The sequence below is a fragment of the Methanoculleus sp. genome (assembly GCF_036677455.1).
Classification (GTDB): Archaea; Halobacteriota; Methanomicrobia; order Methanomicrobiales; family Methanoculleaceae; genus Methanoculleus.
The window spans coordinates 1-113,183 of record NZ_JAVBWL010000051.1 but is presented as its reverse complement, the minus strand read 5'-3'; the positions used below and the strand labels follow the sequence as shown (position 1 = coordinate 113,183).

Annotated in this window: 106 protein-coding genes and 3 tRNA genes; 54 read left to right on the top strand and 55 right to left on the bottom strand. The window is 63.4% G+C overall.

What is annotated here, in order from left to right:
• Nucleotides 1-674: 674 nt before the first annotated feature.
• The 4 genes from V6K60_RS12495 to minD form a co-directional block, all read right to left on the bottom strand.
• Nucleotides 675-1,532 carry a damage-control phosphatase ARMT1 family protein gene (locus tag V6K60_RS12495; protein ID WP_332450853.1) on the bottom strand — a complete coding sequence of 286 codons (858 nt, stop codon included), beginning with the start codon at nt 1,530-1,532 and terminating at the stop codon, nt 675-677.
• Nucleotides 1,533-1,573: 41 nt separating this feature from the next.
• Nucleotides 1,574-1,647 (bottom strand) — tRNA-Pro (locus tag V6K60_RS12490).
• Between the two features lie 63 nt (nt 1,648-1,710).
• On the bottom strand, nt 1,711-1,836 hold the full coding sequence (locus V6K60_RS12485; RefSeq protein ID WP_332450852.1) for a hypothetical protein: 126 nt from the start codon (nt 1,834-1,836) through the stop codon (nt 1,711-1,713).
• Between the two features lie 67 nt (nt 1,837-1,903).
• Nucleotides 1,904-2,695, bottom strand: coding sequence for a cell division ATPase MinD (minD, locus tag V6K60_RS12480; RefSeq protein ID WP_332450907.1), 792 nt, complete (start codon nt 2,693-2,695; stop codon nt 1,904-1,906).
• 338 nt (nt 2,696-3,033) lie between these two features.
• On the opposite strand from minD, the gene V6K60_RS12475 reads away from it, so the two are divergent.
• Both V6K60_RS12475 and V6K60_RS12470 read left to right on the top strand, forming a co-directional pair.
• Nucleotides 3,034-3,456 carry a roadblock/LC7 domain-containing protein gene (locus tag V6K60_RS12475; RefSeq protein ID WP_332450851.1) on the top strand — a complete coding sequence of 141 codons (423 nt, stop codon included), beginning with the start codon at nt 3,034-3,036 and terminating at the stop codon, nt 3,454-3,456.
• Nucleotides 3,456-4,091 (top strand): response regulator, encoded by a 636-nt coding sequence (locus tag V6K60_RS12470; RefSeq protein WP_332450850.1) that lies wholly within the window; start codon nt 3,456-3,458, stop codon nt 4,089-4,091. Before V6K60_RS12475 ends, V6K60_RS12470 begins: the two co-directional genes overlap by 1 nt.
• A gap of 119 nt (nt 4,092-4,210) precedes the next feature.
• On the opposite strand, the gene V6K60_RS12465 is transcribed toward V6K60_RS12470, so the two are convergent.
• A complete protein-coding gene (locus V6K60_RS12465) occupies nt 4,211-4,642 on the bottom strand; it encodes a phosphate-starvation-inducible PsiE family protein (protein ID WP_332450849.1) in 432 nt (143 codons plus the stop codon).
• Nucleotides 4,643-4,833: 191 nt separating this feature from the next.
• Between V6K60_RS12465 and V6K60_RS12460 the strand changes: the two genes are divergently transcribed.
• The 9 genes from V6K60_RS12460 to V6K60_RS12420 all read left to right on the top strand — a co-directional run bounded on the left by V6K60_RS12460 (nt 4,834) and on the right by V6K60_RS12420 (nt 15,024).
• Nucleotides 4,834-4,907, top strand: a tRNA-Lys gene (locus V6K60_RS12460).
• Nucleotides 4,908-4,986: 79 nt separating this feature from the next.
• On the top strand, nt 4,987-5,238 hold the full coding sequence (locus tag V6K60_RS12455) for a DNA-directed RNA polymerase subunit H (RefSeq protein ID WP_332450848.1): 252 nt from the start codon (nt 4,987-4,989) through the stop codon (nt 5,236-5,238).
• Between the two features lie 25 nt (nt 5,239-5,263).
• Nucleotides 5,264-6,823, top strand: a complete 1,560-nt coding sequence (locus V6K60_RS12450; protein ID WP_332450906.1) for a DNA-directed RNA polymerase subunit B'' — start codon at nt 5,264-5,266, stop codon at nt 6,821-6,823.
• Nucleotides 6,820-8,634 carry a DNA-directed RNA polymerase subunit B gene (gene rpoB / locus V6K60_RS12445; protein WP_332450847.1) on the top strand — a complete coding sequence of 605 codons (1,815 nt, stop codon included), beginning with the start codon at nt 6,820-6,822 and terminating at the stop codon, nt 8,632-8,634. Before V6K60_RS12450 ends, rpoB begins: the two co-directional genes overlap by 4 nt.
• Before the next feature lie 21 nt (nt 8,635-8,655).
• Nucleotides 8,656-11,304, top strand: a complete 2,649-nt coding sequence (locus V6K60_RS12440) for a DNA-directed RNA polymerase subunit A' (protein ID WP_332450846.1) — start codon at nt 8,656-8,658, stop codon at nt 11,302-11,304.
• Between the two features lie 8 nt (nt 11,305-11,312).
• Nucleotides 11,313-12,479 carry a DNA-directed RNA polymerase subunit A'' gene (gene rpoA2, locus V6K60_RS12435; protein ID WP_442919578.1) on the top strand — a complete coding sequence of 389 codons (1,167 nt, stop codon included), beginning with the start codon at nt 11,313-11,315 and terminating at the stop codon, nt 12,477-12,479.
• 12 nt (nt 12,480-12,491) lie between these two features.
• Complete coding sequence (locus V6K60_RS12430) at nt 12,492-12,779, top strand: 50S ribosomal protein L30e (RefSeq protein WP_332450844.1); 288 nt, start codon at nt 12,492-12,494, stop codon at nt 12,777-12,779.
• 3 nt (nt 12,780-12,782) lie between these two features.
• The gene (locus V6K60_RS12425) at nt 12,783-13,232 is read left to right on the top strand and encodes a NusA-like transcription termination signal-binding factor (protein WP_332450843.1); all 450 of its coding nucleotides are present in this window, start codon (nt 12,783-12,785) and stop codon (nt 13,230-13,232) included.
• A 280-nt stretch (nt 13,233-13,512) separates the two neighbouring features.
• Nucleotides 13,513-15,024 (top strand): hypothetical protein, encoded by a 1,512-nt coding sequence (locus V6K60_RS12420; RefSeq protein ID WP_332450842.1) that lies wholly within the window; start codon nt 13,513-13,515, stop codon nt 15,022-15,024.
• Here V6K60_RS12420 and V6K60_RS12415 read toward each other — a convergent pair.
• The 3 genes from V6K60_RS12415 to V6K60_RS12405 form a co-directional block, all read right to left on the bottom strand.
• The gene (locus V6K60_RS12415; protein ID WP_332450841.1) at nt 15,013-16,041 is read right to left on the bottom strand and encodes a DUF1786 domain-containing protein; all 1,029 of its coding nucleotides are present in this window, start codon (nt 16,039-16,041) and stop codon (nt 15,013-15,015) included. The genes V6K60_RS12420 and V6K60_RS12415 overlap by 12 nt on opposite strands.
• A 91-nt stretch (nt 16,042-16,132) precedes the next feature.
• Nucleotides 16,133-19,690: an anaerobic ribonucleoside-triphosphate reductase gene (nrdD, locus tag V6K60_RS12410; protein ID WP_332450840.1), complete on the bottom strand. Its 3,558-nt coding sequence runs from the start codon at nt 19,688-19,690 to the stop codon at nt 16,133-16,135.
• Nucleotides 19,687-19,848 carry a hypothetical protein gene (locus V6K60_RS12405; RefSeq protein WP_332450839.1) on the bottom strand — a complete coding sequence of 54 codons (162 nt, stop codon included), beginning with the start codon at nt 19,846-19,848 and terminating at the stop codon, nt 19,687-19,689. The genes nrdD and V6K60_RS12405 overlap by 4 nt, the downstream gene beginning before the upstream one ends.
• A gap of 328 nt (nt 19,849-20,176) precedes the next feature.
• Between V6K60_RS12405 and thpR the strand changes: the two genes are divergently transcribed.
• Both thpR and cca read left to right on the top strand, forming a co-directional pair.
• A complete protein-coding gene (thpR, locus tag V6K60_RS12400; RefSeq protein WP_332450838.1) occupies nt 20,177-20,716 on the top strand; it encodes an RNA 2',3'-cyclic phosphodiesterase in 540 nt (179 codons plus the stop codon).
• The gene (gene cca, locus V6K60_RS12395) at nt 20,713-22,086 is read left to right on the top strand and encodes a CCA tRNA nucleotidyltransferase (RefSeq protein WP_332450837.1); all 1,374 of its coding nucleotides are present in this window, start codon (nt 20,713-20,715) and stop codon (nt 22,084-22,086) included. Before thpR ends, cca begins: the two co-directional genes overlap by 4 nt.
• Nucleotides 22,087-22,197: 111 nt before the next feature.
• Here the strand turns inward: cca and V6K60_RS12390 are convergent, their stop codons facing one another.
• The 5 genes from V6K60_RS12390 to V6K60_RS12370 form a co-directional block, all read right to left on the bottom strand.
• Nucleotides 22,198-22,860 carry a DUF3267 domain-containing protein gene (locus tag V6K60_RS12390; RefSeq protein WP_332450836.1) on the bottom strand — a complete coding sequence of 221 codons (663 nt, stop codon included), beginning with the start codon at nt 22,858-22,860 and terminating at the stop codon, nt 22,198-22,200.
• A gap of 94 nt (nt 22,861-22,954) precedes the next feature.
• Entirely contained in the window at nt 22,955-23,974 is a 1,020-nt protein-coding gene (locus V6K60_RS12385) for a Coenzyme F420 hydrogenase/dehydrogenase, beta subunit C-terminal domain (RefSeq protein WP_332450835.1), read from the bottom strand.
• A gap of 5 nt (nt 23,975-23,979) precedes the next feature.
• A complete protein-coding gene (locus tag V6K60_RS12380) occupies nt 23,980-24,717 on the bottom strand; it encodes a hypothetical protein (protein WP_332450834.1) in 738 nt (245 codons plus the stop codon).
• Between the two features lie 5 nt (nt 24,718-24,722).
• Nucleotides 24,723-26,243 (bottom strand): glutamate synthase-related protein, encoded by a 1,521-nt coding sequence (locus V6K60_RS12375; protein WP_332450833.1) that lies wholly within the window; start codon nt 26,241-26,243, stop codon nt 24,723-24,725.
• Nucleotides 26,240-27,301, bottom strand: coding sequence for a hypothetical protein (locus V6K60_RS12370; RefSeq protein ID WP_332450905.1), 1,062 nt, complete (start codon nt 27,299-27,301; stop codon nt 26,240-26,242). The genes V6K60_RS12375 and V6K60_RS12370 overlap by 4 nt, the downstream gene beginning before the upstream one ends.
• Nucleotides 27,302-27,400: 99 nt before the next feature.
• Here V6K60_RS12370 and glnA point away from each other — a divergent pair, with 99 nt between their 5' ends.
• Nucleotides 27,401-28,729 (top strand): type I glutamate--ammonia ligase, encoded by a 1,329-nt coding sequence (glnA, locus tag V6K60_RS12365; protein WP_332450832.1) that lies wholly within the window; start codon nt 27,401-27,403, stop codon nt 28,727-28,729.
• A gap of 229 nt (nt 28,730-28,958) precedes the next feature.
• Complete coding sequence (locus tag V6K60_RS12360) at nt 28,959-29,135, top strand: hypothetical protein (protein WP_332450831.1); 177 nt, start codon at nt 28,959-28,961, stop codon at nt 29,133-29,135.
• Nucleotides 29,136-29,173: 38 nt separating this feature from the next.
• Here the strand turns inward: V6K60_RS12360 and V6K60_RS12860 are convergent, their stop codons facing one another.
• The 4 genes from V6K60_RS12860 to V6K60_RS12345 form a co-directional block, all read right to left on the bottom strand.
• Nucleotides 29,174-29,425, bottom strand: a complete 252-nt coding sequence (locus tag V6K60_RS12860) for a DUF1016 N-terminal domain-containing protein (protein WP_442919575.1) — start codon at nt 29,423-29,425, stop codon at nt 29,174-29,176.
• A gap of 273 nt (nt 29,426-29,698) precedes the next feature.
• Nucleotides 29,699-30,016, bottom strand: a complete 318-nt coding sequence (locus tag V6K60_RS12355; protein WP_332450830.1) for a hypothetical protein — start codon at nt 30,014-30,016, stop codon at nt 29,699-29,701.
• Nucleotides 30,017-30,019: 3 nt separating this feature from the next.
• Nucleotides 30,020-30,922, bottom strand: coding sequence for an Mrp/NBP35 family ATP-binding protein (locus V6K60_RS12350; protein ID WP_332450829.1), 903 nt, complete (start codon nt 30,920-30,922; stop codon nt 30,020-30,022).
• A gap of 119 nt (nt 30,923-31,041) precedes the next feature.
• Nucleotides 31,042-31,356: a ubiquitin-like small modifier protein 1 gene (locus V6K60_RS12345; protein WP_332450828.1), complete on the bottom strand. Its 315-nt coding sequence runs from the start codon at nt 31,354-31,356 to the stop codon at nt 31,042-31,044.
• Nucleotides 31,357-31,521: 165 nt separating this feature from the next.
• On the opposite strand from V6K60_RS12345, the gene V6K60_RS12340 reads away from it, so the two are divergent.
• Nucleotides 31,522-33,321, top strand: coding sequence for an aldehyde ferredoxin oxidoreductase family protein (locus tag V6K60_RS12340; RefSeq protein WP_332450827.1), 1,800 nt, complete (start codon nt 31,522-31,524; stop codon nt 33,319-33,321).
• Between the two features lie 6 nt (nt 33,322-33,327).
• On the opposite strand, the gene tsaA is transcribed toward V6K60_RS12340, so the two are convergent.
• Both tsaA and V6K60_RS12330 read right to left on the bottom strand, forming a co-directional pair.
• Nucleotides 33,328-33,765: a tRNA (N6-threonylcarbamoyladenosine(37)-N6)-methyltransferase TrmO gene (gene tsaA, locus V6K60_RS12335; protein ID WP_332450826.1), complete on the bottom strand. Its 438-nt coding sequence runs from the start codon at nt 33,763-33,765 to the stop codon at nt 33,328-33,330.
• Nucleotide 33,766: 1 nt separating this feature from the next.
• Nucleotides 33,767-34,183: a ribonuclease HI family protein gene (locus V6K60_RS12330; protein WP_332450825.1), complete on the bottom strand. Its 417-nt coding sequence runs from the start codon at nt 34,181-34,183 to the stop codon at nt 33,767-33,769.
• 142 nt (nt 34,184-34,325) lie between these two features.
• Here V6K60_RS12330 and V6K60_RS12325 point away from each other — a divergent pair, with 142 nt between their 5' ends.
• The 5 genes from V6K60_RS12325 (at nt 34,326) to V6K60_RS12305 (ending at nt 37,097) form a co-directional block, all read left to right on the top strand.
• Nucleotides 34,326-35,030, top strand: a complete 705-nt coding sequence (locus V6K60_RS12325) for a phosphoribosyltransferase (RefSeq protein WP_332450824.1) — start codon at nt 34,326-34,328, stop codon at nt 35,028-35,030.
• Between the two features lie 19 nt (nt 35,031-35,049).
• On the top strand, nt 35,050-35,526 hold the full coding sequence (locus tag V6K60_RS12320; protein WP_332450823.1) for a YbhB/YbcL family Raf kinase inhibitor-like protein: 477 nt from the start codon (nt 35,050-35,052) through the stop codon (nt 35,524-35,526).
• Nucleotides 35,527-35,599: 73 nt separating this feature from the next.
• Nucleotides 35,600-36,049, top strand: a complete 450-nt coding sequence (locus V6K60_RS12315; protein WP_332450822.1) for a YbhB/YbcL family Raf kinase inhibitor-like protein — start codon at nt 35,600-35,602, stop codon at nt 36,047-36,049.
• Nucleotides 36,050-36,113: 64 nt separating this feature from the next.
• Nucleotides 36,114-36,581 (top strand): YbhB/YbcL family Raf kinase inhibitor-like protein, encoded by a 468-nt coding sequence (locus V6K60_RS12310; RefSeq protein WP_332450821.1) that lies wholly within the window; start codon nt 36,114-36,116, stop codon nt 36,579-36,581.
• 60 nt (nt 36,582-36,641) lie between these two features.
• Nucleotides 36,642-37,097 carry a YbhB/YbcL family Raf kinase inhibitor-like protein gene (locus V6K60_RS12305; RefSeq protein ID WP_332450820.1) on the top strand — a complete coding sequence of 152 codons (456 nt, stop codon included), beginning with the start codon at nt 36,642-36,644 and terminating at the stop codon, nt 37,095-37,097.
• Nucleotides 37,098-37,159: 62 nt separating this feature from the next.
• Here V6K60_RS12305 and V6K60_RS12300 read toward each other — a convergent pair whose 3' ends face one another.
• Nucleotides 37,160-37,618, bottom strand: a complete 459-nt coding sequence (locus V6K60_RS12300; RefSeq protein ID WP_332450819.1) for a CBS domain-containing protein — start codon at nt 37,616-37,618, stop codon at nt 37,160-37,162.
• A 223-nt stretch (nt 37,619-37,841) separates the two neighbouring features.
• Here V6K60_RS12300 and V6K60_RS12295 point away from each other — a divergent pair, with 223 nt between their 5' ends.
• Both V6K60_RS12295 and V6K60_RS12290 read left to right on the top strand, forming a co-directional pair.
• Nucleotides 37,842-38,417: a flavin reductase family protein gene (locus V6K60_RS12295; RefSeq protein ID WP_332450818.1), complete on the top strand. Its 576-nt coding sequence runs from the start codon at nt 37,842-37,844 to the stop codon at nt 38,415-38,417.
• A 237-nt stretch (nt 38,418-38,654) separates the two neighbouring features.
• Nucleotides 38,655-40,103, top strand: a complete 1,449-nt coding sequence (locus V6K60_RS12290; RefSeq protein WP_332450817.1) for an ATP-binding response regulator — start codon at nt 38,655-38,657, stop codon at nt 40,101-40,103.
• 27 nt (nt 40,104-40,130) lie between these two features.
• On the opposite strand, the gene V6K60_RS12285 is transcribed toward V6K60_RS12290, so the two are convergent.
• Nucleotides 40,131-40,295 carry a hypothetical protein gene (locus V6K60_RS12285; RefSeq protein ID WP_332450816.1) on the bottom strand — a complete coding sequence of 55 codons (165 nt, stop codon included), beginning with the start codon at nt 40,293-40,295 and terminating at the stop codon, nt 40,131-40,133.
• 150 nt (nt 40,296-40,445) lie between these two features.
• Between V6K60_RS12285 and V6K60_RS12280 the strand changes: the two genes are divergently transcribed.
• Nucleotides 40,446-41,243: a hypothetical protein gene (locus V6K60_RS12280; RefSeq protein WP_332450815.1), complete on the top strand. Its 798-nt coding sequence runs from the start codon at nt 40,446-40,448 to the stop codon at nt 41,241-41,243.
• A gap of 19 nt (nt 41,244-41,262) precedes the next feature.
• On the opposite strand, the gene V6K60_RS12275 is transcribed toward V6K60_RS12280, so the two are convergent.
• From V6K60_RS12275 to V6K60_RS12260, 4 genes are all read right to left on the bottom strand, one after another.
• Entirely contained in the window at nt 41,263-42,381 is a 1,119-nt protein-coding gene (locus V6K60_RS12275; protein WP_332450814.1) for a TIGR04084 family radical SAM/SPASM domain-containing protein, read from the bottom strand.
• Between the two features lie 169 nt (nt 42,382-42,550).
• Complete coding sequence (locus tag V6K60_RS12270) at nt 42,551-43,297, bottom strand: nucleotidyl transferase AbiEii/AbiGii toxin family protein (protein ID WP_332450813.1); 747 nt, start codon at nt 43,295-43,297, stop codon at nt 42,551-42,553.
• The gene (locus V6K60_RS12265; RefSeq protein ID WP_332450812.1) at nt 43,284-44,315 is read right to left on the bottom strand and encodes a hypothetical protein; all 1,032 of its coding nucleotides are present in this window, start codon (nt 44,313-44,315) and stop codon (nt 43,284-43,286) included. The genes V6K60_RS12270 and V6K60_RS12265 overlap by 14 nt, the downstream gene beginning before the upstream one ends.
• Nucleotides 44,316-44,571: 256 nt before the next feature.
• A complete protein-coding gene (locus tag V6K60_RS12260; RefSeq protein ID WP_332450811.1) occupies nt 44,572-44,808 on the bottom strand; it encodes a type II toxin-antitoxin system HicB family antitoxin in 237 nt (78 codons plus the stop codon).
• Nucleotides 44,809-44,989: 181 nt separating this feature from the next.
• Here V6K60_RS12260 and V6K60_RS12255 point away from each other — a divergent pair, with 181 nt between their 5' ends.
• Entirely contained in the window at nt 44,990-45,325 is a 336-nt protein-coding gene (locus V6K60_RS12255; protein ID WP_332450810.1) for a cupin domain-containing protein, read from the top strand.
• 208 nt (nt 45,326-45,533) lie between these two features.
• The gene (locus V6K60_RS12250; protein ID WP_332450809.1) at nt 45,534-48,284 is read left to right on the top strand and encodes a cation-translocating P-type ATPase; all 2,751 of its coding nucleotides are present in this window, start codon (nt 45,534-45,536) and stop codon (nt 48,282-48,284) included.
• Here the strand turns inward: V6K60_RS12250 and V6K60_RS12245 are convergent.
• Nucleotides 48,257-50,179, bottom strand: coding sequence for a beta-propeller domain-containing protein (locus V6K60_RS12245; RefSeq protein WP_332450808.1), 1,923 nt, complete (start codon nt 50,177-50,179; stop codon nt 48,257-48,259). The genes V6K60_RS12250 and V6K60_RS12245 overlap by 28 nt on opposite strands.
• A gap of 181 nt (nt 50,180-50,360) precedes the next feature.
• On the opposite strand from V6K60_RS12245, the gene V6K60_RS12240 reads away from it, so the two are divergent.
• Genes V6K60_RS12240 through V6K60_RS12230 form a run of 3 tightly spaced genes read left to right on the top strand, consistent with a single transcriptional unit; the run spans nt 50,361 to nt 54,339 of the window.
• Nucleotides 50,361-51,071: a YkgJ family cysteine cluster protein gene (locus V6K60_RS12240; protein WP_332450807.1), complete on the top strand. Its 711-nt coding sequence runs from the start codon at nt 50,361-50,363 to the stop codon at nt 51,069-51,071.
• 52 nt (nt 51,072-51,123) lie between these two features.
• Nucleotides 51,124-52,911, top strand: a complete 1,788-nt coding sequence (locus tag V6K60_RS12235; protein WP_332450806.1) for an SLC13 family permease — start codon at nt 51,124-51,126, stop codon at nt 52,909-52,911.
• A gap of 57 nt (nt 52,912-52,968) precedes the next feature.
• Nucleotides 52,969-54,339 (top strand): dihydrolipoyl dehydrogenase family protein, encoded by a 1,371-nt coding sequence (locus tag V6K60_RS12230; protein WP_332450805.1) that lies wholly within the window; start codon nt 52,969-52,971, stop codon nt 54,337-54,339.
• Nucleotides 54,340-54,445: 106 nt separating this feature from the next.
• Here V6K60_RS12230 and V6K60_RS12225 read toward each other — a convergent pair whose 3' ends face one another.
• The 9 genes from V6K60_RS12225 to V6K60_RS12185 form a co-directional block, all read right to left on the bottom strand.
• Nucleotides 54,446-54,850 (bottom strand): DUF362 domain-containing protein, encoded by a 405-nt coding sequence (locus V6K60_RS12225; RefSeq protein ID WP_332450804.1) that lies wholly within the window; start codon nt 54,848-54,850, stop codon nt 54,446-54,448.
• Between the two features lie 22 nt (nt 54,851-54,872).
• Nucleotides 54,873-55,952, bottom strand: a complete 1,080-nt coding sequence (locus V6K60_RS12220) for a hydrogenase large subunit (RefSeq protein WP_332450803.1) — start codon at nt 55,950-55,952, stop codon at nt 54,873-54,875.
• Nucleotides 55,937-56,317: an NADH-quinone oxidoreductase subunit C gene (locus V6K60_RS12215; protein ID WP_332450802.1), complete on the bottom strand. Its 381-nt coding sequence runs from the start codon at nt 56,315-56,317 to the stop codon at nt 55,937-55,939. The genes V6K60_RS12220 and V6K60_RS12215 overlap by 16 nt, the downstream gene beginning before the upstream one ends.
• Nucleotides 56,314-56,796 (bottom strand): NADH-quinone oxidoreductase subunit B family protein, encoded by a 483-nt coding sequence (locus tag V6K60_RS12210; protein WP_332450904.1) that lies wholly within the window; start codon nt 56,794-56,796, stop codon nt 56,314-56,316. Before V6K60_RS12210 ends, V6K60_RS12215 begins: the two co-directional genes overlap by 4 nt.
• 5 nt (nt 56,797-56,801) lie before the next feature.
• Nucleotides 56,802-57,662 carry a respiratory chain complex I subunit 1 family protein gene (locus V6K60_RS12205; protein WP_332450801.1) on the bottom strand — a complete coding sequence of 287 codons (861 nt, stop codon included), beginning with the start codon at nt 57,660-57,662 and terminating at the stop codon, nt 56,802-56,804.
• Nucleotides 57,659-59,563, bottom strand: coding sequence for an NADH-quinone oxidoreductase subunit 5 family protein (locus V6K60_RS12200; RefSeq protein WP_332450800.1), 1,905 nt, complete (start codon nt 59,561-59,563; stop codon nt 57,659-57,661). Before V6K60_RS12200 ends, V6K60_RS12205 begins: the two co-directional genes overlap by 4 nt.
• Nucleotides 59,564-59,681: 118 nt before the next feature.
• Complete coding sequence (locus tag V6K60_RS12195) at nt 59,682-60,050, bottom strand: HIT family protein (RefSeq protein WP_332450903.1); 369 nt, start codon at nt 60,048-60,050, stop codon at nt 59,682-59,684.
• A 48-nt stretch (nt 60,051-60,098) separates the two neighbouring features.
• Nucleotides 60,099-61,277: a DUF362 domain-containing protein gene (locus tag V6K60_RS12190; protein ID WP_332450799.1), complete on the bottom strand. Its 1,179-nt coding sequence runs from the start codon at nt 61,275-61,277 to the stop codon at nt 60,099-60,101.
• Nucleotides 61,278-61,281: 4 nt separating this feature from the next.
• Nucleotides 61,282-62,061: a ribonuclease III family protein gene (locus tag V6K60_RS12185; protein WP_332450798.1), complete on the bottom strand. Its 780-nt coding sequence runs from the start codon at nt 62,059-62,061 to the stop codon at nt 61,282-61,284.
• 117 nt (nt 62,062-62,178) lie between these two features.
• On the opposite strand from V6K60_RS12185, the gene V6K60_RS12180 reads away from it, so the two are divergent.
• Nucleotides 62,179-62,931, top strand: a complete 753-nt coding sequence (locus tag V6K60_RS12180; RefSeq protein WP_332450797.1) for a hypothetical protein — start codon at nt 62,179-62,181, stop codon at nt 62,929-62,931.
• Between the two features lie 8 nt (nt 62,932-62,939).
• On the opposite strand, the gene V6K60_RS12175 is transcribed toward V6K60_RS12180, so the two are convergent.
• From V6K60_RS12175 to V6K60_RS12155, 5 genes are read right to left on the bottom strand one after another with little or no spacing between them, the layout of a single operon-like run.
• Nucleotides 62,940-64,193, bottom strand: coding sequence for a molybdopterin-binding protein (locus tag V6K60_RS12175; RefSeq protein ID WP_332450796.1), 1,254 nt, complete (start codon nt 64,191-64,193; stop codon nt 62,940-62,942).
• A gap of 56 nt (nt 64,194-64,249) precedes the next feature.
• Nucleotides 64,250-65,050 (bottom strand): formylmethanofuran dehydrogenase subunit C, encoded by an 801-nt coding sequence (locus V6K60_RS12170; RefSeq protein ID WP_332450795.1) that lies wholly within the window; start codon nt 65,048-65,050, stop codon nt 64,250-64,252.
• A 10-nt stretch (nt 65,051-65,060) separates the two neighbouring features.
• Nucleotides 65,061-66,767 carry a formylmethanofuran dehydrogenase subunit A gene (locus V6K60_RS12165; RefSeq protein WP_332450794.1) on the bottom strand — a complete coding sequence of 569 codons (1,707 nt, stop codon included), beginning with the start codon at nt 66,765-66,767 and terminating at the stop codon, nt 65,061-65,063.
• Nucleotides 66,768-66,770: 3 nt separating this feature from the next.
• Nucleotides 66,771-68,141, bottom strand: coding sequence for a formylmethanofuran dehydrogenase subunit B (locus V6K60_RS12160; protein WP_332450793.1), 1,371 nt, complete (start codon nt 68,139-68,141; stop codon nt 66,771-66,773).
• Nucleotides 68,141-68,554, bottom strand: coding sequence for a molybdopterin dinucleotide binding domain-containing protein (locus tag V6K60_RS12155; protein ID WP_332450792.1), 414 nt, complete (start codon nt 68,552-68,554; stop codon nt 68,141-68,143). Before V6K60_RS12155 ends, V6K60_RS12160 begins: the two co-directional genes overlap by 1 nt.
• 1,100 nt (nt 68,555-69,654) lie before the next feature.
• Here V6K60_RS12155 and mcrB point away from each other — a divergent pair.
• From mcrB to V6K60_RS12115, 8 genes are all read left to right on the top strand, one after another.
• A complete protein-coding gene (mcrB, locus tag V6K60_RS12150; RefSeq protein WP_332450791.1) occupies nt 69,655-70,959 on the top strand; it encodes a coenzyme-B sulfoethylthiotransferase subunit beta in 1,305 nt (434 codons plus the stop codon).
• 299 nt (nt 70,960-71,258) lie between these two features.
• A complete protein-coding gene (gene mcrG / locus V6K60_RS12145) occupies nt 71,259-72,023 on the top strand; it encodes a coenzyme-B sulfoethylthiotransferase subunit gamma (protein ID WP_332450790.1) in 765 nt (254 codons plus the stop codon).
• A gap of 5 nt (nt 72,024-72,028) precedes the next feature.
• Nucleotides 72,029-73,735 carry a coenzyme-B sulfoethylthiotransferase subunit alpha gene (gene mcrA / locus V6K60_RS12140; protein ID WP_332450789.1) on the top strand — a complete coding sequence of 569 codons (1,707 nt, stop codon included), beginning with the start codon at nt 72,029-72,031 and terminating at the stop codon, nt 73,733-73,735.
• Nucleotides 73,736-74,561: 826 nt separating this feature from the next.
• On the top strand, nt 74,562-75,650 hold the full coding sequence (gene dinB, locus V6K60_RS12135) for a DNA polymerase IV (protein ID WP_332450788.1): 1,089 nt from the start codon (nt 74,562-74,564) through the stop codon (nt 75,648-75,650).
• A gap of 49 nt (nt 75,651-75,699) precedes the next feature.
• Nucleotides 75,700-76,530 (top strand): SDH family Clp fold serine proteinase, encoded by an 831-nt coding sequence (locus V6K60_RS12130; RefSeq protein WP_332450787.1) that lies wholly within the window; start codon nt 75,700-75,702, stop codon nt 76,528-76,530.
• A gap of 53 nt (nt 76,531-76,583) precedes the next feature.
• A complete protein-coding gene (locus tag V6K60_RS12125; protein WP_332450786.1) occupies nt 76,584-77,117 on the top strand; it encodes an HNH endonuclease in 534 nt (177 codons plus the stop codon).
• A 3-nt stretch (nt 77,118-77,120) separates the two neighbouring features.
• A complete protein-coding gene (locus tag V6K60_RS12120; RefSeq protein WP_332450785.1) occupies nt 77,121-77,993 on the top strand; it encodes a tetratricopeptide repeat protein in 873 nt (290 codons plus the stop codon).
• A 164-nt stretch (nt 77,994-78,157) separates the two neighbouring features.
• Nucleotides 78,158-79,012, top strand: a complete 855-nt coding sequence (locus tag V6K60_RS12115) for a MerR family transcriptional regulator (RefSeq protein WP_332450784.1) — start codon at nt 78,158-78,160, stop codon at nt 79,010-79,012.
• 8 nt (nt 79,013-79,020) lie between these two features.
• Here the strand turns inward: V6K60_RS12115 and V6K60_RS12110 are convergent, their stop codons facing one another.
• The 3 genes from V6K60_RS12110 to ablB form a co-directional block, all read right to left on the bottom strand.
• Nucleotides 79,021-80,505 carry an alpha-amylase family glycosyl hydrolase gene (locus tag V6K60_RS12110; RefSeq protein ID WP_332450783.1) on the bottom strand — a complete coding sequence of 495 codons (1,485 nt, stop codon included), beginning with the start codon at nt 80,503-80,505 and terminating at the stop codon, nt 79,021-79,023.
• Nucleotides 80,506-80,568: 63 nt separating this feature from the next.
• Complete coding sequence (locus V6K60_RS12105; RefSeq protein WP_332450782.1) at nt 80,569-81,786, bottom strand: NAD(P)/FAD-dependent oxidoreductase; 1,218 nt, start codon at nt 81,784-81,786, stop codon at nt 80,569-80,571.
• Between the two features lie 39 nt (nt 81,787-81,825).
• The gene (ablB, locus tag V6K60_RS12100) at nt 81,826-82,854 is read right to left on the bottom strand and encodes a putative beta-lysine N-acetyltransferase (RefSeq protein ID WP_332450781.1); all 1,029 of its coding nucleotides are present in this window, start codon (nt 82,852-82,854) and stop codon (nt 81,826-81,828) included.
• Nucleotides 82,855-83,008: 154 nt separating this feature from the next.
• On the opposite strand from ablB, the gene V6K60_RS12095 reads away from it, so the two are divergent.
• Entirely contained in the window at nt 83,009-84,091 is a 1,083-nt protein-coding gene (locus V6K60_RS12095; protein ID WP_332450780.1) for a radical SAM protein, read from the top strand.
• A 31-nt stretch (nt 84,092-84,122) separates the two neighbouring features.
• Here the strand turns inward: V6K60_RS12095 and V6K60_RS12090 are convergent, their stop codons facing one another.
• From V6K60_RS12090 to V6K60_RS12065, 6 genes are all read right to left on the bottom strand, one after another.
• Nucleotides 84,123-84,989 (bottom strand): DUF2795 domain-containing protein, encoded by an 867-nt coding sequence (locus V6K60_RS12090; protein ID WP_332450779.1) that lies wholly within the window; start codon nt 84,987-84,989, stop codon nt 84,123-84,125.
• 198 nt (nt 84,990-85,187) lie between these two features.
• Nucleotides 85,188-86,783 (bottom strand): DUF2795 domain-containing protein, encoded by a 1,596-nt coding sequence (locus V6K60_RS12085; RefSeq protein ID WP_332450778.1) that lies wholly within the window; start codon nt 86,781-86,783, stop codon nt 85,188-85,190.
• Nucleotides 86,784-86,933: 150 nt separating this feature from the next.
• Nucleotides 86,934-88,247, bottom strand: a complete 1,314-nt coding sequence (locus tag V6K60_RS12080) for a methyl-coenzyme M reductase glutamine C-methyltransferase (protein ID WP_332450777.1) — start codon at nt 88,245-88,247, stop codon at nt 86,934-86,936.
• A gap of 53 nt (nt 88,248-88,300) precedes the next feature.
• On the bottom strand, nt 88,301-88,978 hold the full coding sequence (locus V6K60_RS12075; RefSeq protein ID WP_332450776.1) for a hypothetical protein: 678 nt from the start codon (nt 88,976-88,978) through the stop codon (nt 88,301-88,303).
• Between the two features lie 135 nt (nt 88,979-89,113).
• Nucleotides 89,114-90,196 (bottom strand): ABC transporter permease, encoded by a 1,083-nt coding sequence (locus V6K60_RS12070; protein ID WP_332450775.1) that lies wholly within the window; start codon nt 90,194-90,196, stop codon nt 89,114-89,116.
• The gene (locus tag V6K60_RS12065; RefSeq protein ID WP_332450774.1) at nt 90,193-91,998 is read right to left on the bottom strand and encodes a PrsW family intramembrane metalloprotease; all 1,806 of its coding nucleotides are present in this window, start codon (nt 91,996-91,998) and stop codon (nt 90,193-90,195) included. Before V6K60_RS12065 ends, V6K60_RS12070 begins: the two co-directional genes overlap by 4 nt.
• 79 nt (nt 91,999-92,077) lie before the next feature.
• On the opposite strand from V6K60_RS12065, the gene V6K60_RS12060 reads away from it, so the two are divergent.
• Complete coding sequence (locus V6K60_RS12060; RefSeq protein ID WP_332450773.1) at nt 92,078-92,968, top strand: ABC transporter ATP-binding protein; 891 nt, start codon at nt 92,078-92,080, stop codon at nt 92,966-92,968.
• Nucleotides 92,969-93,436: 468 nt separating this feature from the next.
• Here the strand turns inward: V6K60_RS12060 and V6K60_RS12055 are convergent.
• A tRNA-Lys gene (locus V6K60_RS12055) sits at nt 93,437-93,510 on the bottom strand.
• Nucleotides 93,511-93,623: 113 nt separating this feature from the next.
• Between V6K60_RS12055 and V6K60_RS12050 the strand changes: the two genes are divergently transcribed.
• The 3 genes from V6K60_RS12050 to V6K60_RS12040 are packed head-to-tail and all read left to right on the top strand — an operon-like array spanning nt 93,624 to nt 97,337.
• On the top strand, nt 93,624-95,087 hold the full coding sequence (locus V6K60_RS12050) for a DHH family phosphoesterase (protein WP_332450772.1): 1,464 nt from the start codon (nt 93,624-93,626) through the stop codon (nt 95,085-95,087).
• Nucleotides 95,084-95,704 (top strand): 6-hydroxymethylpterin diphosphokinase MptE-like protein, encoded by a 621-nt coding sequence (locus V6K60_RS12045; protein ID WP_332450770.1) that lies wholly within the window; start codon nt 95,084-95,086, stop codon nt 95,702-95,704. The genes V6K60_RS12050 and V6K60_RS12045 overlap by 4 nt, the downstream gene beginning before the upstream one ends.
• On the top strand, nt 95,694-97,337 hold the full coding sequence (locus V6K60_RS12040) for a radical SAM protein (protein ID WP_332450769.1): 1,644 nt from the start codon (nt 95,694-95,696) through the stop codon (nt 97,335-97,337). The genes V6K60_RS12045 and V6K60_RS12040 overlap by 11 nt, the downstream gene beginning before the upstream one ends.
• Before the next feature lie 515 nt (nt 97,338-97,852).
• Here the strand turns inward: V6K60_RS12040 and V6K60_RS12035 are convergent.
• Nucleotides 97,853-98,989, bottom strand: a complete 1,137-nt coding sequence (locus V6K60_RS12035; RefSeq protein ID WP_332450768.1) for a CBS domain-containing protein — start codon at nt 98,987-98,989, stop codon at nt 97,853-97,855.
• 52 nt (nt 98,990-99,041) lie between these two features.
• Between V6K60_RS12035 and V6K60_RS12030 the strand changes: the two genes are divergently transcribed.
• Together V6K60_RS12030 and V6K60_RS12025 are read left to right on the top strand one after the other, a co-directional pair.
• Nucleotides 99,042-99,305 (top strand): PRC-barrel domain-containing protein, encoded by a 264-nt coding sequence (locus tag V6K60_RS12030; protein ID WP_332450767.1) that lies wholly within the window; start codon nt 99,042-99,044, stop codon nt 99,303-99,305.
• A gap of 44 nt (nt 99,306-99,349) precedes the next feature.
• Nucleotides 99,350-100,084: a tRNA(His) guanylyltransferase Thg1 family protein gene (locus V6K60_RS12025; RefSeq protein ID WP_332450766.1), complete on the top strand. Its 735-nt coding sequence runs from the start codon at nt 99,350-99,352 to the stop codon at nt 100,082-100,084.
• On the opposite strand, the gene ileS is transcribed toward V6K60_RS12025, so the two are convergent.
• Nucleotides 100,067-103,246 (bottom strand): isoleucine--tRNA ligase, encoded by a 3,180-nt coding sequence (ileS, locus tag V6K60_RS12020; RefSeq protein ID WP_332450765.1) that lies wholly within the window; start codon nt 103,244-103,246, stop codon nt 100,067-100,069. The genes V6K60_RS12025 and ileS overlap by 18 nt on opposite strands.
• A 392-nt stretch (nt 103,247-103,638) precedes the next feature.
• On the opposite strand from ileS, the gene V6K60_RS12015 reads away from it, so the two are divergent.
• Complete coding sequence (locus V6K60_RS12015; protein WP_332450764.1) at nt 103,639-104,121, top strand: TIGR00725 family protein; 483 nt, start codon at nt 103,639-103,641, stop codon at nt 104,119-104,121.
• Here V6K60_RS12015 and V6K60_RS12010 read toward each other — a convergent pair.
• Genes V6K60_RS12010 through V6K60_RS12000 form a run of 3 tightly spaced genes read right to left on the bottom strand, consistent with a single transcriptional unit; the run spans nt 104,048 to nt 107,333 of the window.
• Entirely contained in the window at nt 104,048-105,958 is a 1,911-nt protein-coding gene (locus V6K60_RS12010) for a molybdopterin biosynthesis protein (RefSeq protein ID WP_332450763.1), read from the bottom strand. The genes V6K60_RS12015 and V6K60_RS12010 overlap by 74 nt on opposite strands.
• Nucleotides 105,952-107,154 carry a molybdopterin molybdotransferase MoeA gene (locus V6K60_RS12005; RefSeq protein ID WP_332450762.1) on the bottom strand — a complete coding sequence of 401 codons (1,203 nt, stop codon included), beginning with the start codon at nt 107,152-107,154 and terminating at the stop codon, nt 105,952-105,954. Before V6K60_RS12005 ends, V6K60_RS12010 begins: the two co-directional genes overlap by 7 nt.
• Nucleotides 107,151-107,333 carry a hypothetical protein gene (locus V6K60_RS12000; protein ID WP_332450761.1) on the bottom strand — a complete coding sequence of 61 codons (183 nt, stop codon included), beginning with the start codon at nt 107,331-107,333 and terminating at the stop codon, nt 107,151-107,153. The genes V6K60_RS12005 and V6K60_RS12000 overlap by 4 nt, the downstream gene beginning before the upstream one ends.
• 95 nt (nt 107,334-107,428) lie before the next feature.
• Between V6K60_RS12000 and V6K60_RS11995 the strand changes: the two genes are divergently transcribed.
• The 8 genes from V6K60_RS11995 to rpl12p all read left to right on the top strand — a co-directional run.
• Nucleotides 107,429-108,742, top strand: a complete 1,314-nt coding sequence (locus V6K60_RS11995) for a D-aminoacyl-tRNA deacylase (RefSeq protein WP_332450760.1) — start codon at nt 107,429-107,431, stop codon at nt 108,740-108,742.
• Complete coding sequence (gene ftsZ, locus V6K60_RS11990; protein WP_332450759.1) at nt 108,739-109,836, top strand: cell division protein FtsZ; 1,098 nt, start codon at nt 108,739-108,741, stop codon at nt 109,834-109,836. The genes V6K60_RS11995 and ftsZ overlap by 4 nt, the downstream gene beginning before the upstream one ends.
• Before the next feature lie 6 nt (nt 109,837-109,842).
• The gene (locus tag V6K60_RS11985) at nt 109,843-110,052 is read left to right on the top strand and encodes a protein translocase SEC61 complex subunit gamma (protein WP_332450758.1); all 210 of its coding nucleotides are present in this window, start codon (nt 109,843-109,845) and stop codon (nt 110,050-110,052) included.
• A gap of 5 nt (nt 110,053-110,057) precedes the next feature.
• Nucleotides 110,058-110,531, top strand: a complete 474-nt coding sequence (locus V6K60_RS11980; RefSeq protein WP_332450757.1) for a transcription elongation factor Spt5 — start codon at nt 110,058-110,060, stop codon at nt 110,529-110,531.
• A gap of 204 nt (nt 110,532-110,735) precedes the next feature.
• Nucleotides 110,736-111,212 (top strand): 50S ribosomal protein L11, encoded by a 477-nt coding sequence (locus V6K60_RS11975; protein WP_332450756.1) that lies wholly within the window; start codon nt 110,736-110,738, stop codon nt 111,210-111,212.
• Between the two features lie 51 nt (nt 111,213-111,263).
• Nucleotides 111,264-111,905: a 50S ribosomal protein L1 gene (locus tag V6K60_RS11970; protein ID WP_332450755.1), complete on the top strand. Its 642-nt coding sequence runs from the start codon at nt 111,264-111,266 to the stop codon at nt 111,903-111,905.
• The gene (locus tag V6K60_RS11965; RefSeq protein ID WP_332450754.1) at nt 111,905-112,930 is read left to right on the top strand and encodes a 50S ribosomal protein L10; all 1,026 of its coding nucleotides are present in this window, start codon (nt 111,905-111,907) and stop codon (nt 112,928-112,930) included. The genes V6K60_RS11970 and V6K60_RS11965 overlap by 1 nt, the downstream gene beginning before the upstream one ends.
• 32 nt (nt 112,931-112,962) lie before the next feature.
• Nucleotides 112,963-113,183: 50S ribosomal protein P1 (gene rpl12p / locus V6K60_RS11960; protein ID WP_332450753.1), on the top strand; the 221-nt coding region annotated here is incomplete at its 3' end.

Below are 113,183 nucleotides of genomic sequence, written 5' to 3'. Positions count from 1 at the left end.
CACCCCGGTGGCGATACCCCCACGGTCCACCGCACGGGGAGATGCCGGAAATGAACGGGGTTCCGGCTCGCTCCCGGGACCACTTTGCATTACGTCCTCCTCAGGAAGGAGGAGGCCGAAGGCCAGGCGGGGTGCGACGGATGAGAAGAATGCCGGGGCAGGTGAGGGGGAGGTCTCGCAAAGTGAGGTTGATCGGGCTCATTCGGGACTGTTCGTGACAGAGGATCCCGATCGCCGGGGGTAAAAATTGAGGTGGGGTCTGGCCTCATGGAATGAGGGTGGGGGGGCCACACCCGAAAGTTATGGCCCGGTGTAATCCTGTGATCGCTTGAACCCTGGTGCAGGGGCGCTGCCCGCCCCTGACCGAACGCTTGTGTGTGGTTGGTGGGTGTGATTGGTGGTTGTCGTGGTGATTGCTGATGGAATTGAATACTGGTAATCGGTGGGTGTGGTCTTTCCCCATTTCAGTGTCTATAACGTCTATTATATATTATTTTCTGATAAATATCACGTTGAATATATCCTTCTGAATACAAAATGGGTTTATTATATGCCCCATTTTTCATGGATAATCTTTCCATGCGGATAACCTGTTGCTGATACTCTTTATATGCTATCGCGGTCCCGGGCGAGCTAGCCCGCCCCCTCCCGGCCGACCGCGCTCCAGCGGGTGTTCACTCCCGGAGGAGAGCGACCCGGGAGCCGACGGGAATACCGATGTCCGCACCTATCGGGCCACACTTCACCGACATCAGGTAGGCCACGGGCGGGAGGTCGCGGCAGTCGGAGAGCGACTCGTAGTTGGCCATACCCTTGGCGATGACGAGCGTGGCGCTGTCCAGGGCATCGAGGAGAGGCGGCGGGGCGATCTCCCGGTTGAGGCCGAGTTCTGCGATGCCGTCCGTGGTGGGGAGGAGCGCGTCCGCCCGGCGGTCCAGCCCGAACGCCACCGCGTCCTCCATTGTTGCGTCGTTCAAGATCGGCGCGCCCCGGACAGCGAATGTGACATGCGACCCTCTCTCCTTGAGGTGGTCGACAAGGAGGGCGTCGAAGGCGATCTCCCCGCAGTTGTCGGCGAGGTAGACTACCCGGGAAGTGAGGGGCTCCATCGCGCCGGTATCATCGATGGTCAGCCCTGCTGCGAACTCCCGGCGGAAGAACTCAACGAAGTTGTCTGTGACGGTATGGGCCTGCGAACCGTAGTCCAGCGTGTTGCCGATGACCGCTGCGAGTGTCCGATCGCGGAACTTCGAGAGGTCGCCGCGCACCGTCCGGCAGACCGCCGCCCCATCCAGGTTGTTGGCCTCCTTCAGGGACCGGTAGGGGTCGGCATCCCCGATCATCCGGTAGGCGAGGCGGTGCACCCGGCTTGCGATGACGGGGGCGGGGACCGGGTCGGCGGCGATGCGCTCGAGAAGGTCGCGGCACGCCCGGGCGATCTCCTGGACGCGCGCCGGATCGTCGATGCAGAGCCTGCTCTCGTATTCAACCCGGGAGATCAGGCAATCCGTGCAGCCCTCGTAAAATCTCATACTGCAGATCTTTCTATCCGGGAAAGAGAAAAATGGTACGATGGGGCCACTGCGATTTGAACGCAGGTCAGAAGACCCCCAGTCTCCTAGGATGGCCAGGCTACCCTATGGCCCCTCCCTTATACTGTGTGAGGGAATCACACATATATCTTCGCTTTGAGGAGCAAAGAGAGGAGACCTATCCCCGCGTTCTCTTGAACTCTTCGACGTTCCGCGTCAGCTGTTCCAGTTCGGTGCCGGTGATCTCCATCCTGCCCGTCAGCGAGGCGACCTCGGTGAGGAGTTGCTGGATACGCACGTACATAACGTACATAATAAACAACAGGCAGATGATGGTTACCGAGAGCAAGACTATCATGATGGCATTGATGTCAAACATTTGGTTCTCTCCTGAATAGTGCACGAGCAAGTCGTTCGATAAAGGCTTCCTGAGCGGGGCCGGGCTCCATTTCAACGGGGATGCCTGCCAACGAGGCTGCGATCCTCCGGAACGCTTTCGACGAAGGGGACCCTGGCGACCTGACAACGACCGGCGTCCTCGCCGCTGCCGCCCTCCGCACGTCCGCGTCCTCAGGGATCGTATCGATGATGGGCACGCCGAGGGTCTGCTCGATCTTCTTCCGGCTCATCTCGGTACTCCCTGGCATCACCCGGTTGAGGATGGCCCCTCCGACGGTGCCGCCGATCATCTCCGTCAGGATCTTGACCTTCAAGGCGTCCACGAGCGAGGAGATCTCAGGATTCACCACCAGGAGCACCTCGTCCGCCACGGTGAGGGGTATGACCGCATCGGTGCCGATGCCGGCAGGAGCGTCGAAGAAGAGGTAATCACAGCGATCCGTGAGTTCGCGCACCACATCTTTGAGCATCTGTGGGTCGGCGTTCTGAAACCCCTGGAGCGAGAGGCCGCTCGGCACGACCTTGAGGCCATATGGCCCCTCGTACAGGGCGTCCTCGACCCGGGCCTTTCCTGCCAGAACCTCGTGGAGCGTGACCGGTGTCTCCCCGAGCCCCAGCACCAGCCCGAGGTTGGCCATACCCATATCCGTATCAACGATGCAGGTCTCCCTGCCATACTGGGCCAGTGCCGTTCCAAGATTCGCGGTCACGGTCGTCTTCCCGGTTCCGCCTTTTCCTGAGGCGATGGTGTAGGCCCTGATCATCTCAAACCGTCTCAAGGATAGATAGTAGTTGTGCAATTTAAACTTATTCGTTTAACTATGTCCTTTATGGAGACTCAAATCCGTTTTAAATCGTAATGATGCTCTTATCAGGGAAAAATCCCATCTCACGTGTCGGCCCCGGTCCCCGGGTCTCCGTCTCGCGAGGGTCCTGCAAGGGCTTCTTCTCACTGCCGCTGTCGTTTTCCCGGAGTGGCTCAAAGCCCTGCCTGCGCGCTATTGGTGGTACTTACTCTCTTCATCCGCGGGAATTACCGTTCCATTGCGGCCAAAGGCCAGGTAACAGCAGATCTGGAGGATGACTTATTCGATATCCATATATGATGCGAAGCAAATATTCCTATAAAGGTGGACCGGAGTCAGCCATGAGTCACTGTTCTTTAAGGGGAGAGGATGCCCGGAGCTACATCGATGAGATCCGGTCCATTGCCGGTGTCGCTGCATCTGCCCTTGTATCCTGTGAGGGGGTGGTTCTCGGTAAATACTCCCGGGAAGGCAACCTGTCCTCACCCCTCTTCGCGACGATGTGCGCAACGGTCCTTGCATCAGCAGAGGCCGCTTGCGGCAGCGTCCGTATCCAGAATCCGTCCATGGTCACCATCGCTGCAACCGACTCTGCGATCCTCATCGTCAGCGCGGGGGAGGCCGCCCTGATCGCGGCGGTAATAGATAAGTCTGCTGAGCTCTCTACAGTACAGAGACAACTGTTGGATATTGCAACCAGAATAGGAGGGGAGGCGTGATGTATACAATATTGGTGGTCGATGATAGCCCCATGATCGTCGACGTCTTTGTTACCATGCTGGAGCGCGGAGGCTATCGGCCGATCACCGCCTTCAGCGGTGAGGAGTGTCTGGAAGTCCTGGATGCGACCCCCCCGGACCTGATCCTCCTCGATATCATGATGGAGCCGATGGACGGATGGGAGACCCTCGGAAAGATCAAGACCAATCCCGCGACGCGGGATCTCCCCATCCTCATGCTGACCGCAAAACCCCTCACGCCTGAGGAGGCAAACGAGTACGGAGCCTACATTGAGGACTATATCCTCAAACCCACCACCCATCACCAGCTCTACGACGCCATAGAACGCGTGCTGGCGCGCCGGCACTCCATCGCTGCCGATATCGAGCGGGCCCGCGCGGCCAGCGTGGACCCCCGGATCATCGATGAGTATGAGCGCCTCTCAAAGAGCGTCGATATCAATAAACGCCTCCTGAAGATCCTGGAGACCACCTACAGCATCAAGGACGCCCGGGTGGGCATGGGTGAGAGCATCACGAGGGCTATAAAGAGCATGGCGGCGAGCATCAAACTTCAGGAAGAGCGCCTGAACGAGGTCCGGGCCCAGTTTGCGGACATCTTTGAGACGCAGTGATCCTCTCTCACCCTCAAAACCCCCCTTTGTACCGGTGCGCTCTTCTGGCAGTAATCCTCCCCGCCGGTCCGGTGCCGCATCGATCTCCGCGCGGTCCGGGATCACAGGCCTCTCCTGTCCTAATAACTCTCCGCGCGCTCCTGCCGCCCGATATAGATGACAGCGATCGTCAGCACGAGGATTGCGGCAAGGGTCATCCCGATGTCGATGGGCTCGACTGGCTCGACCCCGAAGGTCAGCACCCGCCGCACCATCGCGGTGATGCCCGCAATCAGGATCGGCGTCACCAGCACCCGGTTGGTCCTGAAGTAGGCCGTCACGGTCTCCAGGATCTCGACGATGATGAGGGTCAGGAGGAGGTCGTGCAGCACCTGGAGCACGCCCTGCGTCATGTCCCCGGCATGGATCAACGCTACCAGATCCAGGATCACATCGTAGAAGGAGAAGACCGCGAGCAAGGAGAGCGAGGCGGCGATGAGCAGATATATCGCCAGCGTCACTCCCGATATGGCGGATATGGCTGTATCGACACGGTTTTTGGGAGAGGTCATGCGGGCACCCTGATCCGGGAAACTACGTATATAACCTGACTCCGCGGCGGGCATTAAACATTCCGGTGGGCCCGTGGCGAGTCACAAATTGAAAGATTTATATCGTTGGAGTGCGAATTATATGATACGCCCGGAAGGAATGTTTTTATACTATTCTTGCATTGTAATAATGCTGGATGGCAGTACGCGCGGGGTCTATAGCTCAGTTAGGTAGAGCGCCTGGCTTTTAACCAGGTGGTCGGGGGTTCAAATCCCCTTGGGCCCGTTGCCATGGGCGATGTCTATGGATTTTCATAAGGTGATGCATCTGATACGCAACTCTTTCGTCGGCGGGGTGTAAGGCGATGAGCACCTCGCTTGACGTACTCAAACATGAGATGGTTCCGGACCATCAGATTATGGACGGAGAAGAAGTCACAGACCTTCTTGCGACGTATCATATCTCGTTAGAGCAACTACCAAAAATGTACCACGACGATCCCGCAATTAAGGCTATCGGTGGTGATGTCGGGAACGTCATCCGGATTACTCGTGACAGTCGCACGGCAGGCAGGGCAGAGGCCTACCGCCTCGTCGTGAAGAGACCAAAGAAATAATGCAAAGGCCGGGGAGCTGATCCATCTGTTAGATAGAAGTGTTTTATCGAGAGCATACTTTTCACGGGAGCATGTGGCGCGTCACCAGTTAGACTCTTATAACAATTTCCTCCTGCACAACCTCCAGAAAGTCGTTGATGAACAGCGTGTCATCGAGACCGATATTGAGACCCGTGGGAAAGGTAAAGAGGCCGTGTGGGTTGAACTGGGCACGATCGAGGTGAAGAGGCCCCGGGTCCGTGAGGCGGACGGGTCGCAGTCCGAGCTCTTCCCGAGCGAGGCGCGCCTCCGGAACCTCACGTATGCGGCGCCGATCCAGCTCGAGATGACGCTCGTCCAGGGTGAAGACCGGCAGGATCCGATCATCACCACCATCGGGCAGCTGCCGGTGATGGTGGGATCGGCAGCCTGCAACCTCTACAACCTGAGCGATGCCGAGCGGACCGCGCACGGCGAAGACCCGCTCGATCCCGGTGGCTACTTCATCGTCAACGGCACGGAACGGGTGCTGATGACGCTCGAAGACCTTGCCTCGAACAAGATCATGACCGAGTTCACCGAGCGCTACAACGAACGGATCTACGTGGCGAAGGTCTTTTCGCAGTACCGGGGCTACCGTGCGCTCGTGATCGTCGAGCGGAACCGCAAGAACCTGCTCGAGGTCTCGTTCCCCTCGGTCGCCGGACATCTCCGGTTCGTCGACCTGATGCGGGCGCTGGGGCTCCAGGGCGACCACGACATCGTGGAGGCGGTCTCGACCGACGAGGAGATCCTCACCTTCATGATGCAGAATCTGGAGGAGAGCGAGTGCGACACCGTCGACGACGGCGTCATGTACGTCGGGAAGAAACTCGCCCCGAACCAGACCCGGGACTACCAGCGCAAGCGCGCGGAGTTCGTCCTGGACAACTACCTCCTCCCGCACTTGAACTACCTGATGCCGGTGGGCTTGAAAGAGGAGGACCCCGGCTACCGGTCGACGATCGAGGGTGTCCGTCTCGCAAAGGCGCACTTCCTCGGCCGCATGGCCGAAGCCTGTTTCGACTTGGTGCTTGACCGGCGCCGGATCGACGACAAGGATCACTACTCGAACAAACGGCTGAAACTTGCCGGCGACCTGATGGAGGACCTCTTCCGGATCTCGCTCAACCGCCTGACAAGGGACGTGAAGTATCAGCTCGAACGGGCCAGCATGCGCCACCGCGACCTCTCGATCGGCACCGCCGTGCGTGCGGATGTCCTGACCGAGCGGCTGCTGCACCCGCTTGCCACCGGCAACTGGGTGGGCGGGCGCACCGGTGTCTCGCAGCTCCTGGACCGGGTGGACCACATGGCGGTGCTCTCGCACCTCCGGCGCGTGATCTCCCCGCTCTCCCGTTCGCAGCCTCATTTCGAGGCCCGTGACCTGCACCCCACCCAGTGGGGGCGGATCTGCCCGAGCGAGACCCCTGAGGGTCCGAACTGTGGGCTGGTGAAGAACTTCGCCCAGATGGTCGAGATCAGCAAGGGCGTTCTCGACGAAGAGGAAGTGAAGGGTATTTTGTACGATATGGGTGTTATCGCCCTCCGGAGGGAGACGGCATGAGGCAGTCACGTGTCTTCGTCGACGGTGCCCTGATCGGGCTCGTGGACGACCCCCGGGACCTGGTCGGGCGGATGCGCGATATGCGTCGGCGCGGGGAGATTCCTGGCGAGGTCAACGTCTCCTACAAGGAGTTCAACAACGACGTCATCGTCCACACCGATCGCGGGAGAGCCCGTCGCCCCCTGATCGTCTGCCGCGATGGGATACCGCAGGTTGCCGAGGGCGATCTCGAGCTCGTCAGGAGCGGCGAGATAACCTTTGCCGACATCGTGAAGAAGGGCGCGATCGAGTTCGTCGATGCCGAAGAGGAAGAAGACCTCTTCATCGCCATCAACGAAGCGGACCTCACCCCTGAACACACGCATCTTGAGATCGACCCCTCGCTCATCCTGGGTATCGGTGCGGCGCACGTTCCGTTTCCCGAGCACAACGCCAGTCCCCGTGTCACCATGGGCGCCGGGATGGTCAAGCAGGCGCTCGGGTTCGCTACGTCGAACATGAAGCTCCGCCCCGACACCCGGGGGCACATGCTCCACTACGTCCAGAAACCGCTCACCTACACCCAGACCTCCGATGCGATCGGCTCCGACGACCGGCCTGCCGGCCAGAACTTCGTCGTCGCGATCATCTCGTATGAGGGGTTCAACATTGAAGATGCGCTGATCATCAACAAAGCCTCGATCGACCGGGGCCTCGGGCGTTCGCACTTCTTCCGCACCTACGACGGCGAGGAACGGCGCTACCCCGGCGGTCAGGTCGATAGGATCCAGGTTCCGGACGAAGAGGTCTCCGGTGCGCACGGTGCCGAGTACTACGCGAACCTCGATATCGACGGCGTCATCAACCCCGAGACGGTCGTCCGCGAGAAGGATGTGCTGATCGGGAAGACCTCCCCGCCGAGGTTCCTCGAGGAGCCGACGAGCGAGCTGATCGCCGTCGAGAAGCGGCGCGACACCTCGGTCACGATGCGGAGCAACGAGCACGGTATCGTGGACACCGTCATCATCACCGAGGGCGAGAACTCCTCGCGGCTCGTGAAGGTCCGGACCCGGGACCTCCGGGTGCCGGAGATCGGTGACAAGTTTGCATCCCGGCACGGCCAGAAGGGTGTCATCGGGCTGATCCAGTCTTCGGCAGATATGCCGTTCACCGAGTCGGGCATGACCCCCGACCTGATCATCAACCCGCATGCGGTCCCGAGCCGTATGACCATCGGGCACATGCTCGAGATGCTGGGCGGCAAGGTCGGCTCTCTTGAGGGACGCCGGATCAACGCGACCGCGTTCCGTGGCGAACGCGAGACGGCTCTGCGGAGTTCGCTCAAGGAACTCGGTTTTGCGCACAACGGCCGCGAAGTGATGTACGACGGCATCACCGGCCGGGAGTTCGAGGCCGACATCTACATCGGCGTCATCTACTACCAGAAGCTCTACCACATGGTATCGAGCAAGATGCACGCGCGGTCGCGCGGCCCCGTGCAGGTGCTCACCCGCCAGCCGACCGAAGGACGTGCCCGTGAGGGTGGTCTCCGGTTCGGTGAGATGGAGCGGGACGTGATGATCGGCCACGGCGCGGCCATGGCCTTAAAAGAGCGGCTGCTCGACGAATCGGATAAGGTGACCCAGTGGGTCTGCGCGAAGTGCGGTATGGTGGCGATGCTGGACCGGAAGCGGAAGGTGACGCGATGCCTTGCCTGCGGCAGCGAGACCGACATCTACCCCGTCGAGATGAGCTATGCGTTCAAGCTCCTCCTTGACGAGATGAAGAGCATGGGCATCGCTCCCCGCCTGAGACTCGACGATATGGTATAAGAGAGGGGGCGCAATCAAACTATGACCAGTCCAAAACGTGTTGGAAGGATCGAGTTCGGGCTCTTCTCCCCGAAGGAGATCCGCAAGATGAGCGTCCGGAAGATCATCTGGGCGGACACCTATGACGACGATGGGTTTCCCTACCCTCAGGGCCTGATGGACCTGAACCTGGGTGTCATCGACCCCGGTCTCCGGTGCAAGACCTGCGACCAGAAGGCGGCCGATTGCCCGGGTCACTTTGGGCACATCGAACTCGCAAAACCCGTCATCCATGTCGGCTACACCCGGTTGATCCGGAAACTCCTGCGGGTCTCCTGCAGGTCCTGTTCCCGGTTGCTGATGACGGCCGAAGAGGTCGAGAAGATCGTCGGGACCGACGACAGCGACCTCGCGGGCGAGATCGTCTCCGAGAAGGATATCAAGAAAGAGCGGGTCTGCCCCCACTGCGGGGAGCAGCAGCTCAAGATCAACTTCGAGAAACCCACCACCTTCTCCGAGGTCTTCGTGGAGGAGGGGCGGAAGATCGAGCACAAACTGACCCCGGCAGACATCCGGGCGCGCCTCGAGCGGATCCCGGATGAAGACCTGCGGGCGTTGGGGGTCAACCCGGACGTCGCGCGGCCGGAATGGACGATCCTCACCGTCCTCCCGGTCCCGCCGGTCACGATGCGCCCCTCGATCATCCTGGAGAACGGGCAGCGGTCCGAGGACGACCTGACCCACAAGCTCGTGGACATCATCAGGATCAACCAGCGGTTCAAGGAGAACCAGGACGCCGGCGCGCCCCAGCTGATCATCGAGGATCTCTGGGAACTCCTGCAGTACCACGTCACCACCTATCTCGACAACGAGGTGGCAGGGTGCCCGCCCGCCCGGCACCGGAGCGGCCGGCCCTTGAAGACCCTCTCGCAGCGTCTCAAAGGAAAGGAAGGGCGGTTCCGTGGCTCGCTCTCCGGTAAGCGTGTGAACTTCTCCGCCCGTACGGTCATCTCTCCGGACCCGAACCTCTCGATAGGCGAGGTCGGCATCCCGCTTGCCATCGCAAACGAGATGACGCTCCCGATAAGGGTGACGCAGTTTAACATCGAGGAGATGAAGCAGTACGTCCTGAATGGTCCCGAGCGCCCAACCATCAGGTCCCCTTGCGGTGCAAACTACGCGATCCGGCCCGACAACAGGAGGGTCCGGCTCTCCGATGCAAACCTGGAGACGGTCACCGAGATGATCGAGCCCGGCTGGACCGTGGAGCGGCAGTTGAAGGACAACGATATCGTCCTCTTCAACCGGCAGCCCTCGCTGCACCGGATGAGCATCATGGCCCACCGGGTCGTCGTGATGGATGGGAAGACCTTCCGGCTGAACCCGGCCGTCTGCCCGCCCTACAACGCCGACTTCGACGGCGACGAGATGAACCTGCATATCCCTCAGACCGAGGAGGCACGGGCCGAGGCCGAGATCCTGGTCTCGGTGCAGGCGAACATCCTCTCGCCGAGAACCGGCGGCCCGATCATCGGGGGCATCCACGACCACATCTCGGGAATCTTCCTCCTGACGCACACGGTCCGGCACTTCGACAAGGAGACGACGCTCTACCTCACCCAGCATCTGCCCATCGACGAGCTGCCCGAGCCGGACAGACTTGATGAGAACGGGAACCCGCTCTGGACCAACAAGCAGGTCTTCTCGCTCGTCCTCCCGAGAGACCTGAACACCGTCTTCCACGCCTCGTCGTGTCAGAACTGCGAGACCTGCAAACGTGAGCTCTGCGAGAACGATGCGTTCGTCCAGGTCATCGACGGAAACCTGATCACCGGCACCATCGACAAGAAGGGGATCGGCGCGTTCGACGGGCAGATCCTGCACCGGATCATACGGCAGCACGGCATGAAGCGGGCCGCCCGGTTCATCGATGACGTGACCAAACTCTCGATCCGGGGCATCATGCTCAAAGGGTTCTCGTTTGGTATCGATGACGAGGACCTGACCAAGACCGAGTACGGCCAGATCGACGAGGTGCTCACCGGCGCTCTCGCCGACGTCGACCGCCGGATCAAGATCTACAACGAGGGGCAACTCGAGCCGATGCCGGGCCGGACGCTTGAGGAGACGCTTGAGATGCAGATCATGCAGGTGCTCGGCAAGGCCCGTGACCGCACAGGTGAGATCGCCGGGCGGCACCTTGGCATGGACAACACCGCCGTGGTGATGGCGGTCTCCGGTGCCCGTGGGTCGATGCTGAACCTGACGCAGATGGCCGGTTGCCTCGGCCAGCAGTCGGTCCGTGGCGAACGAATCGTGCGTGGCTACGAGGACCGGACCCTGCCACACTTCCGGAGGAACGACCGTGGCGCAGAGGCGCACGGGTTCGTCACCAACAGCTACAAGAGCGGCCTCACCCCCACCGAGTTCTTCTTCCACGCCATCGGTGGGCGTGAAGGTCTTGTGGACACGGCGGTCCGGACGTCGCAGAGCGGGTATCTGCAGCGGCGGATGATCAACGCCCTGCAGGACCTCAAGGTGGAGTACGACGGCACCGTCCGGACGACGGGCGGCCGGATCATCCAGTTCTGCTACGGCGAGGACGGGACCGACCCGGGAAGGAGCAGTTACGGAGCCCCGGTAGACGTGAAGGGTATCGTAGAGAGTGTCTTAAAGGAGGAGGTCAGGTGAACAGCGATATGGAGCAGCGGATCGACACCCTCGATCTGCCCTACCGGACCCGGGAAGACCTGAAGGCGAGCCTTACAGGGCGGGAGATCACCGAGGAGCAGTTTGAAGAGATCCTGGCAAAGGTCTTCTCCGAGTACGGGAAGAGCCGGATCGAGCCCTGCGAGGCGGTCGGCATCGTGGCGGCGCAGTCGATCGGCGAGCCCGGCACCCAGATGACGATGCGGACCTTCCATTACGCGGGTGTGGCCGAGATCAACGTTACCCTCGGCCTCCCCCGCCTCATTGAGATCATGGACGCCCGGCGGGAGCCGAGCACCCCCACGATGGCGATCTACCTGCAGGACGACTGGGCCTTCAATCGTGACCGCGCCCGTGAGGTGAGCTGGCAGATCGAGGCCGCGCCGCTCCACGAGTTCGGCGACATCACCATTGACATGGAGAACATGCAGGTCCTCGTCCTGCTGAACAAATCGGTCTGCGACCGACGGAAGATCGGGGTAGAGGAGATCTTCGAGACCGGGCCACGGAAGATCCGGGAAAAACGGCACTTCCGCGACTTCGATGTCGAAGGGGACGTGAAGAAGGCGTCGCTCACGTTCACCCCGAAGAACCGGGAGAGTTATCAGAATCTCTTCCAGCTCGCGGAACACGTCCGAAACGTCATCGTCCAGGGTATCGACGATATCGAGCGGGTCGTCGCCAGAAAGGAGGGCGGAGAGTATATCCTTTATACTGAGGGCTCCAACCTAAAAGATGTCTTCGAAGTCGAGGGAGTCGATACCTCCCGCACCCGGAGCAACAACATCAGCGAGATCGCCGATGTCCTCGGAATCGAGGCAGGCCGGGACGCGATCATCCGGGAGGCCCTGAGCACCCTGAATGAACAGGGTATCGGCGTCGATGTCCGTCATATCATGCTCGTCGCTGATATGATGTGCATGGACGGCGAGGTCAAGCAGATCGGTCGGCACGGTATTGCCGGCGAGAAGGAGAGCGTCCTTTCCCGGGCTGCATTCGAGGTAACGGTCAACCACTTGCTCGATGCGGCAATCGCGAACGAGGTGGACGAATTGAACGGTGTCACCGAGAACGTGATCGTGGGCCAGCCTATTCAGCTCGGCACCGGTGATGTGAAACTCATCGCAAAACCAACACCAACAAACCTGAAAATCTAGGAGAATCATAATATGGACTTTAATGCTTCACTACGCAAAGCCGTGAAGACTGGTACGGTATTCCTCGGACAGAACAAGACCCGGGAATGCATCGAGGAAGGCAAGGCAAAGCTTGTCGTGGTGGCCAAAAACAGCCCCGAATCCGTCAAAAATATCGTGAAAGAGATCGACATCCCTGTCTACGTCTACGAGGGCTCGAGTGTCCAGCTCGGGAAAGCCTGCGGTATGCCGTACGTCGTCAGTGCGCTTGCCGTGGTCGAGCCAGGTGAATCCGATATCCTGAATGCTGCGAGAGTGTAGACAATGCCACAGGTCGTGCTGACTGAGGAGTGCATGCGCCTTATCTCCCAGTTCGAGAGCCTCACCGGCGCAGGCAGCCGCGATTGCATCGTTGACAACCGCAACGAGCGCATCATCTTCGTGATCAACCCCGGCGATATGGGGCTTGCCATCGGTAAGAGTGGATCGAGCATCAAGAAGGCCTCCGATGTGATGGGCAAGAGGATCGAGGTTGTGGAGTACTCCGCAGATCCGGCCCAGTTCCTCCGGAACTGTTTCCTTCCCGCTCAGGTCACCGATATCGACTTCGACACCAACGAGGAGGATCTCCAGGTCGCTCTCGTTGAGGTCCGGGATGAAGACCGGGGCCTTGCCATCGGCAAAGCGGGGAAGAATATCTTCAAGGCAAAGGTTCTTGCACAGCGGCAGCACGACATCGCCGATGTCCAGCTGGCCCAGAACGAGATGGCTTAAAACCCATCTTTTTTTGTAGTCCTCGCATCCCTCTGTTGGGGGAGGGTCCGTTCGGTCCTGCCCGGCCGCATCCGGATAGGTTACGGGCCACGGGCATGCTCTCGCAGGGCCGTTTTCCACGAGGGGTCGCAGGCGGCCTCCGATCAGGAAATTATTTATACTAGTCCGGTCTCCATGAGACTCTCATGCAAGGAGGATCCGGACGGGTGGTGGGACCTCGTGTTGGTTGCAGCAGAACAGCAGGAGCGCCGGGGGTCCCCGGACGCCGGGGGTGGTCTCGATGAGGCGCCTTCTCCCCGTCTTCCTGGTTCTGGCGCTCTGCCTCGTTCTTCCGTTCGCGTCCGCCCTCCCGGACTCTGGCAATGATAAATCTGTTGCCGCAAGGACGCCGGTGATCCCTCCCACGCCGGCGGATCCCACCCCGATGGCTGTTTTTGGGGAGGAAAAAGAGGTTACGGAGCGGCCCGCCTCCCTCACGAGCGAACCCTCCACCCCGGATGAGGCGCCCACAACGCAGTCCACTCTGACGGTCTTCTCCGGGATGGACGTCTCGAGCGCCGATACTTCCGGCGACGCCTCCGGCACGGGTGACTCAAACGACACCCCCGACGATGATGAGGAGACAGCCGTGACGACGTCAACCCCGACCGGGACGCCCACGACGGAGCCTACAGTGGGGTTCTTCTCCCTGACGGGTGAGAACGACTCCAGCCCCGGTGACTCCGGGACTGACGACTCCGATGACGACTCCGGGACGGATGATCTCACCGACACCTCCGACGATGAGGAGGAGGCAGAGGCGGTACCGACCCTGGCGAAGTATGCCCCCCCGCGGCCGAGCGCGACGATGGCTAAATCTCACCTCACGAACGACCGCCCGCTGGTCCAGAGCGGTCACCCGCTCGTCAACTCCGCCAGACCGTCGGCGACCCCCGGGGGGAATGAGACAGGGGCACCGTCCGCCGCCACCGAGCCGCGCGACGGCCTCTTCGTCAGGGGGGTCGGTCTCCTCCTCGACCGGACGCCGGACGACGTCGCCCTCACCCGGAGCGGGGTGGAGATCGCGAACCTCGAGTGGCTGCTCGACCCTGCCATGCGCCTTGCAGGCCGGCACCCGGGGGCGGTCTTTGAGGGGGAGGCGTTCACCGTCGCCGTGACCATCGAGGCCCGGAACCTGACGGTGACTGGGGAGAGCCCGGCTCACGTCGTCCTGGTGCCGCCGCCGGGCGAGACCGGAGTCTACGAGATCACGCGGACCCGCGAGCCCGGGAGCCTCCGGGACGGAGAACGCGGGGTCTGGGAGTTCCTGGTCACCACCAGGGCCGGGAGACTGACGGTAGCCAACCTCACCCTCCCCGAGGAGCGGCTGGTCACGAACCTGACGTCGAACCCGGACCTCTTTGCCTTCCGGGCATACGCCTATGCCGGCGATCAGGCGATCCCCTCGACGGGTGTTTCGGACCCGGTCCTCTCCATCCGGCCCAACGGGGAGGCGGGCGCGGCGGAGGCGTCCCTCCCTGAACTCTACGCGCTTGCCGGGATCGAGGACTCGGACCTCCGCCCGTCGGAGACGATTATGGGGGCGTGGGAACGGGGTGTCGAGCACGAGACGATCGTCGAGGGAGCGGTCGGGCACCTTGCGGCCCTACAGAGCCTCGGGAAGGAAGACGTAGCGGCCTTCTATGCCGCGGAAGGGGGCACCGGGCCAACGGAGGAACGGGCCGCGTCCTCGCCGTCGATACTCGACTGGCTCCTGCAGCTCTTCAGCGGGCTGTTTGGCTCAGGCTCGTAGCTGCTTCCAGAGGTGCGCGAGCCCGAAGCATCCCGAGAGCATCATGTCCCCGAAGGGTGCCGCCTGGTAGGCATCGGGGAGCAGCCGGAGCCGGTTCGGGCCCGTGACGACGACGGCATCGGTCTTGAGCGGCCTCCTGACCGCCGCCCCGTGCCCGTCGTCGTCAAAGACCTCCTCTGAGGTCAGGGTGCCGTCGGCGAGACGCCGTATGTAGTCCTGCAGTTTTGCGGGGTCGAGCGCACCGGTGTGGTGCTCAAAGAGCCCGTAGACTTCTCTGCCCTTCAGGGTGAAGCAGAGGGTGTGCCCGTTCCCGGCGTTGACGAGCGTAACCCCCGTCTTTGCCATCCGCCGGACCTCCGGGTCGCAGAGCGCCCCGATGAGGGCGACCGGCCCGGTATCGGTGACGAGCGCGTCCGGCGCCTGACGGCGGACCGCCTGCATCCGGGTCATATCGGCGAGTGGTGGGTCGCTCGCGAGCGAGAGGAGGTCCCAGTCGCCGGCGTCCAGCCGCTCCCGCATCAGCTCGAACCGGTGGATGCGGTTGCTCCGGTGCGGGGAGTAGCCGTGGTCCTGGACCGCTACGGCGACGTTTTCCGGGTAGTCGACGCCGAAGAGGGAGAGCGCCTGCCGGAGTTCCGGCTCCATGTAGTCGGTGGTGCGGATGGTCACCGCGTCCCCCGGCGGTCCGGCCCGGATCTCGACTCCCATCGCCCTGACCCGCTCCGGGTCGTCGTGGAGGGTCGCAGCGGCCTCCGGCGTCGCGTAGACGGGGAGCCCCGCGGCCAGGTGCTTGCGTATCGCGCCGGTGTTCGCGCCGCCGCCCATCAGGAACCCGTCCAGGAAGACCGGGCGCCCGGCCCGGGTTGCCTGCCGGACCTTCCCCGCCACGATCACGGTCGGGGAGGGGAGGACCAGTTTGATGCTGTTCTCGATCGTCCGGCCGGGCTCGTAGACCAGGACATCCTGGGTGCCCCTGCCGACGTCGATGGCGAGGAGTGGAGTTTTGAGATCGATCATAGGTGTTGCCTCATCATGCGCCGCCGCAGCCTCCGGCCGGACGGTCCCTCACTTGAGTCGCCGCGAGAAGCAAAAAAAGGTGTGATAGCGGTCAGGCGTCCGCCCGATCCGCCGCCGGAGAGAGGCCGCCTGCCTTCCCCTGGTCCGGGCGCGGCGGTTTGAGGTCCCGGTACTCCTTGAGGGAGACCGTCAGGTCCCGGGTGAAGGCGAAGTAGCCAATCTGGGTCGTCCGGCAGAGGTTCATCGCCATCTCCATCAGCCCCCGGGGATCAGGACGCGCCTCCCCGAGCCAGATGTGGAAGATGTTGCCGCCGTCCACGACCGGGAAGAAGACGTGCTCGATCTCGATCCGTTTCGTGAGCGGGACCGGGGCCGCCGGGGTGACATGGGTGCCGTTCGTGTAGTAGATGGGGAGGTCGAGCGTCTTACCGAGCATATCGAGCGCCTTATCAGCGTCGCCCTTGATGACCTTGATCGCGTGGTCCCGGAACCGCTCGTCGAGGAGGTCGGCGACCGCGAACCGCTGGCCGGTCGTCTCCGCCGGGGTGCGGGCGAGGGCGATCGTCATGTTGTGCTTCTTCGAGAGTTCACGGGAGTACATCTCGAGTTCGGTCATCGCCCGGACGGCGAGACGGAACGCCTCCTTTGACTCGTGGAGCTGGTGGCCGGTGAAGTGCTGCACCATCTCGTTGACACCGACGACGCCGATGGTGTAGACGAGCCCCTCGAGGTCGACGGCAACCGCGCCGCGTTCGCCGGTGTTCGGGTCCTTCGGGCGCTGCATCGCAAACGGCATCCGCCCGTTGGTCCGGATCAGGGACATCCATCGCCGCTTGATCCGGTAGAGGTCGACGGCGATGTCCATGAGGGACTTCAGTTCGGCAAAGAGCCGTTCCTGGTCGCCATCCGCCTTGTAGGCCGCCCGCGGGCAGTTGATGGACATCACCTGCCAGGAACCCATCGAGAAGTGCTTCCCCTCGCGGAAGTAGAGTTTGTCCTCGAACTCGTCGTCCTCGTCGGCAAGGGAGGAGAACTGGTAGGCGCAGCAGTTCCCGGTCACGATGCCGAGCGCGGTCGAGAAGGTATGGGTGCCGGCGACGTCGACGAGGTCGTAGACGTAGCCGTCGTGATCGACCTCTTCGATCGAGCGGATGCGGAGCGGGTGGACGTCTCCCCGGGCGAGCTCTTCTCTCCCGGTCTCGCGGGTGCTGGGCGGGATGTAGAGCGATACCTGGAGGCCGTCCATCCCGCAGGCCCGGTACCTGCTCGCGCAGGCGACCCCGGTGTACCCGGCAGCGTGCCCGCTCGCCGGAAGGTCCGTGAAGGTCCCATCGGTCTGCCGGCCGAGCGGTACCTCCGCCGGGCACCCGGTCTCAGCGGAGAACCGGTCGATCTGGTCCTGGGCGGTGATCCGACAGATGTAGGTCTTCTCCGGGGCCTCGCGTTCGGCATAACTCATCTGTACGCCGATCCCATTGGCGAGCCAGACCAGTTTCTGGACCGCGTCGCGGGAGGCCGCCTTCAGCCTGATGCTCCGGGCACGGCGCCCGGAGGTCGTCCTGGCGTGGAAGGCCGCACCGAGGTAGTCACCCACCCGGGCGCGGTCGAGGTTGAAGAGGAGGTCGGGCACCGTCCTCTCGCCCTCTGAGGAGCCGCACCCGAGGCCGTCGACCAGGAGGTAGATGAGTTTGCTCTTGATGGTGACGGTGGTCCCTGCCGATGAGGTGCGGACCTCGGGCTCGCACCCGAAGGCAGCGCGGATGCAGGCGGCGGCGTCCGCCGCAACGCGTGACTCGTCTCCCTCAAACGAGAGCCGGACCGCATAGCGCCGGCCGGTATGCTCGCTTGCCCCCGCCGCGAGGTAGTAGCCGAGGAACCGTGCGAGGTCGCGGGTGACCGGGAGGGTGCGGGGGAGGCCAGGGCGTCTTGCACCCCGGGTGTTCACCTCCGAATCGGAGGCACGGACGGCACCGGCGTGGCCGGCACGCGTGAGGACCGCGGCAACGTCGATCTCCGCAACCGTGCTCTCGCAGAGATCGCCCGTCTTCAAGACCGGCAGGTAGTCGCCGATATCCAGGTCTCCTGCGGTTCTCCTGACGAATCTCCCGCCCTCCAGGGCATAGACCGGGTGGTCGGGCGTGACGGTGATCCGCCGTCCCGACTCCAGGGTTATCTGGAGGAGGTCTCCGGTGTAGCGCTGGCGCATCACGCCGTGGAACGGGCGGAGCGATGCTTCCAGGGTGGTGAAGTCGACGCTCGGGGCCTTCCCGTCGTAGTAGGCGAGTTCCGTGCCGAACGGGTCTATCCGCCGCCCGTTCTTTGCTGCGGTATCGAAGAGATCTCGAATCGCCCCAACAGTGATCCTGCCGTCGTGGTCGGCGACCGGGACCAGTTCGTCGCCTGCAAGGCACTGGTAGCAGGAGATTCCTTCCCCGGCGCCCCGGTAGCCGGGGATCTGGTTGTCGTAGTAGGGGGTGCCGTACTTGGACGCGAGCTCGAACGTCATCAGGTAGAGGTCGTGGTAGGTGGGAAGGTCGGGGTGTTCCCGGTTGTACTCCTCGTTCTCGCTGAGGAAGTCGGGCTCGATGCTGATCTCGGGCTTCGGGAAGGAGAAGGGCTTGCCCCAGTAGTCCCCCTCGAGCATCACCTCCATCAGCGCCTTGAAGAGGAGCCGGACCTCCCGCTCGAAATCGCTGTAGGTCCGGAGCGGCGCCTGCTTTCCGTCCCAGACCTTCCCGCGGTAGACGCAGGGTTTGTCCCGCCAGAGGGTGGGAACGCCGGGAGAGAGCTGGACCGACGAGAAGACCACCTGGCCGCCCCGGGCGACCATCATCTGGGTCATCTCGTAGACGAACATCTGCATCAGCTGCTTGATCTCCTCGTAGTCCATCCCCTCGAAGAACGGCGCCATGAACGTCAGGAAGTTGTAGTAGCCCTGGCCGCCGGCGAAGTTCGTCTGGGCAGACCCGAGCGCCTTGACCGCGTGGAGGACCGCCACCTCGGCCCGCTTTGCCGGGCCGGCGACCGAGGCCTTCGTCCCGTTGCCGTCGGGCATCAGGCCGTAGTAGAAGAAGTAACGGAGGTCCCAATCCTGACAAAACGGCCGGGTCCCAAAGTATTCCAGGTCATGGATGTGGAGGTCGCCGCGGAGGTGGTGGTCCGCAAGCTCGGGAGGGAGCTGCAGGAGGTACTGCTCCTTACTGATCTTGTCCGCCTTCTTCTTGTGCGAGGTCTCGGCGTTCTCCTGGAGGTTGGCGTTGTCGTGGGCCTCAAAGCCCCTCCCCACGTCGATGAGGTGCGCGTCGAAGACCGGGGTTCCCACCCGGGTGCAGACGTTGCGGTAGGACGTGAGCCCGCGCTCGAGGAGGGTCATGTTGACGATCTCGCGGATCAGGGGGCCGGAGAGCGACTGGAGGCCCAGCATCTGGATCTTCCTCTCGACCCGCCGGGCGATATCCTGCGCCGTCTCCTCGTCGGCCCCCTCGTAGCCGTAGAAGGTCTCGACCAGCCGGGTCTCTTCGATGATCTGCCTGACGATCCGGTCCCGGTTCCAGTCCAGGAGGAAGCCACGCGAGGTCCGGACCTTCGGGAAGGTGGGGATAAACTCCCCGAATATAGTCGTTTGCGTCGATTTGCGCGCCAACCTCATGCCCCCGCGATCAGGTCGGCGACAAGGTCTTCCCGGAGCGCGCCGCCGGCAAAGAGATCGCCGGATGTATAGAATGTGTCGCCTTTCTGTAGTACCGGCGCTTCCTGGACGAATACGCCGTTCATCCGGAGTTCCGTCAGTCCCTCGGCGGACGCCATGTCGCACTCAGTGTAGGGAGCCCCCCTGGAGGCCAGGAACTCTTTGAGAATTTCGCAGTTCGGGCAAAATTCCAGTGTATAAACGATAAATTGTGCCGTATCGGAAATGATAATTACCCCCAGAATTGGTCGTAATATTTTGACTCCGGATGGATATATCTCTGCCTTTCTGGTTCGTTGGCGGGAGTCCGCTCCGGTGGTTCGGTGAGTATTGAAGCGATGTCCCGTGCCGGGTTTGCATTTCCATCGCCAGGACACCCGGTTCTGGCCGGTGCGCCTCTGCCGGACAATCACCATTTTCTAGGGTGAGACGCGATAGTATAGTGATATGGTCAGGACGTTCGTTGCAATCGATCTGACGGAGGAGATCCGCGAGAGAGCCCGGGAATCCCAGGAGTTCCTCGCCCGGTCCGAGGGCCGGCTCGCCATCGTCGACCCCGAAAACCTCCACATCACGGTCAAGTTTCTCGGGGAGGTTGAGCCGGCGCAGATCGAGCCGATCGTCGAGGCACTCCGGGCCGTCAGGGCTGCCCCCTTCGAGATGACGGTCGGGCACGCGGTCTGCAACCCGCCCCGTCGCCCGCGGGTGATCTGGTGCGACGTCAGGGACGCCGGCGAGAGCGCCGCCCTCGCCCGGGAGGTGGACGCCCTCCTCGCGCCGCTCGGGTTCTCCCGGGAGACCCGCCCCTTCCGCCCCCACGCGACCCTTGCCCGGGTCAAGGAGTTCCACCCCTCGCAGTGCCGGGACGTGGAACGCATCCCCCGCGACCCCCTCGGGAGGTTCCGGGTGGAGCGGATCAAACTCAAGAAGAGCACCCTTACGCCCCGGGGGCCGATCTACGAGGATCTTGCGGAGGTCGCGCTGTGACCCGGTACCCCTGCGAGGAGGAGGTGCTCGGGACGATCCGGCCTACCCCCGAGGAGCGGGCCTACATACGGGCGATCGGCGGGCGCCTGATCGAGGCGGTGGAGCGCTCGGGGATGGCGAAGGCGATGATGGTGGGCTCCGTCGCCCGTGACACCTTCGTCCGGGGCGACCGGGACCTCGACGTCTTCATGCTCTTTGACCCCGCGCTCTCCCGCGAGGAGCTGCAGGAGCAGGGGCTCTCCCTTGCACACCGGATCGCGGAGGAGTTCGGCGCGACCTGGCGCGAGAAGTACGCGGAGCACCCCTACGTCAACGCGACGATCAACTCGCTCGATATTGACCTCGTCCCCTGCTACGCGGTAGAAAGTGCCACCGAGATCAAGAGCGCCGTGGACCGGACACCCTTTCACACGCGCTACATCCTCGCGCACATCGACGGCTACGCCGACGACGTCCTCCTCGCGAAGCAGTTTGCGAAGGCGGGCGGGGTCTACGGCTCGGACCACATGACCGAGGGGTTCTCCGGCTACCTCTGCGAGGTCCTGACGATCTACTACGGCGGGTTCCACGCGCTCCTTCACGCTGCCGCCGACTGGAGGCCGGGCGAGACGATCGATATCGAGGGGCACGGGACGAAGCGTTTTGAAGATCCGCTCGTCGTCATCGACCCCGTCGACCCGGAGAGGAACGTCTCGGCGGCGCTCTCGGTTTCAAGGATGTTCGAGTTCGCGGAACTCGCCCGCGGCTACCTTGCGGAGCCGTCGGCGGCGTTCTTCCGCCGGTCGCCCCCCCCGCCGCTCACTGGCGAGGTCTTTGCCCGACTGCTTGCGGCACGGGGGACGCACCTCTTCTCCCTCACGTTTGCAACGCCGGGCTACACCCCCGACACGGTGGTGCCCCAGCTCCGGAAATCGGCTGAGTCTGTCCGGGACCTCCTGGAACGGAGCGAGTTCCCGGTGAGCCGCATCGACGTTTGCATGGGGCCGGAGCGGTGCATCCTCCTCTTCGAGCTGATGGCCGAGACCGTCCCGGCGATGCGCCGGCATATCGGGCCGCCGCTCTCGGCCCGGGAGAATGCGGAGAAGTTCCTTGCGAAGTACGTGAGCGAGGAGGTCTTCGCCGGTCCCTACGTCGAGGACGGCCGCTACGTGGTGGAGGTCGCCCGCCCGTTCACCCGCGCTCTCGACCTCCTGCGGTCAAAGGCGCTCTTTGAGGTCGCGCTCGGCAAGCACGTCCGCCGCTCGATGAAGCAGGGCTGGACGGTGAAGGCCGGTGCGGAGTGCTGGGACGAGGAGTTCGCCGCGTTCCTCTCGGAGTTCCTGGAACGTTCGTCGCCGCTTGCGCGGATCAAGAGGACGACGGGAAAGTAAGGAGCGGGATTACAGGGAGCCCGACCTAACCCGGTCCCTCTTGCACTTCCGATCAGTATATCCCGTCAGAATGTGACCCTCGCGGCATGAGCACAGCGAGATACGTGAGGCTCATCGGTCAGAAGACCCTACATGCCCCGGCGCTGAGGAAGGAACGGCCGCCCTGTAGTAGGTCTCAAAACCGTTGCTGATGATCGTGGCTCCCCTGGGCACCTGAATGGCCACGAGACCTGCCGTCAGGATGTCCACACTGGACCCCATGGCGTTGAGGAGACAGAGGAATGCCGTGTAGCCGTTGAGCGAGCCAACAATTGAGAGGATGTACGGCAGGATCACCGAGAGTGCCAGGTAGGGCATGACGGATATAATGAGGAACCGCCCTCTTTTGATCTCCTGGGTCGTAAAGACAAACCCGAATACTCCATTGACCCCCCAGAAGACGTTATCCGAGGTGAGAGCGTCCGGGATGAGCAGGGCATGGATGCCTTCATGGAGAGCCATGAACAGGGGGACTGCCAGGATAAAGAGCAGGGTAGCGAGATCGAAAGAGATCGTGAACGAGAACTGCTGGCCGTCTCCTGCGAAAGCATAGAGTGAAGGATCCAACCCGTATAGAATCGCCAGCGTGATCGCCCCGAGCAGGAAGGCAAACGGCAGCGAGAGCAACGTTGCCGTCAGGAGGTTTGCGGGCTCTTTGATCCGTCTCCACCCGCTGGAGAGCAGTTCTCTCCTCAACCCTTCATCTGCAGGGTGTATCTCCTTTGCATATCTCATGAGGCACCGTCTCTCGGACAACTACTGTTTACCCTGCCGATCGCTCTTCGGCGGCGCACCGGGCGGGACCGGGAGGCCCATAAAAAAAAGAGGGTTATTCAGCCTGCCGCTCTGCCTTCTTTGCCGCCAGGCGCTCGATGAGGGCGAGGTCGACGCTGCCGCCGGTCGAGAGTTTGCCCTGCCAGATCGCCCGGTCGACGAACCCCTTGCCGATGTCGTTCCGGATCACGAGCGTCGTGTAGCCTTCCGGCGACCCGACGGCCCCGGCCGAGACATCCGCGCTCAGCGCCGTGAAATCGGTGCAGACGTGGCACCCGGGCCGGACGGACTCCTCGAGGTCGGCGAGGGGGATGGAGAACTGCCGCTCGTCCTGCAGATAGACATCCATCTTGCCCTTGATGTTCAGGCGACGGATCTCCCAGGGCTCGATATTGCGCTCGGACTGCAGTTTCTCCTCGACCAGTTTGGCGTAGTCGAAGGTCTCCGTGCAGAAGAGACCGATCACGAGCCGGATCGCCTTCGCGTAGGGCCGGAGGAGGTCATGGTCGCTCGTCCGGATCATCTGCGTCGCCCGTGCCACACAGGGCACGCCCACGACGGCTATCCGCCGGTACTTTCGGGTGACCACCGCCTCCTTCAAGGAGGCGAGGAGCGGCACCCACCAGGAGTAGCGGCTCCCGGCGTGCTGGATGAGCGCATCCGAGGCGGTGATCACCGCCGAGGACGGTCTCATCGTCCAGGGGTCTCTCGTCACCGTGACGACCGCGTCGATCAGTCCCTCATCAAGGGCGTTGACCAGGATCGCCGTCACCGCGCCGCCGCTCTGCTTGCGTTCGACCGGGAATACCGACCGGGCCGCAACGATCTCCTGGTAGGACCCGAGCATCTTCCCCTGCCCCGCGAGGTCGACCCGCGGGCAGGCCGCGTAGCATGCCCCGCAGGGCACGCTGTCGTTCTCGGCCTTGCAGTAGCAGTTGTTCACCGGCGCATCGGTGTTCCCCGGTACAAACCGGAGAGCGTCCGCCGGGCAGACCGCCACGCAGGCTCCGCACCCGGAACAGAGGCCCGTAGCCCAGACCTCGGACTCCAGGTCCTTGTACGTCTTCATCTCCATGCCTATCACTCCCAGGTATACTTCCCGGCAAAGGGCCGTGCGCTCGCAGGAACGATCCGGGTGTAGTTCGCGTTCACGAGCGGTTCGGGGTCGAGCCCGAAATCGGTTGCAAACTCTCTGAGCACCGGGACGATCCGTGTGCGGTCCTCCTCGGTGAGCGGCACCTTCTTTGCTCCTGCGGCGAGGCAGGCGTCGTCCACGTCCCCGCGGATGACGATCTCCCCGCCGTGAATCCCGCTCCCGATCTCGCGGGCTTTCATGACCCCGTCGAGACCGAGGACGATCAGGAGGCCGCCCGCCATGTACTCACCAAGGAAGGTCTGTGCCGACCCTCCCACGACCAGTATGGGGCGTTGCGTCTCGTACTGCTTCATGTGGATCCCGCCCCGGTAGCCGATGTCGCCGCGGACGAAGACCTTGCCGCCCCGCATGCTGTGCGCCACCGCATCCCCGGCGCTCCCGTGGATCACCACTTTCCCGGAGTCCATCGTGTTGCCGGGGGCATGTTCCGCGTTGCCGTGGACGATGACCGTCGGCCCGCTCATGAACATGGCGAGGTCGCCGCCCGCGACACCGTTGACCCGGATCGTGGCGTCTCCGTGGAGACCGTCGCCGATGAACCGCTGCCCGAGGACGTTGTTGACGATGACCTCATCAGCCCCGTCCTCGAGAGCCTTCCTTATCTGCTGGTTTAAGGGGGTGTAGTGCACTCCCTTCGCATCGATCGTGACCTGTTTTGTCATGCTGCTCACGCTCCTATCGGCTTGACATCGAGGACGTCAAGAAGCCCCTCATCCAGCATATAGCCCCGGAGCCGGTCGCGGTTACCCCGCAGGCTCTCGATACTGGTGATCCCGGCCGCACCCATCAGCTCGGTGATCTCGAGCGTCCAGGCGTGGAGCAGGTTCGCGACCTGCTTCGATGCCACGTCGGGGTTCAGGCGGTCCACGAGGTCCTGGCGCTGGGTGGCGATGCCCCAGGGGCAGAGGCCCTGGTAACAGTTCCCGCAGACACGGCAGCCCATCGCTGCGAGCACCGCGGTCCCGAGGTAGACCGCATCCGCCCCGAGGGCGATCGCCTTCACGATGTCCGGGCTCTCCCGGATGCTGCCGCAGGCGATGAGGGAGACCTCGTTCCTGAGCCCCTGCTTCCGGAGTTCCTTATCCGCGCTCGCGATGGCAACCTCGATCGGGATGCCGACGTGGTCGCGGAAGACCCGCGGCGCGGCGCCCGTGCCGCCCCGGAACCCGTCGATCGCGATGGCGTCCACCCCGGAACGGGCAACGGCCGCCACGTTCTCGGCGTTGTTGTTGACGGCCGCGATCTTCGCGAAGACCGGTTTCTTCCACTCCGTCGCTTCCTTGACGGCGTGGACGAGCTGGGGGAGGTCCTCGATACCGTAGATGTCGTGGTGCGGCGCAGGGCTGATGGCGTCGCTTCCCTGCGGGATCATCCGTGTTTTGGAGACATCCTTACTGACCTTCTCGCCGGTGAGGTGCCCGCCGATGCCCGGTTTTGCACCCTGGCCGAGTTTGAGCTCGATAGCAGCGCCGCGGTTCAGGTAATCGACGTTCACCCCGAACCGCCCGGAGGCAACCTGGACGATCATCCGGTCCTCGTAGGGGTAGAGGTTCGGGTGCAGTCCGCCTTCCCCGGTGCCCATGTAGGTCCCGATCTCGCGTGCCGCCCGGGCCATCGCGATGTGGGCGTTGAGGCTGATCGCACCGTAGCTCATGTGGCCGAGCAGGATCGGCGTCTCGATCATGAGGTTCGGGGTGAGTTCCGTGGCGAGTTCGACGTCCCCGTTCTCCTTCTGCCGGAAGTCCAGTCTACCCGGTTTCTTCCCGAGGTAGGTCCGGAGTTCGACGGGCTCGCGGAGCGGGTCGGTGGGGGGCGTGGTGACCTGGGAGGCGTCAAGCATCAGGCGGTCGAAGATGACCGGGAGGTTCGCGACGCTGCCCATCCCGGCGAGGATGATCTTCCCCGTCCGGGCCTGGTTGTAGATTGCCTCCCTGACCTGCCGGTTCCATACGGGGTGGCTCCGGTAGTCGCAGGGCTGCTCCGTGAGCATGATGGCGTCACGGGGGCAGTAGGTGAGGCACCGGTGGCAGGCGGTGCACTTCCGGGAGTTGATCAGGATCTTATCCCCCTCCTGCCGGAAGACGCCGTAGGAACAGTTCTCAACGCAGCGTCCGCACTCCATGCACTGGTCGCGGTCGATCGCGATCCGGTACCGGAGCGGCATGCTGCCGAGGTTACAGGCGTTCATGGGGAAACCCTCCCGATGACCGGCTCACCGGCGGCCGGCCGCGTGACCGACTCGACGCCGGGCTCCATGACCCGGATCGCCGACTCTTCGCTTGCGATATAGAGGCGGTCCGCGCATTCGCCGACGACCATCGGCCGGAGTTTGCCCCGGTCGGTGAACCCGACCATCATGTCGGGGTTCGCGGCCACGACGGTGAACGGTCCGTTCATCGCCGCAGGGCCGTAGGCGAACCGGAGGGCGCGGTTCAACTTCTGCTCGGCCTCAGGCATCCGGTCGATCTCCTCCCAGTAGGGAGGGGCGAGCGCCCGGACGGCGAGGTCGATATCGAGACCGTGTCGCCGCACCATGAGGTCGATTGCGTAGGCGATGACCTCGCTGTCGGTGGAGGTCGTGCAGTTGTAGCCGAAACTCTCGATGTAGCGCCGGTTGGTCCCGTAAGTGGTGGTCTTGCCGTTCTCCACGACGCTCCAGTCGTGCAGGTTGAACGGGTCGGGCCGCTCCCACAACTCAGGGGAGCCCGTCGCGTAACGGTTGTGCGCGAGCCAGAGGTAGCCCTCGTAGTCCTGGATCCGGTAGTAGTCCGCCACCGCTTCCGGCCAGCTACCGGCTCCTCCGGCCTTGAAGACCCCGACGTTCTTCCCTGAGGAGACGACCTCGGCGCCTTCTACGCAGGTGTTGACCTGCATCACGAGGTTCGTGACGACGTCCTTTTCTGGCGATGCGCTCTCCGGCGCAAGGGAGGCGTCGGGCTTGAAGAAGTAGCGCCAGGGGGTGCAGGGCGTCCTGAGGTTCTTCTGGTTGCAGGTCGGGATCGCCTCGTCGTGCTCGATCGCCCCCCACTGCTCCAGTGTTGCGTCGACAGCCGCTTTACTCTCGCAGGCGTTGTCGAGGAAGACATGGAGCGCGTAGCAGTCCCGGTAGTCGGGGTAGATGCCGTAGGCGACATATCCCGCCCCCTCGCCGCTGCCGCGCTCGTTCATTATGGAGAGGGCCTGCCGGATGCCGGAACCGTCCATCACCTGACGCCTCTTATCCATTACACCAAATATGCCGCACATGGTTACCACGGTGAGCAACATGTTGTTGCCGATTTTGAGCTCATTTTATCTATTTGTGTCAATAAGTATTTATTTCATCGGATAGAAGTTGACTTCCACATGTCCCGTGATGCCACTTCTGCGATGCTGGATCGTATCGAGCAGGATAATGTCCGATTTCTCCGCCTGCAGTTCACCGATCTCCTGGGCATGCCCAAGAACGTTGCCATCCCGGTGAAGCAGGCAGAGAAGGCGCTGACCGGCGGGATCGGGTTTGACGGGTCGTCGATCGAGGGGTTCGTCCGTATCGAGGAGTCCGATATGGTGCTCAAACCCGATCTCTCCACCTACACCCTCCTGCCCTGGCAGTCCCGCGAGAACGCGGAGGCGCGCTTCGTCTGCGACGTCTGCATGGCGAACGGGAAGCCGTTCGAGGGCGACCCCCGCTACGTCCTCCGGCGGGCGATGGAGGACGCTGCGAGGGATGGTTACGTCTTCAACACCGGGCCGGAACTCGAGTTCTTCCTTTTCCGGATGGTCGGGGGTCGGCCGACCACGCAGTTCCAGGACGTCGGCGGCTACTTCGACCTTGCACCGACCGACCTTGCGGAGGACGTCCGGCGCGAGATCATCCTTGCGCTCACCGATATGGGGTTTGAGATCGAGGCCTCCCACCACGAGGTCGCCGAAAGCCAGCACGAGATCGACTTCAAGTACAGCGACGCGCTCCACACCGCAGACAACGTCATCACCTTCAAGTTCGCAGCAAAGACGATAGCCCTGATGCGCGGCCTGCACGCGTCGTTCATGGCGAAACCGATCTACGGCATCTGCGGGAGCGGGATGCACGTCAACTGTTCGCTTGCAAAGGACGGCAGGAATGCCTTCTACGACCCCGACGCGCCCCTTCAGCTCTCAAAGACCTGCATGCACTTCATCGGGGGACTGCTCTCCCACTCCCGGGCCATCACCCGGGTCGCGAACCCGACGATCAACTCCTACAAACGGCTTGTTCCCGGCTACGAGGCGCCCTGTTACGTCAGCTGGAGCGCCGGCAACCGGTCGGCCCTGGTCCGGGTCCCGAGCCCGCGCGGCAACAGCACCCGGGTCGAGTTCCGGAGCCCTGATCCCACCTGCAACCCCTATCTCACCTTCGCCGCGATGCTCACCGCCGGGATGGAGGGCGTCCGGGAGAAGATCGAGCCGCCGGCCGGTGTCAGCAACAACATCTACCATATGACGGCCGCCGAGCGGGAGTGCGCCGGGATCGCGACCCTGCCCGGGGACCTCGCCGATGCCCACCAGGCCCTGCTCGCCGACGACCTCCTCTGCCGGGCGCTTGGCCCCCATGTCGTCGAGGCGCTCACGAACGTTGCCGGGGCCGAGTGGGAGTCGTTCCGGACGGCGGTCCACCCCTGGGAGCTCGATCGGTACCTGGCGACCTACTAACCTTTTTTTTGCAAAATTGCCGGGCCAGTCCCGGTCCGCTGTAGCGTTTCTCACGCGGTGAGCGCTTTTTGTCTGTTACTCATATGCGTACTTCCAGACATCTCAGTTCATCGAGCAGGGCAATATCGCTGCGCCAACCCCCGGTGAGCCAGAACTCAGACCACAGCCAATTTCTCGCACAAGTTGTGCGAGTTTTTTAGAATCGGAATACGTTTCAAAAAAGGAACTCATGCGCCAGAGGTTTGAGAACATATATCTGCAGTCGGCGGCGTTCGCCATTAAGACCGAGAGCATCAATCCCACGAGCGGTACTCTTGAACCCGGCCAGCAGGTGGTCGCGCGGTACGTGTTCACCTACGAGATGTCACAAAGTATCGGAACCACCGGTGAAACAGCAGATCGCTGAAGTCCTCTCGGTCCTCACCCTCCAGCCGAACTTCCGGGTCATGCGGAGGTAGTACTCGAATTCCAGCGGATCCTTGCATCGCGACATGACGACAAGAGGCTCCAGCTGATTTCTCCAACCGCTGGTTGGAGTTTTTCGCTGTCGTGGTATTCCTGGTAAAACTGCCACATATACCAGAGATTCTGGGCGGAAAAGCCTTTGATGCCGGAAACTCCCCACTGAAGATTATCTGATAGTCGCTCGACTACCGACCGGCCCCACCCTTCATTCTCCTGTCTTTGGGCGTTCATCTGCCGATATCGTGGTACAGGCCGATCAGATCGATCCTACCCGGAGTAGCGCGGCGTGTGCCCGGAAAACAGCACACTTGATGAACGTGCTCAGGAAAAAAAAGGGTTGATCGAAGATGATGCATTACTCCAGAGGCCGCTCGAAGTTTCGAAACGGACGCCTGTATTGTTCCGGGTATCCGCGTCCGTCTAAGCGGCGTAGCCCTCTCCGGCCGACCGGCTCACGACACTGTCGTGAAAAAAGGGGAGGACGGCTCCGAAGGACCGTCCGGTTCAGCAACACTGCTTGCCGCCGGCCTCTTCGCCCTCGAGGAGGAGCCTCCCGAAGAGCATCCGTTCGAGTATCGTCGCGACGTACTTCATCCGCTGGGCCGCCTCCATATCCTCGTAGCGGTGGATGTCGGCGTAGACCTGCAGGCGGACGAGGCCGAACCGGAAGCGGTCGAGGTCGTCGTCCTCGAGCTCCGAGACCTCACGGAAGATGGGCTCGAGCAGGAAGGGGAGTTCCTCAAAGTTATCGAGTGCTTCGATGACCCTTGAAAATACCGGGAGGGGTTCCTCCCGGCCCGCAAGAATCGTCGAGTAATCCATTCTTTACCCCTCGATCTCGTTCACCAAAGCTTCCATGATGGCGTCGAAGCTCTTCCAGGTCGGGCTCTCCTCGGCCCCGGCACGGCGGAGGATGAACGGCCTTCCTTCGTCTGCAGCCTTGCGCATCTCGGGGTCGAGCGGGATGGCCCCGAGGAAGGGCACCCCGAGCTCTTTCGCCTCTTTCTCGCCGCCGCCCTTGCCGAAGATATCGATCGCCTCATTGCAGTGGGGGCAGACAAACCCGCTCATGTTCTCCACGATCCCGAGCACCCGGAGTTCGAGTTTCTTGATGAACTCGGCCGCCTTGCTCGAGTCGAGGACCGCGACGTCCTGCGGGGTGGTGACGATGACCGCCCCGGCGATGTTCGGGGCAAGCTGGGCGACGGTGAGGGCTTCGTCGCCGGTGCCGGGCGGGAGGTCGACGATCATGTAGTCGAGGTCGCCCCAGTTGACGTCCTCGAGGAACTGCCGGATGACCGTCATCTTCATCGGACCGCGCCAGATCACGGGGGTGTTGCGCTCCGGGAGGAGGAATGCCATCGAGATGACCGCGAGGTTGCCGGTGACCCTGACGGGCTCGATGATCTTCCCGTCGTAGGACTGGAGACGGGCATCCTCGATCCCGAGCATCTTCGGGATGTCCGGGCCGTGGATGTCGAGGTCGATGAGGGCCGTCTTATAGCCGCGGTTGGCAAGAGCGTAGGCGAGGTTTGCCGAGACCGTGCTCTTTCCTACTCCGCCTTTCCCGGAGAGGACGAGGACGACATGCTTTACGCTGACCTCGGCCTTCGGGGGGAGGCCCTTTGGGGCGTCCGCATTTCTCGGATCGCTGCATCCGGTCGCAGATGGGCAGCCGGCGCAGTTGCCGGCACAGGTTTCCTTATCGGGTTCGTTCGTTTGCGTCATCAGAAGTATCCTCCGTGGTAGGGTATCTCATAATCTGGAGTTATTATATATTACTGGTAAACGTCACAAAAAGGTATAGGTGATGGCAAAAACCCCGTCCGGCCGCCGGAGCCCGGGTTTCAGCCTCCGGCGGCGGGGGGAAAGAGGGCGACGGTGTCGCCGTCCTCAAGGGGCGTCTTGAGACCCCCGCTGAAGTGGACGTTCCTGCCGTTCTTCAAGATATTGACGTAAGCCCGGATCTCCCCGGTGGAGGTGAAGAGGGCGCCGCCGAGCCCTGGGTATCGGGCGGAGAGATACGCGAGCAGGTCACCGATGGTCGATCCTCCGGGAATCTCCGCATTGCACTCGGCCGGGATGATGTCGCGGAGCATGGCGAACGCCCTGACCTTCACCGTTATGGCATCCCCTCCGTTCGCGCCCCGAACCGCCGCCACCTCTTCCTCCACCCCGGGTGATAGGGGTCTCCAGTCTTATTGGTATCGCTCCCGGGCGCGTGCCAGGATCGCATCTCATTTCCTCGCCGTGAAAGTTAATGGGTCAATATCGCTGTCCGGCAGCCTTATTGCCCGGGCCTGGCCCTATGGGCACGGTGATAACCTATGAACGGCTACGCAGAGAAGATCCTCCACGTCGATCTCACGAGAGAGCGGACGATGGAGGAACCGTTTCCTGAAGCGTGGAGGCGGGCATACATCGGAGGGAGAGGCCTCGGGGTCCGCATCCTCGAAGACCTGGTGAACCCGGGCATCGATCCTCTCGGTCCGGAGAACGTGCTGGTCTTCGCCACCGGGCCGACTGCCGGGAGCGGCCTTCCCCTGGGTTCCCGGTACGACGTCGTCACGAAGTCGCCGCTGACCGGGACGTTGACCAGCGCGAACTCCGGCGGAAAGTTCGGCACCAGCATGAAGCGTGCCGGGTACGATGCGGTCGTGATCCTGGGGCGGGCGGAACGGCCGGTCTCCCTCCTCCTCGATAACGGGCACGCGGAGGTCCGGGATGCCTCGCCCCTGTGGGGGATGACGACAGGCGAGACGACGACGGCCCTCCTGGAGGACCTCGGCGACCCCGGCGCAAGCGTCGCCTGCATCGGCCCCGCCGGCGAGCGCCTCGTCCGGTTTTCCGGCATCATCAACGAGACCTCCCGGGCCGCCGGCCGCGGGGGCGTCGGTGCCGTGATGGGGTCGAAGAACCTAAAAGCGGTCGCCGCCCGGGGAAGCGGCCGGATCACCGTTGCCGACCGCGATCGGTTCCTCTCCCTGAAGGGCGAGATCACAGAGAAGATCCGGGAGAACGCTATCTCGGGCGGAGGACTGCCCCGGTTCGGGACCGCCGTCCTCGTGAACATCATCAACGAGAACTACATCCTCCCGGTCCGTAATTTCCAGACTGCTCACTTTCCCGCCGCGGAGAAGATCTCGGGGGAGCGGATGGCCGACACCATCCTCTCCGGGAAGATGGGGTGCCAGACGTGTGTTATCCAGTGCGGCCGCGACGTCGAGGTCGAGGGGAAGCGGATGGCGGGTCCGGAGTACGAGACGATCTGGGCCTTCGGCCCCGACTGCGGGATCGACGACCTTGGTGCTGTTACGGAAGCGAACACGCTCTGTAACGACCTCGGCCTCGACACCATCTCCACCGGGTCGACGATCGCCTGCGCCATGGAACTCTCGGAGAAGGGTTACATCGACGACGTGGTCCGGTTCGGCGACGCAGAGCAGATGGTCGACCTCGTCCGCCGGATCGGCCACCGCGACGGGCTCGGCGACGAGCTCGCCGAAGGCTCCTTCCGCTTCGCGAGGAAGCACGGGCACCCCGAACTCTCGATGAGCGTCAAGCGCCAGGAACTCCCTGCCTACGACCCCCGGGGGCTGCAGGGGCACGGCCTTGCTTACGCAACGTCGGTCCGGGGTGGCGACCACGTCTACGGCTACCTGATTGCTCCCGAGGTGCTCGGATCGCCGGAGAAACTCGACCCCTACTCGAACGACGGGAAGGCGGTCTGGACGAAGACGTTCCAGGACCTCACCGCCTTCATCGACTCGTCGGGGGCCTGTCTCTTCACCTCGTTCCCGCTCGGGGCCGCGGACTACGGGGCGATGGTCTCGGCGGTCACCGGCTACGATATCGATGCCGGCGAGGTGCTCCGGATAGGCGAGCGGGTCTGGAACATGCAGAAGGTCTTCAACCTGAAGGCTGGATGCACCCGGGAGGACGATACGCTGCCACCGCGCCTCCTCCGGGAACCGCTCACCGAAGGCGCCCCGAAAGGCCGGGTCTGGGAACGGGAGCCGCTCCTCGACGACTACTACCGCGCCCGGGGATGGGACCGCGAGGGGCGGCCCACGCCGGAGAAACTCCGCGAACTCGGCATCGGAGAGGAGACGGTCCCTGTCCCGTGACCTGATCTACCGCTTTATATGCCACCCGCCTGTCGCCTCAGGGATGCAGTCGATCTCGGGGGAGTAGGGTTTGATGTCCAGCACCGGGGTCCCGTCCAGGGCGTCGAGCCCCCGGACCACCAGGACGTCGCCCTCCCGCCGGACCAGATCAACGATCCCGAGCCCGATCGGGTTTGGGCGGGCGGGCGACCGGGTCGAGAAGACCCCGCGTTCCCGGGTCTCCCCCGGCGGTTTTGCATAGAGCAGCCCGCGTTCCGCCCGGTCGAGCCAGTAGAGCACGATGAGGTGGCTGCTCCGCTCGATCCCCTCGAGCCCCGCGGCGTAGGTCTCGAGGACGCAGATCTCCGCGACGGTGTCCGCGAGGCGCCCCTGCCTTGGAGCGTCGGACCGGACCCGGTAGGGCGACCGGACGATGCCGATGGGGATGCACTCGATGGCAGCCATGCTATCGCCTCCTCGCATCGAGCGTCTCGTTGCAGAGGCGGTCCGCGACCTGGATGCAGGGGTGTTCTCGCGGGACGCTCTCGAACCTGACCTCGGCAAAGTTGCGCATCTTCTCCCGCACCTGGCCCGCGAGGTCGGCAAGGTGCTCTTTCGTGATGCGGTACCGGCCGGTGAGCTGGCGGACGACCAGTTCCGAGTCCGACCGGACCGTCAGGTTGCCGTCGGTGAACGCCCGGGCGGCCTCCAGGCCGTTGATGACGGCGTGGTACTCGGCCACGTTGTTGGTCGCGGTCCCGATACATTCCGAACGGCCGGCCACGACGGCGCCGTCCCGCACGATCACGTAGGCCCAGGCAGCGTCCCCGGGGTTTCCCCGTGACGCACCGTCGGTATACAGCGTCACGCCATCGGTTGCCATCGGCGGTGCCTCCTCCGGTCACTCTCTCTTCGCATCATCTGCCGCCTAATCATCGATCTAGTGGGAGTTATTGGTATCGTTCCCTGGAGATGGGGATCGTCCACCACAAGACGTTAATACCCCGGCGCAGTAAGGCGGGCCTATGCTTGAGTCGAGCCGGATCATTGAGGATAGAGCGATGCGGGACCGGCTGGGCGTCTTTGAGGACCGGACCGATGCCGGGCGGCACCTCGCGGCGACCCTCTCGCCGATGGAGACGCTCGGCCAGCCGGTGGTCTGCGCCATCCCTGCCGGAGGGGTGCCGCCGGGGCTTGAGGTGGCCCGGGCACTCAAGGCCCCGCTCCGGATGGCGGTCGTGCGGAAGGTGCAGATCCCCTGGAACCCGGAGGCCGGGTTCGGTGCCGTTACCTGGGACGGGCGGGTCTTCCTGAACCGGGGTCTCATGGCCGGGCTCCACCTCTCGGACGCCGAGGTGAGTGCCGCGATAGCGAAGGCGAAATCGAACGTGGCAGAGCGGCTGGAGAAGTTCTCCGGTGGGCGGCAGGAGCCGGGGCTTGAAGGCCGGACCGCGATCCTGATCGATGACGGCCTCGCGACCGGGTATACGATGCTCGCCGCCATCGAGGCGGCCCGGGCTGAGTCGCCCCGGAAGGTCATCGTAGCGGTCCCCACCGGCTCCCTTCACGCCGTCAACTTCATCGCCCGGAGGGCGGACCTCGTCGTCTGCTCAAACATCAGGACCAGCCCCACCTTCGCAGTAGCGCAGGCCTACGAGCGGTGGCACGACCTCACCGACCAGGAGGTGCAGGAACTGCTGGTCCAGGCCCGGGACATGGGGCTCGTCTGATGCGGACAGGAACGTGACGATGGAACCGTTAACCGTTATCCTGGGCTTCGGCATCTTCCCGCCGGAGCATACGTGTGACGGCGCGAACACCTCACCGGCGATAACCGTCTTCGGCGCGAAATCCCCGTACCTCGCGGTCATCATGGAGGATCCCGACGCTTCCAGGGGCACGTTCACCCACTGGCTTGCCTGGAATATCCCGCGTACCGAGAAGATCCCCGAGGGCCTGCCGGCCGAAGAGACTCTAACGGAGCCGGTTGCTGCGGTCCAGGGGAAGAACGACTCCGGGAAGATAGGCTATAGCGGCCCCTGCCCGCTCCGCGGGGAGTCGCACCGCTACCTTTTTCATGTCTACGGGCTCGACCGACCGCTCGATCTCGCGCCCGGGGCTGATCGGGTTGGCCTCGGCCGCGCCATGGGTGACGCGATCCGGGAATACGGCCAGGCAATCGCGGCATACGGGAGGGCGGCCGAAGCGGGGTCGCCCCGGTGCTAGGCCCGGCACCGTCCCGCCTGCCGCAACGGATATATACGATTCATCGCTTTCGCGTGGCGAAGGTGAACCGCGCATGCAGAACCTGACAATTGAGGTCGATTTCGACCGTTTTCCCCGGGAGCACACCTGCGACGGGGAGAACCTCTCCCCGCGGATACGGGTCTCCGGGTCGGATGCACCCTACCTCGCGATCATCGTGGACGACCCGGACGCTCCGCGGGGCACGTTCACCCACTGGCTCGCCTGGAATATACCGTCGACCGGCGAGATCCCTGCGGGCATCCCTCCGGACCCCCGGGTCTCCCGTCCGATCCCTGCCGTCCAGGGGACGAACGACTTTCAGCGGACCGGCTACGGCGGCCCCTGCCCGCCGAAGGGCACGGAGCACCGATTCTTCATCCGGGTCTGGGGCGTGGAACGGGAGATCGACCTCTCCCCGGGTGCCGGCCGGGTCGAACTCGATGCTGCGCTTGCCTCCGTTGCGACCGGCTACGGCGAGACGATGGCGGTCTACCGCCGGTAGAGACGTTCCGGTCCCGGCCCCGCTCCCGCAACATTTTTATCATCCTCACGCCGAGAACTCCTCTATGGGCTCCGAAGTTGCCAGGTTGATCGTCTCACTCCGTTCGGCAGAACTTCCTGTCTGGAATACGTGCGACGGCCCCGATCTCTCCCCCGAACTGAGGGTCCGGGGGTTCACCCGGGAGACGCGATCGATGGCGGTCTTTGCGCTGAACCCCTTCGAACCCGGGTGCTCCTTCACCACCTGGATCCTGTGGAATCTCCCGCCGACACCTATCATCCCGGAGGGCATCCCGCCGCAGGGCATCGTGACGGCCCCGGTAGCGGCCGTCCAGGGGACGAACGACTACGGGACCGTCGGCTGGCGCGGCCCCTGCCCCCCCGCGGGAGAGACGCACCGGTGCCTCTTCAAGGTCTACGGGCTTGATGCCATGCTCGACCTCCCGGCCGGTGCGGGGAAGCATGCCCTCATCGAGGCGATGCGGGGCCATGTCCTCCAGTTCGGCGATACCGTTGCCATGTACTCCCGGTGACCACGCACACCCTTTTTATACTTTGGTTCCGGAAGGGGAGTATCGACGGAGCCTGATGATATGGCGAACCTCACCATAGAACTGGATTTTGACGAGTTCCCGGAGGTCTACACCTGCAAGGGTGCGAACCGGTCGCCCCCCATCCGGGTCGAAGGAGCCCTGCCGAACATCAAGTCGTTTGCGGTCCTCGCGACGACGAGCCCCGAGGAAGGGCCTTCCCGGGTGGCATGGGTCATCTGGAACCTTCCCGCCGTCCCGCTCATCCCCGAAGGGTTCCCGCCCGAGGGGGAGGTGGAGTCGCCGCTGCACGCCCTGCAGGGCATGAACGATTTCGGCACCATTGGGTACCGGGGCCCCTGCCCGTCGGCCGGGAAGGCCGAGGCATACCTCTTCCGGGTCTACGCGCTCGACCTCGATCTCGCTCTTGAGCCCGGTGCGACCTGGGAGGACCTGGTCCGGGCGATGGAAGGGTCGATGAACCAGACCGGGGAGGTCGTTGTCTTCGCCACCGGGTAAGGGGCGGCCGGTGCGGGGGCGAGAGCCCCCGGCCGGAGAAGAGAAGATGCCGGAGCCCTCCCTTACATGGGTACGGGCGGGCTCTCTTTCTGTTTCTGCATCGGCGGACTCTGTTTTTCGATGTTCTTTGCGATAGCAGCCATCTCCTCGCCCAGCATCCGGACGATATCGTCCATCGTGACGATCCCGATCAACTTCCCGGTATCGCCGACGATCGGCATCCGCCGGATGCCCGCATCAGTCATCTTCTGGATGGCCTCGTAGATCCCCATACTGTCCTGGAACGTGACGACATCCCGGGACATGATCTCCTCCGCCCGGACCTCACCCGGGCTCCTCCCCTGCGCCATGACCCTGACCACGAGATCGCGGTCGGTGAGTATGCCACGGGGCCTGTTGTCGCCGCTGATGATGACGACGCTCCCGACGTTCTTATCTTCCATGGTCTTTGCTATATCCGTGGCCGGGGTATCCGGCGATACCGCGACGACCTGTTCACGGCAACATTTCACAACTCCCATACCTATTTCCTCCGTTGACGGCGACTGACTCATGCGGGTATCATATATGAACGTAACCCGTACCATCCTTCATACGTTCAGCGACAGACCCCGGCACCGTACCAGCGGAGTTGCTACTGGTTTATTCTGACCGTAACGTCCGCCGGGTGAGCATCCGACCCCCTCCCTTGCTCGCTCCCGGGCTTGAAAAGGTTTATCCGGGCCCAGGGACGAACCATACCCCATGACAAAGCAATCAATCGGCCCACGGACCCTCCTCTATCCCCATCCTGTCCTGATCATCGGGACCTACGGGACCGACGGCCGGCCGGATGCGATGGTCGCCGCCTGGGGTGGTATCTGCTCGTCGCGTCCCCCGGCGGTGGCGGTCTCGGTCCAGAAAGCCCGGCAGACCTACGAGAACTTGATCGAGCGGCGCGAGTTCACGATCAGCATCCCCTCGGTGGATTACGTGAAGGAGGCAGACTATTTCGGTATCGCCTCCGGCCGGGATGCCGACAAGTTCGCCGCAACCGGGCTCACGCCGGTGAAGGGCGACCGGGTGAACGCCCCGTATGTCGGGGAATTCCCGGTCGCCCTCGAGTGCAGGCTCCTTGAGACGGTCGAGATCGGCGTGCACACCCAGTTCATCGGTGAGATCCTGGACGTGAAGGTGGACGAGAGCGTCCTCGGGGAGGACGGTAAGCCCGATATCGGAAAGATCCGCCCGTTCGCTTACGATTCGATGCGGCAGGAGTACTACGAGTTCGGCGGCATGCTCGCGAAGGCCTTCTCGGCAGGAAAGGAACTCAAACGATAACCTCTTTTTTTTGGACGTGACGCCCCGGGTCCGCCATCGTGGGCGGCCGCAGCATCCCCGGTGCTCCGCTATCGTCGCGCTCGCAGAGCCGGGATGCCTGCAGCGGAACCGGTGAAGGGTCAACGAATTGCTCATTATTCACACTCCAACTCTCAAATTCTGTGTTATAATCGCGTTGTGACGTTTCGATAGCTTATTATCCGGTGACCCGGGAATATCTGGTCTGGGACGTTGCAGATGGTTCAGTATTCTGTACTCTACGTCGATGATGAACCAGCCCTTCTTGAAGTCGGTAAACTGTTTCTCGAACGCACGGGTGCGCTCACCATCGAGACCGCGCCCTCCGCCCGGGAGGCCCTGATCCGACTCGGGGAGCGGGCCTGCGACGCTGTCATTGCGGACTATCAGATGCCGGAGATGGACGGTATCGAACTCTTAAAGGAGGTACGGCAGCACTTCGGGGATATCCCGTTCATCCTCTTTACCGGACGCGGTCGTGAGGAGGTCGTCATCGAGGCGCTCAATTGCGGTGCGGACGGCTACATCCACAAAGGGGGCGACCCCCGTTCACAGTTTGCCGAGCTTGAGCACCGGGTCGTGCAGGCGGTGGAGCGCCGGCGAGCCGTCCGGGCGTTGCGTGACTCCGAGGAGCGCTATCGGGCCCTCTTTGGGGGGGCAAACGATCCGATCTTCATCTTTGAGGAAGACCGGTTCGTCGATTGCAACGAAAAGGCCCTCGATACCTTTCGGTGCACCCGGGAGTTTCTCATCGGGAAGACACCCTGGGAACTGGCGGCCCCGGTCCAGCCGGATGGCCTTCCGGCGTTTACAAGCGCTGTCGAGAAGATGAAGGCAGCGTATGCCGGCGAGCCGCAGTTCTTCGAGTGGCGGATCGCTGCACCGAGCGGAAAGTGTTACGATGTAGAGATGAGCGTGAGCCGGGTGGACGTGAGAGGCGCGCGCCAGCTCCAGGCCATCGTCCGGGACGTCACCGACCGGAAACAGACCGAGAACGCTCTGATCGCCGCGAACCATAAGATGCACCTGCTCGCCAGCATCACCCGGCACGACACCCTGAACCAGCTGACCGTCCTCCAGGGCTACCTGGAGTTTGCGAGAGACCGGACAACCGATCCGGCCCTCCTCGGATACCTGGACCGGCAGGAGCGAACTCTTGGGTTCATCAACCGCCAGATTGTGTTCACCCATGACTGCCAGGACCTGGGGACCCGGGCTCCGGGGTATCAGGACCTCGGTGAGTGCGTGGCCCGGGCTGCGGAAGGCCTCGGTCTCCTGGGCCTCACCCTTGTTACCGAAACCGCCGGGTTTGAGGTCTACGCCGATCCTATGCTGGAGAAGGTCTTCTACAACCTCCTTGAGAATGCAGTCAGGCATGCCGGGCCGGCCCCGAAGGTCAGGGTTCACTGCCGTCATCAGGGAGGAAGCCTTGCCATCGTCGTCGAGGACGACGGCCCCGGAATACCGGCAGACGAGAAAGAGAAGATATTCCTGCGTGGTTTCGGCAAGAACACCGGCCTCGGGCTCTTCCTGGCGCGGGAGATCCTTGCGATGACCGGGATTACTATCCGGGAGACCGGCGAAGCCGGGGGAGGCGCCCGGTTCGAGATACTGGTGCCGGAGGGCGGCTGGCGGAGCCGGGGTGCCGATGCCGTAACCGGTGTTTGAGCAGATGCACGTTCCGGTTAAAAACCGTCACCGCCGCCGGTCCCGCTTCGTCTCGACCCATCGCTTCCGCTTCCCGCACCGTTCGCACCGTTGCTCCCACTCGATGACGTTCGAGGAGAACTCGTCGTATCCCCGCTTCCTGCCCCAGCGGTGGAGTCCGATCCTGCAGAGGATGAGACCAATGGTCGTCATGTTCGTCCAGACGTAGTCATCTCTCTGTCTGCATGAAGGTTGCCCTTCATCCCGGGGCACGCGAGTCCCATGTCGGGTTTTCCTGCCCCTGCATCTGGTAAGGTTTTTATGCCGGACTGTGAGATTGACTACAATTGCACGGAGGTAGTTATGGCGTTTGTCTACTACGGCCAGGGGGTATCGTCCCTCTACCAGGACTTTGTGGAGCGGCTGATGTCGCAGCTCGCTCTCAGGGGCACGGAGATCATGCACCAGAATATCGGTGAGACATCCTCGAGGATGGATGTCCGGCATACCGGTGAAGAAGGGAGCATGGAGATCACGGTCGACCGCGAGAATGTCCGGGTGAGTTACACCGTCAAGCGGGAGCGAAAAGAGGTCCGGAAAGGGATAGCGGGAGCCATCACCGGGGCAGGTATCGGCGGTCTCCTCGGCGGCATACTCCGGGGCGACCGGGATGTCGGTGACGTCGTCGGCGGTGCCATCGGGGGTGCGGCGGCCGGCGGGGCATACGGGGCATACGACGGCTACGAGTCCTCCCGCGAGGACAGGACGGCGTTCGCGGAAGTGCTCGCGGAGGCGGTAAGGGACGTCGAGAACGAGCTCCAGGCGATCATCGAGGGGCAGGAGGAGGCGCGGGAGGCTCTCCGCGAGCGCGGCCGGCAGAAGCGGGAGGAGGATCTCGCCAGGACGGAGGAACTGCGCGAACTCCTGGAGGAACTCTACGGCGACCTGCTCGCCGTTCAGGAGGAGGTCGAGATTGCGGCCGCCGAGGGGCTGGACGTCAAGAAGCCCCGGGCGCGGACTGACCGGGCCGAGGTTCTCTACGGGGAGGCGGAAGCGGCACTCGAAGAGGGCAACCACGCTGTCGTGAAGGCCAAGGCGAAGGCCGCCCGCGCCATGGTGGAAGGAGCGCAGGAACTTCTCGCGAGCCTCGGGGACGAATAAACCTCCCCGTCCCTCTCGCTCACGGAATGATCTCGCAGCTGTTGTACTTCCGGTGGTCGAAGTCTTCCATCCGGACCCTTCCCGTGTCGATGAGACGGCGGATCTCCGGAAGTGCCGCTGAGAGCGCCGAATGGAGGTTCTCCACCGTCCCGCAGACGACCCGCCGCCCCTCCTCGGGCCAGGGGCGGGTGATGTTCGAGTAGAGGCACCGGCCCCCACAGAAGTCACGAATACCACATGCCGTGCAGGGACCCCCGACGGCGGTCACCGGAAGGTGGAGGGGATCGGCGGTCGCGATCTGCCCGACGTAATAGTCCATCATCCCGACCATGATGGGGCAGGGGGCGATATGTCCGTCGGTCATGATGCTGTAGTTCGCGTGGCCGCATCCGCACCGGAGCATGCTCGGCCGGGAGAGGAGCATGTCCTGGACCGGGTCCATGAAGGGGTACCACCGGAGCACCCGGCCCTCTGTGCGCATCGTCTCGACCCAGAACGCGACGAGCGACCGGATGCCGGGGTTGTAACTCTCCTTCACCCACGTAGCGTAATCCCGCATCTGGTAGTCGTTCCAGAAGTTCGCATCCATCTGCCAGTGAACGGCCGGGAATGAGAACTCATCGTTCTCGGTGAGATACCGGACGGCCTCCACGATATCGGTATCCTCGGTCACGGTCATCCGGGCGATCACCTCGCCGGAGAACCCGCCTGCCAAAAGACCCCGCAGGTTCCTCGTGATCCGGCGAAACGTCCCCTCTCCACGGTGGGCGTCGGTGAGTTCCTCAGGGCCGTCGATCGAGACCAGGATGGTGTCGAAGCGGTCCAGCGTCGCGGGGTCGAGGCGGTCGAGGAGTGTTCCGTTCGTGTGGAGGATCAGGGCCGAGACGGGGGCATCGCGGGCGATCTCGCGGATGCGCTCGACGGCGAGGAGGGGCTCTCCGCCGTAGAACGTCAGCACGGCATCGGGGTCCTTTGCAAGGAACCGGTAGAGGTCGGCAAGGTCGATATCAAGGTCCACCGGGAGGTCTTCGTCGACGGCGATGTCGCACGTCTCCGGGGGGTCGACGGTGAATGCCTTCCCCCGGCAGTAGGTGCAGCAGAGGTTGCAGTTGTCGGTCAGGATGAGGTGATAGTACACGGATGGTCTCTTACTAATTTGGCCGCCGGGAGAAAAAAAGATGGGGGGCAACCCGGCGATGATGGGGGGACCATATCCCGATCTGCACCAGGGTTTGCTCCATGCGTAGATGTGAACCTATCCTGATGAATCTTAACCTTTTTCAGGGGGCGGTTTCACCCCTATCTCCTCACAACACCGACAGGAAGTCCTCACAGACTCGCTGAACGGTTCTCTCGCCCATTCGTTCGTATTTATCCCTGGCATCGTCTGATTCGGGCAGTTTCTCAATGCATCTCTTCAGGAAGGCATAGCGGTTCAGCATCTCGCCAAGAAACTCGATATCGAGGTCATGCCCCCCGTGCTCCGGATCCAGCAGAGCCAGGATGTCGGCAAGGTCTTTGACAAGTTTCGAATACTCCCATTCAGGGTCGGGCGATCTTCCCTGTTCATAGCGGAACGAGCGATCCCAGACCGCTTTCAGTTTCATAACCAGGAGCGCTCCGCGTGTCGGCACTGCCATCCGGATACCGCCTCTGATAGGCATGACAACGGTGTGGTCATCGAGGAAGTCAAGCGCGAGTTCTCCCCGCCCACCCTCGAATGGGTCCGGTCGTTCTCTTGAGTAAAAGTCGAGGATGATGGTTTCTGAACCGGATCCTTTTTCTACAGTCTTATGGTAGGTGTATCGCTTGTAGTGAAACCCTTCGTGATGCACAAGATGGTTCATCAGGCGCCCCCGAGTTCTGCTGTTGGTGACGAGGTCGATGTCGACGGAACCGACGTATGGGTTGTATGCATCAACTGCCCAGCCTCCAATAAGGATCGTCGTCGGCGTGGGCGTGTTGCCTTCACGCTTGGCGACCCAGGCAGCGACATTCCGGAGCTCGACAAGGGAGAGCTCGATAACCTCCTGGCTTGGGTTATAGAGTGTCATACCTATCCACCATCGCTTTGGTGAGATCCATCGCGCTGTAACCGAATCCTGCAAGGTCGAGCAGGGTCTGTGGAGGGGATACGATGGTGATACCCTCCTTCTGTTGCGTATCGGTAAAGACGTCCCTGTCCGGTGCGTAGATCCATGCTCGTATTCTGTTCCGGTTCAGCTCGTCGGGAGGCGCTTTGAAGATCTCGACGAAGAGATCGAGGTTTTTCTTGTCAAGGTAGAGGTAGACTGCATCCTGGCGGACAGCGTACCCCGTATAGAGCCCACCGGCAGTGTAGCCCGTGAAGGCGAAAGACACTTTCTGGTCGGAGAGCATGTAGGTGATGTCCCTCGCTGCCGGAATCGAATCGCCGAATTGCATCGGAATCTCAGCGATGTTCAGGTTCTTCATCGGTCGCTCCCAGGCGATGCCGTTGAGGAGTTTCTTCACATCGCTGATCTGAACGTAACTGTCATTCTTCTTTGCGATGTTCTGATTCATGAGCGTCTCCACGGTTTTATGCGCCCAGCCATAGGAAACGTTTTCCTGTAGCGCCAACTGTCGGATGGACGTGCTCTTCTCTTTGAGCAGGCGGGAGACGATCTTCCAGGACTTATCGGTGGTGATCTTGCTCTTTGATGGCCTGAAATCATTTTTAATGGGGGGGGTGAGCGTCCAGGGGATTTTTATCACCCGGATGTCGAGTTCCCTTGCGAGCTGCTCTTCTCGGGGGCGGATGGTCTTGGCAGCAATGACCATCTCGACCGGTGGCCGATCGAGTCCCCGCCGATGCCAGAGTTCACGCAAGAGCTGCATTCTGGCAATCGTATCGATCGATGCGACTTTTGATTTTACTTCGACAACGTAGAGCCGCTCGTAATCTCTGAATACAAGGTCTGGTTGCAGTGGTAGCTCCAGAGAGAACAGATTGTACAGATCTTCAATATCGACGTTCTCGGCTTTGGGTGATAGGTCGAGCGCCTCTCGGATGAACGCAACGACTTCCGGGGATTGTTCCGTCAGAATCATAATTATCACTATAACATGATATGTATTTATATGTATCAGTGATATGTATCTCTATGCGGTGAGATATTTATATTGGTATCAGTGATATATTTCACTGAATGGAGATAGACAGATAAAGATATCAGTGATAGAATGGCCAGAGTGTGAACCGCGTCTATCCCTCTTCCTGCCGCATAGGAAGAGGTGTATGGCTACCCTTTCTCCGGTGTGGGGCGTAGTCGAACCCAATTGTCCTCAGTTTCCCGAGGCAACTTCGTCACGCGTCGACCTCGATGACCGAGGTGAATTTACGGGGTGATTTCAGTATCGGCTCAAGATCCTGCAATATCCCGAGTTCTTTTGCATTCTCCAGGTAGAGTTCGATCGCTTCACGGCTGTTGTCCAGAGCCTCCTCCGGTGTATCGCCGCAACTGGCAACCTCAAGCTCCTGGCACCTGGAAACATACGCCCCTTCTTCTTCCCAGATCAGGATGGTTAATCGTACCCTTGTCAATCATGCCACCTCCGTTAATTAACAGTTCATTTGCTCTTAATATTATTCTTCTCACAGAAATTCGGGCGGCAAGCAGATTAAACAGGTTCTATCTCCTGGTTATCTCTGGGTTAAATCACTGTATGCCTGATCGTTGCCACCGGCCGCAAAAAAGAATACACCACAGGAGAAACCGACCCGTATGCCTGAAGCAAAGAAAGAGAACCTCGTCGAACAGGTCATCGACCCCCGCGACCTCGTCACCTACCAGCAAGGCTCGATCGTCAGCCGGATGCTTGTCTACACAAAGTCCGGCACCATCACAGTCTTCGCCTTCGATGCGGGCGAAGGCCTCTCGGAGCACACCGCTCCTTACGATGCCGTCCTCCAGGTCCTCGACGGGGAGACTCTCGTCACCATCGCAGATAAGGAGTACCCCATGAAGGAGGGCGACCTGATCATCATGCCGGCGACGATTCCCCACGCCGTCCACGCCGTCACGCAGTTCAAGATGATGCTGACGATGATCCACGCCTGATCCGCCGGGAGAATGGGCCTTCACTGGCCAATGCCTGAGGTTTTATATGTGGCCGACCCGATCTCTCCCGTATGCGTGACTCCGCGGGATCCCCTTTTGGCGGTATCGTGGTCCCCACGGGATGGGGGCCCGCGGTAGCCGGCCGGTCAGGGTCCGGGATCTCGCCCGGTTACCCCGCCCTGCGGCGCACACCCGATGAGATGGTACCATGGCGACGACGAACCCCCCCCTCTCCCCCGGCGAGTCCCGGACGACGGCATGGCACGCCCTTCCTGCGGGCGACGTAGCCGGTCAGTTTGCATCCCCGGCCGCCGGCCTTCCGGATGCGGAGGTTGCCCGGCGGCGGGAGATCTTCGGTGCGAACGCCCTCCCGCAGAAGCGCCCCCCGACGGTGCTGGAGGTCTTCCTTCGTCAGTTCATGAGCCCGCTCATCTACGTCCTCCTCGCGGCCGGGATCATATCTATCCTCTTTGCCGATCTCACCGACGCCGCCTTCATCTTCATCGTGATCCTTATCAACGCAGTCATCGGGACGTTCCAGGAGGTGAAGGCGGAGAAGAGCGCAACGGCCCTCCAGCAGATGCTCAAATCCTATGCGCGGGTGAGGCGGGACGGCCGTGAGGCAACCGTCCCGGCGGAAGACCTGGTCCCCGGCGACCGTGTCGCCCTGGAGTCGGGCGACCGCGTTCCCGCCGATATCCGCATCCTCACAGCGCGGTCGCTCACCGTCGACGAGTCCCTCCTGACCGGCGAGTCCCACGCGGTCGGGAAGAATCCGGACCCCGTGGGCGCACCCCTCCCCCTGGGTGACCGCCAGGACATGCTTTACGCCGGCAGCACCGTCATGACCGGCCGCAGCACGGGTGTCGTGGTTGCAACCGGCCGAAACACCGAGATCGGGCAGATCGCCGAGACGGTCATGACTTCCGAGACGGGCAAGCCCCCGCTCGTCATCCGTATGGAGGACTTCTCCCGGAAGATCAGCATCGCTGTCCTTGCCGCAACCGGACTGCTTGCGATCATCGTCCTCGGCCAGGGGATGCCCCCGATCGAGGTCTTCTTCCTCGCCGTCGCTCTCGCGGTCTCGGCGATCCCCGAGGGCCTCCCGGTTGCCCTGACTGTCGCTCTCTCGATTGCAACATCACGTATGGCCGGGCGGAACGTCATCGTCCGGTTCCTTGCAGCCGTGGAGAGCCTCGGGAGCTGCACGCTGATCGCGAGCGACAAGACCGGCACCCTGACCGTGAACCAGCAGACCGCCCGGGTCGTCGCCCTGCCGACCGGCGAGGCGTTCTCCGTCACCGGGGCCGGGTATGCCGGTGACGGAGAAGTTCTTGACGAGAGCGGAGCGCGGGTCGCCGGCTCTGCCCGTAACCGCCTGGAACGTCTGGTCCGGGCGGCAACGATCAGCAATGAGGCCGCCCTGGAGCGGGCCGGGGAGGGCGACTGGAAGCACCGGGGCGACGCGATCGACGTGGCGTTCCTTGCGGTCACCTACAAACTGGGGCTTGACCCAGCCGCCATCCGCGAGAGTGCGCCCGCCGTTGCTGAGATCCCCTTCGAGTCCGAGCACCGGTATGCCGCTGTCTGGTATCGGGAAGGCGGGGCGATCCGGGTGGTGGTCAAGGGAGCCGTCGAGACGGTCCTCCCCTTCTGCCGGACCATGGCTGCGGGAGAGGAGGAGGGCGTGCCCCTCGACCCGGACCGCATCCAGGAGGAACTCGACGACCTCACCTCCCGCGGCTACCGGGTGCTCGCTGTTGCTCATGGCCGGGCCGAGGACCCGGTCTCGCCGGTGAATCCCGTAATACCGCCCCTCGAACTCCTCGGCCTGGTCGGGTTCATGGACCCGATCCGGCCCGACGTGCCCGATGCCGTGCGGCGGTGCCGCAGCGCCGGGGTGGACGTGGTGATGGTGACCGGGGACCATCCGGCGACGGCCTTTGCCATCGCGCGGGAGCTTGAGATCACGGACTCCCCCGACGAGGTTGTCACCGGCGCTGAACTCGGGGATCCAGATACAGCGACGTTCGCGGATTTTGTCGACCGGGTGAAGCGTGCCCGGGTCTTTGCCCGGGTGACGCCGCTGCAGAAACTCCGGATCGTCGAGGCCTACCGGGAGAGCGGGGAGTTCGTTGCGGTCACCGGGGACGGGGTCAATGACGCGCCGGCGCTCCGGAGCGCGAACATCGGGGTCGCGATGGGTTCGGGGACCGATGTTGCCAAGGACACGGCGTCGCTGATCGTCACCGACGACGATTTCGCCTCGATCGTCGCCGGGATTGAGGAGGGCCGGCACGCCTACGACAACGTCCGCAAAGTCGTCTACCTTCTCATATCGACCGGGTTTGCCGAGGTGCTCCTCTTCCTCGTCGCTCTCGTCATCGGTCTGCCGTTGCCCCTGCTCGCGGTCCAGCTCCTCTGGCTGAACCTGGTGACGAACGGCATCCAGGGCGTGGCGCTGGCGTTCGAAGGAGGCGAGCCCGGCGTCATGAACCGGCCGCCGCGAAGGCCGGAGGAGGGGATCTTCAACCGGCTGATGATCGAGGAGACGCTCCTCTCCGGAACCGCGATCGCCCTGATCGCGCTCGGTGCCTGGTACTGGCTGCTTTCAAACGGATGGGACGAGTTCTCGGCCAGGAACCTGGTTGTCCTGCTGATGGTGCTCCTTGAGAACTTCCATGTCTTCAACTGCCGGTCGGAGTACCGTTCGGCCTTCCATGTCCCGATAAGCCGCAACTACTTCCTGATCGCCGGGGTCGTCGCTGCACAGGGCGTCCATATCCTCGCGCTCTATATCCCCCTCCTGCAGGATGTGCTCCGGCTGCAGCCCGTCTCCCTGGTCGAATGGCTTTCGCTGCTCGCTCTCGCGGCCCTGGTCGTTGTCGTGATGGAGATCTTCAAGGTGGTCTGGAAGCACCGCCCTCCAGCTCACCAGACCGGGTACGGGGTCGGGTAGGCCTCCCACCGGGAGGGGAGGAAGACCTCGCCCACCCGGCTGCCGTCGACGAGATCAGTAATGATGATGCTCCTCTTTGAGACGGTGTAGAGGGTCTCGTCCATGAAGAGCGACCGTTCTACCGCGTCGGGCGCGTTCCAGGTGTAGGGGGATCCCTTCTCGGCGTGGGTGACCTTCCCCTTCAGGGAGAACCCGGAGGCGGGGCTCACCTGGTAGACGTAAGCCCCCTGCCAAGTCGCGGTGCTGTAGGAGCCGGGGTACTTCGATGCGGGGTTCTCCACCCGCACTATCTCGCTCACCGGGAGGACGAGGAGCCCCTTCTCCTCGATAAAGAGGAAGGCCTTGTGGTCGCGGAGCGCGAGAGAGTCCGTCCCGGCCTCCCCGATCACGACGTTGTCGACTAGGACGGGGTTATTCACGTCCGAGACGTCGAAGAGCGCTATCTTGAGCCCCCCGACCGAGACACCGCCCCAGCCGTTCTCTTCAGTCTCCTTCCCGATGCCGATGACGTGGTCGGGACCGTAGGGGTGGAGATAGTCGGAGTAGCCCGGGATCTTGAGCTCACCGAGGATACCCGGGTGCTCCGGGTCCGAGAGGTCGATGACGAAGAGAGGGTCGACCTGCTTGAACGTCACCAGGTAGAGCCGGTCACCGGCGAACCGGGCGGCGTATATACGCTCGTCCGGCGCGATATGCTCGAGCGTCCCGATGGTCTTCATCGCGGGGTTGAGGACGTAGACGTTGTTGTACTGGACCGACCCTTCCCGCGTCCAGTCCTCGACGGTCGTTGCCACCCGGAGGTTCTCCCCGTACTCGTCGAGCGAGAACTGGTTCAAGAGGTGCCCGGGAACCTCGCCCATCGCCCGGTAGTCGATCGTCCCCCGCTCGATCGCGAACCGGTGGATGATCGTCCGGTCCCGGGTGCCGGTGCCGTCCGGCGGTGCCTCGAAGACCACGTCGCTATAGACCGGTCCCATGTTCCGGTAGCCGATGTAGAGGTTCTCCTGCGACGCAAAGAGGGTGGTGTCGTAGCCGAGGAGGAAGGTCTCGGCGTCAGGAGCGCCGCCCGTATCGTCCCGGACCGAGAAGCCGCCTGTGGTGTAGAAGACGTAGTTCTGGAGAGGGCTTATCGGGCGGTAGACGTCGGGCTGGATCGGTTCGCCGCTCCCGCCCCCCACCTCGGGGAGGACGATCCTCTCCCGCACCCAGACCGGGGACTCCTGCGTGATGGTGTAGACGTAGTCCCCGACCATCCGGGCGTCATAGTAGTTCCCGGTGAAGGTCACGTCACGGACCCGTTCCGGGTCTTTCCGGTCGCTGATATCGTAGACGTAGGCATGGGTCACCGTCCGCCAGACCGGGACCGGCGTCACGCTCCCTTCCACGGCGGTCATCTCCTCGTCCGTCGTCGTGGCAAAGACCACCAGGCGGTTGCCGGCGAGAAAGAGCGCCTTCGGAGTCCCGTCGATCCGGAGATCAGAGATGATCTCCGCGTCCTCGGGAGGGAAGGCCTCGATGATCACGAGCCTCTCGCCCGAGATGATGTAGATATATTTCCCGTCGTTCTTCAGGAAGTCGGCCTCGTCCACGCCCTCGACCTGCACGTTCGTCGTGGAGTAGTCGCCGGCGGAGGAGGTCGGGGCGGACGTCGCCATCGGTGCCGGGGCGTAATCGCCCTCAGGCACGACGCCCCCGGTGGTCCGGGGGTAGCCGCCGTTCCACCCTCCCTGCGCGTGTTCTTTCAGGAACGCTTCGATCTCCTCGTTCGATGCAAACTTCTGTAAATCCCCGTAGGTCTCGTTCTCCGCGTCCTCCGACGCGAAAGCGGTCCCGATGATCGCGGCGATCACTAGGCAGCCGAGGGTGACCACCGCCGCCGGTCTCCAGTTCCCCATCCCCGTCACCTTCTGATGAAGGATGATGCACGCGCGGAGGTATCAGGTTTGCGTAACCTACGAATATTTTTGAAGTCTTTCGGGCCGGACCCCCCTCACCCGATCACCCCGAAGGGCATATCCCCTTCTGGCGCACACACCTGAGATAACGATCCCGGTATTCGTGCCGGGCTGACGGAGGTTGCCGGTTACGTTCACGTTCGACGAAGAGATTGCCGCCCTCAAAGCAGAACGCGATAATCTTCTCCAGTTCCCGGAAGAGGAGTTCATCGAGATCATCCGTGAGGTCGGGTTCTCCTGCGACTGTTGCGGTCGCTGCTGCACCCGCGAGTTCAACGGCCACGTCTTTCTGCTCGAAGAGGATACCGACCGCGTCCGCAGGTTTGCGCCGGACGCCCTCATCCCGGCGCCGGACTTCGATGCCTGCGACCAGCAGGGACGCTTCTACGTATCGGGTTACGCCCTCAGGACGAAGCCGGACGGCTCCTGTACGTTCCTCGAACACGGCAGGTGCAGCATCTACGATCAGAGGTTTGCCATCTGCCGGATCTACCCCTACATGCTCCATCGCGAGGCCGACGAGACGGGTGCCGTCGACTGGCGGCAGATCAGCGGCTTAAACGAGCACGGCTGCTACAACACTCCGATCGACCTGGAGGAGTGCGCCCGGATCGCCCGCGAGACCCGTGCCTACGAGGCGGCGTTCCTCGACCAGGCGGTCCGGTTCCGGCGAGCTCTCCGCGACCTCTTCGCTCAGGAGGGCCTCCGCTACGTCCGGCGGACCTACGACCTCCTGATGCGAGACTTCCGGAAGGGTGCGGAGGTCGAGGTCCGGGTCTTCCACAGCGGTCAGTTTGAGCCGCACCGGGTCACCCGCGCGATGTACGAGTGATCGTCCGGGCCCGACCGCATCTATTTCTGCTCGCCGCACCTCAGGGTGCCTGATGGAGACCGAGGTCCTCCTCACCCTGCTGGTGCTCTCCGGCGCCGCAATCCTCTTCATCACCGGCATCGTCCGGGTCGACGTCGCCGCCGTCCTGGTGACCCTCGCACTTGCGTGGCTCGATCTCGTCACCCCGGTACAGGCCCTCTCCGGCTTCTCGAGCAGCGCGGTCATCGCCATGCTCTCGGTGATGGTCCTCGGCCGCGGGCTCGACCGCACGGGGGTGACCGTCCGGATAGCCCGCGCGATAGTCGGGCTTGCCGGCCGCGAAGAGCGGCGCCTGACCGCCGCCGTCTCGCTCGTCGCCGGCGGACTCTCGGCGTTCATGCAGAGCGTCGGGGCTACCGCCGTCTTCCTCCCCCTGCTCCTGCGGGTCTCGGCGCTCACGAGGATCCCGGCATCACGCCTTCTCCTGCCGGTCGGCTACGCTGCGACCATCGGGGGGACTATCAGCATGGTCGGGGCAGGCACCCTCATCATCTTGAACGACCTCCTCAGGCAGCGGGGGTATGCACCCTTCGAACTCTTTGCCGTCGCCCCCGTCGGTCTGCCGCTCCTGCTCATCTCGATCGCCTTCTTCTATTTCTTCGGGGACCGGGTCCTTCCCCGGCGTGAGAGAACCCGGTTGACGTCGCAGGAGGAGTTGATCCGGAACTGGCGCCTGCCCTGCCGGATCTCCTACCTGCGGGTCCCTGCGAGAAGCCCCCTTGTCGGGAAGACGCGGGAGGATGTCCACATGATATCACGCTACGCCCTCCACCTCATCTCCATCGCCGAGGAGGGCGAGATCGTCTACACGCCGTGGCGACATATCCGGTTCGCTGCCGGGCAGGAGCTCAGCATCCTCGGGGAGGACCGGGACGTCGAGCGGTTCAAAGACGACTTCGGTCTTGAATGGGTCAGGGCCGGGGAGAGCACCGCAAACGTCATGGCCGATCCGAATGTGGGGTTCGCGGAGGTGATCGTCCGGCCGTATGCTCCGGTCATCGGCAAGACGCTCCGCGACCTCGAGTTCCGGATCACCTACGGCGCCGAGGTGCTGGTCATCCTCTCCGGGGAAGAAGAGTGGCGGGAGGGCCTTGCCGATCTTCCCCTGCGGGCAGGCGATGCGATGGTCGTCCTGGGCCGCTGGAGACGGCTCCGGGCGTTCGGCACAAGCCGGAACTTCGTCCTGGTGACTCCCGTCGAGGGGCGGACGGGGATCCGCGAGCGGGGTGCGGTTGCCGCTGTCCTCTGTTTTGCTGCCGCCGTCGGTCTCACCTTCACGGGCCTCTCGATCCCGATAAGCCTTCTTTCAGGGGTGGTCGCGATGGTCCTCCTCCGGGTCATCCCGATAGGTGAGGTCTACCGGGCCATCGACTGGCGGACGCTCATCCTGATCGCCGGCCTCCTCCCGCTCGGCATCGCCATGGATACGACCGGGACCGCACAGTTCGTCGCCGATCGGGTGATCGACCTGGTCGCGGGATACCCGACGCTCCTGATCCTCGTCGCCGTTGCCGTCCTCGCGACCGCGTTCTCGCTTGTGATGTCAAACATTGCCGCAACCGTCCTCCTGGTCCCGCTCGTGCTCGTGATGGCTGGCTCGCTCGGGCTCGACCCCCGGGGACTCGCGCTCCTCACCGGGATCTGCACCTCGAACTCCTTCCTCCTCCCCACGCACCCGGTGAACGCCCTGCTGATGGGCCCGGGAGGCTACCGGAACCGTGACTATCTCGTGGCAGGGGGCGCTCTGACGGTCATCTTCATCGTCGTCGCCGTCGGGATCGTCTCCCTGCTCTATTTCTGACCGGCACGACCGCCCAGGGGTAACCATTATGGCTGTCTGCAGCAACCGTAGCCTCATATGGAGCGGGAGTATGACGTCGTCGTTATCGGGACAGGGGTCGCCGGTTCCGACATAGCCTGGCATTGCAGGAAGACCGGGATGCAGGTAGCGATCGTTGATTCCCGGGAATACGGGGGGACGTGCGGCCTGCGGGGCTGTGTCCCCAAAAAGGTGCTCGCCGGTGCCGCGGAGGCGGTCTCCCGCGTCCGCGGCCTGCAGGGGAACGGCATCCGGGGTGCTGTCTCCATCGACTGGCCGGAGCTCGTCGCTTTCGAACGGACCTTCACCGATCCCATCCCCCGGCGGAGGGAGGAGAGCTTCCGGGCGGCGGGGATCCACGCCTATCACGGGTTTGCACGTTTTGCCGGACCGGATCGGGTGGCGGTCGGCGGCGATACCCTTATCGCCCGGTACATCGTGGTCGCCACCGGTGCGCATGCCCGGTCGCTCGGCGTCCCGGGCGAGGACCTGATGACCCCGAGCGACGACTTCTTCTACCTTGAAGCGCTCCCGGAACAGATCGTCTTCGTCGGCGGAGGCTATATCTCGTTTGAGTTCGCCCACGTCGCCGCCGCTGCCGGATCGGGAGTGACCATCCTGCAGCGGGGCGGCCGGGCTCTCTCGGGGTTCGATCCCGATATCGTCGACCGTCTGCTGCTGGCATCACGTGAGGCAGGGATCGACGTGCAGACGAATATGCCACTCGTCTCGGTCGAGAAGAACGCCGCCGGCCTCCGGGTCCGGGCCGGAAGAAAGGGAAAGGAGAAGACCTTCGATGCCGATATGGTGGTCCACGGCGCGGGCAGGGTCTCTGCGATCGAGGGCCTTGACCTTGCCGCCGGTGGGGTCGCGACCGACCTGCGGGGGATCGCGGTCAACGAATACCTCCAGAGCATCTCGAATCCGGCGGTCTATGTGGTCGGGGACGCGAATGCGAAGAGTCCCCAACTGACGCCGGTGGCGGTAAGGGACGCCCATGTCGTCGTCGACAACATCCTGCACGGCAACACCCGCGTCGCGGACTACTCCGTCGTCCCGAGCGCCGTCTTCACGACCCCGCCCATCGCATCCGTCGGGCTCACAGAGGATAAGGCGAAGGAGAGGGGAATCCCCTGCGTCATTACCTCCGGTGACCTCTCGGGGAGGTTCACGAACCGGAGCATCGGCCAGAAGCACGCCGGCTACAAGCTCCTGGTGGACGAGGACTCCCGCCGGGTTCTCGGCGCTCACCTCATCGGGCCGCACGTCGAGGAGGTGATCAACGTCTTCGCCCTCGCGATCAAACATGGCCTGACGGTGGACGATCTGGCGCTCGACGGGATCCCCTGGGCCTACCCGAGCCACACCTACGACATCATCCATATGGTCCACCCGCTGGTGAGGAAGTAGGGATGGGGTGAAAGGTGACGCGACCTGCTTGATTGGGGTCTTGCAGGGTGCGAGAAGAGAGGGTCAAAAATAGCGTGCCGGGGAGTTCGGGCCCCGGCCCCCGTTCTCACGTGCTCTCGCCGGCGCCTTCTTCCTTTGCGCCTGTGCTCTCTTCAGCCGGTTTCTTCGCAGGCTTCTCGGGCTTCACGTAGGTGATGGTGTAACTCTCCACCACGTGCTCCACCACCGGCGAGAAGTACTCCGGCTCCATCGTGAGGCTCCCGAACGGGCAGCCTTCGACGCAGTCGCCGCAGGCGATGCAGCGCATGCGGTCGATCTCCCAGACCTTCTCCTCCTTATCAAGGCGGATCGCCTCGCACGGGCACCGTTTCGAGCAGAGGCCGCAGGAGCGGCAGGTGGCCGGATCGATAGTGACATGCCCCCGGGTGAAGGGGCCCGTCCGCGCCGGTACTGCCGGGTATGGCCGGGTGTCCGGTCCCCCTGCAAGGTTCCGGAGAACTGTCCTTGTCATCTGAAAAATTCCCATGCCAGACTCACCTCTCCGTGCAGCTGATGCAGGGGTCGATCGAGAGGACGACGACCGGGACGTCGGCGAGCTGGGCGTTCGGGAGCATCTTCACCAGTATCGGGATGTTCGCGAGCGTCGGGGTCCTGATCCGGGCCCTGGTGAGGTGCTTCGTGCCATTGCCCCGCAGGTAGTGGATGACCTCGCCCCGTGGCTGCTCCACGCGGGAGAAGTACTCGCCGTCCGGTGTTCCCTTGACCTTCACGTCGAGGGGTCCTTCGGGAATCTGGTCGATCGCACGCCGGATCAGGTCGATGGAGGCATAGACCTCCTTGACCCGGACGGCGCACCGGGCGTAGCAGTCCCCGGCGGTCTCGACGACCGGCTTGAAGCCGAGGTCACCGTAGGCGGCGTAGCCGGTCTCGCGGTGGTCGATTGCGACTCCGCTTGCTCTCACGGTCGGGCCGACGGCTCCGAGGGCGTAGGCCTCGTCCTTCCCGACGACACCGAGGCCCTGAAGGCGGTACTTCACCGTATCGTCGTTCAAGAAGACGTCACCGAGGTCCCGGCACTCCTCCTCGAAGGGGTCGAGCGCGCGGTGCATCTCCGCGAGTTTCTCCGCTCCAATGTCGCGCCGGACCCCGCCGACCTTGCAGGTGCCCTGGATGACCCGCCCTCCGCTGGTGTCCTCGAGCACGTCGAGCACGCTCTCCCGGAGGCGCCAGGACCGCATGAAGAGGTTCTCAAAGCCCATCCCGTCCGCAAAGAGGCCGAGCCAGAGGAGGTGGGAGTGGAGACGCGAGGTCTCCGACCAGATCGTCCGGAGGTAGCGCGCCCGGTCGGGGACCTCGATCTTCATGATCTCCTCGATACCCTGGCTGTAGCAGAGGGCGTGCATGAAACTGCAGATCCCGCAGATCCTCTCTGCCACGTAGACATACTCCGTGAACTCGCGCTTCTCGATCAGTCGCTCGAGCCCCCGGTGGATGTAGCCGATGGAGGGGATCGCCTCCACCACGGTCTCGTCCTCGAGGACGAGGTCGAGATGGATGGGCTCGGGCAGCACCGGGTGCTGCGGTCCGAACGGGACGATTATGCGTTCCGGCATTGGTCACCTCCACTTCTCGTGACGCTGAACGGATACTTCTCCTTCGTCTTGATGAACGTCCCTTTGAAATCGATGTTGATCCCGACGACCGGGATCCCGAAGAGGTCGTGCATCTCGTTCTCGTAGACGAACGCCCCCCAGTAGAGGCCGGAGATGCTCGGGACCTCTGTCTCCGGCCCCACCGTCAGGCGGAGGTTCCGGTACTGGTAGTCCCTGTCAAACGAGTAGTTGACCTCGTAAGCTCCGCCGATGTCCGTACACCCGATCTGGACGAGGCGGTATCCGCCGGTCTGGAGCGCTTCGACCTCACGCGTGAGGTCCTCCAGTGCGACGTTGATGATTGTCTGCTCTTCGTTAACTGTCATGTGCTCTCACCTGCCTCTGCCGCCTGCCGCGCGCTCTCTTTGGCCTGTGCCGCTCCGGTCATCTTCGTCCGTTTCTCTTCGAGGATCGAAAGCGCCTTCACAACGCCGTCGATGATCATCTCCGGCCGCGCCGCGCATCCCGGGACATAGACGTCGACGGGGATAACCTTGTCGACGCCGCCTGCGATGTTGTAGCACTCCCGGAATATGCCGCCGGTTGCGGCGCAGATGCCTATCGCCACGACAACCTTCGGCTCCGGCATCTGCTCGTAGAGGTTCCTGACCACCGCCCGGTTCAACTCGTTGATCCCGCCGGTGATCATCAGGATATCCGCGTGCTTCGGGTTTCCGGTGTTGATGATGCCGAACCGCTCCACGTCGTAGAGCGGCGTTAAGCATGCAAGCACCTCGATGTCGCACCCGTTGCAGCTGGACGCATCGTAATGAAGGATCCAGGGTGATCGCTTCAGGAATGCCATGATACTCATGCACCCCCGAGCATCATATAGGAGAGGATCGCCAGGTTCACGATCCCGAGGACCGCTGCGAGCCACCCGCTCTTCAATGCAGCCTGCCACCGCGCCCGTGCGGTGACGTTATCAACGAAGATCTCCGCAAGGTAGGTGACTATGACCGCGATGATCCCGAGTATCGGATTCCAGGCAAAGAAGAGGAATACGAACCCGAGGAGGAAGACGTTCTCGTACCAGTGGGCGATCTCGACCTGCGCGAGCGTGGATCCCGAGAACTCCGTCGTGATCCCCTTGACGATCTCCTGGTGCGCGTGGTGCGATGTCGATATGTCGAAGGGCGACTTCCTGAGTTTGATGGTCAGAATGACTGCAAAGCCCAGGAAGACGCCGGGGAGGTACAGGATCGCCGGCACGGTCGTTGTAACGATATCCGTGACGTAGAAACTCCCGCTGACCATGTAGAACCCGACGACTGCAAGGATGATCATCGGTTCGTAGGCCATCAGCTGGATCAGTTCCCGCTCGGCCCCGATGTGGCTGTAGGGCGAGTGGACCGCATAGGCCCCGAGCACCAGGAAGACATGGGCGAGCGTGAAGGCAAAGACGGTCAGCAGAAGGTCCCCTCCCGCGAAGAAGAGCGCGCCGGAGAGGGCGATGAAGATCAGGTAGGCGAGGACGTAGAAGTTCTGCGCCGTGGTGACGACGGCCCGCTCCTTCTCGAAGAGTTTGCCCACGTCGTAGAAGGGTTGCAGGAGCGGCGGCCCGACTCTTCCCTGCATCCGCGCGGTGATCTTCCGGTCGATACCGGCGATGAGGCCGCCGGCTATGGGCGCGAGGATGAGGAAGAGGACTGCGCCGATGAGCCAGTTCATAGGGCCACCCCCGCAAGGACCCAGGATACCAGGATCAGGACGATACAGACCGCCGCACCCGGCCGGAAGAGCTTTGCCTCACCGAAGTACTCGGTGAGGTAGTAGTTCCGCGTCTGGGCTTCCCGGGTCAGGCCGAGGGAGCCTGCGAACTGCAGGTCCGGCGTTGCGGGCCTCCCGCCCATGTAGGCCGGGAGGTGTCTCGCGGTCCTCTTGAAGAGGAGGAACGAGACGGGGAGGACCAGGAGCAGGGCCATCATCAGGAGCATGATGGCGACGTTCGTGTCTGCGAGGTGTGCCGTAATCCCGTAGATAGCGAGAACGTAGGGCTCAATCAGTATCGAGGAGATGACCGGGAAGAGGAGGACTGCCGCTATCACGAGGCCGGTGATGATGTAGAGGGGGGCCCAGGGTTCCTGGAAGAACCCTTTCTCAACCCGCTCCGTATTCCGGGTGACCGTGACGAGTTTGCCCATCCATTTCGCCCAGAAGAAGACCGTGACGGCGCTCCCGTAGGCGAGGATGGCGATGAAGATCAGGCCGAAGGGGACCTGGACGAACGCCTCGATCGCCGCCCACTTGGAGATCAGCATACCGAACGGCGCAAGGAACATACCGGCGATCCCGATGAACATCATCACCGCCATCTTCGGCATCCGGACGATCAGGCCTTCCATGTCCTCGATGTTGCGGCTTCCGGTCCGGTGCTCGATCGCCCCGGTCCCGAGGAAGAGGAGCGACTTTGCGACGGCGTGGAAGACGATCAGGAGGATCGCTGCCCAGACGAGCATGTAGGTCCCGACACCCGCACAGGCGGCTATCAGCCCGAGGTTTGCTATCGTCGAGTAGGCAAGGACCGACTTCGCGTCGCTCTGTGATATCGCTATTGCGGACGCAACGAGGAACGTCACTCCGCCAACGAGGCCGATGGAGAACCCGGCAAACGTCCCGGCAAAGACCGGCGAGAACCTGACCAGGATGTAGACACCGGCCTTGACCATGGTGCTCGAGTGGAGCAGGGCCGAGACCGGGGTCGGGGCCACCATCGCCCCGAGGAGCCAGGAGGAGAAGGGCATCAGCGCGGCCTTCGTGATCCCGGCAAACCCGATCAGGACGGCCGGTATCAGGACGATGGCCGTGTCGCCCGAGGCGAGCACCCGGGAGAGTTCGATACCCCCGCTCGTCGGCTCGGTTGCAGCGAGGAGGATGATCGCCACGACGAAGGCGACCCCGCCGAGGAGGTTCATCACCAGGGCTCGGAAGGCGTTCTTCGTCGCCTCCTCGGTCTCCGAGTAGCCGATCAGCAGGAATGAGCTGATGGTGGTGATCTCCCAGAAGAAGAAGACCCACAGGAGGTTGTTCGAGAAGACCAGGCCGAACATCGCGGCGAGGAAGGCGAAGATGACGAAGAAGAAGAACGTCTGCCGGTCGCGCACCTCCGGGTGGTGGCGGTGATAGGTCTCCATGTATCTGACCGCGTATACGGCTATAAGGCTCCCGATGATCCCGATGATCAGGGCCATGATGATGGAGAACTGGTCGATGAAGAGGTTGTTGACCGCATGAAGGCTCCCTGAGAACGTCATCTCGAGGTAGACCACCAGCGCCGCCTGAATGACGGCCAGCACGATTGCCAGGTAGTTCCTGAACTTTGCGCCCATGTAGACGATGAAGAGCGCGAGCCCCATCTCGATGGCCACCATAGCGAGGTCGATCGCACCCGAAGGCGCGGCGAAGTAGACCGCGCCCTCGAATGCATACCGGATAAGCAGGTATATCGATGCCCCGCCGATGACAAGAGCCGAGAGGGCGACCACCGCGTAGCGCAACGTCGTTCGTTTTACGAACAATAAAAGACATGCGACGAGGATGGGAAATACTATTAGGAAGAGCAGAGTCTGCACTATTGTCCCTCGTAAGGTAACTATGCCTTACTTACATTATTAATCATTCCAAAATGGACCGCCGCGGTAGCGGCCGGCCGACCTCCATCTCCTCTCTCCCGGCGATGGATCTCTGCCGCTACCCTTCTCTTCGCGGTACGACACGCCGCACGCCCCCTTCGTGCTCTCCTGAGGCATCGCCCTGGTAGCGCGGGATGAAGTGGATGTGAACGTGCATCACGTTCTGCCCCGCGGCCTCCCCGACGTTGACGCCGATGTTGTAGCCGTCGGGGTGATGCTCGCGCCCGGTGAGCGCCCGGCAGTCGTCGATGAGCCGGGCGAGGGCCATTCGCTCTTCGGCGGTCGTATCGAAGTAACTCGCCACATGCCGGAACGGTATGACGAGCAGATGGCCGGGGCTTACCGGGTGGATGTCGTAGCGGGCATAGCAGAGGTCGTTTTTCGCCACGATGACCTCAGGGGTCGGGTTGCAGAAGGGGCATGACATGGGGTCCTCCTCGTTTTCCATCACCCATGAGCCTTGTGGCCGGCCACCTCACCCGAGCAGGCGGGCGAGGAGTCTCCCCGGAAGACTCCGCGAGAGGGCGATGGCGTCTTCGGTGCAGATCTCATGACAGCAGTAGCACCGGATACAGCGCGCAGGGTCGATCGTCGCCCTGCCTTCGGCAACGGCGATCGCGTGCACCGGGCAGATCCGCTCGCACTTCCTGCAGCCGATGCACGCCGGTCCGCTCACGCCGGGACGGGGGGCGTAGATCCTCCCGAACCGCTGGACGACGGCGAGGACCACCCGCCGCCAGGTGCCCGTTCTGCCACCGGCATACGTCGAGGGTTTCCGGAAGTCCGGGACCACGAATAGAGCGGGGTCGTCGCCGACCGTTCGGACCCCCTCCGGGTCGAGGAGCCCGCGCGCAACTGCGCTCTTGATGGGCCCGATCTCGAGCGGGTCCATGCCGATGAGCCGCGCGAGGACGGTGTCGACGGCCGCGTAGTCGCTCCCGGCAAGGATCACCCCGATCTTCCGCGGGCTCCCGGACTGCGGACCGTCCCCCTCCATCCCGACGACTGCATCCACGACCTGGAGCCGGGGCTTCATGCACTCGTTGAGGTCGACGATCATCCTCCCGAAGGCGTACTCGTCCTGGAACCGGAAGTGGAAGACCGGTTTTTCAAGCCCGGGGATGAGCCCGAAGAGGTTCTTCGCAGCCCCGGTCATCCGGGTCCACATATGGGTCTTCGCCTTGGAGACGACCACGATCGCGTCGGCCTCTACGGCCGGGGTGATGATCGGAAACTGCTTCACCGCCTCCCCCTCCGGGAACGCGACGCTGGCAGAGGAGGTGTCGTAGTTCAGGGTGGCGCCGGTCTCCTCCGCCACCGCAAAAAACCCACTGCGTGAATACGCCCGCCGCAGGTTTGCCTCGCTGTAGATGATCCCGGCTCCCGGGCTGTCGCCGATGACGACCCGGCACCCGTGCTCCACGAGGAGCCGGGCGACGGCAGCGACGACCGCCGGATGGGTGGTGACGCACCGCTCCGGCTCCTGGCCCTGGAGGAGGTTTGGTTTGAGGAGGACACGCTCTCCCGGGGCAACAAACCTCCCGATCCCGCCAGCGAGGTCGATCGCGCGGCGGACGGCATCATCAACGTCTTCCGGCACATAATCGTCGCACCGGACGATGGCGACGGTCGCATCCCGCCCGGACGGCTGCACCGCTTCATTCCTCCCCTAGACGGCCGAGCGCCTCTCGTGCCGCGAGCATCGCCGCCCCCTGCTTGGTCCGCGCCTCCCCCTCGCCGAGGAGGGTCCCCCCGACGGCCACCCGGGCGGCCCAGACGGGGCAGCTCCCGGGACCGGTCTGGCGGAAGGCGTAGTCGAGGCCGCCGAGGTTCTCCCGGGCGACGAACTCCTGGAGCCTCCCCCGGTAGTTCCTGTGGGTGTCGCACTCCGCGATCTCGCCCTCGAAGATCGCGAGCACCACCTCCCGGGCCGTATCGAGACCGCGATCGAGGTAGATGGCGCCGATCAGGGCCTCGAACGCATCAGCGATGATAGAGTCGGTCAGCGCCTGCCCCCGCCTCCTGATGACGCCGTCGATGCCGAGGCCCTGCTCGCGCACGATATCTGCGAGTTTTGTGTTCCTGGTCACCTGGAGCCTCCGGTTCATCTCCCCCGGCGCGAGGTCGTACTCCGTGTAGAGGTGGTCGGCGATGACGAAGTCGAGGACGTAGTTTCCCAGGAACTCGAGCCGCTCGTTGTCGTCGACCGCCGCTGCCGGGTACTCCCCGCCGTTTGCGTACGACCGGTGGGTCAGCGCCCGGTCGTAAAGGGGGAGGGCTGCATCGCGAATCTCGGTGAGCCCGAACGGGGGGCGGGCGAGGAGGGCTCGCATCTCCGTCTCCCGGCTGCGGCTGACGGGGGGCTCCGGGTGTCCGCGGGGCTCCTGCCCGAGGAGGCCGCCGGTGCGAAGTTTTTCCCAGATGGTGGAGAGTCTCATGGTCGTCCGATACAGGGCATCTTGCTGCTATAAAATGGCTTATCTCCAGCGGGATAAACCTTTGCCGAAGCGGGGGCCCGGGAAACCTTTTCGTTGCCTCAGGAGAGATCTCTACCTGTGAACCAGTCCGTAGCGGGTGGGGCGGGCAGCAGCGTCCACCTGGACATCGAGTTCGGTTACGTCTACGGCACCTGCCGGCAGGTTATGATGCCGATCGAGATCGGCGCGGTCGTCTACCAGCCGGAGGACGACACCGTCCGGTACACAGGCGAGCAGTTCTGCTACGACATCGATGTCGAGATCTGGAAGAAGGTGACCGACTCATGCGGTAAGACCGTCGGCGTTGCGACGACCGTGGCGAACATGGGCCGCGAAGAGTACGGGAGGCCCTACGACCACTCGTTCCGGGTCGCGGACGGCGAGGTGACGGCGGCACGGGCCACCGCCCGGAGTGCGTTCGCCGATCTCCGGCTCTTCATGGAGTCGATTCTCTCACCCGGGGATATCGAGAAGGTGGTCGTCTTTGCGGCTGATATGGAGAAGAGAGCCTTCAGGACCGCGGGGGTGACGCTTGACGGGTGCATGCTCACCGACCTCCAGCGGGAGATCCGGCGGCGCTTTGCGATGAAGCAGGTCCTCTCCCTCGACCGCCTCTCCCGGCTCATCGACTTCTCTTTCGACGGTGCCACCGTCACCTCGACCCACTTCTGCTATCCCGTCCCCGACGAGTGCCACCACCTCCTCGCCGTCCACCGGGGTATGGGCGACGCTGTCCGGACGTTTCTGCTCGCGCGCGAGTACCAGGAGTGGCTCCCGGCCCTCGAAGCCCGGGTCCGCACCCTGGTCGAGACCTGCGAGACCGAGGAGTGACCGGCCGTTCAGGACCCCCCCTGTATCGGGGGTGCCCGGGCCCGGTGTTCCGGCGTGGGGTTGAGGTTTGCGGGTGGCTCCCGGACCGGCGGACACGGCCCGGTCAGAAGAACCTCGACATCTGTCTCCTCCGGGATGGTTCCGGTGCCTAGAGAGACGTGCAAGCAGGCGTTTGCGCGGACCACCGCCATCTGCGTCCCGGCTCCCGGGGGCAGGGGGGTGGCGGTATACCGATCGCCGGCCCGGGAGACGATGACCTGGACGAACTCGTCAAACCCGGGATCGGCCACGACCGTCCCGCTGAGCCGGGCGCGGAGGCGCTCCCCGGGCCGGGTGCAGAACCCCCACGCCGCGAGCAGGGGGAGGGCGAGTTCCCGCACGGCCGTCATAGCGGCGATCGGGTAGCCCGGCATCCCGATGACCGGTTTGCCATCTATCCTCCCGACGATCGCAGGCTTCCCGGGCTTCATGGCGATGCCGTGGACGAGCACCTCGCCGAGGTCGCCGATGATCCCGGCGGTGAAGTCCCGGGTGCCCGCCGAAGACCCGGCGGAGACCAGGAGGAGGTCGTTCTCCCGGATGCCCCGTTCGATGGCCTCCCGGAGCAGCGCGGGGTCGTCGTGGACGATCTCGTAGCGGGTGCAGGTGGCACCGGCCTCGGTGAGCCATGCCGCGGCGACGGCGGTGTTGCTCTCGATAACCTCGCCCGCGCCCGGCCGCTCGCCGGGACGGACCAGTTCGCTCCCCGTCGGGATGAGGCCGACCTTCAGGGCCGCGACATTGAGTTCGGTGATCCCGTAGGTGAGGAGCGCCCCGATGTCCCAGGGGCGTAGCGTGTGCCCCGCCGGGAGTATCATCTCCCCCTGCCGGATCTCGGTGCCGGCCGGGTGGATATGCTCCCCGGGGCACACGGCCTTCCCGGTGCTCCGGAACCCGTCACCTCCGACGATATCCTCGATCATGACGACCGCGTCGTAGCCGGGCGGGATCGCGTTCCCTGTGTTCACCCGGGAGGGGTTCTTGAGCGGAACCACTGTCCCGTTGCCGGCTCCTGTGGTCTCGCTGCTCACGACGGCAAAACCGTCCCGTGCGGCAACGTCCGCTGGCGGGACCGTCAGGAGCGAGTATACGGGGGTCGCCGTCACCCGCCCGGCCGCCCCGGCCACCGGGACCCGGAGTATCCGGCCCGGGAGCGGGAAGACAGCCTGCATCATCTCCCGGACCTCCGGGAGCGGCTTTAATGTGAGGCGTCTCCTCGCCATGGCGTTCCGCTCACCTCGTCGCCTCTTCCCGAAGGGTCCGTATCATGAGAAAAATGTTAGATTCGGGTGTAGATATTTGCATACACTGGCTTGCCTCTAGAGACCGGGTGGCGCTCGCCGAGATCCCCGATGTAGTGGGCAAAGCGGGCCTTCTCACCGTCGACCTCCTGCTCCACCTCATCGACCATCTTGAATCCCGGGAGCGGGTTCTCGATCGTCCCGTAGACGTAGATATCGCCTTTCACCATCTGCCCGCCGACACGGCCTTTCGCGTTGCCCTTGATGACGACGGTGCCTCCCTCGCCGTGGGTGGAGACGTGGATATCCGCATCGCCGCCGATGATGATCGTCCCGCCGTTGATGAACGTGGCCGTATCGTTGCCGACATTCCCGGCAACCCGGATCAGCCCGCCCTTCATGCCGCGCCATTCGCCACGGGGCGATGAACCCAGGTGGTGGTAGGCTTCTCCGTCGATGACGAGCTCGCCGCCTTCCATCCCGATACCGCAGAACGAGTCCACGTTTCCTTTCACGTGGACCTTTCCGCCCTTCATCCAGCCGCCGATGTACATGTCGGCGTTGCCTTCGATGACGATCTCGCCGGCGGTCATCTGCTGGCCAATCCTTTTCACGCGGCTGCAGTCTCCGCGGAGGATGATCTTCGTGTCGGCCGCTGTTGCTCCGCCGTCTCCCTCAACGGTGAAGTATCTCCCGAGCGGGCCCTTCTGTTTGCCCTCCCAGACGTCGAGCGTGGCGATCTCGGCTGCCTTCTTTCCTGCAAAGTTGTCCGGAGTGATGTTCTGTCCCTCAAGCATGAGTTCTGAGGGGTTGGTCAGAGTGAGGATTACTGTCTTCATGTTCATCGCCTCATTGTGTCGTATCGACCTCAATCACCCGCGGGTTATGGAGGTGCTCCTCGAAGAGCGAGTAGTTGTCGAGCTGCACGCTGTAGTGCCTGAGGAAGTGCTCGTAGATGTCTCTCTGCACCTGCGCGTTCTCCGGGACCTTCACGTCGACCCAGATGGTCCGCTTTGCGGGCTCTGCGACGATCTCACCGTCGCGGACGGCCACGATGCCATCCTTGACCAGCCAGGCACACCGGGCGAAGGCCTTCTCGATCGCTGCCGGGTCGGAGGGTATAGCCTCGGGGTTGAGGGGGTAGATGGCGACATCGGCATCCATGCCGGGGGCGAGCCCGCCGTAGGTGTTGCAGACGCCGAGCGCCTTTGCCGGTCCCGCCCGGGTCATCTGTGCGATCTCGTAGAGCGAGAGTTCGCGGTCGATGCTGTCGATACAGGTGGCGTCGATCGTCCGGTCAAGCCACTTGAACGTCTTCATGGTCTCGTCACGCGCCTCCCGGCTCATCAGCCACGCGATGACCTGCGGATAGCGGGTGAACGGTCCGGCATTCGGGTGGTCGGTGGTGATGTAGGTCCGCATCAGGTCTCTGGAGAGGAGCGCCAGCTCCAGGCCAACGGCCCACTGGATGGTGCAGACCTTGACGTTCGGGCTGTAGATGTAGGGCACGACACCTGCTGCGGTCTCGAGTTCGACGTCCACGTTCGCCCACTTCAGGTTGTTCAAGGCCCGAAGGTGGTGCTCGAACGGCCCGTCGGCGGTCATCGTCGTGGTCTCGTCGAGGGTTACCTGGCCGAGATCGATGGAGATGTTGTCGTGGGTGTTCACGTAGTCCATGATCTCTCTGGCCTTCGACTCCACGTTCCCCCAGGAGTCGCCGCCGTAGGCGTGGAACTGGAGGTGCGTGACGTGCATCACCTGCTCGCGGCCGAAGTTGTTCTTCGGGGCGTAGCCCTCGGCGAGTTTGAGCGATTCGAGGGTATCGACGTAGTTGCCCGGGTTCCCGAGGTTGTTCGCGTGCAGGTGCATCGAGTGCGGGAGGCCGAGGTACTCGTTCGTCTCGATGAGGCCTGTGATGATCTGGGCCGGGGTGATATCGAAGTACGGGACCGGGTCGTGGATGTGCTCGCAGTTGAGCCCCCATCCCCAGGCCTCGGAGCCGCCGGGGTTCACGACCTTGATGCCGAACCCGCGTGTGGCCCGGAGGAGCCAGGCGGTATACGCGGCGTTGTTCTCGATCTCGTGGTTCTTGAGGTATTCGAAGGTGAACCAGTTGTTGCCGAAGACCGGCATCGCAGCGTTGTCGATGATCGGGGTATCCCGGATCTCTTCGTGGACGTGCGGGGAGTGGAGCGGGGGCATCGCCGCTTCGTTGACGAAGACGTAGCCCATCCTGGCGTAGTCGTAACCGGTCTTGAACGTGGAGGGGACGGAGAAGCCCATCTCCATGCGGGTGCTCTTCTTCCTGGGGCTCTTGAAGAGTTTGTCCTCCGGCCGGAAGAGCCGGCCTACGTTCACCTTCGGCCCGACCACATGGGAGTGGATATCGACACCGCCTGCCATCACGGCCATGCCGGCGGCGTCGATCGTCTTCGGGTCCTTGAGGGCGCTCGTCTCGACGATCTTGCCGTCCTTGATCGCGATATCCATCCGGTCGCCCTTGATTCCCTGCAGGGGATCAAAGACGAACCCGTTCTTGATGATGAGTTCACTCATGCCTTATTCCTCCGCACGGACGCCCTGGGGTATGGACTTTGCCGGACCCTTTGCGGCCTCTTCCGCTTCCAGTTCGCCGAGCCGCTTGAAGATCCGCTCGAAGACCTCTTCGTCGCTGAGAACCCCTTCCGGCGGGTCGATGACCTTGCGGTACTGGATCGGGACGTTGTCCATCCGGTAGACGATCCCCGGGACCTCGACCCCCACGATCCCTACCGGGATATGGAGGTCGGAGATCTCGCTTGCCATGCAGATGTTCGGGTCGATGGTGATCCAGGGGTGCTTCCTGAGGTGCTTGACTGCCTCGATCGGGAAGTGCGCGCCGGCATCGGTCCCTATGTTGATGAAGGCGTCCACCTCGTCCCGCATCGCGAGGTCGATGGAGCTCGTCTCACCGGGATTCATGTAGGCGATGTCCTTCTTCGTCAGGTCGAGACAGTAGGGGTAGCCGTACTGCCATGACCAGACCGCGCCCGGCCCGGTGATGTTGTAGTGGCCCCGCATCGCCATGATCGTCCACTTGGTGTAGTCGTTCAAGTCGCGGGTCATGCTGATGGCGATATCCACGTTGTGGTTGCGGCCGTCGGAGTGACAGAGCCCCATCCCGTAGAAGACGGTGCCGAACCGGGCCTTCTTCATGATATCGACGACTTCGAGGATCTGTTCCCGCTTGATCCCGGCAACCTCGGCGGGGATCTCGTGGCCGCGGATGGCGGTGCGGAACGCGTTGAAGAGGTCGTAGTCATGCCCCTGCTTCACCTGCAGGTAGATGTCCGCCACCTGGGCGGTGTCGGTGTGCCTTGGATCGATGACGACGATCTTGCGGCTCTTGTGGCCCTTCCCCGTGAAGAAGCCGCGGGGGAAGATCGAGTAGCGCGACATGTGCCGCGGGTGGGCGTGGGCCGGGTTTGCTCCCCAGTAGACGATGACGTCTGCACGGTTCTTGACCTCACCGAGGGTGCAGCTCGGGTAGCCGTTGTCGAATATAGCGAGGAACGAGGACCCGTGGCAGATGGACGCGCAGTTGTCGAGCACGGCTCCCGCCCTCTCGGCAACCTTGGCCGCTGCGGCCATGCCCTCACAGTTGGTCGATCCGAACCCGTAGATCAGGGGTTTCTTCGCATTGTAGAGCACTTTTGCCGCGTAGTCGATCGCCTCATCGTAGGAAATGTCCTTGTAGGTGCCGTCCGGCTGGCGGAGACGGGGTAACTGGATCCTCCCCTCGGTCGTTGCATGATGGAAGATCTGGTTACCGATGGCACAGGCATTCTCGACGTCCAGGATCTTCTTTCCATCGTCCGATACGGTCACGACAAGGTCGTCACAGCAGACGCCGCAGTAGGGGCATCCGACGTTCTCAACTCTCTTTGGCATTACTGATCACCTCTCCACATACCTACGGCCCCCTGGACCAGCTCGAGCGCGCTCTTGCGCCGCTCACCGTTCGCCGGCTCGACCGTCACGGGGAAACCACTGTACTGGGGTTCTCCGGTCGCCTGGGTTCTCGGGGGAACGATCTGGTTCGCCCAGACGCCCTGTGGGATGAATGCAAGGCCGGGATAGAGCGACTGGCGCCCCTTGACGGTCTTGACGACCACGCTTCCGCACTCGCTCGTCACCCGCACAAGCTGGTTCGGGACGAGACCCAGCGTCCTGACATCGTCGTCGTGCATCTCGATGATCGAACAGGCCTCAAAGTAGTCCGGGGTCGTTTTGCCCTTCTCCATCGCAACGCCTTCTTCGATGGAACGCTGGGTGATCATGTTCAACGTAATACTCTTCGCCATGCTTTTGCCTCATTGTGGTTGATAGGGCCGGGTCCCCCCCCGAAGCGCCGGTGGGTCAGCCCGGTAGAGTATGGTGCTCCCATATGACCCGTTACCGGGTTTCTCCCGCGCCGCGGGAAGATCTACCGGGGCAATCCATACCCGGCAGGCTGAGCCTTCCTGCACGGCAAGGGCCCGGTGACCGGGATCGGTCGATATGCAGATGGTCTGCCTGCCTGGTGAAACGACACTCTCCGGGTAAGCACCGGACGGATCGCTTTACCATAACTTGTAATGATTTCTATTTAACGATTCCGTATTGGTAAGTATTTTAACATGATCAATTATATGCTAATTCGCTCCGTACAGATTTGCCTTCGATTTTGATGGGTAAAAAAGGTCCGTTATAGTAGACCTGGCTAATTGTGCTAATTATGTAGGGGGCCTTCCTGTGTGCGCCGATCAGTGATATGGTTAACTTACATGTTGTTGAGGTGCCGGCCCTTCCGACCCCGACCAGGGGCTATAGGGCGTGGGATCGGGGCGGAGGCCCGGCATGCCTCCTCTCTACCCTGGGGTGCGGCGGAGCAGGAGGGCTCTCCATACCTGGTGTCAGTACTGGCTGGAAGGGGGTGGTTTTAAGAATGGTGACCCTGAGATCCGGGTTTTGGGGAATGGTGCTCTATCCGGGTAGGATTATATAGTTCCGCCTCCAACCCCTAGAGGCAGATACGTTTGATGTCTATCGGCACGAGTAATATTACCTTGTGTTATTAGTATTGCTCCATGTTATTATTTAATACGTGCCCTCTGTCGGCCCTCCGTGGGCCGACCCCGTGGGGGTGCGGGTGAACGAAATTCTTTTTATCGATCGCGTTCAACCAATTGGACCATTGAATCTTGATTTTAAAATATCCGATTAGAAATATATTCGATATTAATATTATTTTTTGCAAAAAAATCCGTCTAAATTCGCAAATTTTATTAATAACCCTTCTTCTACATCTATAGTCCCTTTTGGGACGTGCAGTAAGCGGCCTTCAGAGAACCCGGAGCGGGTGTTTGCCCCGGCCTCTTTCATGAACGGAATGCATTGAACAAGGGTAAAAGGATGAAATACTATGGCTAAATACACGGAAACAATCGATCTCTATTCTGATGACGGGAAGCTGCTCAAGAGCGGCGTCACCCTCGACAGAATCAGCCCGCTGGTTAACCCGGCCACAGGTAAGATCATCGACCTGACCAAGAGAACGATCAACGTCAACCTCGGGGGCATCCAGGATGCACTCAAGACTGGCAAACTTGGAAAGGGCAAGATCAAGGGAAGAGAACTGGATCTCCCCATCATGGAGAACAAGGACGCCATCGTCGCCAAGATCAAGGAGATGGTCCAGGTTGAGGAGGGCGACGACACCGATATCCTGGAGTTCAACGGTGGAAAGCTCCAGCTCGTCAAGGTCCCCACAAAGCGCCTGATCAACGCGTCCACCTACGATGCCGCGATCACCTCGGTCGCAGCCGCGACCACCTTCGCGATCGTCGATCAGTTCGACATCGACGCCTTCAACGCATCCACCGTCAAGGCGGCCTGCTGGGGCGGCTACCCGCACACCCAGGATCTGGAAGGCGCACTCGTCACGTCCATTCTGACCATCCCCCAGAACAACGAGGGTATCGGCTACGCGCTCCGGAACATCCCGGTCAACCACACCGTCATGATGACCAACCGGAACGCCCTGCAGGGTGCCGCACTCGCGTCCACCCTCGAGACCGCGGGTATCTTCGAGATGGGCTCCGCTGTCGGGCCGTTCGAGCGCGCCATGCTGCTCGCCTACGCCTACCAGGGCCTGAACGCGAACAACATGGTCTACGACCTCGTCAAGGCAAACGGCCAGACCGGAACCATCGGTACCGTCGTCCAGAGCCTGGTCGAGCGGGCCATCGAGGACAAGGTCATCGCCCCCGGCAAGAAGGGCGGGTACTTCCAGTTCTACGACACGAAGGACCCCATGCTCTGGAACGCCTACGCCGCCGCAGGAACCATGGCAGCCACCATCGTCAACTGTGGTGCCGGACGGTTCGCCCAGGCGGTCTCCGCGACGCTCCTCTACTTCAACGACCTGCTTGAACACGAGACCGGTCTCCCGAGCACCGACTACGGTCGTGTCATGGGTACTGCCGTCGGGTTCTCGTTCTTCAGCCACTCGATCTACGGTGGTGGCGGCCCCGGTATCTTCAACGGCAACCATGTCGTGACCCGTCACGCAAACGGTGTGGCTATCCCGTGTGTGGTCGCTGCGGCAGCACTCGATGCCGGAACCCAGATGTTCTCGCCTGAGAGCACCTCGAAGATCTATGCCGACACCTACGGTAAGATCGACGTCTTCAACAAACCGATCAACCAGATCGCCAACGGAGCCTGAGCAGGGATCCAGAGTGATGGACGCCACATCTCCGCGAGCGAGGCTCGTACCGCTCAGGATCTTCAGTCCTGAGATCACCGGACGCCTGCTCGATATGCCTGCCGGCATCCGCCGGATGACGATCCACGGCCCCGGCGCAGTACCGCGCGTATCGGCCTTGCGGACCCCCGGAGCGGGGAAGGCCCGGCGTTCAACCGGGGTCAGCGCTGCGGCAGGTGTCTTCGTACCCGGATATATGGCTGGAAATCATTCAAAACAGGAAATGGATAAGATATCTATCACTTTGAGGTGAATAAACAATGGCATACAAGCCCCAGTACGGTCCCGGGACATCGATTGTCGCCGCGAACCGGCGTAAACAGATGAACCCCGGCCAGAAGCTTGAGAAGGTTCGTTCCGTAACGGATGAGGATATCGTGCTGATCCTCGGTCACCGCGCACCCGGATCGGCATACCCGACGGCTCACCCGCCGCTCGCCGAGCAGCAGGAGCCCGACTGCCCCATGCGCAAGCTCGTCAAGCCCACCGACGGCGCTAAGGCCGGCGACCGTGTCCGCTACATCCAGTTCGCGGACTCGATGTTCAACGCCCCCTCCCAGCCCTACCAGCGGACCTACACCGAGTGCTACCGCTTCCGCGGCATCGACCCCGGCACGCTCTCCGGTCGCCAGATCGTCGAGTGCCGCGAACGCGACCTCGAGAAGTACGCAAAGGATCTCATCGAGACCGAGATGTTCGACCCCGCTCTCGTCGGCATCCGCGGTGCGACCGTGCACGGCCACTCGCTCCGCCTCGCTGAAGACGGCATGATGTTCGACATGCTCCAGAGGGACATCCTCGGTGAGGATGGCGTCGTCAAGTACGTCAAGAACCAGATCGGCGAGCCCCTCGACCGTGCGGTTGCCGTCGGCAAGCCCATGGACCAGAAGTGGCTCAAGGCTCACACGACGATCTTCCACTCGCTCGTAGGAACCCCCTACCGCGATGACAAAGAGTACGTCGAGTACGTCCAGCGGATCCACTCGCTGCGGACGAAATACGGCTTCATGCCGAAAGAGGAGTGATTACAATGGCAAAGATTGAGAGATCCCAGAAACTGTTCCTGAAGTCGCTCAAGGAGAAGTTCCAGGGGCAGGACGTCGAGTCTGAGACCGCCGAGTTCTACAAGTTCAACGGCGTCCGTCAGTCTCCCCGTAAGATGGAGTTTATGAAGGCGAGCCGTGCCATCGAGATGGACCGCGGTGTCTCCATGTACGACCCCGAACGCTGCCACCTTGGCGGTATCCCGATGGGCCAGCGCCAGCTGATGACCTACGAGGTCTCCGGCACCGGCGTCTTCGTCGAAGGCGACGACCTGCACTTCGTCAACAACGCTGCGATGCAGCAGATGTGGGACGACATCCGGCGGACCGTCATCGTCGGGATGGACCTCGCTCACCAGACCCTGCAGAAGCGTCTCGGTAAGGAAGTTACCCCTGAGACGATCAACGAGTACCTTCACATCTTAAACCACGCGATGCCCGGCGCGGCCGTCGTCCAGGAACACATGGTCGAGACCCACCCCGGCCTCGTCGACGACTGTTACGTCAAGGTCTTCACCGGCGACCAGGAACTCGCGGACGACATCGAGCCCCAGTTCCTCCTGAACATCGAGAAGCTCTTCCCCGCCAAGCAGGCCGAGGAACTCAAGGCCGAAGTCGGCAAGAGCATGTACCAGGCGATCCACATCCCGACCGCGGTCTCCAGGACCTGCGACGGTGGAACGACCTCCCGGTGGTCTGCGATGCAGATCGGTATGTCCTTCATCGCTGCCTATCGCATGTGCGCCGGTGAAGCGGCGGTTGCCGACCTCTCCTACGCTGCAAAGCACGCAGGCGTCATCCAGATGGGATCCCACCTGCCCGCCCGGCGTGCCCGTGGTCCGAACGAGCCCGGTGGCATCAAGTTCGGTCTCTTCGCCGATATCGTCCAGGCAAACCGGAAGTACCCGAACGACCCCGCAAGAGCTGCCCTTGAGGTCGTCGGCGCCGGAACCATGCTCTACGACCAGATCTGGCTCGGCTCCTACATGTCCGGCGGTGTCGGATTCACCCAGTACGCGACCGCGGCCTACACCGACAACATCCTCGACGAGTTCACCTACTACGGTATGGACTACGCCAAGGACAAGTACGGGGTCGACTGGAGAAACCCGAGCCCCAAGGACAAGGTCAAGCCGACCCAGGAGATCGTCAACGATCTCGCAACCGAGGTCACCCTCAACGCCATGGAGCAGTACGAACAGTTCCCGACCATGATGGAGGACCACTTCGGCGGGTCCCAGCGTGCCGGTGTCATCGCCGCCGCGTCCGGTCTGACGACCTCTATCACGACCGGTAACTCGAACGCCGGTCTGAACGCCTGGTACCTCTCCATGCTCCTGCACAAGGACGGATGGTCGCGTCTTGGCTTCTTCGGCTACGACCTCCAGGACCAGTGCGGGTCTGCGAACTCGCTCTCCATGGAGTCCGACCGCGGCCTGATGGGAGAACTCCGTGGCCCGAACTACCCGAACTACGCGATGAACGTCGGTCACCAGGGCGAATACGCTGCGATCGTCGCCAGCGCCCACTACGGCCGTTCCGACGCGTTCTGCTACAGCCCGCTCGTCAAGGTCTGCTTCGCCGACCCGAGCCTGAGGTTCGACTTCTCCGAACCCCGCCGTGAGTTCGCGAAGGGCGCCATCCGCGAGTTCATGCCCGCCGGCGAGCGCTCCCTCATCATCCCGGCGCGGTAAACCCCTCCATAACCCTTTTTATTTGCACGTCCTCACATCCATAATCGCAAACATTCCTGCCGATTATATGGAGTTGGTGGAGCGAGTGGTTCCCACTCGCCCACGTGTTATTAATGTGCACGTTTTTCATACAGAATAAGTCGATATCTCGCTACCACGTCGCCTTTTCCGGAACTTCCATCCATGAATCGCCTACCCTGCTCACCGAAGGGCGCGCGGGGGTTTGGATGTGGCGCGTGGTGTTGGTGGGCGAAACCCCTGTTGCAGAGATGCTCCACACCCGGGGTGCCTGGAGGTTCAGGCAGGTGTAATGCTCGAGGAAAGCCTGAAAACGGATTTTTACAGCAACTAGGCACGTTAGATCCGTGGAAACACTCCATACACTGGACCGTGGTGGACAGCGCACCTTCGGTGCTCGAGCTCCTGCCCTTTCGGCCAGTCGCTTATCGTCACGGACTGCCCCCGCCCCGGGTGGGGTGCGACGGTTCGTTAGAACCGGAGCTTGAGAAGACCGAAGGTCTTCGAGTGGGGGTTACACGCTGCCTTAAAAGATGGAGACAGGGGGGTGCTCCCCCCTCGAAGACCAAAGGTCTTCTCAAGCTCGCTACGCTCGCACTCCCCGCGAGCCGCCACCCCCTTAGGGCAATATCCCCTCGGAAGCCGTTTTCGGGCTTTTACATAGCCATTGCCATGGTCAGAGGAAGCCGCTCCGGGCCATATCCGGCACTCGCGAAATCTCCTTCCGGCCTTGCACTTATCCCCCCCACCTCACCAAACCCCCTATATTCCCGGAGTTCAAACATTCCCTCAGGAGACTGGAGGGTTCATGGAGGTGACCGGCGACCGGATCGTCCTGCACGTGGATATGGACAGTTTCTTCGCCTCGGTGGAGGTCCGCCGGGACCCGTCCCTTGCCGGGCTGCCGGTGATCGTGGGTGCCGACCCGAAGGGAGGAACCGGCCGGGGCGTTGTGAGCACCTGCTCTTACGAGGCCCGCCGTTACGGGGTGCACTCCGGTATGCCCATCTCCCGGGCGTATGCCCTCTGCCCGCACGGCGTCTACCTCCCGGTTGACCGCTCGCTCTATACCCGGGTCTCGGCGGAGATCATGACGATCCTCGCCCGGCACGCCGGCCGCATCGAGCAGGTGAGCATCGACGAAGCCTATCTCGACGTCAGCGACGCCGGCAGTTTCGCGGCAGCGGGAGCGCTTGCCGCCGCGATCAAGCGAGAGATCCGGGAAGAGACCGGGCTCACCTGCTCGGTCGGCGTCGCCCCGTGCAAGGCCGTTGCAAAGATCGCGTCCGACTACCGGAAACCCGACGGGCTGACGGCCGTCTCTCCCGATGAGGCGGCGGAGTTTCTCGCGCCCCTGCCGGTTGGAAAGATCGCCGGCGTCGGGAAGAAGACCGGCGAGACCCTCCAGGATATGGGCATCCAGACCATCGGCGACCTCGCACGCCGCGACGTCCAGGACCTCATCGCCCGGTTGGGGGGGTCAGGCGTCCTGCTGCACCGTCTCGCCCGGGGCATCGATGATCGCGAGGTGCAGGACCGAGAGGGGTGCAAATCCATCTCCCGGGAGACGACGTTCGATCGGGACACCGCCGACCCGTCCATCCTCTCCGGGACCGTTGCCGGGCTCGCGGACGACGTCGTCACGACACTCGCGGCCGAAGGCCTCCGGTGCCGGACCGTCACGGTCAAGGTCAGGTATCACGGCTTTCAGACGCATACCCGGTCCCGGACCCTGGAACGGTTCACCGCTGAGCCCGGGGTGATCCGGCGGGCCGTGTGCAGTCTGCTCCTGCCGTTCCTCGACGGCACGGCCGTCCGGCTCCTCGGGGTCAGGCTCTCCACGTTCGAGGGCGGCCGCACCCGGCAGACCTCGATCGATGAGTTCCTCTCCCCCTGATGCATTGTGCAGGGCGAACCTTCTTTACGTGAGGGGCGCACTGGCTGGTATGCCCGAGTTCTGGACGGTGTTGCTGGTCGCCTTCTTCCTCCTCCTCTTCGCGGTGCCGTTCGTCCAGCAGCAGATAACCCGGGCCCGCCGCCTACGGGCGATCCGGGACCTGGAGGCGGAGCGCCGGACCCGGGTCATCGCCCTCATCCACCGGCAGGAGCGGGTCGCATTCTTCGGCATCCCGTTCTACCGCTACATCGATATCAATGACTCCGAGGAGATCCTCCGGGCGATCCGGCTCACGTATCCGGAGATGCCGATCGACTTCATCGTCCACACCCCGGGTGGTCTGGTCCTCTCTTCCGAGCAGATCGCGATGGCGCTCCGGCGCCATAAGGGGAAGGTGACGATCTTTGTCCCCCACTACGCCATGTCGGGCGGAACGCTCCTCTGCCTGGCCGCCGACGAGGTGGCGATGGACGAGAACGCCGTGCTCGGCCCGGTCGACCCCCGGATCGGCGAGTACCCGGCGGCGTCGATCCTGCGGGTCCCGCACCTGAAACCGCCGGAAGAGATCGAGGATGAGACCTTCATTCTGGTCGATATCGCGGCAAAGGCCCAGAACCAGATGCGGGAGTTCGTGGCCGGCCTGCTCCGCGACCGGATGGAGCCTGAGCGTGCAGACCGCCTCTCCCGCCTGCTCGTGGAGGGGACCTGGACACACGACTACCCGATCACCCTTGAGCAGGCCCGGGACCTCGGGCTTCCCGTCACGGCCGGTATGCCCGATAGGATCTACCGATTGATGGACCTCTTCCCGCAACCGATCTCCCGCCGCCCGTCGGTCACCTACGTCCCGATCCCCTATCGGGAGGAGAAGAAGGGCTAACGCCCGGGAGATCCCAGCACTTATCCCGCATCCCGCAAGAGATCTTCTCAAGGATGTCCTCTGACCTGCAGCTCAGTCTTGATGCGTTCGACCGCACCCGGCCTCCCCTCTGCGACGGCTTCCCGGACCACAACGGCTTCATCAGCCTCTGCTGCCGGTGCCCGTTCGCGGTCCGGGAGGGAAGCGCCGTCTTCTGCGAGGAGTTCGGCGTCCCCATCCGGGCGCGGGCGAAGTACGGGCTCCGGGGCTGGCGGGAGGTCCGCACTGCCGTCATCGATCGCGACGGCGGGGTATGCACGGTCTGCGGATCGGTGGGAGACCTCCATGTCCACCACCTCGACCTCGATCCCACGAACGACGACCCGTCAAACCTCGTCACCCTCTGCGGCATCTGCCATGCCCGGGTGCACAGCGAGCTCCGCCGTGAGGGAGGGGCCGGACGGGTGGCGCGGGTGATCCCGGCGATACGACGCAGTACCGAACCGGATCCCGATCAGCCTGGTGCCGCCCTGACCCCCTCTCCTCCGGGGACCGTATCCCCCCACAGGTATTCCCCACGTTCGTCTGCAGCAGCGGAACGGTTATAATGTATGCCCGCTATCGATTGCCTGACCACGGGGGGAATGTCTGGAGTGAGCATTACGGGAAGGCTCTTCGGGAGGAGTGGTTCCGAAGACCGGGAGGGGCCGGAGACTGATGCTGCAGTGAGCAGAAAGGCGGTCTCTCTCGCCCAGCAGGGACGACTCAGCGAAGCGATCGGTTGTTTTGAACGGGTGCTCGACGAGGACCCGAGGAACGTGAAGATGTGGAACAACAAGGGCGTCTTCCTCGACCTCATCGGCAGGGACCAGGAGGCGCTCGGCTGCTGGGAGACGGCGCTTGCGATCGATCCCAATTTTGCTCCGGCCTGGATATCCCGGGGGATGCTCTACCGGCGCCGCAACCGGCTCGATGAGGCGCTCGCTTGCTACGACCGTGCCGTGGAACTCAACCCGGACTCTGCCGTCGCCTGGTACAACCGGAGCGGCGTCTTCGTTGCGATGCGCCGGCTTGACGAAGCGGTCGCCTGCTACGAACGGGTGCTCTCACTCGACCCCCACTTCGTTGCGGCGTGGACGGATCTCGGCTACGCTCACTTCCTCCAGCACCGGCACGAGGAGGCGATCGCCTGCTACGACCGGGCCATCGCGGACGACCCCGGGGGCGTCCGGGTCTGGAGCCTGAAGGGTGGCGCCCTGTATGCGCTCGGGGAGTATCGCAAGGCGCTCGAATGTTTTGACCAGGTACTCGCGATCGATCCGAAGTACGCCGCCGGGTGGAGCATGAAGTGCAGCGTCCTCTACCACCTCGGCATGTACCGCCACGCGCTCATCTGCGCCGATAAAGCGCTTGCAATCAACCCTTCCTGCGAGCTGACCACCCAGGTCCGTAAGATGCTCCTCTCCCTCATCGAGAAGTGGTGATGGGCTCCCGCCCCTCTTCTTCCGGGTCCGCACTGCCCTGATTGTTCCGGAAGGTTGACGCCGGGTGCCGTCCAACCGGAGGTTGTCACTCCGGGCCGGAACTCTCCCCCCAGGGAGACTCCGACCGCCTATCACCTGGCAGTGCGAACAGGTGGATGTAATCCATGCCAGTCGATCAGATCCCTATCGGCACGTTCTCGCGGATCACCCGGCTCTCGCAGAAGGCGCTCCGCCTCTACGACGAGCGGGGGCTCCTCGTGCCCGCGGCACGAGACATCTGCACGGGGTACCGTTACTACACCTTCGCCCAGGCTGAGCGGGGCCTCTGTATCCGGCACCTGCTCTGGCTGGGGTTCGACCTCGGAGAGGTCCAGGCCATCCTCGAGGCACGGGAACGCGGTGATGCGGGGACGATCCGCGATCACTTCGCACGGCGCCTTGCCGCGACCGAGCAGGAGGTCCATCGGCTGCATGCGGTTGCAGAGGTCCTGCGGGTGCAGGATCCTCTGAACGGAGGATTCCGTATGTCAATCACTGAACCTGTTATCAAGGATGTTCCTGCCCAGCGGGCGCTCACCCGCCGGGAGAAGGGTGTTTACCAGGAAGCGATCCCGAGACTGATCGGGGAACTCTGTGCAGTCGTCTCTCCCCCGGGTGGGCGGGAGCCTGCAGGACGGATGGCCGGGCCGGTCATATTCATCTGTCATGACGAGGAGTACCGGGAGACGGACGCCGATATCGAGGTTGCGATCCCCATCGTCGGTCCTGTCAGCCTCGACGGGACCGCCGTCGAGGTCCGGACCCTCCCGGGAGGCCGGTTCCTCTCGGTGCTCCACACGGGCCCGTACCCCGGGGTCGGGAAGGCCTACGAACGGCTCTTCGCCTACATGGGCGAACACGGCCTTGCCCCGGCCGGCCCCTCGCGGGAGCTCTACCTCAACGACCCGGCAGAAGTGCCGGAGGCTGAACTCCTGACCGAGGTCCAGTTCCCGGTGCAGGAGATCCCGCTTTCCCCCTGAAGGGGCGGTCACCCTCCTTTTGTCGTGACCTCGAATACGTGATAGCCCCATCCGGGGATGTCGAGGTAGAGCCCCGGGGCGAGGAGGCGTTCCCCGTCCCGGTCATACCCCGCCTGCCCCATGTGGTCCCGGAGCCGGATCGCCTTCCCCGCGAGGTCGGCCCATGGGAGCGGGACGTAGCACTGGCCCCGGTCCGGGGCGTAGTTGACGGCAACGAGGTAACGCTCTCCTCCCTCTTCCCGGGCGAAGGCGATGTAGCCGCCATGGGACGGGTTCCCCTCCCAGGCCGGAGTGCAGTCGAGGAGGAGCCACTCGCCGTCCCGGAACGCCGGGATGCGCAGGCACCCGAGGAGCCCTCGGTAGAACGCTTCTATGATCGGATCGGCCTCTTCTTCCGGTCCCCGGCAGAGATGGACCGGGACCGATTTGCGCCGCCCCGCGATCTGCCCCTGGTGGAAGAACCGGAGGCCGGGAGAGAGGAACGCAAGGACGGCGGCGGCCCGGTGGCGGTCGGGCGAAAAGACCGCGGCCGCCCGGTCCTCGTCATGGTTCTCCAGGAACCGGACGGACTTTTGCTGGTATTCAAGGTCCGCCAGGAGGTGCTCACGCACCGGCCGCCCCTCCCCGGCCCGGAGCCGATCATAGAGCCGTTTGTCATAGGTGTAGTCGAACCCCTGCTCTTGCAGCGTCCACTCAAGGTCCCAGTAGACCTCCGCCATGAAGACGAAGCCCGGGTGGTCCCTGCGGACGGCGGTGATTGCTCCCGGCCAGAAGGGCTCCATCTCCCGCCCCCAGGTCCGCTGGAAGACCTCCGGGAGGAGAAGCATCGCCATGTCGCACCGCAGGCCGTCGCACCACCCCGCGATCTTCTGCACCTCGCCGGTCATCGCCTCCGCGAGGGCCGGGTTGGCATAGTCGAGCTGCAGGGTGTCGGGCCAGCCTGAGAAGTAGGGATCCCGGCCGTGGGCGAGGACGACCGACCCCCCGGGGAGGTCCACCCGGGTGAAGTCCTGCGGCCGGCGGGCGAGGTCCTCTTCGCTACCGCGGATGTAGTAGTCCGGGTGGTCCCGCACCCAGGGGTGGTCGAGGGCGGTGTGGTTCGGGACGAGGTCAAGCATGAGGAGGAGCCCCTCTCCGTGCAGGCGATCGCAGAACCGCACGAGTGCCTCCGGCTCCCCGAGGTCCGGGTTGAGCGAGTAGCCGGCGACGGCAAAGGGGGAACCGCAGATATCCTCCTCATGGAGGTCGGGGAGCACATCCCGATAGCCGCGGAGCCACTCCTCGTTCGAGCGAGAGACCCGGCGCCCGGCCTCTCCGGTCTTCCAGACCCCCATGAGGTAGATCCAGGAGAAGCCGCACCCGGCCATTTCCGCGACCCAGGAGTCCGGGATCCCGTCGAGCGTGGCATGGCGGCGGCCCGTCTCCCGGGCGATCTGACGGAGCAGGACGCGGGTGTTGACCTCGTAGAGGGCAGGGTTGCGGGGGGTGTTCATCGCGGTTCCCCTGGATCCCCGGGATGATAGAGGTATCCCCGGTGGGTGTCACGCTCGTTGCCTTCACCAGACAGCCGAATGGAGGTCATCGTCCCGCTGGAATCCCCGGAATGACCGGTTCCCCTGGATCGCATCGATGACCCGGCCGTTCGTCGCCCGCATCATGGCTTCGAGAGGCGGGTGTACCCGGGCATCCAGGCAGTTGTAGAGGAAGTCCCGCAACGTCTTCTCCGCCTGCAACTCAGGGATGAGGCGGCGGTTGAGAAGGGCGGTATAGGTCTCGCCGAGCGGCGCACCGGATGCGAGGTGGCGGTCGACGGCGTGGGCGGCGAGTTCTGCGGTCCGGTGGGCATAGAATATCCCTTCGCCGAGGATGGGGCTTGCGAACCCGCCTGCATCGCCGACGAGGACCGTCCCTTCGTGAACCGGGGAGGGGATGTAATTGCCGAACGGCAGCGGGTATGCCGCCGGTTTTCGGTCGGCGAACGCTCTCAGGCCGATGGTGCTCAGGAACTCCCGGTATCGCTCGGGAAGGGATTTCTGGTTCTTCTGCAGCAGCCCCCCAAGCCCGACGATGATTGATTCCCGGTTCGGGAAGACCCACCCGTAGCCCCACCGGCAGGCGTCAAGGACAAGGTGCGGCGTCGTGAGTTCGGCGTCCAGCCGGATCGCCCCATCCCCGTCCATGAGCGCCTGAGCCTCCGTGCGGGGGATTGCAAGTTCCATGGCCCATCCGAGGTTCTCACGCCATCGGTCATGCTCAAAGATGCTCTCCGGGAGGGAGCGGCGGACTGTGCTGTGAATCCCGTCGGCCCCGATGATGATCCGGCCGGTGTACTGGCTCCCGCCCGAGGCGGTGACGGTCCGGCTGGCGTGGTCGACTGCGATGACTTCCACGCCCTCATGGACCTCCACCCCGGCATCTGCCGCCCTCCTGGCGAGGCAGGCATCGTAACGCCCCCGGTGAGTGAAGTAGAACGGTTCGGCGAGGTCCCCGGAAAGAACACGGTTGCTCCCGATATAGAGTGCGTAGCCGGTCCCGGCGGAGTCGAGCAGCCCTTCTTCCCTGAGGGCAGGGATGGGCAGGCCGAAGACCCGGTCGAGGAACCGGATGGACTTCTGGCTGAGGCAGCCGGCGCAGACCTTCTCCCGTGGATACCTCTCCCTCTCCAGGAGCGCCACCCGGTATCCAAACCCCGCGAGCAGGCAGGCGGCGGTGCTCCCGGCGGGCCCGCCCCCGACAACGACGGCGTCGTAAGCCGGCACACGATCCGTGTCCATAGTTAGGGGATGTGGGTTGCGCCTCTTTTATTCTTTTCCTCAAGCATCTCCGGTCGGACCGGAGGTGCCCCGTGGGGGTGCTGCCATTCTGCCATCAAGTAGCCTGTACCAGACGCTCATATCCTCAAGCGAGCCGCATATGTTGACGCAGCCGGGAACCGTCCCCGCGTGGGTGTAACCGGTCCGGGCAAAGATGATGTTTGCCGGGTATGAACGGGCCCGGGCGATGGCGAATGCGGTCTTTATCCCGATTGAACGCATCTTCGCCTCCATCTGCCGCAGGAGGTGATCTGAAAACCCGCAGCCCTGGTACTCCGGTAACGTGGCAAATCCGGTCATCTCCGCAAATTTGCTCTCCGGGTCAACGGCAGCAGAGGCGATCGCGGCGATCTTCTCGCCATCGCGGATGCAGAAGCAGTGCAGGTTGTGGTGCATCTCCCGCGCGAGGTAGGCCGGGTCCTGGACGGGGACCGGATAGGTCACGAACACCTTTCGGTAGATGGTCGCGAGCGCCGGGGCATCCGCCGGCGTGGCGGGGGTGCAGGTGAACTCAGGCTCGAGCGGCGTACTCGCGGCACCCTTCCGGCCCTTCTCTTCTGCCACCGCAAGGACGTCATCGATCCCGTCCTGCCAGTTGCCCTGGAGAGGGTCACGGTAGGCTGCCAGGTAGTAGCCGTCCACCTCTCCCCGGTAGAGCCCGGGAATCCGTGCCCGGGGCAGGTAACCGGACGATATGAAGTGGCCGCATGCCGGGGCAGGAACCCGTGCGAATACCCGCGAGTAGCCCCGGCCTCTGGCAAGCGCGAGGAGCCGGCCAGCGATCCCCGGGACGTCCGCTGGGTCCAGGCGGAAGAGATAGGCCCGGTCGTTGAACGGGCCGTGGTGGACCAGGCTTCTTCCGAGCATCGCAGTGGTGTCGGCATGGGCATCCTGGTACAGACGAGATCCTGCCTGCCCCTGGCGTTCTGGAGGAATGTTCTTTGCCGGATGCCGGGTTGTGGTCTTCCCGGCACCGGTGCGTGATCGATAGGTCTTCTGATTTTTCTGATCGTGTAGAGGACTAAACATTGTTTCCCGGGGTTACTATAGCCCTCACAATACATAATGGATCTCCATATTGAGTTTTGCGGCTTGCACCGGAGGCACCTCCATACCCTTCCGCTTACACTTTCGCTCCGCGCACGGCATCGTTTCTTCTTCCCGCCGGGCCGAAACCCTGGTTATGTCCGTTGCGGAACAGAAACTCACTCGCCTTACCGCCGCCGGGAGGTTCGACCTCTGCTGCCCCGGAGAGTGTATCCGGCCCCTCTCTGCTGCGTATCATCTCACCTACACCCACCGGGCGGGGGGGTGCGGGCAGATGCTCAAGGTCCTCCTCCACGGCACCTGTGCCTACGACTGCGCTTACTGTGCCGTCCGCCTCGAACGGGAGCACCTCTCGTTCTCCCCGGGAGAACTCGTAGACGCCTTCCTTCGCCTCTGGCGGGAGAACCTCGTTGAAGGCCTCTTCCTGAGTTCCGGTATCGCTCGGGACGTAGATTCTGTGATGCACGATATCGTGGAGACGGGGGAGATCCTGCGGCGGCGAGGGTATAACGGCTACCTCCACCTGAAGGTCCTCCCCGGGGCTACCCGGGCGGATATCCATGACGCCGCCCGGGTTGCGGACAGGATCAGCATCAACCTGGAGGCAACGTCCCCCGACCGTCTCGGGGGGATCGCCGGGGTGAAGGATTACCGCCAGGATATCCTGAAGCGCCAGGCCTGGGTGGCGGAGGAGAAACCGGGTGGCCATACCACCCAGCTCGTCGTCGGGGCGGCGGACGAGACCGATGCGGAGATCCTCGCCTGCCTCACCGACCAGTACCGGCGGGTCAGGCCCTCCCGGGTCTACTTTGCTGCGTTTCGCGCCCTGCCGGGAACCCCTCTTGCCTCGCATCCCGATACCCCGGTCTGGCGGGCGCGGCGGTGGTACCAGACCGATTACCTGCTCCGTGACTACGGTGTTGCGGCCGACGAACTCCGGGAGGTCCTCGATGAAGAGGGGTTTTTCCCGAACCGCGACCCAAAAGAGGTCCTTGCGGCCTCCCGGGGTCCGGTGAACGTCAACACCGCTCCACGCCGCGACCTCCTCCGGGTCCCCGGGATAGGGCCGAAGGGGGTGGACCGGATCCTCGCCTGCCGGAGGGAGCGGCCGTTCTCCGGCCCGACCGACCTTGCACGGGCAGGTATCCGGGGAAAGACTGCCGGGCGCCACCTCATGTTCGGCGGGCGGAGTACGGTGCAGACACACCTTCTCCTGTAGCGTGCGGGGTCTTCTCAAAAGAGGGTGAAGGTTATTTGACCTTCCCGAACTCCGTGCTCACATCGGCAGCTGACTGGTAGGTCCGGTCGCTGAACAGTTCGAGTGCTGTAATCACACTCTCCGGAGCATCGTTCTTCCGGGCATGGGTGATCAGGTCCTCTCTGCCCGCCGGGTAGTCCATGCCCTTGAGGTAGACCTGCAGGTCGGCAGCCGAGAGGTGCCTGATGGACGGGCCGCCGGCCGTAACAGGCCTCTCAACCGTTGAAGCGCGTGTCTCTGTTGCAGGCCGCACCTCCTCTACCACGGTTGCGGGCTTCTCCCGGACCTCCACCTTCTCCGCCGTGACGGTCCCCAGCGGAGAAACCCCCGTCACCGGTTTCGTCACCTCAGTGCTTCCCTCCACTTCACTCGCTGTTATCGGCATCCCCTCGCGGGCGGCCCGTTCCCGGATCTCCACCCGTTCCGTAGTGACGACCTCACGGGGAGGGGCCTCCGTCCGGGTCACGGCCCGCGCTTCTTCCTGGCTGGGGGGGGCCATGGGGCGTCTCGACTCGATCAGGCCCCAGTTCGCTTCCCTTGGCCACTCATTCTCCGAGAACCCGGACTCGTTGTCGATCGTATGCTTGCTGATGTTCACGACAAAGACGTCGTCCCCCGGCCGGTAGACCATAGCCTCGATAGGGACCGCGAAGTGCTTCGCCCCAAGACCGAACATGCCCCCGACCCTGAGCACCGCGTACACTACCTTTCCCGTGGGCAGACTGACCCGCAGGCTTGAGATCTCCCCGAGATCGTAGCCCTCAGGGTTCTTGACCCGCTTTCCCACGACATCCTCGGACGGGAGGAACTCCTGCCCCTCCGTCCTCCGCACCTGCTGCTCAAGAATCGTTTCCGCCATTACAATCACCTCAACTTCAGTAACCCCGAAGGTGATCTTCACCTCCGCGTAGGGCGGGCGATGCGTGCTGCGACTATTTAAGTCCTCCCCGGCCCCGGTACCGGGGCGCCGGCGGGGTCCTCTCTGCCGGAGAAAGGGTCTCGCGAGGCGGGAGGCGAGGATCTTTTCCGACTGCCTCCCGCAATGAGGAGTTCTCCTCTAGCGCTTGATCTTGCCGAACTCCGTGCTCACATCAGCGGCGGACTGGTAGGACCGGTCACTGAACTGTTCGAGCGCCGCGATCACATCCTCCGGAGCATCGTTCTTCCGCGCGTGGGTGACGAGGTCCTCTCTGCCCGCCGGATAATCCATACCCTTGAGGTAGGTCTGCAGGTCGGCAGCCGAGAGATGCTTGAGGGACGGCGCCGCTCTCCGGGACGCGGTGGACTCCCCGTGGGTCTCCACTGCGCCGGTTCTCCCGCTCGGGACTGCCGTCTCAACCGGGTGCTCTATCCGGCCCCCTCTGCCGAACTCTGCGCTCACGTCGGTAGCGGACCGGTAGGTCTGCTCGCCAAACTGCTCGAATGTCATGATCGCGTCCTCCGGGGCATTGTTCTTCCGGGCATGGGCGATCAGGTCCTGCTTGCTCGCCGGGTAGTCTATACCCTTGAGGTAGGTCTGCAGGTCGGCGGCGGAGAGGTGCCCCCGGGAAGGGGCTGTCCGGGCCGGTTCCGTGCGGCTCTCCTCAGAGGTGGTCTCCATTCCGGCCGGGTGCCTGCCGCGGGTCTCGCTCCCGAACTCCATGCTCACGTCGGCGGCAGACTGGTAGGTCCGGTCGCTGAACCCCTCAAGGGTTGTGATGACGCTTTCAGGGGCGTTGTTCTTCTGCGCGTGAGTGACGAGATCCTGCCTGCCCACCGGGTAATCTATGCCCTTGAGGTAGGTCTGCAGGTCGGCGGCCGAGAGGCGTGCAGCGGATGGCGCTCTCCCCCGGGTCTCTGGCACCTCCTCGCGGACCTCCTCCACGACGGTCTCCGGACGCCGGGCCTCCATCTCTGCCGGGCGCTCCCTCGGGATCTCCTCCACGACGCTCTCGCCGGTCCGGGCGGGGAACGGGGTTGCCCTCTCCTCGGGCGTATGCGCCCTCTGTTCGCCACCCCAACCCTTTGCGACCGTCTGGACCGCCGGCTGCGGGATATCTCTCTCGTCTCTCTGGAGGGTGGATCTTGCCGCTGTCGCTGCCGTTGCTCCTGCCGCCGCTGCTGTCGTGCTGGTCTCCCGTGTCGGCGGGATCTCCTCCTTCTGAAGCGTAGATCTCGCGGCTGTCGCTGCCGCTGCTCCTGTCGCTGCCGCTCCTGCCGCTACCCCCATCGTGCTCGTTTCTCGTGCCGGTGGGACCTCCCTCCCCACAACGGGGGGCGAGGACTCTACCGTCTCCCGCACCGGAGGTGGCGTCCTGACCAGGCCCCAGTCGCCTTCGTGAGGCATCCTGTCCCGGGAAAACCCGGGATCACTGTCCAGTCTCCGCTTATCCGCATCCACAACAGCGACCCTCTCCCCCGGGCGGGTGCGGACCGCCTCCCAGGGAATGGCGAAGTGTTTCTCGCCAAACCCGAGGATCCCGCCGTGAGAGAGGACTGCGTACGCGATACAACCGGTATCGCGGTCGATAGCGACATCGCTGATATCGCCAAGGTTCTCTCCTTCCGGGTTCTGTACCTTTATGTCCCTGATGTCGTGTGCCCGCATCAGTTCTATCGTATCTTCCAGCCTCGGCCGGGTCTCCAGCACCGACCCTGTCTGTCTCTCCGCCAATCGAATCTACCTCCTGTTTGTTCACCTGCGAAGGGGTACCCCTTCAAGGCAGGGGGGGTAGAGGATCGAGGATACTTAAGGGTTTCCTGCTCGTGAGAACCCGGCGGGATCCGGGTTGGGAAAGAAATTAGGGGGCTGCCTGCCCGGGACTCAGGCTCCGGTCCGCGAGTACCGGAGGAGCATTTCGGTTGCCGCCCTGATGTCCCGCCCCTGCTTCTTTGCCTCGGCAAGGTACGTGTCGTAGACCGCGTCGGTCACGAGCCGTACCTGCGGGCGGAACATATCGGCATGCATCATCAAGTCAAAAGCCCGGGCCTCACTCTCGGTGATACCGAGCGCCCGGTACTCCCCGGTGTGTGGCACAAAAGCCGGATTCTTCTCGCGGGGTGTCCTGACCGCGAGGTCGGCGAGCGGCGTCCCGGGTATGGGCTCGGCGCTGCTCACGAAGACATCGTCGAGAGAGAGTCTGGCGATCAGGTCTTTGGTCGCCTCGTAGTCCCGCTTCGCCTCTCCCGGGTAGCCGACGATGAAACTTCCCGCAACCCGGAGGTTGTGCTCCCGGCACCGCTCCACCGCCTCCTCGACCTGCCGGACGGCCGCCCCCTTGCCCATCAGCCGGAGCACCCGTTCGCTCCCCGACTCGATCCCGAAGAAGACCCATCCTATGGTATACCGCCGGATAGCGTCCAGAACCTCGTCGGTGATGCAGTCCACGCGGATGTCGGGTGAGGAGACGTTTCGAGGCCCCATCACCTCCGCCATCCCCCGGAGGAGGCTGATGAAGGAATCCGGGTTCATCTCCCCCTCGTGGGAGCCGTAGAGCGACCCGGTCCCCCCGGAGACCGAGAGCCGTGTGGCCCCGGCTGCTTTGAAGGCCTTCACCTCTTCGATGATGCTCGCAAGGTTCCGGCTCCGGATCTTCCTCCCGAAGAACCGGGGCACCTGACAGAAGGTGCATCCCCCGATGCACCCCCGGTGGGTCTCGATATAGGCACTTGCGCCCCGGATGCTCTGGCTCCCGATATCGTCCGGGACCAGGGGGAGCGGCCGGTCGATCGGCGCCGGCGGGGCAGGCGGCGTCACGACCACCCGTTCGCCGTCGAGGTAGGCTATCCCCGGGAGGTTAGCCGAGACCCCCTCCTCGACGAGGCGGACCACGGTCTCCTCACCCTCGCCGACGACCACCGCATCGGGAGCGAGTTCCCCGAGCACTATCCCGGGGGCGGCTGAGACCGGTCCCCCGACGTAGACCGTCCCTCCCCGTTCGCGGTGAGTCCGGATAGCCTCCCTGATCGCGGGGTCGAGGAGGTGCTGGGTCGAGAAGAGGCTCGCGAGGAGGAGCGAACCGGCCGGGGCACCGGGTGTCCGGGTGAGGGTCACCTGGTGGCCCGCGTCGCGGAGGACGCCGCCGATCAGCATGGCGCCGTAGGTGTAGATGCCGGGGGAGAAGATCGTGATGTCCATGATACAGTATCGGCACAACAGTATTCAAATGGTGGGGTTTCGTCGGTCCCCGGTCAGAGCGGCGTCGGCTGCCTGAACCGCCGGGCTTCGGCGACGGTGTGGGCGCCCCGGTCCGATGCGGCGATCAGCCGGGCCTGAAGCCGCATGATATCGGCGATCACGGGCTGCGGGTTCTGGTCCAGCGTCTCCTTCACCACGGCACGGGCCTCCCTGAGTCTGCCCGCCCTGCGGAGCAGGTCCGCGAGGAGTGCTTCGTCCGCTCCCGCCTGGGAAGCCAGCCGTTCGCCCTGGTTCCACGCCCGCTGCAGAAGATCGGCGGCGCGTTTCCGGCAGACCCGGGCGGGTACATCCTCCTTCTCGTCGTCGCAGATCCAGGCGGCGTGGAGGGATGCCCACGCTGCTTGGGCCGGGACACCGAGGTCCTCCTGGATGATCGACCAGCAGAGGAAGGTGTTCGCTATCTTCGGGAACTTCCGGGAGTCGAGTTGCCAGCGGTAGCGCGGGAGTTTCACCACGTCGGCCGCCCCCTCCGGGGCCTGGCCCGGGTCGGGGGCACAGTAGCCGCAGGAAGGGCACCGTTTCACCCAGGCGTAGATGGTGGACCGCAGGGGTTCGGCAGGGCGGGTGTCGAGGTCCCGTGACCCGACGCTGCCGGCGGCCTCGGGTATAGTGAACCGGCAGGACTCGCCGCAGACTGCACAGGTCGTATTGAGGTAGTGGAGGTGGGTCATCGATGGGCCTAATTGCATAATATTGGATATATACTTTATCATGAATTGAAATCGGAGAACGCGCCGCCACGCCTGAACCCCTTCCCCGGATGAGCCCGTGCCGTGCACGGTCCGGGCGACTCGAGCGGCCCCTCTTCACCTGGCTCCCGAGGCAGTTTCTCCGACCCGCCGTGCGAAGGCCGTCGCGGCCCACCCGAGGAGCGCCGTCGCGGACGCGACCAGCGCGAGGACCAGCCAGTGGGCCGGGCTTGCGGTATCCACGGCAAGCCGGACGATGAGGTTGAAGGGGTTGTACGGGACGGCAATGACGAAGAGGAAGACGACGACGAGCGCCGTCGAGAAGATGAACTGGGCACTGGTCCGCTCCCGGTAGTGGAGGGCGATCAGGACCCCGAGCAGGATGAGGAAGAGTCCCCCCACCGAGGCGTGGAGGAGGATAGGAGCGGCGTTATTGACCGCGATGCCGTTTGCCTGAAGGAGGAGGAGCCATGCTCCGGCCTGGACCGGGACCAGGACTGCACAGGCGGCGACCTTCCCCCAGACCATCTCCCCGAACGTGACCGGCGTGGACATGAGCGTCTCAAGGGTCTGCCGCTGGTACTCCTCGGTGATGAGATCGATGATCAAGGCTGCTGAGACGACTGCCGGAAGGAGGACGAGCAGCGGGATGAGGAGGCCGTAGACGAACTCAAAGAAGTTCTCGCCGCCGCTTGACTCAGGGATCTTCAGGTCGACGGGAAAGGAGATCCTCCGGTCGGCCCGGACCTCCCTGAGTTCCTCCTCGTAGCCCTGGAGGACCTCTTTGAGCTTGACGTTGATGACACTCGACTGCAGGTCGTTCTGGATGAGGTAGAGCGTGAGCGTGACCGGTCCTTCCGCGTCCGGCGGCGTATCCGGGACGTAGACGACCGCTGCCACCCTTCGATCGTAGAGCGCCGCGAGCGCCGCATCAAGGCCCATCCGGTGGAGGACGAGGTCCGGGCGTTTCTCAAACTCGTCGATGAGCGGTGAATCCGCTCCCACGTACCCGATGCCGTAGGTGCCCGTCGAGTAGCCCTCGATCGCCTCCGGGTCGTACATGGTGGTGAGCCCCACCATCAGGAACGAAGAAAACATGGCGATGAAGACCTGCAGGAGGATGGCAAAGACGATCGTCTTCTCCGAAGAGAGCCCGAAGAACTCCTTCTTTGCAATAAGACCGATATGGCGAACGTTCACAGGAGCACCCCCGCAAGGAAGTAGAGGTTGTAGAGGCAGTGCACCAGGCTCGCCACGAGGAGCCCGGGCAGATAGGCGCGCCGCCCCCCGATCATGAGGAAGGTACCGGTGATCAGCACTCCCGCGATGTGGAGGAGGAGCGGCATCCAGAGCACCTGGAGCGATGTGAAGAGGATGTTCCCGAAGATCGACTCGGTGATCTGGACGAGCGTGGCAAAGAGGAGGAGTTTCTCTCCCACGAGAAAGCCAGACCCGATGGCCACCGCCCCGATGAGCAGGTTCTTTACCGTGAGGAATCCCGGGCGCTCCCGTGCCACCGCGTAGAGCCCGACCGATTTGGCAACCTCCTCGATGAACGCTGCAGAGACCGTCAGGAGGACGAGAGAGAGCGGCATCGGGAAGTTGAAGAAGAGGACGAGCGTCATCATCTGGGCCATGAAGACGAACGGTATGGTGAAGGCGGCGATGAGGAAGAGCGAGAGGTGCGGGTGGTCGCGGCTGATCCCGCCCGAGACGAAGTCTGCGAGCCTTGATGTGAGGGTCTTCTCCGAGAAGAGGCGCTCCTCGCGGAAGTTCACGGTTCCGACGTAGAAGAGGATGATGCTCGTGGTGACGAAGAGCGCTGTCGAGTAGACGTACTCCATGGCAGTGAACCCCTCACCCTGGAGCTCGAGGACGACCAGGGTGAGGGGGGAGATGATGCTGATGACATGGGTGTTTGCAAAGACCGTCGGGAAGAAGAGGTACGACGTGGCGAGGGTCGAGAAGAAGATCGAGACAAACGAGAGCTCCTTGAAACTCCGGGCGGCCATCCCCATGATCAGGGCGTTTGCGAGGAAGAAGATGACGACCGGGATGAGCGGGAGGAGGATCGTGAGCGGGGCTCCGATGAAGAGGGTGATGGCGGTCGAGACGAAGAGCATGATCCCGAAGTAGGGGAGCGCCTTCCCGATGACGATGGCAAGAGGCCTGACGGGGGCGGCGAGGAGTGGTTCCCCGGCCCTTCCTACCCGTTCGTTCATGACGCTCATCATGAAGAACTGGGAGGTGAAGTAGAGGGGAAAGATGAAGACGAAGACCAGAACGAGCGCGTCGAAGGGGAGCGGGGGCGAGAGTTCCGATGGTGTCTGGAGCCGCTCCCCCATCCCGCCCGCCGAGATAAGGCCGGTGTAGCGGGCGAGGGGGTGATCACTTCCCGCCTCTGCGACCCGCTCACGGAGGTCGTCCTCGGAGAGCGGGGCGGTCGCCGGCGGCAGGGTCACGGCTTCGGCCGGGTCCTGGGGGGTGGGAGAGACGGGGGTGGTTGCCGGGGCGCCGACCTGCTGCCCGCTCTGGGTCGCCAGGAAGTCGATCTCGCTCCTGATATACTGGAGGTCGATCCAGAGCGGGTAGCCGGCGAAGAGGTCGGGCTCCCCGGCGGCCACGCGGGCGACGTAGGACTCGTAGTCGCGCTCGAGGGTCTTCGCGGCCGCCCGCCCTTTCTCCGTCTCGGCGACGTATACCACCCGATTCAGGATGAGGATATCGTACGCGAACCGGTTCTCCCGGAGGGTCGTGCCGTCGGCGAGGTCGGTGATGAAACGGCTATCGGGGGCGACGACCCGGGCAACGTCGGGGTCGTCGATGCCGATGCGGTAGATGCCGTCCTGCATGTGGACACCGCTCTGCGCGGTAAACGCGGTCACCAGCACCAGAAGGGTGAGCAACCCCGCCGCGAGCGGCAGGATGTCTCGTCCCATCGTGGTCATCGACCGGTTCAACTCCCAGGTGGCGATCGTCCGGATGGAGGAAGCGAGACTCATGGTAATCCCAGAAGGCTTCGGAGAGCTCTACCTCTGTGCAGCAACCTATTAGTAGTCATCGGAGCCATAGAGGGATCCGATGATTGCCGCCCGCTCTCTTATCAAACATTACGGTAACTTCCCGGCCCTCGACGGCGTCTCCTTCGACCTGGACGACGCACGGATACTCGGGGTGATCGGGCATAACGGGGCCGGCAAGACGACGCTCCTGAAGATCATGGCCGGCCTTATCACCCCGACGGCAGGAAGCCTCGAGATCGGCGGGGTGGACGTCGTGAGAAGGCCGCTCGACCTGAAGCAGAACCTGGGCTACCTCCCCGAGGAGTCGCGGCTCTATGAGACGATGACCGCGGATGCATACCTGGCGTTCTTCGGCGAGATCTACGGCCTCCCGAAGGCGGCCATCCGGGCGCGGCGCGACGACCTCCTCGCTTCGCTCGCGCTTGAGCCCGATGGGAAGAAGATCGGGGAGCTCTCGAAGGGAATGAAGCGCAAGGTTGCCATCGCGAGGTCGCTGATGCATGACCCGGGGCTGCTCATCTACGACGAGCCCACCTCCGGCCTCGACCCCATGACCTCGCGGTCGGTGCTCGAGTATGTCAAAGGCCTCCGGGAGGAGGAGAAGACGGTGATCTTCTCGGCCCACAACCTCTTCCAGGTGGAGGAGGTCTGCGACCTCGTCCTGATCCTGCGCCGGGGGAGGGTGGTGGCCGGCGGCACCATGCCCGAACTCAGGGAGACCTTCGGCTCGATCACCTATCAGGTCTTCTTCCGGGTTCCCCCCGACCCTGCGGCCTTCGCCACATCAGTCCGTCATACGACTGAGAACGGCCGATATCTCGCCGAGGCACGCTCCATCGAGGAGTTGAACCGGACGACCGCGGCGCTCGCGGCCGACGGCGCAACGATCGAGCGGATCGAATCGCACTACCCCACGCTCGAAGAGATGCTCCTGATGATCGGACGGTAACGGCTGGCCGTAACGGGAGGACGGCCCCCCTCTAGCCTGGATACGGTAGACCAGGAGCGGGTCAGGAGGATAGCCCGGCAGGCGGTCGGGTACAACCGCCTTCCCGGCTCGCCGCAGGAATTCGGCTTATTTCCCTTTTTTTCGACGTGGCCGTCTGGCCCCTGGTGGGGGTGGGGAACGGGAGAGCTCCCGGCGATCCCTTGCCCTCACATAGCGCTCCTTGGGTCTTCCACCTGAGCAGGGTTTATATATCTGTGGCATATAGGTGGCTCCGAAACCGCGTCCAGATCGCGACCCTCAGCCTCTCACGAGAGACCGTGGTGCGGGCGGAGGGCCGAGGGGGTCGACCGGATGACCGGGCGCCCGGCCGGGAGGAACCGCTCTGGAGGATGATCACGGAGCCGGCTGACCCCTCACTGAAATCTTACCGGGATCGGATGCAAATGATAGAAAGAATCGGGTGTTCGACGGGCCTGAAGGGATTTGAACCCTTGGCCTACGGATTAAGAGTCCGTCGCTCTGCCGAACTAAGCTACAGGCCCATGCATCTGACCTGATAATGTAGCACGTGAAGATGTATAAATCTTACGGGACCCTCCCGGAGATCGCCAAAATGAGATCCCTTAATACTATGAGAAGTTACACCATTGTACGCATGCCTGAGGCGGTCCAGAACGTTTCAAAGGAACGTATCAAGTACACCATTTTTGGGTGCGGGAGCACCGGCTATAACGTCGCGGAAGAGCTCGAGCAGGAGAGCGAGGACCTCATCATCGTTGATAAGGACGAAAAGCGGGTTGAGGACCTCCGGGACCAGAAATACGAAGCGCTCGTCCGTGACCTCCGGGACCCGAATCTCATGGACGGACTGCCCGTGCCGGAGGTCGCGTTCATCCTCGCGAACGACCGGGAAGCCAATCTGGCCGCACTCAAGACCATCAAGAACCGTTACCCGGCGACCTATGTGATCGCGCGCGCCACCGACCCTGTCAGCGTCGACCTTCTCCAGCAGGAGGGCGCCGACATCGTCCTCTACCCGCAGGAGGTGGTGGCCCGGACTGCCATCCACCACATCCGGCAGCTTCAGTCGTCAAGGCTTGCCCTGCGGCTCTACGACATGCTTGCCGCCTGGGAGGGGACGTTCTGCATCGTCACCCATTTAAATCCCGACCCGGACTCGATCTCGAGCGCCATGGCGCTCTCGATGATCGCCCGGCACGCAAGCCACAACAAGCTCAACTGCCGCATCGTCTACGAAGGAGACATCGGGCACCAGGAGAACCGGGCGTTCATCAATCTCCTGGAGATCAAGATGGAGCGGCTCACTCCCCAGATCCTCGATGAGTGCAACTACATCGCCCTGGTCGACTCGTCCGGACCCGGCGTGAACAACGAACTCCCCAAAACCACCCGGGTCAATGTCATCATCGACCATCACAAGAACGGCGAACACCCTCCTACCGTCGCCGATTTCGTCGATATCCGGCCGGGGGTCGGCGCCACGGCGAGCATCCTGACCCAGTACCTGATGGAACTCGATATCCCCGTGAGCAAATCGGTAGCAACCGCGCTCCTCTACGGCATCAGGGCCGACACAAGAGACTTCAAGCGGAACGTCACCCCGCAGGACCTCAATTACGCGGCCTTCCTCCTCCCCCTGACCGACTCGGACCTCCTTGATAAGATCACGTCTCCGTCCATGTCGCAGGAGACCGTGGAGATCATAGGCAACGCCATCCGGAACCGGCGGATCAAGAGCGGCTATCTCTTCTCGAACGTCGGCTACATCCGGAATCGCGACGCTCTCCCGCAGGCAGCCGATATGCTGGTTCACCTTGAAGGCGTGAACACAGCGCTGGTCTACGGCATCAGCGACCAGAACATCGTCATCTCTGCCCGGAACAAGGATATCCGGATCCATCTCGGGAACGTGATGGCTGAGGCGTTCGGCCCTATCGGTGAGGCGGGCGGGCATTCCACGATGGCCGCCGCCATCATACCGCTCAGTTTCTTCTCGATGGTGAAGGAGAAGGAGGAACTGCTTGGCCTGGTCATGGACCCGATTCTCAAGCGATTCTCGAGCATCGTAGGCCTCGACAATAATGAGGGCAAGCAATGAGGTTTGCAGACTGGGAACCTCACTATACCGCAATTCTTGAGTATTTTGGGTTTGAGCGCGAGGCGGACGAGGCGGCCGCCCGCCAGCTTGGCGTTCTGGCTGACCGGGACGACGTCGGGCTGCTCGAAGCGCTCATCCGGGACAGAGTGGTGACGGTCTGCGGGAACGCTCCCTGTCTCGCGGAGGAACTTGACCAGGTTGAGGGAACGGTGCTTGCCGCCGATGCCGCAGCCGAGGTGCTTGTCAGCCGCGAAATCCGGCCTGATGCGGTCTTCACCGACCTTGACGGGGCGACCGACCTCTTCATCGACCTCTCCCGACAGGGGACGGTGATGGTCGTGCACGCCCACGGCGACAATATCCCGCTTCTCCGCCACTGGGTCCCCCTCCTCCCGGGCCCGCTCGTCGCCACCACCCAGGCAGCACCCCTTCCGTCCGTCCACAACTTCGGCGGGTTCACCGACGGCGACCGGGCGGTCTTTGCCGCCAACGAACTTGGGGCGGCGCAGATCCGGATCATCGGGTTCGACCTCGCCGACAGGAACGTCGACCCCGTCAAGCGGGGAAAGCTCTTCTGGGCGGGGGAACTCCTTCGCCTGATCGGGTATGACCTCTAACGCCCTCATCATCGACGGCTATGTCGACGAACCCGCGTGCCTCGGCGTCGCGCCCTACATCTCCCCCTACGTGAGAGAAGTCGCCGGTGTCCTCTCCGTCCACGGCTACGTCCCCCGTTACGTCACCATCGACCAGGTCCGGTCCGACCCCTCGCTGGTCGCGGGACCCGGCAACGGAGATCTCGTCGTGATGATCGCCGGCATGACCGTACCTGGTGCCTACATCGGAGGGAAGCCCGCGACCCTGACGGAGGTCCAGCAGCTCGGAACCCTGCTCCGGGTCCCGACCACCGCAGTCGGCGGGCCGATAGCCTTCGGCTACGCTCCCGGAGGCGGGAGGAAGGCGCTCCGGCAGGCCATTGCCGGATTCGACGTCACGCTCTCGGGGTCGCCCGCGGTCGCGCTCGACTCCTGGCTCTCGGGCGGGGAACCCGCCGGTGCGGCCGACTACGCCCTGACCGACCCCTGGTGCGTGGCCGGCGCCGGAATCATACGCGAGCATCCGGCATTCCCGCACGTGATCTGCGAACTCGAGACCGCGACCGGGTGCTCGCGGGCGACGGTCGGGGGATGCTCCTTCTGCACCGAGCCCTTCTACGGGCTCCCGCGCTACCGGGGCATCGAGGGGATCGCGGAAGAGGTGGCGGCGCTCCGTGCGGCGGGCGCCCGCCACTTCAGGCTCGGCCGGCAGCCGGATCTCCTGGCCTACCAGAGCCCCGGCGGGGAGTTCCCGGCACCGCGCCCGGAGGTGCTCGAGGACCTCTTTGTCGCCATCCGAACGAGCGCTCCTGACCTTGCAACCCTGCACATCGACAACATCAACCCGGGCACCATCGCCCGGCACGAGGATGCGGCGCGGGCGGCGCTCGAAGTAATCGTCGCCGGCCACACCCCCGGCGACACCGCGGCCTTCGGGATGGAGACCGCCGACCCGGGGGTGGTGGCCGCAAACAACCTGAAGGCCATGCCGGACGACGTTTTCCGCGCGATCGAGGTCGTAAACGACGTCGGGGCGAAGCGGACCCGCGGCGTCCCCGAACTCCTCCCGGGCTTGAACTTCATCATCGGACTTGCGGGGGAGACGCCGGCGACGTTCGATGCCAACCAGGTCTTCCTCGAGCGCGTGCTCGATGCCGGGCTCATGGTCCGGCGGGTGAACATCCGGCAGCTGATGCCGTTTGAGGGGACGGCGGCGTATGAGGCAAACACCCTCGGCGCCCACGACGCCCGGTTTCGGGCCTTCAAGGAGTGGACGCGGACGCACTTCGACGAACCGATGCTCCGCAGGGTCTTCCCCGTGGGCACCGTTCTTTCGGAGATCGTCATCGAGATCCCCGGAAAACCCTCCTTCGGGCGGCAGATGGGCTCATACCCGATCCTGGTCGGGATCCCTCTCGAACTCCCGGCAAAGACCGTGCTCGATGGAGTCGTGGTGGACTGGGGGATGCGGTCGGTGACGGCCCTCCCCTGCCCGGTGGAGATCAACACCCTCCCGGTCGCGGCGCTCCGGTGGATCCCCGGCGTCGGCAAGAAGAGGGCCGCGACCATCGCCGCCCGCCGGCCGTTCCGGAACCTCGCGGAGTTCCGGGAGGTCGCGGGGGAGACGGGGATCGATGGGAGGATGACGTTTTAGTTGGGGTTCCCTCTACTAGCATTGCTTTTTTTTGGGATTCGCATCTGTGTCCACTGACGCTTGAACTCCGACAGTGCCGTCCGGTGATCGTCCCGACCGGAACATTGTATAACTCCATCCACGGATTTCGAGGGGATATCGCCACGTACTGCCCCCGCCCCTCTGGTGTGGGGTGCGACGGCCCATAGGGCCGGAGCATGAGCACCGAAGGTGCGAGTGAGGAGGCCGGAGGCCGGGTGGGGTGGGGTTTACACATATGCTCAATGGGTTGGAGACAGGGGGGATGCCCCCTCCCGCAGCGGGGTGTCTGCCAACCTCTTCTCAAAAGCCCCCACCGCCCGCGTTTCGCGCTCCTCCCGCCCCCCGGGGGCGGGCAGTGCGTGGCGATAAACGACGCGTGCCCCGGGGGGCAGGCGGAGTTCGAACACCGTTAGGTGCGCAGTCCCCCGGGAAGCCGTGGACGGGAGCAAGCGGTGTTCCGATAGGAAGCGACCGCTCTGCGCAGAGTCGCCTGGCTACTTCTCCTCCCGCAGTTCCATCACCCGGAGTACATCCGTCCGGGTGACGATCCCGATCAGGGTATCGTCCGCGACCACCGGAATCCTCCCGACGTCCATCCCCGTTATGATCTTCAGCGCGTCGATGAGGGGCGCCGACGGCGGAAGGGTGGCCGGGTTCCGGGTCATGACGTCCCGCACCTGCATCGCTTCACGGTCGAGCGGCGCGATTTTGTGGACGTCGGCGAGGGCGACGATCCCCACGAGTGATCCACGCTCCACCACCGGGAAGCCGAGGTGCTTCGTCTCATACATCATCTCGAGCAGCCTTGTGAGCGGCATCGTCGGCTCCACGGTAGTTACCGGGCTGCTCATCGCGTCCGCCACCGTGACATCCTGGAGCAGGATGTTGTAGCGGAGATAGGTGGCCTCCTGGTTCGCTCCGATGTAGATGAAGAAGGCGATGATGATCAGGATCGGGTTCAGGAGCAGGAGCCCGACAATCCCGAAGAGGACGGCAAACCCCTTCCCGACGTCGGCGGCGATCCGGGTCGCCCGGGCAAGCGGCATCCTCCGTGCGAGCCATGCCCGCAGGACGCGCCCCCCGTCCATCGGGAACGCCGGGAGGAGGTTGAACCCGAAGAGCAGGATGTTCAGGAGACCGAGGTAGCCGAAGGTGAAGACCAGGACGCCGGCAACACCCGGGTCCAGAACGACGGCGTCGACGACGTAGACCAGGGCGCTGCTGATGAGGCCGATCGCGAGACTCGTGAGCGGGCCTGCGAGCGCCATGGGGAGTTCTATCTTCGGGTCCGGCATCGTCTCCTCCATCTGGGAGACGCCGCCGAGGATGAGGAGGGTGATGCTATGGATCTTGATTCCCTTCGCTTTCGCGATGAGCGAGTGGGCCATCTCGTGGATGAAGACACCGACGAAGAGGCCGAGCGCGACGACGGTCCCGAGGATGTAGGGGTTGAGCCCGGCCGCGATCAGCGTCGGATCGATCGGAACACCAAAGAGGACCGCGATCAACTCAGTCGTGAGCAGGATCTGGCTCCCGATGATCCAGGCGAAGAGGGGGATCACCAGGAGGAAACTCCAGTGCAGTTTGACCGGGATCCCGGCCAGGTTACCGATCTGTAGCGACGCTTCCATGAGAAGGAGTATCTTTTTATCATTTATAGTAATATACCTTCAGAGGATACCGATGAGAACACAGATCACAGAGTTGTTCGGGCTGCGGGTCTATACTGATAAGGCCGTCTTTGTGGGGAACGTTGATGACGTTGTGCTTGACGTCGACCAGAAGAAGATCGACTCCCTCGCGGTTGGCGAGCTCAACCCCGAGATCGGCGAGGTAAAAGGCTATGCAGGAATGCAGATCCCCTTCCGCATCGTAAAGAGTATCGGAGATATCGTCATCGTCCGCCATATCCCCGGGATCTTCAGGTCACCGGCAAAAGAGGAATAACCGGATATCCGGTCTGCCCGGAGATCCTCATACACCGATAGCATATGGATATCAAAGGCCGGGAGATCTTCTCGAACCTCACCATATTTCCCCCTGTTTTTGTCAGGCTCGACGGCCGGGCCTTTCACCATCTGGCTCGCAGGCTTGATCTCAAAAAACCGTTTGATCCTGCCTTCAATGCCTGCATGCGGTCGGTCTGCCGCCACCTCCTCACAGAGAGCGGCCTTACGCCCGCGTTCGCCTACACCTTCTCCGATGAGATCAGCCTCTACTTCCGGACGTTGCCGTTCTCCGGGCGGGTGGAGAAGATCGATTCGGTGACCGCCGCGGTTGCGGCGAGTGCGCTGACGATCGAACTCGGGTGCACCGAACCCCTCGCGTTCGATGCCCGGACCATCCCCGCGGCGGGGGAGTTTGCGGTCGAGTACCTCGTATCACGGCAGAACGAGGCATGGCGAAACCACATCAACGCCTACTGCCAGAGCGCCCTGGTCGATGAGGGGATGAGCCCCCGGAAGGCCGCAGCCGCGCTCAAGGGGCTGCAGTCCGAGGCGTTGCACGAGATGATGTTTGAGCGGGGCGTCAACCTGGCGGCGACCCCGGCCTGGCAGCGGAGGGGGACGTTCCTCTACCGGGAAGAGTATGTAAAAGAGGGGTATAACCCCCTGACGGCCGAGACCGTCGAGACGAAGAGGACCTGCATCCGGGAGCCGGAGGAGACGCCCCTCTTCTCCAGCCCGGAGGGCGCTGCCCTGATCCGCTCACTCACCGGCGCGTGAGATGCCGATCTGCATCTGCACGCCTTCCACGTCCCAGTCCTTCTCGAGCGCAAAGGGTTCTGCCGGTCTCTTTCCGTCCGCGTGCCTGACGGTGAGGAGAGCAGCCCGCACCTCCCCGGCGATCTCGTTCTGCCACTCCTCTTCCCCGACGAGCGAGGCGACCCGCCCATCAGCGATCTCAACGGCCGCAACGATGAAGTCGTTGACGTTCAGGTCCAGCTGCCGGCGCATATCCTGTATCCGCCGGATCACCTCGCGAGCGTAGCCCTCGGCTTCGAGCGCCGGCGTGAGGGTGACGTCCACGTAGACCGTCGCATCCTTCATGGGGGCGGAAAAGACACCCGCGGGGAGGGCTTCTGCGAAGGTGACGTGCTTTGCGGTGATCTCGTAGCCATCGATCGCGGCCTTTCCGTCCCGCTCGATCGCGGCCTTCAGGGCGGTGCCGTCCGCTCCCTCGATCAGCGCCTTGACCTTCGGGCCCTCTTTGCCGAACTCCGGGCCGATCGCCCGCATCACCGGTTCGGCCTGCCAGAGGATCCGGTCCCATGTTCCCGTGACGATCCTGACTGCCCGGGCGTTTGCCCGGGCCAGGGCAAGGGCGTTCAAGTCCTCAAGAGCCGCCTTCACGCCAACACTCTCGGTGACGACCACGACCTCCCCAACCGGCCACCGGAGTTTCCGTTTCCCGGCCTGCCGGGCGGTGGCGACCGCGTCGTCGAACGACTGGACGGCCTCCATGTCGGCCTCCAGACGCGCATCGATCAGGGAGTCTTCCGCCTCAGGCCAGTCGAGCATATGGACGCTCTCCGGGTCTCCTGCGAGGCGGAGGTTCTGGTAGATCTCCTCGGCGATATGCGGGGTAAACGGCGCGAGGAGCGTCGTTAAGCGGCGCATGACGTAGTAAGAGGTCTCGTAGGCGTACCGCTTCCCCGGCGAATCCTCCTCGAGCCACATCCTCGGTCGGACGAGCTGCACGTACCAGCGGGAGAGGTCCTCAAGGATGAAGGCGGCAAGCGCCCGTGTCTCCCGGTGGAGGTGATACTCCTGCATATCGTCGTTCATTGCCCGGGCGAGCGAGTTTACGCGGGAGACGATCCAGCGGTCCTCCTCCGGCATCTCCCCGATGTGGTTCCGGACAAACGACCCGTCCCATCGCCCGCCGTCACCGGCCATGGGCTCAAACGAGTCAAGGGCCATGTACGGGAGCGGGAACCGGTAGACGTTCCAGAGGATGTTGAGCGTCCGGTGGACGGTCTTCACGCCGTCCCAGTTGAACTTCAGGTCGTCCCAGGGGGCGTTCGCCCAGAGGACGTAGAACCGGAGGACGTCGACGCCGAACTGGTTCATCACCTCCTCAGGCGTCACCACGTTCCCGGTGCTCTTGCTCATCTTGCGCCCTTCGGCGTCGAGAGCAAACCCGTGCATCAGGACGCTCTTGTAGGGAGCGCGGCCGAACGCCACGGTGCTCGCCCCGAGCTGGGAATAGAACCAGCCCCGGGTCTGGTCCTGCCCCTCGGTGATGAAGTCCGCCGGCCAGTAACGGTCGAAGGCCTCACGCTGCCGGGGGAACCCGAGGGTCGCCCAGGACGCGACCGCCGAGTCGAACCAGACATCGAAGATGTCGCTCACCCGGCGCATCTTTCCGCCGCACGAGCACGGGATGGTGACCTCGTCCACGTAGGGCCTGTGGGGGTCGGGGACCGTTGCTCCTGACCGCTTCTCGAGTTCTGCGATGGTGCCGATGACGGTGTACCCATCGCACTTCTCGCAGTGCCAGATGGGGATGGGGATCCCCCAGTAGCGTTGCCGCGAGATGCACCAGTCCCGGGACTCCTTGACGAAGTCATGGAACCGGGCGCTGCCTGCCCACCCGGGGTACCACTTCACCTTCGCGATCTCATCGAGCATCTCGTCGCGGATGCTGGTGGCCTTCAGGAACCACTGTGCCGTCGCCCGGTAGATGATGGGGGTCTTGCATCGCCAGCAGTGGCCGTAACGGTGGGTGATCGTCCGCCGGGCGAGGAGGTAGCCGCCGAGCGCATCGATAACGACGTCGTTTGCGTCCCGGACGTACATGTCCGCAAACGCTCCCGCCGCCGGGGTGAAACACCCGCCGGCGTCGACCGGGCAGAAGACCTCAAGGTCCTCCTTGATCCCGACCAGGTAGTCATCCCACCCGTGACCGGGGGCGATGTGGACGAGGCCGGTGTTCTCGAGCGTGACGTAGTCGGCCGCCACGACCCGGTGCCGGATCTCCGCCTGGTGCGGCACGTGGCCGGCGAGCGGGGACGTATACTCCATCCCGACGAGGCCGCTTCCCGGGACCTTCTCAAGGACCGTGTAGTCCTGGTAGCGGCCCATCTTCAGGATGGACTCGACGAGTTCGTCGGCGATCCAGAGGATCTCTTCGCTGTTCTCCTTCTTCGCCCGAACCCGGGCGTAGGTGAACGCGAGATTGACCGCCACCGCCACGTTCGCGGGAAGGGTCCAGGGTGTCGTCGTCCAGATAACCAGGTACTCGTTCTCGCGCCCGACGACGGGGAACTTGACGAAGATAGAAGGATCGGTCTCGTCCCAGTACTCCACCTCCGAATCGGCGATCGCCGTCTCGCACCGGGGGCACCAGTTCACGACCCGGTGACCGCGTTCGAGGAGCTCGAGTTCGTCGGCCCGCTGGATCGCCCACCACGCGGACTCGATGTAGCCCGCATCGACGGTCTGGTAGGGGTTGTCGAAGTCGAGCCAGACGCCGAGCTTCCGGAACTGGTCGCTCATGATCCCCATATGCGTCACCGCGAACGTCCGGCACTGTTCGATGAACGCAGCGATGCCGTACTCCTCGATATCCTTCTTGGAGGTGAACCCGAGCTGGTGCTCCACCTTCACCTCGATGGGGAGGCCGTGCATATCGTAGCCGGCCCGCTCAATGACGTTCGCACCTCGCATCCGGTGATACCGGAGGATAGTATCTTTGATGATCTTGTTCCAGGCGGTGCCGAGGTGAATGTGGCCGGTGGTATACGGCGGCCCGTCGACGAAAAAGAACGCCTTTCCATCCTTCCTCTGAGCCTGGACGCGTGCATAGATATTCTCGTTCTTCCAGTAATCCTGGACTCGCGTCTCGATATCGCGCGGGTTATAACTGCTGGTGACTTCTTTCACCTTATATCCCTCATCGTCACACTCTGGTGTATCGTTTGTTGCCGTGGGACAAAGTGTTTTGTATGTGCCCCGGGTGCCCCGCAGGGCAGCCGGGGCAGGAGCACCGGAGGTGCGACTCGCGATGTTCCGCCAGGAGCAGAGTTCACCCCCTTTGGGTGCCCCGCAGGGCAGCCGGGGCAGGAGCACCGGAGGTGCGACTCGCGATGCTCCGCCAGGAGCAGAGCGGTAGCACCGCAGGTGCTACTTGCGACGTTCCGGTAGGAACGGAGTTCAACCTCTTTGGGTGCGCCGGTCCTTCGATCCGGAGTTAAAATCCTCTGTGTGCGACGCCCCTCTTCCCAACCTGCCCCCCTGCCGCCCCTTTATCCCCTCACACCCCCGACCTCTCCTCCATGCAGATCGCTGTCATCGGGAGGGGGGACTGCTCCCGCGAGGAATACGCAACAGCGGAGGCCGTCGGCCGTCTCATCGCCCAAAACCGCGCGACCGTCTGCTGCGGCGGCCTTGGCGGGGTGATGGAGGCCGCCTGCAGGGGTGCAAAAGAGGCCGGCGGGACGACGGTGGGCATCCTGCCGGACACCGGGGACGGGAACCCCTACCTCGACGTGGTGGTCCGGACCGGCATGGGCCACGCGAGGAACGTGGTCCTCGTCCACTCGGCGGACGCCGTGATCGCCGTCGGGGGAGGCTACGGCACGCTCTCGGAGATCGCCGTCGGCCTGAAGACGGGAAAACCAGTCTTCGGCCTCTCTACCTGGGAGATCGAGGGGGTCCGGGCCTGCGCCGGGCCCGGGGAAGCGGTCACTCTTGCGGTCCGCGCAGGGCACCGGTCTCGTCTGTCTCGTAACCCCCGAGGTCCTGGAGGATATCTTTGAACGCCTCCGACGAGACGGTCTCCACCAGGGCCGCGATCCGGGGGTCGTCGAGCATCGCGCGGTGCATCGCGAGTTCGTAGCGCTCCGTCGCCACCGGAACGAACGCGAGACCGAGCGCCTTTGCGGCGCTGTAGACCCCCATACCCGCGTCCACCTCCCCGGTCCTGACCGCAAGCGCCACCGCGAGATGCGTCGTCGCTTCACGCTCGTAACCGGGGATGGATCTCGGGTCGATGCCGCGCTTTGCGAGGCAGTGATCGAGAAGGATTCTGGTTCCCGACCCCTTCTGCCGGTTGATGAACGTCCTCCCGGGCAGGTCGTCGAACCCGAGCCCGTCGCGGGAGATGACCCCCTGCTGCCGTTCCGCCACACAGAGGAGGACGAGGTCCGCGCCGGGCATGTAGCGCTCCAGATATTGGGTGTTGTAGGTGCCGTCGGGGGCGAGGAGGTGCATCGGGGCCGCGTGGCACTCCTGCTTTTTGAGCGCGATCACCCCGCCCATGCTCCCGACATGGGTGGAGTGGAGGTCGACGCCGCGCTCTCTCACCCGGTCTGCCAGGTAGTCGAGCGCCGGGTCGTGGCTGCCGGTGATGAGCACCGCCTCCTCCGCCTCCGCGCGGGGGACGGTGAGCCGGACGTTCACGGTCTCTCCAGCCTCGGCACCTTCCTTCTGCGATGGGATCTGCATGTAGCCGTTTGACCGGACTGCGCTCATCTGGATACCCGCGCCCCGTGACTGGGGCACCGTCACCCAGCGGTCGCCGATCTTTCCCACCGAGAGAAGGACGAACTCATCGGTCCCGATGTCCGAGTGGAGGCTCGTGGTCAGCCGGGCATCGACGTGCTCCTCCTCCCGGGTGGGGAGGCCGTAGCGGGCGATGTGTGGCAGAACGATCTCGCGGAGCACGGTCGCCGCCGCAAGGGGATAGCCGGGAAGCCCGATCACCAGCTTCCCATCGATCCGGCCGATGATCACCGGCTTACCGGGCTTGATGGCGACCCCGTGCGCCAGCACCTCGCCGAGATCCCGGACGACATCTGCGGTGTAGTCACGTGTCCCGGCGGACGACCCGGCCGAGATGAGGAGGATGTCGCTCTCGGCGACGCCGCGTCGGACGGCATCCCGGATCCGGTCGTAGTCGTCCGGGACGATTCCGTAGCGGTGCGTCTCCACGCCCGCTTCCGCGAGGACCGCCGCGGCCATCAGGGTGTTGCTCTCCACCACCTTCCCGGGCGGCGGCATCTCGCCCGCCGGCACCAGCTCGCTCCCGGTGGGGATCAGGCCCGCCCGGACGCTCCTGACCGCGACCTCGGTGACGCCGTAGTTCGCGAGCGCTCCGACGTCCTGGGGCCGGATCCGGTGGTGCGAGGGGAGGATCATCTCAGATTCCCCGATATCCTCGCCGACCGGGCGGATATGCTGCCAGGGGCTGACCGGCTTTCGGACGGTATAGGTTTCACCTTCGCGATGCTCCGTGGGAGCGGAGCGGGAGAAGTCATCAGACTTCGACTCGACCCAGACGTCCTCGATCATCACCACCGCGTCGTAGCCGGGCGGGACAATGTTTCCGGTGTTGACCCGTGCCGCGTCCGGGAGGGTCACCGGGTGCTGCTCGCTCGCCCCGTGGGTATCGGCGCTCCTGACCGCGATCCCGTCCATTGCCGAGAGGTGGATGGCGGGGACCGAGAACCGGGCGAATATGGGCTCGGTGGTTATCCTGCCGACCGCTCCGGGGGTCACCGGAACCCGGGCGACCCCCGGGACCGCCACAAACGAGCGCTCCATGAGTGCCCGCGCCTCGGCGAGCGATATGACCGAGAGGTAACGCTTCACCACAGGATCACCTCCACCTCTTCGCCGACCTCGAGCCCTTCGCTCGATGCCGGGATCCGTACCAACCCCTCGCTCTGCACCAGGGTGTTGAGGAGCCCCGACTTCCCGAAGACCGGCGTCGCCTCCCCGTTTTTGAGGCTGACCCGGACGTAGTCCTCCCGCCCACGGGTGGAAGAGATGTTCTGGACCAGCCGTGCGCGGATGGTCCGCCGTGAGACCGTGGTATCATGCATCGCCGCGAGCAGGTAGTCGACGACGGCGACGAGCACGACATAGGCCGAGGCCGGGTGGCCGGGGAGCCCGATGACCGGCTTGCCCCCCGCCGTCCCGATGATGGTGGGTTTTCCGGGCGCAAGAGCGATCCCGTGGACCAGCACCTCGCCTAGTTCCGTGATGACCGCGGCGGTGTTGTCCCGTTCGTCCTTCGAGGACCCTCCTGAGACCAGGACCGCGTCGCACTGCTCAAGCGCTGAGGCGACTGCCTTCTTCAGCATCGACCGCTCATCCCTGACGATCCCGAAGTAGACCGGGTGGCAGCCTCGTTCAGTCACGAAAGCCCCGGCAAGGTAGGAGTTCGCGTCCCGCACCTCGCCCGGTCCCGGGGTATCGGCAACGGCGACGAGCTCGTTTCCTGTCGAGATGATCCCGATCCTGGGGCGTTTTGCCACACTCACCCGGTCGGCACCGACCGCCGCGGCGACGCCGATATCCCGGGGCGAGAGCACGCGGCCACGCGTGAGGGCCGTCTTCCCTGCGGCGAAGTCCTCACCCCGGAAGACCACGTTCTCGCCGGGCGCCACCGGGCGGTGCACCAGGACGTCGTCGCCGATCTGCTCGGCGTGCTCGATCATCACCGCTGCATCCGTACCCCGGGGGAGAGCGCCCCCGGTGGGGACGTACCGGCACGAGCCCGGGGAGACCGTCCCCGCATCCGCGCTCCCCATCCCGATGCGGCCCTGGCACCGGAGCATCGCCGGAATGGCCTCGGAGGCCCCGGTGGTCTCGGCCGCAGCGACCGCGTAACCGTCGACCGTCGAGCGGTCAAACCCGGGGATATCGATATCGGCAGCAACGTCCCTCGCGAGGACCCGGTGTAGGGCGTCCTCGAGCGGGACCTCCTCGTACCGGGGCGGGGGCGCGATCCTCCGGATCGCCTCCACGGCCTCGCTGACCGAGACGACTTCGAGGAAGAGGCTCATTGGAAGCAACCCAGCTGGCAACCCCGGATCTTCAGTCTGGGCTCGCGCTGGTTGCAGTACCGGGCGATATCCATCTTTGGAATGTCGTACTTCTCCGAGATCTCGAACGCCTGCGGGCAGGTGATCTCATCCGTTATGCCGTAGGCTTCGAACGCCTTCCGTATCTTCTCTGCATCCATAATACCAACATGGTTCGCGTACTGGCAGATAGGATTTACTGTCAGACTGATCGGCACTACCCTTTTAGCGTGCCGCCCGCCCAAGCTAGGTACCGATGCGGATCGCGCTGATCAACTCAAGAGAGGATGTTGCAGGGGTGAACATCAGGCGCCACCTCGAGATCCTGCTCGCAGAGGGCGGGCCGTGGCCGCTTGCGGACCGGCATACGCTGACGTTTCATGAGGTCGCAGGAAGACTGATCCACCAGGACCGGATCGACGAAGAGGTCGACGCCGACCTGATCATCTTCATCTCCCGGCACGCGAGCGCGCAGCAGGTGCCCGCCCTGACCGTGCACGTGACCGGCAATTACGAGACCGCCGACCTCGGCGGGGAGCCGGAGACGCTTGCGCCGGCATCTCCTGCATGGATGCATGCCGTCCTGAGAAACCTCGCCGCCCGGGCCCCGGAGGGCTACCGGGTCTCCTACGAGGTGACGCACCACGGCCCGACGGCGCTCGCGACCCCGTCGCTCTTCGTCGAGATCGGGTCCACCGCCACCGAGTGGGCCGACCCGGCCGCCGGACGAGCGGTGGCGGAGAGCATCCTCACCGCGGTGCCGGAGGAGACGATCAATCTCATCGGCTTTGGCGGAACCCATTACGCCGTGCGGCAGACCGGGATCGCCCTCGCCTCCCGGGGTGCCTTCGGCCATATCGTCCCGGCCCGGCAGATCGGTGCCGTCAACCCCGGTCTCATCCTGCGGATGCAGGAGGCGAGTTCTGCCGTGGCCGCCCACATCGACCAGAAATCACTCTCCACCCGAGAGGTCGGGCAGATCGAGCGGATGCTCGACGACGCCGGGATTCTGCTCCTCACCGAATCGGAGATCCTGGAGGCCGCGGGCCTTGCGTGGGAGACCTACCTCAAGGTCAGGTCCCTCGCCGGGGAGGTTGCCCCGGGGTCACGCGTCCGCATCCACGGCCTCGCGGGAGAGGGGACCCCCGTCCCGGTCCGGGTTCCTTCAGATCTGGTTGAGGAAGTTTTAAAAATCGAAAAAGTCGGGTTCCTTGCCGCCCTCGACGAATTGCCGGTAGCTCATATCTCAAAGGGATCGACCGAGGTTCTGTCGACGTTCATCACCTTCGAGGGGGTATCCTCCCAACTCGCAAGAGATATAACTACCCTGTGTGTAAAACTCTTACTTATCTGTGAGAATGCTGTTATCGACGGTGATCACCTCGTCCTTCAGAAGGTGCGGTTCGACCCCGAGAAGGCGCGCATGCTCGGGGTCCCGAAAGGGCCGCTCTTCGGCATGCTTGCCGATGGGAAAGCGGTCGAGATCGAGGGACGGAAGATAACGCCCGATACAGTGCAGACAACCAGCGCAAAGCGGATACATATCCCGGGATTGGAGAGATACATATGAAATCCATCGTAGAAGAGGCACTTTCGCGGGCACGAGAGGAGCAGCGCTTTGCTGAACCCGTAGAGGTCGACAAGGATCTTGAAGACATCCTTATGGAGCTCCGGACCGAGATCGCGGTCGTCGGATGCGGGGGCGGCGGTTCGAACACGATCACCAGGATGGCGGAAGAAGGCATCAACGGGGCGCGGCTGATCGCCATCAACACTGATGCTCAGCACCTTATCCGGACGCGGGCAGAAACCCGTATCCTGATCGGGAGACAGAGGACCCGCGGTCTCGGTGCGGGCTCGATCCCTCAGGTCGGTGAGGAGGCGGCCCTTGAGAACGAGGACGACATCAAGCGGGCCGTCGAGGGGTGCGACATGGTCTTCATCACCTCAGGGCTTGGTGGGGGCACCGGCACCGGCTCCGCGCCCGTGGTCGCGAAGGCCGCCCGTGAGGAGGGTGCCCTGACCATCGCCGTGGTCACCCTGCCGTTCACGGCCGAAGGCGCCATCCGGGGCCAGAATGCCGAGGCCGGCCTCGAGCGGCTCCGCGAGGTGGCGGACACCGTCATCGTCGTCCCGAACGACCGCCTGCTCGAGGTCGTACCCCGGCTCCCGCTCCACGCTGCCTTCAAGGTCTCTGACGAGGTGCTGATGCGGGCGGTCAAGGGCATCACCGAACTGATCACGATGCCCGGGCTCGTCAACCTCGACTTCGCCGATGTCCGGACCGTCATGGAGCGTGGCGGCGTCGCGATGATCGGCATGGGTGAGAGCGACAGTGAGGACAAAGCCGCCGACTCGGTCAAGAAGGCGCTCCGCTCCCCACTGCTCGACGTGGATATCGGCGGGGCGACTGCAGCGCTCGTCAACGTGGTCGGCGGGCCCGATATGACCATGTATGAGGCTGAAGCCGTCATCCAGGAGGTCTACGACCGAATCGATCCCGACGCCCGGATCATCTGGGGTGCTCAGGTCGACCCCGAGATGCAGGGGAAGATGCGGACGCTGCTCGTCGTCACCGGTGTTCGGTCACCACAAATATATGGGAGAAACGAAAAGAGTATGCCGCGGATGATGAAACAGTTTGAGATCGACTTCCTGAAGTGAGCCGGTATGATGGATTATAAAGAGAAGTTTGAGGAAGTAAAGTCCTTCAAGATCGAAGAGGAACTCTTCAAGAAGTACTGGCGTGTGCTGAAACTGGCACGGACCCCTACCCGGGACGAGTTCTCCAAGATCGCTATCGTGGCGGCTGCCGGGATCCTGCTCATCGGTCTTGTCGGCTTCGTTATCTACGAGATCATGTTAGTGTTGCCCAAATGATGGATATGGCTGAGAGCGTAAACAGGGTATATGCGATCAAGACGACCGCAAAGCAGGAGCGGACGGTAGCCGACAATATCGAGAAGGTGACGAGGGAGCAGAAAGAGATCCATGTGATGGCCGTTATGGTCCCGGAGGAACTGAAGGGCTACGTCCTCGTGGAGAGTCCTGACTCCATCGCCATGATTGAGCAGTTGGTGGAGTTGATCCCCCACGCGCGCGCGGTGGTGCAGGGCTCAACCGCTCTCTCGGAGGTCGAGCATTTTCTGGTGCCGAAACCGGTGGTCAGCGGCATCACCGAAGGCACCATCGTCGAGATCATCGCCGGACCGTTTAAGGGCGAAAAGGCGGTCGTCAAGCGTATTGATTCCGGAAAGGAAGAGATCACGGTCGAACTCTACGAGAGCATGGTTCCTATCCCGATCACGGTCCGCGGCGACTCAGTTCGTGTCGTGGAGCGGTCGGAAGATATGAAGTGAACGGCTATCGTTTCCCTTTTTTTCTCCCTGACAGGGGCCGTTCTCCGTTGCCGCCCGGTCGCTCTCCATGGGGGGGTGCTCCCGCTCATGCAGGAGGGAGCCGGCACTGGAGCGGAACTGCCTGACAGTATATTTAAATTCTCTCACGTCGACCTTGGATAACCCAGGCTACTATTCCTCTGAGGAATAAGCTGGAGAATTTGTATGGCAGAAACGGTCGAGGTATTGGTACCCGGTGGCAAGGCAACAGCAGGCCCGCCTCTCGGTCCTGCGCTCGGACCTCTCGGTATCAACGTGAAGGCAGTCGTCGACGAGATCAACAAGAAGACGGCCGATTTCAACGGCATGCAAGTGCCGGTGACGGTCACGGTCGACGACAAGCGAAACTTCACGATTGAGGTGGGCATTCCGCCCACGACGGCGCTCGTCATGAAAGAGGCCGGCATCGCGAAGGGGTCTGCAGAGCCGGGTACGTCGGTGGCAGGAGACCTGCCGCTGGAGGCCGCTGTCCGTATTGCCCGTATGAAACTTGATGGCATGCTCTCGTACGATCTGAAGTCCGCGGTCAAAGAGGTCGTGGGAACGTGCGTGAGCGTCGGTGTCACCGTCGAGGGTATGAAACCCCGCGAGATGATCCAGGCCATCAACGACGGAGCATACGACGGCGTACTCGTCGCATAGATGTCAGACAACCATAGAAGATCATGAGGTCGTGTACTATGGAGGCAAAGGATGGTTGATAAAACCAGTATACAGAAGGCCGTGAAGGCGGCACTGGAGAAGGCTCCGGAACGGAAGTTCAAGGAGAGCGTGGATATCACCGTCAACCTCAGGAATATCGATATGTCCCAGCCCAAGAATCGTATCGATGAGACGATTCTCCTCCCGAACGGTTTTGACAACGTCAAGATCGCAGTTCTCGGGAAGGGCGACATCACCACGCAGGCAAAAGAAGCCAATGTGGACCTTATCATCGGACCTGAGGAGATCGAGCGGCTCGGGGGAGAACCCCGGGAAGCGCGTAAGGTGGCGGAAGAATACCGGTTCTTCCTTGCCGAGACGGCAATGATGCCTCTCGTCGGCCGGTATCTCGGTGTCAGGCTCGGTCCGCGCGGACGGATGCCCATGCCGGTTCCGCAGGGAATGGATATCCGGCCCATCGTCCAGCGTCTTCGGAGTTCCGTGAAGATCCGGACGAAGGACAAGAAGGTCTTCCACGCGAAGGTCGGCTCGTCCGGGATGGATCCCGCGGAGATCGCCGAGAACATCGATACGGTCCTCCGGAGGGTCGAGTCCGTCCTGGAGAGCGGCGCATTGAACATCCACTCGGTCTACGTGAAGACGACCATGGGGCCGGCAGTGAGGGTGGCCTGATGGCACTTTATACGCACCACCTGCCCCGGTGGAAGAAGGAAGAGGTAGACGAGATCAAGCGTGGTGTCGAGGAACACACGCTCGTCGGCGTTGTGGACATGTACGGCATTCCTGCCTCACAGGTCCAGCATATCCGGAGGAACCTCCGCGGCACGGCGAGGGTGAAGATGGCAAGGAACACGCTGATCGAGCACGCCTTTACGGAACTCGGCGGCAGTGTCAGCGGTCTGAAGGACCACGCCGAGGGCCAGAGTGCCCTGATCTTCACGAACGAGAACCCGTTCAAGCTCTTCAAGCTGCTGGAGAAGACGAAGACCAAGATGGCGGCGAAGCCCGGCGAGACGGCTCCCGAGGATATCGTCGTCCCGAAGGGTCCGACCTCCTTCAAGCCCGGCCCCATTGTGGGCGAGCTCCAGCAGGTGGGCATTCCCGCAGCCATCGAGGGCGGAAAGGTCAAGATCCGTGAGACGAAGACCGTCGTGAAGCAGGGCGAGGTCATCAACAAGAAGGTTGCCGACGCGCTCGTGAAACTCGGTATCAAGCCGATGGACGTTGGTCTCGTCCTGCAGGCTGCATACTATAAGAACACTATCTTCACGCCGGACCTCCTCGCTATCGACGAAGAGGCCTACGCGAACAACCTCGTGCTCGCTGCACAGCAGGCGTTCAACCTCTCGGTGAATGCGGCTATCCCGACCCCGCGGACGATCAGCGCGATCATCGGCAGGGCGGTGCGCGAGGCCCGGAACGTGGGTGTCGAGGCGCCGATCTACGAGAAGGACATCGCCGACCTGATCATCGGTCGGGCACAGCGGGAGATGCTGGTCGTCGCGCTCGCGGCACAGGGTCACGGCTTCGAACTCGATGAGGCGACCCTGAAGGCGGCCTCGGCCGCAACCGCTGCGGCACCCGCCGCTGCCCCGGCAGCCGCCGAGGCGAAGCCCGAGGAAGAAGAGACGGAAGAGGAGAAGAAGGAAGAAGAGGAAGAGAGCGGCATGGCCGGTCTCGGTGCTCTCTTCGGCTAATACTTTATCAAACAATCAAAGGTGAATACATTATGGAGTATATCTACGCTGCACTGCTCCTGCACAACGCAGGCAAGGATGTAACTGAAGAGAATGTGACTGCTGTCCTGAACGCGGCCGGTGTCGCCGTCCAGGATGCCCGGGTGAAGGCCCTTGTTGCCGCACTCGAGGACGTGAACATCGAGGAGGCCATCAGCAAGGCCGCCGTCGCCCCGGTCGCCGCTGCACCCGCAGCCGCCGCCCCTGCAGCCGC

Bases quoted from the DNA above. Each gene is read 5' to 3' on its own strand.
- dinB (WP_332450788.1), top strand. From the start codon at position 74,562: ATGGAGGTGACCGGCGACCGGATCGTCCTGCACGTGGATATGGACAGT.
- V6K60_RS12045 (WP_332450770.1), top strand. From the start codon at position 95,084: ATGAGGTTTGCAGACTGGGAACCTCACTATACCGCAATTCTTGAGTAT.
- mcrG (WP_332450790.1), top strand. From the start codon at position 71,259: ATGGCATACAAGCCCCAGTACGGTCCCGGGACATCGATTGTCGCCGCG.
- V6K60_RS11980 (WP_332450757.1), top strand. From the start codon at position 110,058: ATGGCTGAGAGCGTAAACAGGGTATATGCGATCAAGACGACCGCAAAG.
- V6K60_RS12000 (WP_332450761.1), bottom strand. From the start codon at position 107,333: ATGGATGCAGAGAAGATACGGAAGGCGTTCGAAGCCTACGGCATAACG.
- V6K60_RS12270 (WP_332450813.1), bottom strand. From the start codon at position 43,297: ATGACACTCTATAACCCAAGCCAGGAGGTTATCGAGCTCTCCCTTGTC.
- V6K60_RS11985 (WP_332450758.1), top strand. From the start codon at position 109,843: ATGATGGATTATAAAGAGAAGTTTGAGGAAGTAAAGTCCTTCAAGATC.
- V6K60_RS12235 (WP_332450806.1), top strand. From the start codon at position 51,124: ATGGAGACCGAGGTCCTCCTCACCCTGCTGGTGCTCTCCGGCGCCGCA.
- V6K60_RS12370 (WP_332450905.1), bottom strand. From the start codon at position 27,301: ATGTGCGGCATATTTGGTGTAATGGATAAGAGGCGTCAGGTGATGGAC.
- V6K60_RS12160 (WP_332450793.1), bottom strand. From the start codon at position 68,141: ATGCCAAAGAGAGTTGAGAACGTCGGATGCCCCTACTGCGGCGTCTGC.
- V6K60_RS12220 (WP_332450803.1), bottom strand. From the start codon at position 55,952: ATGCCGGAACGCATAATCGTCCCGTTCGGACCGCAGCACCCGGTGCTG.
- V6K60_RS12125 (WP_332450786.1), top strand. From the start codon at position 76,584: ATGTCCTCTGACCTGCAGCTCAGTCTTGATGCGTTCGACCGCACCCGG.
- V6K60_RS12280 (WP_332450815.1), top strand. From the start codon at position 40,446: ATGGCGTTTGTCTACTACGGCCAGGGGGTATCGTCCCTCTACCAGGAC.
- V6K60_RS12005 (WP_332450762.1), bottom strand. From the start codon at position 107,154: ATGAGCCTCTTCCTCGAAGTCGTCTCGGTCAGCGAGGCCGTGGAGGCG.
- V6K60_RS12090 (WP_332450779.1), bottom strand. From the start codon at position 84,989: ATGGCGGAAACGATTCTTGAGCAGCAGGTGCGGAGGACGGAGGGGCAG.
- V6K60_RS12315 (WP_332450822.1), top strand. From the start codon at position 35,600: ATGCAGAACCTGACAATTGAGGTCGATTTCGACCGTTTTCCCCGGGAG.
- V6K60_RS12210 (WP_332450904.1), bottom strand. From the start codon at position 56,796: ATGGCATTCCTGAAGCGATCACCCTGGATCCTTCATTACGATGCGTCC.
- V6K60_RS12195 (WP_332450903.1), bottom strand. From the start codon at position 60,050: ATGTCATGCCCCTTCTGCAACCCGACCCCTGAGGTCATCGTGGCGAAA.
- V6K60_RS12030 (WP_332450767.1), top strand. From the start codon at position 99,042: ATGAGAACACAGATCACAGAGTTGTTCGGGCTGCGGGTCTATACTGAT.
- V6K60_RS12310 (WP_332450821.1), top strand. From the start codon at position 36,114: ATGGGCTCCGAAGTTGCCAGGTTGATCGTCTCACTCCGTTCGGCAGAA.
- V6K60_RS12465 (WP_332450849.1), bottom strand. From the start codon at position 4,642: ATGACCTCTCCCAAAAACCGTGTCGATACAGCCATATCCGCCATATCG.
- V6K60_RS12495 (WP_332450853.1), bottom strand. From the start codon at position 1,532: ATGAGATTTTACGAGGGCTGCACGGATTGCCTGATCTCCCGGGTTGAA.
- V6K60_RS12295 (WP_332450818.1), top strand. From the start codon at position 37,842: ATGACAAAGCAATCAATCGGCCCACGGACCCTCCTCTATCCCCATCCT.
- V6K60_RS12245 (WP_332450808.1), bottom strand. From the start codon at position 50,179: ATGGGGAACTGGAGACCGGCGGCGGTGGTCACCCTCGGCTGCCTAGTG.
- V6K60_RS12380 (WP_332450834.1), bottom strand. From the start codon at position 24,717: ATGACAAAACAGGTCACGATCGATGCGAAGGGAGTGCACTACACCCCC.
- tsaA (WP_332450826.1), bottom strand. From the start codon at position 33,765: ATGGCTGCCATCGAGTGCATCCCCATCGGCATCGTCCGGTCGCCCTAC.
- V6K60_RS12255 (WP_332450810.1), top strand. From the start codon at position 44,990: ATGCCTGAAGCAAAGAAAGAGAACCTCGTCGAACAGGTCATCGACCCC.
- V6K60_RS12285 (WP_332450816.1), bottom strand. From the start codon at position 40,295: ATGACGACCATTGGTCTCATCCTCTGCAGGATCGGACTCCACCGCTGG.
- V6K60_RS11995 (WP_332450760.1), top strand. From the start codon at position 107,429: ATGCGGATCGCGCTGATCAACTCAAGAGAGGATGTTGCAGGGGTGAAC.
- V6K60_RS12355 (WP_332450830.1), bottom strand. From the start codon at position 30,016: ATGGATTACTCGACGATTCTTGCGGGCCGGGAGGAACCCCTCCCGGTA.
- rpoB (WP_332450847.1), top strand. From the start codon at position 6,820: ATGAGGCAGTCACGTGTCTTCGTCGACGGTGCCCTGATCGGGCTCGTG.
- V6K60_RS12250 (WP_332450809.1), top strand. From the start codon at position 45,534: ATGGCGACGACGAACCCCCCCCTCTCCCCCGGCGAGTCCCGGACGACG.
- V6K60_RS12170 (WP_332450795.1), bottom strand. From the start codon at position 65,050: ATGAAGACAGTAATCCTCACTCTGACCAACCCCTCAGAACTCATGCTT.
- V6K60_RS12340 (WP_332450827.1), top strand. From the start codon at position 31,522: ATGAACGGCTACGCAGAGAAGATCCTCCACGTCGATCTCACGAGAGAG.
- V6K60_RS12215 (WP_332450802.1), bottom strand. From the start codon at position 56,317: ATGACAGTTAACGAAGAGCAGACAATCATCAACGTCGCACTGGAGGAC.
- V6K60_RS12130 (WP_332450787.1), top strand. From the start codon at position 75,700: ATGCCCGAGTTCTGGACGGTGTTGCTGGTCGCCTTCTTCCTCCTCCTC.
- V6K60_RS12225 (WP_332450804.1), bottom strand. From the start codon at position 54,850: ATGACAAGGACAGTTCTCCGGAACCTTGCAGGGGGACCGGACACCCGG.
- V6K60_RS12265 (WP_332450812.1), bottom strand. From the start codon at position 44,315: ATGATTCTGACGGAACAATCCCCGGAAGTCGTTGCGTTCATCCGAGAG.
- V6K60_RS12320 (WP_332450823.1), top strand. From the start codon at position 35,050: ATGGAACCGTTAACCGTTATCCTGGGCTTCGGCATCTTCCCGCCGGAG.
- V6K60_RS12060 (WP_332450773.1), top strand. From the start codon at position 92,078: ATGATTGCCGCCCGCTCTCTTATCAAACATTACGGTAACTTCCCGGCC.
- V6K60_RS12175 (WP_332450796.1), bottom strand. From the start codon at position 64,193: ATGGCGAGGAGACGCCTCACATTAAAGCCGCTCCCGGAGGTCCGGGAG.
- V6K60_RS12415 (WP_332450841.1), bottom strand. From the start codon at position 16,041: ATGATCGATCTCAAAACTCCACTCCTCGCCATCGACGTCGGCAGGGGC.
- mcrA (WP_332450789.1), top strand. From the start codon at position 72,029: ATGGCAAAGATTGAGAGATCCCAGAAACTGTTCCTGAAGTCGCTCAAG.
- V6K60_RS12350 (WP_332450829.1), bottom strand. From the start codon at position 30,922: ATGACGCAAACGAACGAACCCGATAAGGAAACCTGTGCCGGCAACTGC.
- V6K60_RS11965 (WP_332450754.1), top strand. From the start codon at position 111,905: ATGGCACTTTATACGCACCACCTGCCCCGGTGGAAGAAGGAAGAGGTA.
- V6K60_RS12115 (WP_332450784.1), top strand. From the start codon at position 78,158: ATGCCAGTCGATCAGATCCCTATCGGCACGTTCTCGCGGATCACCCGG.
- V6K60_RS12485 (WP_332450852.1), bottom strand. From the start codon at position 1,836: ATGTACGTGCGTATCCAGCAACTCCTCACCGAGGTCGCCTCGCTGACG.
- V6K60_RS12075 (WP_332450776.1), bottom strand. From the start codon at position 88,978: ATGACCCACCTCCACTACCTCAATACGACCTGTGCAGTCTGCGGCGAG.
- V6K60_RS12470 (WP_332450850.1), top strand. From the start codon at position 3,456: ATGTATACAATATTGGTGGTCGATGATAGCCCCATGATCGTCGACGTC.
- V6K60_RS12390 (WP_332450836.1), bottom strand. From the start codon at position 22,860: ATGAGATATGCAAAGGAGATACACCCTGCAGATGAAGGGTTGAGGAGA.
- ablB (WP_332450781.1), bottom strand. From the start codon at position 82,854: ATGTTTAGTCCTCTACACGATCAGAAAAATCAGAAGACCTATCGATCA.
- V6K60_RS12205 (WP_332450801.1), bottom strand. From the start codon at position 57,662: ATGAACTGGCTCATCGGCGCAGTCCTCTTCCTCATCCTCGCGCCCATA.
- V6K60_RS12430 (WP_332450844.1), top strand. From the start codon at position 12,492: ATGGACTTTAATGCTTCACTACGCAAAGCCGTGAAGACTGGTACGGTA.
- V6K60_RS12050 (WP_332450772.1), top strand. From the start codon at position 93,624: ATGCCTGAGGCGGTCCAGAACGTTTCAAAGGAACGTATCAAGTACACC.
- V6K60_RS12425 (WP_332450843.1), top strand. From the start codon at position 12,783: ATGCCACAGGTCGTGCTGACTGAGGAGTGCATGCGCCTTATCTCCCAG.
- V6K60_RS12290 (WP_332450817.1), top strand. From the start codon at position 38,655: ATGGTTCAGTATTCTGTACTCTACGTCGATGATGAACCAGCCCTTCTT.
- V6K60_RS12330 (WP_332450825.1), bottom strand. From the start codon at position 34,183: ATGGCAACCGATGGCGTGACGCTGTATACCGACGGTGCGTCACGGGGA.
- ftsZ (WP_332450759.1), top strand. From the start codon at position 108,739: ATGAAATCCATCGTAGAAGAGGCACTTTCGCGGGCACGAGAGGAGCAG.
- V6K60_RS12305 (WP_332450820.1), top strand. From the start codon at position 36,642: ATGGCGAACCTCACCATAGAACTGGATTTTGACGAGTTCCCGGAGGTC.
- V6K60_RS12230 (WP_332450805.1), top strand. From the start codon at position 52,969: ATGGAGCGGGAGTATGACGTCGTCGTTATCGGGACAGGGGTCGCCGGT.
- V6K60_RS12385 (WP_332450835.1), bottom strand. From the start codon at position 23,974: ATGGAGATGAAGACGTACAAGGACCTGGAGTCCGAGGTCTGGGCTACG.
- V6K60_RS12455 (WP_332450848.1), top strand. From the start codon at position 4,987: ATGAGCACCTCGCTTGACGTACTCAAACATGAGATGGTTCCGGACCAT.
- V6K60_RS12185 (WP_332450798.1), bottom strand. From the start codon at position 62,061: ATGAGACTCTCCACCATCTGGGAAAAACTTCGCACCGGCGGCCTCCTC.
- V6K60_RS12325 (WP_332450824.1), top strand. From the start codon at position 34,326: ATGCTTGAGTCGAGCCGGATCATTGAGGATAGAGCGATGCGGGACCGG.
- V6K60_RS12440 (WP_332450846.1), top strand. From the start codon at position 8,656: ATGACCAGTCCAAAACGTGTTGGAAGGATCGAGTTCGGGCTCTTCTCC.
- mcrB (WP_332450791.1), top strand. From the start codon at position 69,655: ATGGCTAAATACACGGAAACAATCGATCTCTATTCTGATGACGGGAAG.
- V6K60_RS12420 (WP_332450842.1), top strand. From the start codon at position 13,513: ATGAGGCGCCTTCTCCCCGTCTTCCTGGTTCTGGCGCTCTGCCTCGTT.
- glnA (WP_332450832.1), top strand. From the start codon at position 27,401: ATGTCCCGTGATGCCACTTCTGCGATGCTGGATCGTATCGAGCAGGAT.
- V6K60_RS12040 (WP_332450769.1), top strand. From the start codon at position 95,694: ATGACCTCTAACGCCCTCATCATCGACGGCTATGTCGACGAACCCGCG.
- nrdD (WP_332450840.1), bottom strand. From the start codon at position 19,690: ATGAGGTTGGCGCGCAAATCGACGCAAACGACTATATTCGGGGAGTTT.
- V6K60_RS12375 (WP_332450833.1), bottom strand. From the start codon at position 26,243: ATGAACGCCTGTAACCTCGGCAGCATGCCGCTCCGGTACCGGATCGCG.
- rpoA2 (WP_442919578.1), top strand. From the start codon at position 11,313: ATGGAGCAGCGGATCGACACCCTCGATCTGCCCTACCGGACCCGGGAA.
- V6K60_RS11975 (WP_332450756.1), top strand. From the start codon at position 110,736: ATGGCAGAAACGGTCGAGGTATTGGTACCCGGTGGCAAGGCAACAGCA.
- V6K60_RS12165 (WP_332450794.1), bottom strand. From the start codon at position 66,767: ATGAGTGAACTCATCATCAAGAACGGGTTCGTCTTTGATCCCCTGCAG.
- V6K60_RS12035 (WP_332450768.1), bottom strand. From the start codon at position 98,989: ATGGAAGCGTCGCTACAGATCGGTAACCTGGCCGGGATCCCGGTCAAA.
- V6K60_RS12300 (WP_332450819.1), bottom strand. From the start codon at position 37,618: ATGGGAGTTGTGAAATGTTGCCGTGAACAGGTCGTCGCGGTATCGCCG.
- V6K60_RS12360 (WP_332450831.1), top strand. From the start codon at position 28,959: ATGCGCCAGAGGTTTGAGAACATATATCTGCAGTCGGCGGCGTTCGCC.
- minD (WP_332450907.1), bottom strand. From the start codon at position 2,695: ATGATCAGGGCCTACACCATCGCCTCAGGAAAAGGCGGAACCGGGAAG.
- V6K60_RS12110 (WP_332450783.1), bottom strand. From the start codon at position 80,505: ATGAACACCCCCCGCAACCCTGCCCTCTACGAGGTCAACACCCGCGTC.
- V6K60_RS11970 (WP_332450755.1), top strand. From the start codon at position 111,264: ATGGTTGATAAAACCAGTATACAGAAGGCCGTGAAGGCGGCACTGGAG.
- V6K60_RS12120 (WP_332450785.1), top strand. From the start codon at position 77,121: ATGCCCGCTATCGATTGCCTGACCACGGGGGGAATGTCTGGAGTGAGC.
- V6K60_RS12080 (WP_332450777.1), bottom strand. From the start codon at position 88,247: ATGGACATCACGATCTTCTCCCCCGGCATCTACACCTACGGCGCCATG.
- V6K60_RS12475 (WP_332450851.1), top strand. From the start codon at position 3,034: ATGATGCGAAGCAAATATTCCTATAAAGGTGGACCGGAGTCAGCCATG.
- V6K60_RS12405 (WP_332450839.1), bottom strand. From the start codon at position 19,848: ATGGCGTCCGCCGAGGGACTGACGGAACTCCGGATGAACGGCGTATTC.
- V6K60_RS12015 (WP_332450764.1), top strand. From the start codon at position 103,639: ATGCAGATCGCTGTCATCGGGAGGGGGGACTGCTCCCGCGAGGAATAC.
- V6K60_RS12065 (WP_332450774.1), bottom strand. From the start codon at position 91,998: ATGAGTCTCGCTTCCTCCATCCGGACGATCGCCACCTGGGAGTTGAAC.
- V6K60_RS12860 (WP_442919575.1), bottom strand. From the start codon at position 29,425: ATGAACGCCCAAAGACAGGAGAATGAAGGGTGGGGCCGGTCGGTAGTC.
- V6K60_RS12095 (WP_332450780.1), top strand. From the start codon at position 83,009: ATGTCCGTTGCGGAACAGAAACTCACTCGCCTTACCGCCGCCGGGAGG.
- V6K60_RS12025 (WP_332450766.1), top strand. From the start codon at position 99,350: ATGGATATCAAAGGCCGGGAGATCTTCTCGAACCTCACCATATTTCCC.
- V6K60_RS12155 (WP_332450792.1), bottom strand. From the start codon at position 68,554: ATGGCGAAGAGTATTACGTTGAACATGATCACCCAGCGTTCCATCGAA.
- V6K60_RS12105 (WP_332450782.1), bottom strand. From the start codon at position 81,786: ATGGACACGGATCGTGTGCCGGCTTACGACGCCGTCGTTGTCGGGGGC.
- thpR (WP_332450838.1), top strand. From the start codon at position 20,177: ATGGTCAGGACGTTCGTTGCAATCGATCTGACGGAGGAGATCCGCGAG.